Origin of the sequence: Streptosporangium sp. NPDC049376, from assembly GCF_044466505.1 — a bacterium.
Classification (GTDB): Bacteria; Actinomycetota; Actinomycetes; order Streptosporangiales; family Streptosporangiaceae; genus Streptosporangium.
Window position 1 is genome coordinate 284,867 of sequence record NZ_JBITMT010000003.1, and the last position, 108,586, is coordinate 393,452.

Here is a 108,586-nt window from a genome sequence, read left to right on the forward strand (position 1 = left end):
GGTCGGTGTCTTCCCTCGTCACTCCGTCGCTTCGCTCCTGCGTTCCTCAGTCCAGACACCGACGCGCCCAAGCCGACACTCCTCACACTTGGCGCCGGTGAAGCACAAGATCAAACTCTTCGCGCCTGAGGTTGGCGCGCCCGAATCGTGTCTCTTTGATCCGCCTGGCGGCGGTAAGGCAAGGGCCGGAACTCTTCACGCACCGCGCCGGGTGGTCGGGGTGAAGCCCCGTACCTCTGGCATAGGGGCTTTTCGCGCTGGATGCCGAGGGCAGGGTCTCTGCACGCTGAGTAATTGTGGTGTCCGGAGCGGGCTTCCAATCAGCCAGGGGCGGTGCTCCTACCGTGGCCTTTCGCAGGTTGAGGCTCGGGGTGGGGGTTGGGATGCCCTGGGGTGGGGGCTGGGCCTGTCGTGGTTACGCTGGGGACGTGAGCCTTACTGAGAAGTCCGAGGACCTGTTCGCCCGTGCCCGCGAGATCGTCCCTGGAGGGGTGAACTCTCCCGTCCGCGCCTTCGGCGCCGTCGGTGGTACGCCCCGGTTCATGGCCTCGGGGCAGGGGCCGTACATCACCGACGTGGACGGTAACCGCTACGTTGACCTGGTGTGCTCCTGGGGCCCCATGATCCTTGGGCACCGGCACCCGGCCGTGGTCGAGGCCCTGCAGGAGGCGCTCGCGGCCGGGACCTCGTTCGGTACGGCCACGCCCGGCGAGGTCGAACTCGCCGAGGAGATCGTCTCCCTCGTCGAGCCCGTGGAGAAGGTCCGCCTCGTCAGCTCGGGCACCGAGGCCACGATGTCGGCCGTACGGCTGGCGCGGGGGTTCACCGGCAGAGCGAAGATCGTCAAGTTCGCCGGCTGCTACCACGGCCACGTGGACGCGCTGCTCGCCTCCGCCGGGTCGGGACTGGTCACCTTCGGGCTGCCCGACACCCCCGGCGTCACCGGAGCGTCGGCCGCCGACACGGTCGTGCTGCCGTACAACTCGGTCGAGGCCGTCACCGAGGCCTTCCGGGAGTTCGGCGACGAGATCGCGTGCGTGATCACCGAGGCGTGCCCGGCCAACATGGGCGTCGTCCCTCCGCTGGACGGCTTCAACGCCAAGCTGCGTGAGCTGTGCACCGCCCACGGCGCCCTGCTGATCCTCGACGAGGTGCTCACCGGCTTCCGGGTCTCCGAAGCCGGGTGGTACGGCCTCGACCCGGTCGAGGCCGACCTGATGACCTTCGGCAAGGTCATGGGTGGTGGTCTGCCCGCCGCCGCTTTCGGTGGTCGTGCCGACGTGATGGCCAATCTCGCTCCCGAGGGGCCGGTCTACCAGGCGGGCACCCTGTCGGGGAACCCGCTGGCCTGCGCGGCGGGCCTGGCCACCCTGCGTTCCTGCGACGAGGAGGTCTACGACCGGGTCGACGCCGCCGCCCTGATCATCGGCCGTGCCGCCTCCGACGCCCTGGCCGCGGCCGGGGTGCCGCACCGCCTGCAGCGTGCGGGCAGCCTGTTCTCCATCTTCTTCACCGAGGACCAGGTCACCGACTTCGCCGGCGCGCAGACCCAGAACACCGCCGCCTACCGGGCGTTCTTCCACGCCATGCTCGACCAGGGCGTCTATCTGCCTCCCTCGGCGTACGAGGCGTGGTTCCTCTCCTCCGCCCATGACGAGGAGGCCCTCTCCCAGGTGGTCGAAGCCCTCCCCGCAGCCGCCAAAGCCGCAGCCCAGGCCTTCTGAAGCCGTCGCTCGGACCTGCCGACCCGAAACACCTCGGCCTGGGTGCCCCGTCCCCAGGCCAAGAGGTTCCCCGGGTGCCCCGACGCCCAGTCTGAAGAGCTCCGCCCCGGACGCACCGGCGCCAGAAGTGAAGAGTTTGGTCTTGTGCTTTACCGGTGCTGTGTGTGAGGGGTTTCGGTTCGGGCGCGCCGGTGCTTGGACTGAGGAACGCAGGAGCGAAGCGACGGAGTGACGAGGGAAAGCGCCGGCCCGAGGCGCCCGGACCCGCGACGCCGAAGGCGGCGCAAAGAGACACAGTGACGAGGGAAAGCGCCGGCCCGAGGCGCCCGGACCCGCGCCGCCGTCAGGCGGCGCAAAGAGTCACAGCCCGCGCCGCCGAAGGCGGCGCAATTATTTCGCGCTCAGGATCTGCTCCAAGCTCTCAGGAGCGGAGAGGAGTTCGTTGACCTGTTCGGCGGTCAGGTCCTTGCCGTTGAGGCGGAGGGTCGGGGTGCTGTTGACCTTCTGCTTCTGGGCGTATTCGGTGGCCTTGTCGACGTCGGCCCCCATCTCCAGGCCGGTGACGCACTTGTCGAACCCGGCGTCGTAGAAACCGAGGTCCCGGGCCCAGTTGAGCAGGTCCTTGTTCTCGAAGCCGTTCTGCCCCTCGACCGGCTGGTTGGCGTACAGCGTCTTGGCGTAGGAGGCCCACTTGTCGGGCGGGGTGCACAGGGCGGCGTTGGCGCCGCGCCGGGAGACCGACGGTACGGGTTCGGGGTGGGCGGGGGCCTGGAAGAGTTGGAACGGCCGGAAGATCACCCGGGCCTTGCCCTCCGCGGCGGCCTTGTAGATCGCGTCGCCGGCGCTGTCCTCAAGCTTCTTGCAGAAGGGGCACTGGAAGTCCTCGAAGATCTCCAGGGTGGGGGCGGTGACGCCCTCCTTGGCCATGAGGATCGAGCCGTCCTCCTGGCGTGTGGTCGGAGCCAGCGGCCCGGTGTAGGCGACGGCCTTCTGGTTGCTCTGACCGGCGTTGTTCTGCGCCACGACGACCGCGACCACGATGACCGCCGCGGCGGCTATGCCACCGAGGACGCCCAGCAGCAGTTTCCGCTGCCTGTCCTTGGCGGCCTGCAGCCTGCGCTCCTCGGCGACGCGCTCCCTGGCCGACTGCCGCCGGGCGTTCTTGCTCATGAGGACTCCTCATCGATATCGCTGCGGCGGTCAGACCGGCTGGCCCGCCCGCCGGTATTCGTCGGTCACGACGCATCCGAAAAGCGCCACGGTTATCACGTGTACGGCCGTGCACCACAGGCAGATCTTGCCGAGGACGAGCAGTTCGGCGCTCACCAGGTAGACCACGAAGAGCACGCCGACGATCACGCTGCCGAGCCGTACCCAGCGGATGAGGGGGGAGGCCGAGCGCCAGGCCCACGGGGTGGTCAGCACCGTGATCGCGGCGAAGAACAGCAGGCCGAGCACGGGTACCGGGATGCCCAGCAGTTCGGAGTAACTGCTCGACGTCACCGAGGCGCAGTCGATCGTGGAGTTCTCCGCGCACACGAGGGGCACCGCGGTGTCGTAGTGGGCGAGGGTCAGGTAGGCCGAGACCGCCAGGCCCATGACGCTCAGCAGGATCGTCGCGACGAGGAACCAGCGCGGCCGTTCCGGTGCTCGACCGGGGTGCGGGTGAACGTCTGTGGCCATGGGGTTTCCTATGGGGGTTCCGGCTTCGCGTCGCCGTGCGGGACAGAGGCGAGGCTAGAACAAAGGGCGTAAGAGGGCGGTAAGGGGCTTGGTAGTGCGTCTTTGGTGCTCATGGGGATCTGTCGGGTCTGAGCGACGATAGCCGGGACAGGCTTTCCCGAAGTAGGGGACAAAGTCCTTGGAAAGACCCGGAGCGGTTTTCCTTTCGTGATTTCTGCGGTTCGGTGGGGACTTTTCGGTGTGGGGAGTGGTTGTGTTCCTCCCGGAAGTGAGGGTTGTGAGAAGTCGAGGGTGGCGGCGAGGATCGGGCAGGTAGCCTGACGGAGTCGGTCGTGGGGCCGTGCCGGTGACTCCCCAGGGCGGTGCCCGAGGGGAGACGCGCCGGACGGCCGTGCATGTGCCGGTGTGGTGTCATGGGCGGCCTACCATGATCATCGGAGATACGTGGTAGACGGTCGCCCTCCGGATCGATCATCGTCCCCCGATTGGAAAAGCCTGTGACCGAACGAGGAACGTATGTGCTGGGCATTCCCACCGCCGCGGGCGGCAAGGTGGTGTTGCCTTTCCTGACGGGGGAGCAGGCGGAGCGGGTCAGGGCGTCGTTCGCGGACGTCGCCCAGGCCGCGGCCCAGGTGAAGGAGAGGCCGATGGGAGCGACGCGCCCCTGTGCCAACTGTGAGGGAAACGGCCACTACTACGAGACCCGTGAGACCAAGACCGCCGCGGGCGGGACGGTGGTGACCCAGGTCGAGATCACCTGCCGTCCCTGCAAGGGGAGCGGGCAGGTCAGCGCCAAGGACTGAGGTCTCCGTTCTTCGGTCCCCGTACGGCCTCCGGGGGCGGCGGCCGTACGGGACCTGATGCCGCAAAACCACCCAGGTGTCGCGAAGCCGTACGGGTGGCTTGAAAGGGTATGAACGAAGGCGATGGGCCGGGCTGGGCGAAGGTGTGATGGATTCGGCGACTTTCGTCCCTGTTCGTGCTTTTTCTTTAGTAAAGGGAGCTTTTTCCGCTACGGGCGTTTAGAGTTGCTACATGCTGGATCTCAACCGCCTCAAAGCTCTGCACGCCGTGGCCGTGTACGGATCGGTCGGCGCGGCGGCCGACGCCCTCATGGTGACCCCGTCCGCCGTGTCTCAGCAGCTCGCCAAGCTCGAACGGGAGACCGGCGCGACGTTGCTTGAGCGCAACGGGCGCGGGGTCCGGTTGACGGACGCGGCCGGGTTGCTCGCCGACCACGCCGAGCGCATCCTCGCGCTGGTCGAGACCGCGGAGGCCGACTTCGAGGCGCTGCGGGGAGCGGTCGTCGGCAGGTTGAGCATCGGGGCGTTCCCCACGGCGGCGCGGGGGCTGCTGCCCGCGGCGCTGTCCCACCTGCAGCGACGCCACCCCGACCTCAGGCTCCAGCTACACGAGCGGGAGCCGGAGCGCCAGCTCCGTGAGGTGAGCAGGGGCGAGCTCGACCTCGCGGTCGTCCAGGACTGGATGAACCGGCCGCTGGCCGTTCCCGAGGGGCTCTCCAGGGCGATGCTCTTCGACGACGTCGCCGACGCGATCCTGCCCTCGTGCCATCCGCTGGCCGACCGGCAGGAGATCGAGCTCTCCGAGCTGTCCGGCGAGCGATGGATCAGCTCCTCGCCCGGTACGGTCTGCCACGACTGGCTCGTCTACACGCTGCGTTCGGCCGAGCTCGAACCCGACATCGCCTGCATGGCCGACGAGTATCCGACCCACCTCGCCCTCGTCGCGGCCGGGCAGGGCTGCGCGATCATCCCCCGTCTCGGCCGCGACTTCGTGCCCGAGGGGGTGCGGATCGTCCCGCTCAGGCCGCGTCCCACCAGGAAGATCTACGCGCTCTGGCGCACCGACGCGGCCCGCCGCCCGGCGATCAGGGCCGCGGTCGAGGCGCTCAGGCTCGCCTCCGAGCCCCACTGCCCGGCGGGTACGGCCGATCCGGTCGGGGAACCCGTCGAAGGCTGAGCGCGCGGGCCGGGCGCCTCGGTGACCGGCCCGTGAACAGGTGTCCCATATCGGCCACAGATCGGCCGTGGAACGGTGAGATCATGCACGAAGCACCGGAAAACGCCGCTAAACCCGGAAGTCGACTGTCTTCGGCGCTGGCATCGTCCGGGCGGCACAGCCACACTGGTCCATCTATGCGCCCTATTCATCCATACCTGTCGGTAGGCTGGCGGCACCATGGCTGAGACGACCGTCGTTCACCTCCTGCGCCACGGTGAGGTGCACAACCCCGCGAACATCCTGTACGGCAGGCTCCCCGGATACCACCTGTCGGAGACGGGAAAGCAGATGGCCGAGCTGGTCGCCAAGTCCGTCGCGGGACGAGACGTCACGGCCCTGTTCTCCTCCCCTCTGGAGCGGGCCCAGGAGACCGTCGCTCCGATCGCCTCCTCCTTCGGTCTTGAGGTCACCCTCGACGAACGTCTCATCGAGGCGGAGAACATCTTCGAAGGCGTCTCGGTCGCCGGGGGCAACGGCGTCTTCCGCAGCCCGCGCCACTACCGTCACCTGTGGAACCCGCTGCGTCCCTCCTGGGGAGAGCGCTACACCGACGTCGTCCGGCGGATGAAGAGCGTGATCGACACCGCCAGGGACGCGGCGCGCGGTCACGAGGCGGTGCTGGTCAGCCACCAGCTGCCGATCTGGATCATCCGGCTCGCGGCCGAGGGCAGGCGGCTGCCGCACGACCCCAGACGCAGGCAGTGTTCGCTGGCCAGCCTCACGAGCTTCTCCTTCGAGGGCGACAGGCTGGTCAGTGTCGGATACAGCGAACCCGCGGGCGCGCTCGTCGGGCGCCCTGCCGTACCGGGCGCCTGACCACGCCGGTAGAGTGACTGCTCTACCGGTTGTAGTACAGGAAGACTCAGCCCCTGATGCGCGCAAAACCCTTCGCCGCCGTGCTGCTCGTGGCCGTGTCGATCGTCACCGTGGCCGGATGTGCCGGTAACCAGGGATCGCAGCCGCAGAGCGGGGACACCCGCTTCGTGCCGGGTGACGGCAAGATCACCACGTTCGAGGCCGCCGGCCGTAAACCAGCTCCAGCCGTCGAGGGCGAGACCCTCGACGGCAAGACCGTCTCCCTGGCCTCGTACAAGGGCAAGGTCGTGGTGCTGAACTTCTGGGCCGCCTGGTGCGCGCCCTGCCGCTCTGAGGCGCCGGTGCTCAAGGACATCGCCGCCAAGACCAAGGCGTCGGGCGTGGAGTTCCTCGGCATCGACTTCAAGGACCGCAAGGCCGAGGCCCAGGCCTTCGAACGCAGCCAGCAGCCCGGATACCCCAGCATCTTCGACCAGCCGGGCCGGATCGCGCTGTCCTTCCACGGCACCGTGCCCCCGGCCGCGATCCCCTCGACGCTGGTCATCGACCGCCAGGGCCGGATCGCGGCCCGTGCCCTCGGCGCCGTCAAGTACAACGACCTCCTCGACGTGGTCACCAAGGTCGGCGGTGAGCACTGAGGTGGGAACCGACCTGACCGCGACGGTCGCGAGCGGGTCGCTGCTGCTGGCGTTGCCGATCGCGGTGGCCGCCGGCCTTGTCTCCTTCCTGTCGCCCTGCGTGCTGCCACTGGTGCCCGGCTACCTGTCGTACGTGACGGGGATGAGCGGTGACCCGAGGCGCGGCCGGATGGTCGCGGGCATCGGGCTGTTCGTGCTCGGCTTCGCGCTGGTCTTCGTGGCGGGCGGGGCGATCTTCGGGAGCCTCGGCGAGGCGCTGGCCGACAACGCCGCGATCATCACGCGGGTGCTCGGCGTACTGACGATCGTGCTCGGCCTGGCGTTCATGGGGGTGCTGCCCGGTCTCCAGCGTGACCTGCGCATCCACCGGATTCCAGCCGCAGGGCTGGCCGGGGCGCCGCTGCTCGGCGTGGTCTTCGGCCTTGGCTGGACCCCCTGCATCGGCCCGACCCTGGGTGTCGTGCTCACCCTGGGACTCACCGAGGGCAGCGCGGGGCGGGGAGCCCTGCTGGCCTTCGCCTACGCGCTCGGCCTCGGACTGCCCTTCCTGGTGGCGGGGCTGGCATACCGTAGGGCACTGCACACGTTCAAGGCGGTTCGCCGCCATTCGCAGCTGATCACCCGGATCGGCGGGGCCATGCTGGTCGCCGTCGGCCTGCTGCTCGTCACGGGACTCTGGGGAGAGCTCGTCGCGACCATGCAGGGGTGGATCGGCGGATTCGAGCCGGTGATCTGATGGAGGAAGTCAAGCAGGCCGAGCCTGGCCGTACGGCCGGGCGGCGCGAGCCGGACGGGGACGAGCGGGCCGTACGGCCGGGCTCGTTCGGCGTGGTCGCGTGGGCGCGCTGGTTCTGGCGCACGCTCACCTCGATGCGCACGGCCCTGATCCTGCTGTTCCTGTTCGCCCTCGCCTCGGTCCCGGGGTCGATCTGGCCGCAGCGCGGCGTCTCCGACGCCAAGGTCTCGCAGTACTTCAGCGACAGCCCGGCCCTGGCCGAGTGGCTCGACCGGCTGTGGCTGTTCGACGTATTCAGGGCGCCGTGGTTCGCCGCGATCTATCTGCTGCTGTTCCTGTCCCTGATCGGCTGCGTGCTTCCACGTGCCGCGACGCACCTGCGTGAGCTGCGGAAGAAGCCCCCGGCACCGCCGCGCAACCTGCTTCGGCTGCCGCAGAACGCCTCCTTCGAGGGTGACCTGACCGTCGAGGAGGCGGCGAAGCGGCTGCGCCGGATGCGCTTCCGGGTGGTCACCGGGCCCGGCTGGGTCTCCGCCGAGAAGGGCTACCTGCGTGAGACGGGCAACCTGATCTTCCACGTCGCGCTGCTCGGCCTGCTCGTCGCGGTCGGCGCAGGCGCCCTGTACGGCTACCGCGGCAACGTGCTGGTCGTCGAGGGGGAGGGCTTCGCCAACACGGTCGCCGCCTACGACCGCTACATGCCCGGCCAGCAGGTCAGCGCCGAGTCGCTCGAACCGTTCTCCTTCACCCTTGACGACTTCCAGGCCACCTACATCGCCCAGGGTGAGCGGCGTGGCCAGCCGCTTGACTTCGAGGCCAGGCTCAAGGTCACCGACGCCCCCGGCGCCGGACAGCGCGACTACACGCTGAAGGTCAACGACCCGCTGGACGTCAACGGCACGCTGACCTACCTCATCGACCACGGCTACGCCCCCACCTTCAAGATCACCGACGGCAGGGGGCAGGTCGCCTTCGACGGTCCCGTGCCGTGCCTGGTCGTCCAGCCCGCGACGTTCACCTCCGAGTGCGTCATCAAGGTGCCCGACGCCCAGCCGGAGCAGCTCGGCCTCCTGATCGGCTTCCTGCCGACCACGGTGCCGATGAACGGTGAGTGGATCTCGGTCTTCCCCGGCGCGGCCAACCCGACCGCCCAGGTGTACGGCGCGTTCGCCGGGGACCTCGGGCTGCGCAACGGCAGGCCGCAGTCGGTCTACGAGCTGGACCCGACGAGCCTGAAGAAGATGAAGCCGCTGGTCATGAAGGCCGACCCGCTGGCCGTCGGCAAGAAGCTCGACCTGCCGAACGGTATGGGGTCGATCGAGTTCACCGGGCTCAGGCAGTGGATCGCACTGCAGATCACCCACGACCCGGGCCGGATGCCCGCGCTCGTCGCCTCCGCGCTCTCGGTGATCGGCCTGGTGCTCTCGCTGACCGTCCGCCGCCGCCGGGTGTGGGTGCGGATCGGCGACCGGCAGGAAAAGGACAGTGGACACGTCGAGATCGGCGGTCTCACGCGCACCGAAGGCAGCGATTTCAGCGAGGAGTTCGCCGGGATCGTCGCCGCTTTGAATCCAGGAGTGAACAACGATGCCCGTTGAGGTCGATGTCGGCCTCGCCACGCTGAGCGACCAGCTCACCCTGGCGACCGTGCTGCTCTACATCGTCGCGATGATCGGCTACGCCCTCGACCTCGGCTTCGGCCGGGTCAGAAGCACCGCGAAGGCCAGGACCGCCGGTGAACCCGCGCTCGTCACGGTCGGCGGGGACGCGGGGGGTGTCTCCCAGGACACCCCCCGGGACGAGGCGCCCGAGGAGAAGGCACCACCCGCCTGGGCGCTGCGGGCGGCCCCGGTCGCGCTCGCGCTGACCTGGCTCGGCTGGGCCGCGAACCTGGCGGCCATCCTGACCAGGGGCTGGGCCATCGGCCGCTGGCCGTGGGGCAACATGTACGAGTTCGTGGTCGCGATGTGCTTCGCGGCGGTGAGCGCGTTCCTGTTCATGCACCTGCGCTACCGGAACCTGTTCCTGGGGGCCTTCGTCACGGTCGCCGCCGCCCTCGGGCTCGGCTTCGCCGTACGGTATCTGTACGTGCAGGCCGGTCCCGTCGTGCCGGCGCTGAACTCCTACTGGGTCGCCATCCACGTGTCGGCGGCGATCATCGCCAGCGGCCTGTTCATCATGGCGGGCGTCGCCGGTGTCCTCTTCCTGGTGAGGAAGGACAGCGCGGTCCGGCTGCCGTCCCGGCAGGACCTGGAGCGGGTCGCGCACCGCGCCATCGTGGTCGGCTTCCCGATCTGGACGTTCGCCGTCATCGCGGGCGCCCTCTGGGCGGACAAGGCGTGGGGACGTTACTGGGGCTGGGACCCCAAGGAGGTCTGGGCGTTCATCACCTGGATCGCCTACGCGGCCTACCTGCACGCCCGCGCGACCGCGGGGTTCAGGGGCAAGGCCGCGATGATCGTGCAACTCATCGCCTTCGCCTGCCTGATGTTCAACCTGGTCGGGGTGAACATCTTCCTCGGCGGTCTGCACTCCTACGCCGAGGTTCCCGGCTGAGACCGGTCCTTCCCGCCCGTCAGGAGGGCGGCCGTGCCGTACCTCCTGGCGGGCTTTCGCATGCGCTGTTCACTCCTCGTCACGCAGCCGCCGCTCCAGGTCCCTGAGGAACTCGGGGTCGTCGTCGGGGCCCCTGGGGGCCTCGCGACGCACGGGCCTGTGGTCGTCGGGGGGGAGCGTTCCCCTGGCCCCGGAGACGCTCGGCCTGCCGAGCAGGAGCCAGAACACGCCGCCCGCGACGGGCAGCAGCAGCACGATGATCACCCATAGGAGCTTGGGCAGGTTTCTGGCGTCCTCGTCCGGCGTGGTGATCGCGTCGAACAGGCAGTAGAGCCAGAAGGCGAGTATCGCCAGACCGACAAGCAGGGGCATGCCCGAACTGTAAGCCATTCGGCGGCAGGGTGCGGTCGTGGCCCCGATCCGGGTGACTGACGGGGGCCCACGCCGTACGGTGGAGCCTGTTGCCACTTCCTCCTGGGGCGTGTGATGGCGAATTCGGCGGACAAGGGCCGTCATCGGCGGCGCTGGTGGCAGCGGAGCCTGCCACAGCGCACGGAGAGTGTCGCAGGGAGAGCGGTCCGTGACGCGCCGCTCGCGCCGGAGCGGCGGATGGGCGCCGTCACGGCGCCGGTGGTCGACCGCCCGCAGTACACCTGGCGGGACTTCGAACTCGACGACGAGCGGCCGAGGGCCATGCCGAACCCTCCGGACGCCCCCGGGATGGGCGACGGCCTACGGCACTGCGGGCGGCTCGAACGCATCCTGCACCGCCAGTGGGACGCAGACCAGGGGCCGCCGTCCGCGGACGCCGTACGGGCGGTCGAGAGCCTGGCCAGGCTGCCCGACATCCTCAAGAGGAAACTCGCCGAGGGGCTCGACGGCATCTACGTCGGCGCGGGCGGGGTGCCCGACCTGGACGACATGGGCTATCTGCGGGGCGCGCCGCTGCCCTCGGGCCGGGCGACCTGGGACATCTGCGCGGGAGCGTACGGCGACCGCAAGATCGTCGTGGGGGACCGGCCCTCGCCGACTCCGGACGTGATGATGCACGAGGTCGGGCACGCCCTGGACGACGTGGACGCTCCCCACGGAGACTGGGTATCCGACTCTCCCGAGTTCGCGGCCCTTTATGAGAGATGCGTCCCTATGCTGGCCTCCGGGTTCCACCTTCAGTCGGGCGATCTGGGGCGTAAGGAGTTTTTCGCTGACGCCTTCGCCGCGATCGTTTCGCGGCAGCGTCCGGCCCTGGTGGACATGCTCGGCGGTAACACGAGGCTGGCGCTCGATGTCATGTTGTTCTTCAACCGGCGTTACGGAATCTAGGTGATCTGGGATGTACGTCATCCGGCTCGCTGACGGAACGCTGCGCGTGCCGCAGACTCTGTCCAGTGATGACGGGCGTCTGATCGGCAACGCGTACGTGGAACTGCTACCGGGAGATCCGGACTACGACCGGTGGCTGGCGGAGGCGTTCACCGAGGAGGAACTCGCCGAGCGCAGACGGCGCTGGCTTGAGGAGAACGACGATCTGGAACGTGAGTTCCTGGCCTTCAAGGCCGAACAGGACGGCTGAGGTCCCTGGGGACACCCCGGGTGGGGGCGGGGTTGCGGCTCGGGGGGTGCGAGCCGTACGACTCCATCGGTGACCCTGCGGCTTTCCGGGTGGGGGCCCCGTAGGACCACCGATGGTGTGACGTCATAAGTCGTCAGACACGCGGTGCGTCGCCTGCCGGCCTTTCGGCCGTCAAGACGTCTTCCCCGCGCAGAAGGGCGTGCACTTCCGACTCGCGGAACCGCCGATGCCCTCCGGGGGTACGGATGCTGCTGATACGGCCTGCCGCGGCCCAGCGTGTAACCGTCTTTGGGTCGACCCGGAAGAGGGCGGCAACCTCTCCGGGCGTCAGCAGACGCTCGCTGCTACTCTCCACAATCTCTCCCCCTCGCATCCCGCTTCCTGCCAGCGGGCGGACAGGTAACCAGTGTGCCGAGCGAAGTCTGATTTATCCGTGCTTTTCTACAAAGATCACGGGTTGTTATCGACTGACTGCCCGATTGTTATATGATAGAGCCTCTTTGAGAGTCTCGTGGGTGTTTCTTTACGAAACTGATCTGTTGTGCACACTAGCAGCGCTCACGCGCAGTGCGAAGCACCCACTTCGGCACCCCACACCTACCCCTGAGCAGGCCGGGTGTGGGGTGACGTAACCTCAACGCTGTGCATCCCGTCTTCGTTTACACCGTCTCCCGGCTGGGACTCCTGGCCGTGAGCATCGGTGTGCTCTATCTCCTCGGCCTTCGCCAGCCCTTCATCCTGCTGGTCGCCGCATTCCTGGTCAGTGGGGTGGCCAGCTACGTCCTGCTGTCGAAGCAGCGCGACGCGGTGAGTCAGCGATTCACTAAGAATCAGGAGTGATCACGGCAACGGGAACATGCCGACTCGGGCATGGTACTCGTGACCAAGCCGCGTTGTGTCACTACCAACCAGTAACCCTCCGTGATGGGCGAGGAATGCCTTGACGCCGATTCCGCGCTCCCTGGTGGGATTCCACGACAGGGCCTTGCCGGTGCGCGGATCGATCGCCGAGATTCCCGGCCTCGGGACCGCTCCAGGGCCCGCGGAGTCGTGGCCGAGCGGGTTGTTCAGCCACCGCTGGTGCCCGCCGACGTACACGGCCGCGCCCGTCGCGGCGACCGCGTAGAGCGAGTCGCCCCCGGTGAGGTTCATCCAGGTCGGCCGCACGTTCTCCAGTGAGCCCCGGGGGCGCGTCTCGAAACGCGCCGTGCTGTCACACGGCTTGTCCGGCCCCTGGGGGCCGCCGGTGGTGACGATCGCGAAGTAGCTCCCGTCCGGGGCGAAGTCCACCCCCCGGACGTAGGAGGGGAAGACAGCCTTGCACCTGGCCGCGTAGGTCGAGGTCCGCCAGTCGGCGACCTTCGCGGGACGGGCGGCGACGTCGACGAGTCCGAGCTGCGGCCGGGAAAGGCCGTTCATGGTGGTGAAGTCGCCCGCGACCACCAGCCGGTCCCCGCTCAACGCCATCGAGGCGATCTTGACCCGGCGCCCCCTCGGATCGCCAAGCCGTACGGCGAAGCCCGCGTCGACCACCCCGCTCACGGCGTCGAGCCTGGCCAGCGCCGTACGGCCGGTCCCGCTGATCCCGATGAAGTCACCGCCGACGTAGAGCCGGGAACCGGACCTGGCCAGGGCGGTGACCCCGCCCCCGTAGGTCTGGGCGCCGAAGTCCGTCATCGGGGCGCCGTCGGACAGCCGCAGCCTGACCAGGCCGTTGGTGTCCGCCCCCGAGGCGGCGGGCCCGACCGCCGACAGGCCTTCGGTCTGGGTGGCCGTGGTCTCGGTGAACTCGCCCCCGGCGTAGACCGTGCCGCCGGGGCCGTCGACCAGCGCCCTGACCTGCCCGTCCAGGATCGGCGCGAAGCCCGCCAGAACACGCCCGGTGACCAGGTCGTAGGCGAAGATGTTGGAGCGCTCCACCGTGGTCCTGCTCCCGGCGTTCCTCACCTGACTGAAGGAGCCGCCGACCACCACCGTCCTGCCGACGAGCGCGATGGCGTTGACGATCCCGTCGAGCACATGGGGGGTGTTGTTCACCGGGTTGGCGGAGACGACCCGCGTGTGCCGTATCGTGCCCGCCGCTGCGGGCGAGGCCGCCCAGGGCGGCAGAAGAACCATTGCTGCGACCAGCGCCGAAACGCTCCTGGTAAACATTCGGTAATTCCTAGCAGACCCACAGTGATCAAGCCGTCACTTTCCGTGGATGCCGAACGCCCCCGCCCCCGACACCGGGAACGAGGACTCGCCTCCGTGCTTTCGGCGCCGTGCGTGAGGTTTTTGATCTTGTGCTTTACCGGCGCCGAGTGTGAGGGGTTCCGGCTTGGGCGCGTCGGTGTTTGGACTGAGGAGCGAAGGAGCGCAGCGGATGAGCGACGAGGGAAAGCACCGACTCAGGGCGCCCAAGCCCGCACTGCCGAAGGCGGTGCAAGAGGACCGGCTTGGGCGCGTCGGTGTCTGGACTGAGGAGCGAAGGAGCGCAGCGACGCAGTGACGAGGGAAGGCACCGACCCGAAGCGCCCAAGCCCGCGACGCCGCCAGGCGTCGCAAAGAGACACAGCCCGCGACGCCGCAGGCGGAGCAAAGAGACGCAGACGGCGCTAATAGGCTGGGCCCCATGACGCGCGCTTCGCTGGACAAGCAGCCGCATGAGGTCGCCGCGATGTTCGATCGCACGGCCCGGCGGTACGACCTGGTCAATGACGTTATCTCCCTTGGCCAGGTCAGGCTGTGGCGCAAGGCGACCGCGGCGGCGGTCGACGCGGGCCCCGGGGAGCTGGTCCTGGACCTGGGCGCGGGCACCGGCACCTCGACCGACACCTTCACCTCCCTCGGGGCGCGGGCCGTCGCCTCCGACTTCTCGCTGGGCATGCTGAGCACCGGGGTACGGCGGCGCGGCGGTTCCGGCATCTCCGGTGGCGGGGTGCGGGGGGTCAGTTTCATCGCGGGTGACGCGTTGCGACTGCCGTTCGCCGACGACGTGTTCGACGCGGTGACGATCTCGACGGCGTTGCGCAACGTGCAGGACACCGGGCAGGCGCTGCGCGAGATGCTGCGGGTGGCCAAGCCGGGCGGACGCCTGGTGATCCTGGAGTTCTCCCACCCCACGCTGCGTTCTTTCGACCTGATCTACACGCAGTACCTCATGCGGTTCATGCCGAAGGCCGCCAAGGTGTTCGGTTCGAACGACGACTCCTACGAGTATCTGGCCGAGTCGATCAGGGAGTGGCCGGACCAGGCGGGGCTGGCGAAGATCATTCAGGAGGCGGGCTGGAAGCGGGTCGCCTGGCGGAATCTCGCTCTGGGCATCGTGGCCCTTCATCGGGCATATAAGCCCGCGTGAACATTGACAGGCGATAGCAGTACCCGCCTGACACTTCTCGCCGCAAAGGGGTTAGACTTCGGCGCGACAAGTTTGTGAAGGTCTTCACAAAGGAACGAAAGGCCCCACCCCGAGGCCCTCAAAGCGTGTAGGACAGGACAGGTCCCGTGACCGTGCCAGCCGCCGTACAGCGGAATGTCGCTGAGGCTGACGCCGACGTCATCGTCGTCGGCGCCGGGCCCGCCGGTTCGACAACCGCTTTCCATCTCGCACAGGCCGGGCTTGACGTCCTGTTGCTTGAGAAAACCACTTTCCCCCGCGAGAAGGTCTGCGGTGACGGGCTGACGCCCAGAGCGGTCAAGCAGCTCATCGCGATGGGCATTGACATCGACGCCCCCGGTTGGGTCAGGAACAAGGGCCTGCGCGTGGTCGGCGGCGGTAGACGTTTCGAGCTCGACTGGCCCGAACTGGCCAGCTATCCGGACTTCGGGCTTGTCCGCACCCGCCAGGACTTCGACGAGATCCTCGCCTCCAACGCGGTGCGCGGAGGGGTCCGCCTGCTGCAGGGCGTCAACGTCACCGGCCCGATCCTCGACGACCGCAGCGGCCACATCGTGGGCGTGGTCGCCAAGAAGGACGGCGAGGAGGTCACCTACCGGTCCCGCCTCGTGGTCGCCGCCGACGGCAACTCCACCCGCATCTCGCTGGCGATGGGGTTGCACAAGCGCGAGGACCGCCCGATGGGCGTGGCCGTGCGGACCTACTTCACCAGCCCCCGTCACGACGACGACTACCTTGAGATCTGGCTTGAGCTGTGGGACGGCGAGACGCTGCTGCCCGGCTACGGCTGGGTCTTCGGCGTCGGCGACGGCACCTCCAACGTCGGTCTCGGACTGCTGAACACCACCGAGTCCTTCAAGGGCATGGACTACCGCGACCTGCTCAAGCGCTGGGTCAAGGGCATGCCCGAGGAGTGGGGCTTCAGCCAGGAGAACATGACCTCCCCCATCAGGGGGGCGGCGCTGCCGATGGCGTTCAACCGTCAGCCGCACTACACCAGGGGTCTGGTGCTGGTCGGGGACGCGGGCGGGATGATCAACCCGTTCAACGGCGAGGGCATCGCCTACGCGATGGAGAGCGGTCAGGTGGCCGCCGAGACCATCGTCCAGGCGCTCGGCCGTACGACTCCGGCGCAGCGTGAGCGTGTGCTGCGGGCCTACCCGCAGACGCTGAAGGACGCCTACGGTGGCTACTTCACCCTGGGCAGGGGTTTCGTCGAGCTCATCGGGCACCGCGGGGTGATGGACTTCGCCGCCAGGCACGCGCTGCCACATCCCGGACTGATGCGCTTCGCGCTCAAACTCCTTGGTAACCTCACCGACCGACGAGGCGATGCGTCAGACCGCATCATCAACGCTCTGTCGAAGGTCGCGCCGTCGGCATGACCTCAGCAAACGTACGGAACGTGGAAGGCAAGAGCGATGATCGCCCTGCCTAGACTTGCACAACGGCCTGAACAAGGAAACGACCTGATGAGCTGCGCGCCGGCGCGCGTGGAGATGGGAGAGGAGGCGTAGCGATGGAGTTGTACGCACCCATCCTGGTGCTCGCCGTTCTCGCGGCGGGATTCGCGATCTTCTCGGTGACGATCGCGCCCTTCACCGGTCCCAGGCGCTGGAACCGCGCGAAACTTGACGCCTACGAATGCGGGATCGAGCCGACGCCCCAGCCGGTCGGTGGCGGTCGCTTCCCGCTGAAGTACATGATCACCGCGATGCTGTTCATCGTGTTCGACATCGAGATCATCTTCCTCTACCCGTGGGCGGTCGCGTTCGACCAGCTCGGGGTTTTCGGACTGGTCGAGATGGTGCTGTTCATCGTCACCGTGCTCGTGGCCTACACCTACGTGTGGCGCCGCAAGGGTTTGGACTGGGACTAGACATGGGTCTTGAAGAGAAACTTCCGAGCGGGTTCATGCTCAGCACGGTCGAACAGGTCGCGGGCTGGGCGCGGAAGAACTCCGTCTGGCCGGCGACCTTCGGTCTGGCCTGCTGCGCCATCGAGCTGATGTCGACCGGTGGTCCCAAGCACGACCTGGCGCGCTTCGGCATGGAGCGCGCCTCGGCGTCTCCGCGCCAGGCCGACCTGATGATCGTCGCGGGCAGGCTCTCGCAGAAGATGGCGCCGGTGCTGCGCCAGATCTACGACCAGATGGCCGAGCCCAAGTGGGTCATCGCGATGGGCGTGTGCGCCTCCAGCGGCGGCATGTTCAACAACTACGCCATCGTGCAGGGCGTGGACCACGTCGTCCCCGTCGACATCTACCTGCCCGGCTGCCCGCCGCGGCCCGAGATGCTCATCGACGCGATCGTGAAGCTGCACGACAAGATCCAGAACATGAAGTTCGGCGCGCACCGTGCCAAGCAGATCGACGAGCTCGAACTGCAGGCGCTGCGGGCGCTGCCCCTGATCGATCAGGGGACCGCCAAATGAGGTGCCGCGACGACCGGCCCCGCGCGACGGACGAGGAGCGGTGAGGGACCGACATGAGCAGTGACAACCTCCCCGGGGTCCCGGAGGAGCCGATCGCCCGCACGGGCATGTTCGGTGCCAAGGGGACCGGTGACACCTCCGGCTACGGCCGCCTGGTCGTACGGCGCAAGCCCGAGCTGTCGACCCCCCGCCCCTACGGCGGCTACTTCGACACCGTCGCCGACGAGCTTGAGCGCGCCCTGGGCCCCGAGCTGGCCGACGCGGTCGAGCGTGTCGTCGTCGACCGCGGCGAGCTGACCTTCCACGTCAGGCGTGAGCGTCTGGTCGAGGTCGCCAGGACCCTGCGCGACGACCCCGCGCTGCGTTTCGAGCTGTCGCTCGGCGTCTCCGGCGTGCACTACCCCCACCTTGAGGGGGAGGAACTGCACGCGGTGATCCACCTGTGCTCGATCACCCACAACAGGCGCCTGCGCCTTGAGATCGCGTGCCCCGACGCCGACCCGCACATTCCCTCCACGGTCTCTGTCTACCCGACGCACGACTGGCACGAGCGGGAGACCTGGGACTTCTTCGGGATCGTCTTCGACGGCCACCCGGCGCTGACCCGCATCATGATGCCGGACGACTGGGACGGGCACCCCCAGCGCAAGGACTACCCGCTCGGCGGTATCCCGGTCGAGTACCGCGGCGCCGAAATCCCCGCGCCCGACCAGAGGAGGTCGTACTCGTGAGTGCTCCGTTCGAAGAGATCACGGACGCCACCGAGGGCAAGGTCTACACCGTCTCGGGCAACGACTGGACGGAACTGGTCGAGACCCTCACCGGACAGCAGGACGAGCAGCTCGTCGTCAACATGGGTCCGCAGCACCCCTCGACGCACGGCGTGCTGCGTCTGGTGCTGAACCTGGACGGTGAGACGGTCACCGAGGCCCGCACGGTCATCGGCTACCTGCACACGGGCATCGAGAAGAACATGGAGTTCCGGACGTGGACCCAGGGGACCACGTTCGTGACCCGCATGGACTACCTCGCGCCGATCTTCAACGAGACGGCCTACTGCCTGGGCGTCGAGAAGCTGCTCGGCATCACCGACCGCGTCCCTGAGCGGGCGCAGGCCATCCGCGTGATGATGATGGAGCTGACCCGCATCTCCTCGCACATGGTGGCCATCGGCACCTTCGGCATGGAGCTCGGCGCGACCACGCCGTTCCTCTTCGGGTCCCGCGAGCGCGAGATGGTGCTCGACGTGATGGAGTACATCACCGGCCTGCGGATGAACATGGCCTACGTACGGCCCGGCGGCGTCTCGGTCGACCTGCCCGCAGGCGCGGTCGACAAGGTCGGTGAGCTGCTCAAGATCATGCCGCAGCGCATCAAGGACATGCGCAAGATGCTCGACGCCAACCCGGTCTACCTGGCCAGGACCAAGGACATCGCCTACCTCGACCTCACCGGCTGCATGGCGCTGGGTGTCACCGGGCCGATGCTGCGGGCCGCGGGCCTGCCGTGGGACCTGCGCAAGTCGCAGCCCTACTGCGGTTACGAGACCTACGAGTTCAACGTCCCGACCGAGAAGACCGCCGACGTCTACGGCCGCTATCTCGTCAGGATGGCCGAGATGGAGGAGTCGCTCAAGATCATTGAGCAGGCTCTCGACCGGCTCTCCGGCCCGCTCAAGGGCGACCGGGTCATGGTGGACGACAAGAAGATCGGCTGGCCCGCGCAGCTCGCGCTCGGCCCCGACGGCCTGGGCAACTCGCCCGACCACATCGCGCACATCATGAGCGGTTCGATGGAGGCGCTGATCCACCACTTCAAGCTGGTCACCGAGGGCTTCCGGGTCCCGGCCGGGCAGGCCTTCGCCTCGGTCGAGTCGCCCCGCGGCGAACTCGGCGCCCACGTGGTCAGCGACGGCGGCACCAGGCCCTACCGCGTGCACTTCCGCGACCCGTCCTTCACGAACCTGCAGGCGGTGCCCCCGACCTGCGAGGGTGGAATGGTCGCCGACGTCATCTCGGCCGTGGCCTCGATCGACCCGGTCATGGGAGGGGTCGACCGATGAACGAGGAGAGGAACGAGGAGGGGGGCGCGACCGTGGGCACAGGGTACGCACCAGAGGTCCGTGAGCGCCTTGAGCGCGACGCCAAGGAGATCATCGGCCGGTACCCCCGGCCGAGGTCGGCCCTGCTCCCGCTGCTGCACCTGGTGCAGTCGGTGGACGGCTACGTCTCCGACGCCGGACACGAGTTCTGCGCCGAGATGCTGGGCCTGAGCAAGGCCGAGGTGGTCGGTGTCTCCACCTTCTACACGATGTACAAGCGCAAGCCGATGGGCGACTACCACGTCGGGGTGTGCATCAACACGCTGTGCGCCGTCATGGGCGGCGACCAGATCTGGGACGAGCTGTCCGAGCACGCCGGGGTCGGTCACGACGAGGTGACCCCGGACGGGAAGATCTCGCTGGAGCGGCTTGAGTGCAACGCCGCCTGCGACTTCGCCCCGGTGATGATGGTGAACTGGGAGTTCTTCGACAACCAGACGCCCGAGTCGGCCAAGCAGCTCGTCGAGGACCTCAAGGCGGGCAAGGACGTCTCGCCCACCCGGGGTCCGAAGAAGCTGTGCACCTTCAAGGAGGCCTCGCGCGTGCTGGCGGGCCTGCCCGACGGCCAGGCCGGCGACGGCCCCTCCGCGGCGGGCGCCTCCCTGGAGGGCCTGAAGGTCGCCAAGGCCAACGGATGGAAGGCACCTGAGCCATCATGACGACTCTCACTCCGGTCCTGACGGCCAACTGGGACCGGCCGGACTCCTTCACCCTGGACGGCTACGGCGACTACGCGGCGGCCAGGAAGGCGCTGGGCATGGACCCGGACGCCGTCATCCAGGCCGTCAAGGACTCCGGTCTCCGCGGCCGTGGCGGTGCGGGCTTCCCCACCGGCATGAAGTGGGGGTTCATCCCCCAGGGCGACGGCAAGCCGCACTATCTCGTGGTCAACGCCGACGAGTCCGAGCCGGGAACCTGCAAGGACATCCCGCTGATGATGGCCAACCCGCACGCGCTGGTCGAGGGCGTCATCATCGCCTCCTACGCCATCCGTGCCAACCACGCCTTCATCTACGTGCGCGGCGAGGTGCTGCACGTCATCCGGCGCCTGCAGGCGGCGGTCGCCGAGGCCTACGCCAAGGGCCTGCTCGGCAAGGACCTCTTCGGCACCGGGTTCGACCTGGAGCTGGTGGTCCACAGCGGCGCGGGCGCCTACATCTGCGGCGAGGAGACGGCACTGCTCGACTCGCTTGAGGGACATCGCGGCCAACCTCGGCTCAAGCCCCCCTTCCCGGCCGTGGCGGGCCTGTACGCCTCGCCAACCGTCGTGAACAACGTGGAGTCGATCGCGAGTGTTCCCTCGATCATCGCGAACGGGGCCGACTGGTTCGCGGGGATGGGCACGGAGAAGTCCCAGGGCTTCGGCATCTTCTCGCTGAGCGGCCACGTCACCCGGCCCGGCCAGTACGAGGCGCCGCTGGGCATCACACTGCGCGAGCTGCTCGACATGGCGGGCGGAATCCGGGCGGGGCACCGGCTGAAGTTCTGGACCCCCGGCGGATCGAGCACGCCGATCTTCACCGACGAGCACCTGGACGTCCCGCTCGACTTCGAGTCGGTCGGGGCCAAGGGGTCCATGCTCGGCACCCGGGCCCTGCAGATCTTCGACGAGACGACCTGCGTGGTGCGGGCCGTACTGCGTTGGACCGAGTTCTACGCGCACGAGTCCTGCGGTAAGTGCACCCCCTGCCGGGAGGGCACCTACTGGCTCAAGCAGGTGCTCAAGCGGCTGGAGAAGGGACAGGGCACCGAGGAGGACCTGTCCACGATCACCGACATCGCGGACAACATCCTGGGACGCTCCTTCTGCGCCCTGGGCGACGGCGCGACCAGCCCCATCCACTCGTCGGTCAAGCACTTCAGGGACGAGTACCTCAAGCACTTCGAGATCGGTGGCTGCCCGTTCGACCACGCCCCCTCAAGGCTCTGGGGGAACAAGTGAGCGGACGGCACGCAACCGGCAAGCACAGCACCGTTTCGGTCATGAGGCCGACGGAGGAGGCGCCATGACCGTCGAAGCGACCACCCCGGCGCAGACGCCGGTAGAACTGGTAACCCTCACCATCGACGGTTTCCAGGTGAGCGTCCCGAAGGGCACGCTGATCATCCGGGCGGCCGAGCTGCTCGGCATCCAGATCCCCAGGTTCTGCGACCACCCGCTGCTGGACCCGGCGGCCAACTGCCGCCAGTGTCTGGTCGACATCCCCGACGCGGGCAACGGCAGGGGCTTCCCGAAGCCGCAGCCGTCCTGCGCCATCGAGGTCGCCCCCGGCATGGTCGTGCAGACGCAGCTCACCTCGCCCGTCGCCGAGAAGGCGCAGCGCGGCGTGATGGAGCTGCTGCTGCTGAACCACCCGCTGGACTGCCCGGTCTGCGACAAGGGCGGCGAGTGCCCCCTGCAGAACCAGGCCATGTCCAACGGCCAGGGCGAGAGCCGCTTCCAGGAGAGCAAGCGGACCTTCCCCAAGCCCATCGCGCTGTCCACCGAGGTGCTGCTGGACCGCGAGCGCTGCGTGCAGTGCGCGCGCTGCATCCGCTTCTCCGACGAGATCGCCGGTGACCCGCTCATCGAGTTCTTCGAGCGCGGGGCCAAGGAGCAGGTCAGGACCGCCGACGGCGAGCCGTTCGAGTCCTACTTCTCCGGCAACACGGTGCAGATCTGCCCGGTCGGCGCGCTCACCGGCGCCGCCTACCGCTTCCGGGCCCGGCCGTTCGACCTGGTGTCCACGCCCAGCGCGTGCGAGCACTGCGCGAGCGGCTGCTCGCTGCGCACCGACCACCGCCGCGGCAAGGTCACCCGCCGCCTGGCCGGGGACGACCCCGAGGTCAACGAGGAGTGGAACTGCGACAAGGGTCGCTGGGCCTTCACCTACGCGACCCAGCCCAACCGGCTCAAGACCCCCCTCGTCCGTGACGAGAAGGGTCACCTGGTCCCGGCCTCCTGGCCCGAGGCGCTGGCCGTCGCGGCCCGCGGCCTGGCCGCGGCGCGGGGCAGGGCGGGCGTCCTGGTCGGTGGCCGGGTCACCGTCGAGGAGGCGTACGGCTACGCCAAGTTCGCCAGGATCGCGCTCGGCAGCAACGACGTCGACTTCCGCGCCAGGCCGCACTCCGCCGAGGAGGAGCGCTTCCTGGCGCACGCGGTCGCGGGCAAGGGCATCGAGATCCGCTACCGCGACCTGGAGAGCGCCCCGGTCGTACTCCTGGTGGGCTTCGAGCCCGAGGAGGAGTCGCCGATCGTCTTCCTGCGTCTGCGCAAGGCGTGGCGCAAGAAGGGCCTGAAGGTCTTCTCGGTCGCGCCGTTCGCCTCCGAGGGCCTGGCCAAGATGGGCGGCACGCTCGTGCGCACCCTGCCGGGCGCGGAGACCGCGGCCGTCGAGGACCTCGTCTCCGGCGTCTCGCCGATCTCCGAGGAGATCAGGCGGGCAGGCGCGATCATCCTCGCCGGTGAGCGGCTGGCCACCGTGCCGGGCGCGCTCTCGGCCCTGGTACGGCTCGCCGACACCAGCGGCGCCAGGCTCGCCTGGGTCCCGAGGCGGGCGGGGGAGCGCGGCGCCGTCGAGGCGGGCGCGCTGCCGAACCTGCTGCCCATCGGCAGGCCGATCGACGACGAGAACGCCCGCACCGAGGTGGCCAGGGCGTGGAACGTCTCCTCGCTGCCCTCGACCCCCGGCCGTGACACCTCCGCCATCCTGACGGCGGCGCTCGGCGGCGAGCTGGGTGCCCTCGTGGTGGCCGGTGTCGACCCCTACGACCTGGCCGACCCGGAGGCCGCCCTGGCGGCCCTGGAGAACACCCCGTTCATCGTGAGCCTCGAACAGCGCCCCAGCGCGGTCACCGACCGCGCCGACGTCGTGCTGCCGGTCGCCTCGGTGAGCGAGAAGGCCGGCACGTTCGTCAACTGGGAGGGACGCGGCCGTACGTTCGAGGCGGCCGTCCCGGTCCCCGGCGTCATGAGCGACCTGCGGGTCGTCTCCTCGATCGCCGACCAGATGGACGTCCACCTCGGCCTGCCCGACCCCGCCGCCGCCCGCCGTGAGCTGGCCGCGATCGGCGCCTGGCGCGGCCCGAGGGCCGAGGCGCCGAACGTGGGGGCCTCCCGGACCGCCGCCCCGAAGGAGGGCGAGGCGATCCTGGCCACCTGGCACCGGCTGCTCGACGACGGCCGCCTGCAGGACGGCGAGCCGTACCTCGCGGGCACCGAGCGCGCGACCGTCGCACTGGTCTCCGCCGCGACCGCGGCCGAGGCGGGTCTCACGGACGGCGGTGAGATCACCGTCACCGCCGAAGGCGGCGCGGTGAGCCTGCCGGTCCTGGTCGCCGACCTGCCCGACCGGGTCGTGTGGCTGCCCGCGAACTCCGCGGGCCGTTCGGTGACCCGCGACCTGCGCGCCACGGCCGGTGACGTCGTCAGGCTCGGCGCCGCGACCGCCGCCCAGGTCTCGGGCGCCGTCCGCGAAGTGAATGAGGAGCGGTGAGCGACCAATGAATACGCACTTGCTCGCGGTTGCGGGCGATCCGTCCCTTGCGGACTTCGGCCACGACCCGCTCTGGATCAGCATCATCAAGGCCGTCGTCATCTTCGTCGTCCTGATGCTGGGCGTGCTGTTCGGCGTGTGGTTCGAGCGCAAGCTCATCTCCCGTATGCAGAACCGCTACGGCCCCAACAGGGCCGGTAAGTTCGGCCTTCTGCAGTCGGTCGCCGACGGTCTGAAGATGGGTCTCAAGGAAGACCTCATGCCCAGGACCGTGGACAAGGTGATCTACTTCATCGCCCCGGTCGTCCTGGCGGTCCCGGCCTTCCTCGCCTTCTCGGTCATCCCGATGGGGCCGATCGTCTCGATGTTCGGCGTCAAGACCCCGCTGCAGCTCACCGACCTGCCGGTCGCGGTGCTGCTGGTGCTGGCGATGGCCTCCATCGGCGTCTACGGCATCGTCCTGGCCGGTTGGGGCTCGCGCTCGCCGTACACGATCCTGGGTGGCCTGCGGGCCAGTGCCCAGGTGGTCTCCTACGAGATCGCGATGGGCCTGTCGTTCGTCGGCGTCTTCCTGTACGCCGGGACGCTGTCCACCTCCGAGATCGTCGCCTCGCAGGCCGGAGGCAGGGAGGTCACGCTCGGCGGGCTGACCCTGCAGCTGCCCTCGTGGTACATGGTCCTGCTCATCCCCTCCTTCCTCATCTACGTCATCACGATGCTGGGTGAGACCAACCGGGTCCCCTTCGACCTGCCCGAGGGTGAGGGCGAGCTGGTCGGCGGCTTCCAGACCGAGTACTCCAACTCGCTGAAGTTCGCGGTCATCATGCTCGCCGAGTACGTCAACGTCTTCGTGGTCTCCGCGGTGTCGATCACCCTGTTCATGGGCGGGTGGCGGGCGCCGTTCCCGATCTCCATGTGGGAGGGGGCCAACACCGGCTGGTGGCCGCTGCTGTGGTTCTTCCTCAAGATGGTGCTCGTCTTCTCGTTCTTCATCTGGTGCCGCGCCTCGCTGCCGCGAGTCCGCTACGACCAGCTGATGGCCCTCGGATGGAAGGTCCTCATCCCGGTCAACCTCGGCTGGATCCTCCTGGTGGCGACCATGAAGGCCTTCCAGATCCCGGGCGTCAACAGGCAGCTGATCCTGATCCTGGCCGGCCTCGTGCTGGTCGGGTGCTTCGCGCTGTGGTGGCGCTTCGACAACGTGCTGCAGAAGCGCAGAGACGCCAAGGCGGCCCAGGTCGAGGCGGAGTTCGCGCAGCTCGACGCAGAACCGGCCGCGGGTGGCTTCCCAGTGCCGCCGCTCGACCTGCCGCACTACCACGGGGTAGCGCGCAAGGAGGTTCCCAGTGGGAGCAACTGATTGGCTGAACTCCGTCAAGGGGTTCGGCGTGACCTTCCACACGATGTTCAAGAAGGTCGAAACGGTCAACTACCCCGAGGAGAAGCGGCCGACGGCTCCGCGTTTCCACGGCCGTCACCAGCTCAACCGCTGGCCCGACGGCCTGGAGAAGTGCGTCGGGTGCGAGCTGTGCGCCTGGGCCTGTCCGGCCGACGCGATCTTCGTCGAGGGAGCGGACAACACCGACGAGCAGCGCTTCTCGCCGGGCGAGCGCTACGGGCGCACCTACCAGATCAACTATCTGCGGTGCATCCTGTGCGGCCTGTGCATCGAGGCCTGCCCGACCCGGGCGCTGACCATGACCAACGAGTACGAGCTCGCCGATTCGAGCCGCGAGAGCCTCATCTACACCAAGGAGATGCTGCTGGCGCCGCTCGGTCCCGGCATGGAGGCCCCGCCCCACGCCATGCGTCTCGGCGAGACCGAAGAGGACTACTACCGGCTGGGACGAAACAATGGGTGAGACCATCACGTTCTGGGTGCTGGCGGTGGTCTCCGTCGGCGCGGCCCTCGGCCTCGTCTTCAGCCGCAAGGCGGTCTACTCGGCCCTGATGCTGGGCATGGTCATGCTCTCCCTGGCGGTCCTCTACGCCGTCCAGGACGCGCCCTTCCTGGCCGCGGTGCAGATCATCGTCTACACCGGCGCGGTCATGATGCTCTTCCTGTTCGTGCTGATGCTCGTCGGCGTGGACTCGGCGGACTCACTGGTCGAGACGATCAAGGGACAGCGGTTCTGGGCGGCCGTCGCGGGCCTGGGCTTCGCGGCCCTGCTCGCGCTCGCGGTCGGCAACACGCTGATCGGCCCGGCCAAGGGCCTGGAGAACGCGGTCAAGCAGGCGGGCGGCAACGTGCCCAGCCTGGCCCAGCTGATCTTCACCAGGTACGTCTTCGCCTTCGAGGTCACCTCGGCGCTGCTGATCACGGCGGCGCTCGGCGCGATGGTCCTGGCCCACCGCGAGCGCGTACGGCCCAAGGCCACCCAGCGTGACCTGGCCCGCGCCCGCTTCAGCGGTCCGCAGCCCTCGCCGCTGCCCGGCCCCGGCACCTACGCCCTGCACAACGCCATCGACATGCCCGCCCTGCTGCCCGACGGCACGATCGCGACCAAGTCGATCAACCGGGTGCTCGCCAGGCACGAGGAGGAGGACGGCGTCACGCCGACCGACCCCCGGCGGGCGGCGATCGTCAAGCAGATCCTCGTCGAGGAGCGGCTGGCGGAGCAGGACGTGACCCCGGACGACTCCCACGCGGACGCGCGGGCCGTCGTCGAGGACAACGTCGCTCAGGACTCCTCCCAGGCCGGCACCGAGGACGAAACCGTCACGGACGAGACCGCGACGGGCGAGGCCGTACGGGAAGCCCACCAGGAGGACGGCAAGTGACCACCCACTATCTGGTGCTCTCCGCACTGCTGTTCGCGATCGGCGGCATCGGTGTCCTGACACGACGCAACGCGATCGTGGTGTTCATGTGCATCGAGCTCATGCTCAACGCCTGCAACCTCGCGTTCGTCACCTTCGCCAGACAGCACGGCAACCTGGACGGCCAGATCATCGCGTTCTTCGTGATGGTCGTGGCCGCGGCAGAGGTCGTGATCGGTCTGGCCATCATCGTGATGATCTTCCGAACCCGCAGGTCCGCGTCGGTCGACGACGCGAACCTGCTGAAGTACTAAGAGGTGGCAGGTGCAATCTCTCGCTGAGATCGTCCCGCACTCCGGTGGGGTGGTCGGGGTCTCCTGGCTGATGATCGCGCTGCCGCTGATCGGCGCCGCGATCCTGTTGCTCGGCGGCCGCCGTACCGACCGCTGGGGGCACCTGCTCGGCGTCGCCATGTCGCTGGCCGCGTTCGTCGTCGCGGTGCTGTCCTTCGTCGAGCTGCTCGGTCAGCCGGAGGACAAGCGCCGGATGGCGGTCGAGCTCTACCAGTTCATCCCCGGCGTCGCGAACATGGGCCTGCTGATCGACCCGCTGTCGATCAGCTTCGCCCTGCTGATCACCGGTGTGGGTTCGCTGATCCACATCTACTCGATCGGCTACATGTCGCACGACCCCGACCGTCGCAGGTTCTTCTCCTACCTGAACCTGTTCGTCGCGGCCATGCTGCTGCTGGTGCTCTCCGACAACTACGTCGGGCTGTTCATCGGCTGGGAGGGCGTCGGTCTGGCGTCCTATCTGCTGATCGGCTTCTGGCAGTTCAAGCCCTCGGCCGCGGTGGCGGCGAAGAAGGCCTTCATCGTCAACCGGGTCGGTGACTTCGGCCTCCTGATCGCGATCTTCACGATCTGGACCACGTTCGGCTCGGTCACCTTCAAGGAGGCCTTCGGCGCGGCGGGCGGCGCCTCGGAGGGCACGCTCACCGCCATCGGCCTGCTGCTGCTCCTGGGCGCGTGCGGCAAGTCCGCCCAGCTGCCGCTGCAGTCCTGGCTGCTGGACGCGATGGAGGGCCCGACCCCGGTCTCGGCCCTCATCCACGCCGCGACCATGGTCACCGCCGGTGTCTACCTCGTCGTCCGCTCCGGCGCGTTCTTCGAGGCCGCCCCGACCGCGCAGCTCGTCGTGACGATCGTCGGTGTGGCCACGCTGCTCGCCGGTGCGATCATCGGTTGCGCCAAGGACGACATCAAGAAGGGCCTGGCCGGCTCGACGATGTCGCAGATCGGCTACATGATGCTCGGCGCGGGCCTCGGCCCGGTCGGCTACACCTTCGCCATCGCGCACCTGATCACCCACGGCTTCTTCAAGGCCAACATGTTCCTCGGCGCCGGTTCGGTCATGCACGGCATGAACGACGAGGTCAACATGCGCAAGTACGGTGGGCTGTTCTCGGTGATGAAGATCACCGCGATCACCTTCATGATCGGCTACCTGGCGATCATCGGTTTCCCGCTGCTGTCCGGTTACTTCACCAAGGACGGCATCATCGAGACCGCCATGGAGCACAACCAGATCCTCGGCTGGCTCGCCGTCGTCGGCGCGGGCATCACCGGCTTCTACATGTCGCGGATGGTCTTCATGACCTTCTTCGGCAAGCGGCGCTGGGAGGAGGACGCCCACCCGCACGAGTCGCCCGCCGTCATGACGGTTCCGCTGATCATCCTGTCGATCGGGTCGATCTTCCTGGGTGGTTTCCTGGTCCTGGGCAACCGGTTCATGCTCTTCCTCGGCCCGGCCGTCGGCCTGCCGGAGGAGCTGCCCAGCTTCCACCCCTTCAGCGTCCCCGGCCTGGCCACGCTCGCACTGGTCGCCGTCGGCGCCGCCTTCGCCTGGTTCAGGTACGGCGCCGCCGAGGTGCCCCGGGTCGCCCCGCGCGGCTCGTTCCTCACCACCTTCGCCCGCCGTGACCTGTACGGCGACGCCCTCAACGAGGCGCTGCTCATGCGCCCCGGCCAGTGGCTGACCCGGCTCGCGGTGTTCTTCGACAACCGAGGCATCGACGGCCTGGTCAACGGGCTGGCCGCGGCGATCGGCGGCACCTCCGGGCGGCTGCGCCGCGTGCAGACCGGCTACGTACGGTCGTACGCGCTGTCCATCCTCTTCGGTGCCGCCGTGGTCGTTGGCGCGCTGCTCTACGTAGGGAACATGTGATGCCCTGGCTCTCGACCCTGATAGCCGTGCCCGTCGTGGGCGCGGTGGGTGTCTCCCTTGTCAAGAGTGACAAGCTCGCCAAGCAGGTGGCCCTCGTGGTCTCGCTGGTCGTGCTGGTCCTGACCGCCGTGATGGCGTTCAGGTTCGACCCGGCCCTGGGCGCCGCGAAGGAGACCCGCTTCCAGTTCGCCGAGGTCTACAACTGGATCCCGGCCTTCGGCGTGCACTACGGCGTCGGCGTCGACGGCATCGCCCTGGTGCTGATCGCGCTGTCGGTCATCCTGGTGCCGATCGTGATCCTGGCCTCCTGGCACGACGCGGACGGCACCGGGGCCGCGGCCCCGCCCAAGCGGTCCGTGAAGACCTACTTCGCGCTGCTGCTGGTGCTGGAAGCGATGATGATCGGCGTCTTCGCGGCGACCGACGTCTTCCTCTTCTACGTCTTCTTCGAAGCCATGCTGATCCCGATGTACTTCATGATCGGGTCGTACGGCGGCGCCCAGCGGTCCTACGCGGCCGTGAAGTTCCTGCTCTACTCGCTCTTCGGCGGCCTGCTCATGCTGGTCGCGGTGATCGCGCTCTACGTGATCGCCGAGAAGGGCACCTTCATGTTCCCCGAGCTGGTCGGGGTCATCCAGGACCCGACCACGCAGAAGTGGCTCTTCCTCGGCTTCTTCATCGCCTTCGCGGTCAAGGCGCCGCTGTGGCCCTTCCACACCTGGCTGCCGGACGCGGCCGCGCAGGCCCCGGCCGGCGCGGCCGTACTGCTGGTCGGTGTGCTGGACAAGGTCGGCACCTACGGCATGCTCCGCTTCTGCCTTGAGCTGTTCCCCGACGCGGCCAAGTTCTTCACGCCGCTGGTGATCGCGCTCTCGGTGATCGGCATCATCTACGGCGCGATCGTGGCCATCGGCCAGACCGACATGAAGCGCCTGATCGCCTACACCTCGATCTCGCACTTCGGCTTCATCGCCCTCGGCGTTTTCGCGATGACCACGAACGCGGGAGCCGGCGCCACGCTCTACATGGTCAACCACGGCTTCTCGACCGGTGCGCTGTTCCTGATCACCGGGTTCCTGATCTACCGCCGCGGTTCCAGCCAGATCGCCGACTACGGAGGCGTGCAGAAGGTCGCCCCCGTGCTGGCGGGCACCTTCCTGATCGCCGGGCTCTCCGGCCTTTCGCTGCCGGGTCTGTCGACCTTCGTCAGCGAGTTCATGGTCCTGCTCGGCAGCTACGAGCGCTACGTCGTCCCGACGGTCATCGCGACCACCGGTGTGATCCTGGCCTCGATCTACATCCTGTGGATGTACCAGCGCACGATGAACGGCCCGACGGCGGAGAAGGTCAAGGGCCTGCCCGACCTCGACGCCAGGGAACGGTGGGTGGTCGGCCCGCTGATCGTCATGATCATCGCTCTTGGGTTCTTCCCCAAGCCGGCGCTCGACATGATCAACCCGGCGGTGGACCACACGCTGTCCAACGTTCACATCTCCAACGTCCACATCACTCCGGCCGTCGCTGAGAAGAAGGGGGCCGGGCAGTGAACGGCACCACCATCACCAGCCCGACGATCGAGTACGCGCTGCTGTCCCCGATGCTGATCGTGTTCGGCGCGGCGCTCGTCGGTGTGCTGGTCGAGGCGTTCGCGCCTCGCTACCTGCGCAAGTCGATCCAGATGCCACTCACGCTGCTGGCGCTGGTCGGCGCGTTCGTCACGACCATCCTGACGGCCCTCAACGGCCTGCCGGAGCGGGCCGCCGCCATGGGCGCGGTCGCGGTCGACGGTCCCGCGCTGTTCATCTGGGGCATCATCCTCATCCTGGCCTTCGTCAGCGCGCTGCTGATCAACGACGACGACCAGTTCGTCGCGCAGGCGGCGGCCGTACCGGGCAGCGTGGACGAGGAGGAGGCGGTCCGCAGCGGATTCGCCCAGACCGAGGTCTACCCGCTGCTGCTGTTCGCGGTCGGCGGCATGCTGCTCTTCCCCGCGGCCAACGACCTGCTGGCCATGTTCGTCGGCCTTGAGGTCATGTCCCTGCCGCTGTACCTGCTGTGCGGCCTGGCCCGCCGTCGCCGCCTGCTCTCGCAGGAGGCCTCGGTCAAGTACTTCCTGCTCGGCGCCTTCTCCTCGGCCTTCTTCCTCTACGGCACGGCCCTGGTGTACGGCTACGCCGGGTCGGTCGACCTGAGGGCCATCAGCGAGTCGCTCGGCAGCGTCTCGGGCCAGCAGACCCTGCTGCTCGTCGGCATCGCGCTGCTCGGCGTCGGCCTGCTGTTCAAGATCGGCGCTGTGCCGTTCCAGGCGTGGAAGCCCGACGTCTACCAGGGCGCGCCGACCGCGGTCACCGCGCTGATGGCCTCGACCGTGCTGGTCGCCGCCTTCGGCGCGCTGCTGCGCGTCTTCTGGGTGGCGCTGGGCAACCTCGACTGGGACTGGCGCCCGGTCATGTGGGGCGTGGCGATCCTGACGATGATCGTCGGTGCGATCCTGGCGATCACCCAGACCGACATCAAGCGCATGCTCGCCTACTCCTCCATCGCGCACGCGGGCTTCATGCTCACCGGCGTGATCGCCACCGGCGCCGCGGAGCAGAACTCCCAGGCGCTGTCGGCGGTCCTGTTCTACATGGCGGCCTACGGCTTCACCACGGTCGGCGCCTTCGCGGTCGTCACCATGGTCCGCGACGCGGGCGGCGAGGCCGGGCACCTGTCCCGGTGGGCGGGTCTGGGCAAGCGGTCCCCGATGCTGGCGGGCATCTTCGCCTTCTTCCTGCTGGCCTTCGCGGGCATCCCGCTGACGAGCGGTTTCTTCGGGAAGTACGCGGTGTTCACCGCGGCGGTCGGCGGCGGGGTGCTGCCGCTGGTCATCGTGGGTGTGGTGAGCTCGGCGATCGCGGCGTTCTTCTACGTGCGCGTGATCGTGCTGATGTTCTTCAACGAGCCCGCGGCGGACGGCCCGAGCATCGCGACGCCCAGCGTCGGCACCTCGGCTGTGGTCGCTCTGGCGGCAGCGGCTACCGTAGTGCTGGGGGTCTTCCCGCAGCCGGTGCTGACTCTGGCGGACCAGGCTGCGTCCGCGTTGTTCATTCGTTAGAGGAGTAGTGCTTCATGGCTGCGCCACCCGTTGTTGATCTCCCGTTCGTCGACGAGCGGTTGGCGCAGGACCTCGCCGACGGACTGGCGGAGGTCGAGAAGCTGCTGCGGTCCTCGGTCGAGAGCCGGGACTCCTTCGTCACGGAGGCGTCCCGGCATCTCATCGAGGCGGGCGGCAAGCGGTTCCGGGCGATGCTCGTGCTGCTGGCGGCCCAGTTCGGCTCATCCGGGGCTTCGGGGGTGGTTCCCGGAGCCGTGGTCATCGAGCTGACCCATCTGGCCACGCTGTACCACGACGACGTGATGGACGAGGCCCCGGTGCGCAGGGGGTCACCGTCGGCCAACGCCCGCTGGGACAACACCGTGGCCATCCTGACCGGCGACTATCTGTTCGCCCAGGCCTCGGAGATCCTCGCCGATCTCGGCCCCGAGGTCATCCGCATCCAGGCGCAGACGTTCTCCCGGCTGGTGCGCGGGCAGATCCGCGAGACCATCGGCCCCCGTGAGGGCGAAGACCCCATCGCCCACTACATCGAGGTGCTGGCCGACAAGACCGGGTCCCTGATCGCCACCTCCGGCCGGTTCGGCGGCCTGTTGAGCGGCGCCGCTCCGGAGGTCGTCGACCGGCTGACCAGGGCCTGTGAGGCGATCGGAATCGGCTGGCAGCTCGGTGACGACCTGCTGGACGTGGCCTCCGAGTCCGCCGAGTCGGGCAAGACGCCGGGAACCGACCTGCGTGAGGGTGTTCACACCCTGCCGATGCTGTACGTCCTGGCCTCGGAGTCGCCGGAGGACGCCCGCCTGCGTGAGCTGCTGGCCGGGCCGGTGGCCGAGGAGGACGTCGAGGAGGCCCTGCGCCTGCTGCGCGCGCACCCGGCCATGGAGCGGGCCCGCGCGGAACTGGTCTCCTGGATCGATCGGGCACGCAAGGATCTCTCCGGCCTTCCGGACATACCCGCCAGAGCCGCCTATCTCGCCCTGTGCGACTACGTCATCGAGCGCTCGGGCTGATAGCCCATCGGGGCGTACGGCCCCGCTGCGGGCTTTCCAGCGGGCTTTTCGGCCAACCCGATTTTCCTGGATTTTTCGTCTTTCGTGGGTGGGCCGTGTCAGCCGGCCCGGCTCCTCAGTGCTCCTCAGCGGCTCGTCATCCCCGCGGGCTGAGCCGTGACGCTCTCGCGTACGGCGCGGCGGGAGCGCCGGGCCGTACGGAGACCGTCCCAGGTGAAGACCGACAGGGCCAGCCAGACGATCGCGAACCCGACCCAGCGGCTGGCCGGCATGACCTCGTGCACCACGAGGATGCCGACGAGGAACTGCAGAACCGGGGCGATGTACTGCAGCAGCCCGACCGTGGTGAGCGGCACCCGCAGGGCCGACGCAGTGAAGAGCAGCAGCGGGATGGCGGTGATGACGCCCGCCCCGACGAGCAGCAGGGCGTGCCCCAGGCCCTCGGTCCCGAAGGTGTTCTGCCCCTGCCCCTGCAGGAAGGCCAGGTAGCCGAGCGCGGGAAGCAGCAGCACCAGGGTCTCGACGGCCATGCTCTCGGCGGCCCCCACCTGCGCGATCTTCTTGACCAGGCCGTAGGTGCCGAAGCTGGCCGCCAGCGTCAGCGCAATCCACGGCGGCCTGCCGTAGTCGATGGCGAGCAGCAGGACCGCTACGGCGCCGAGCCCGACGGCTCCCCACTGCCACGGCCGCAGACGCTCCTTGAGCAGCACGACGCCGAACAACACGCTCACCAGCGGGTTGATGAAGTAACCGAGCGCGCTCTCGACCACATGTCCGGCGTTGACCGCGTAGATGTAGACACCCCAGTTGACCGTGATGATCGCGGCGGCGAGGGCGAGAAGGGCGAGCTTCTTCGGGGTGCGCAGCAGTTCGCGGAACCACGACCAGTGGCGCCGCACGGCCAGGATCACGACGACGGCCGCGAGGGACCACACCATGCGGTGGGCGAGGATCTCCAGGGCTCCTGAGGGCTTCAGGAGCGGCCAGTACAGGGGAAACAGCCCCCACATGCCGTAGGCGGCGATGCCGTAGAGGACCCCACGTCGTGATTCAGGCATGTCCCCCATTTTTACTGCTTACGCGATTTAACACAAATTAGTGATACTTGTCCGACGATTAAGGCGCGCTTAAGGGAACACGGGGGCGGCCAGGATGGTTCCTAGCTGATGAGAACGTGTCAGAAGGAGGTTCGCAGCATGGGCTGGCTGTTCGGCAAGGACAAGACTTCCATGGTCGTCCCGGAGAACGCGCTGCCGGGCCGTACCACCCCGATCGCGGTGCCCGCGCGCCACGCGGTCCTCGACGCCCCGCTGGCTCCGCCGTACCCCGAGGGAACCGAGATCGCCGACTTCGGCCTGGGCTGTTTCTGGGGCGCCGAGCGCAAGTTCTGGCAGACCCCGGGCGTGGTCTCCACCTCGGTCGGCTACGAGGGCGGTTACACGCCCAACCCGACCTACGAGGAGGTGTGCACCGGCCAGACCGGCCACACCGAGGTCGTCCGCGTGATCTTCGACCCGTCCCGCGTCTCCTACGAGGAACTGCTGCGCGTCTTCTGGGAGAACCACGACCCGACCCAGGGCATGCGCCAGGGCAACGACGTCGGCACCCAGTACCGCTCGGCGATCTACTACCACTCGCCCGAGCAGGAGAAGTCCGCCCTGGCCTCCCGCGACGCCTACCAGAAGGTGCTCGACGAGGCGGGCTACGGCAGGATCACCACGGAGATAGCCCCCGCGGGCGACTACTACCACGCCGAGGACTACCACCAGCAGTACCTGTACAAGGTCCCCAACGGCTACTGCGGCATCGGCGGCACGGGCGTGGCCTGCCCGGTGGGCCTGGTGCCGACCGAGGAGTAGCTCCACGGCGCTCCGCCGTATGGCTCGCGCTCAACTTTCTGGACACGGGTCGTCTGCTGTCTGGTCATGGTTGATCTGAGGTCGTCCGTTGTATCGGCTGTTCGAACCTGGGTCGTCGCCGACAACTCGGTGAGGGCGGACAGCGGTGCGGCTCATGATGTTGGCCTTGCCGACCAGTAGCGGTGTTCACTTCTCGGGAACAGGACTTAAGGGTCCTTGTGTCACCGAGAAGTGGTACCAAAAAATGGTACCGTCGGTCGTATGGCTGAGACACGGCTTCGGCTGCCGGATGAGACGTACGAGCAGATCAAGCAGATCGCCGGGGATGACGCGCAGAGCGTCAACTCGGCGATGGTGGTGGCCATCGAGGAATACATCGCCCGACGGAGGCGGGAGCGCTATCAGACGATGGGCCGGAAGATCGCTGAACGAGACCGGGAGTTGCTGGAGCGGCTCGCTCGATGACGCTCTATCCGACGACCTCGGACCTTCTCGCCTTGGCCGAGGTGGTGCTGCCCGAGGTCCTTCTCCGCGACGGCGGCCAACTGCACACAGCCGTGCTGCGCCCGCAGACCACCGTCTTCGGCGAAGACGCCTATCCGGACCTGTGGGAGAAGGCTGCGGCTCTGATGCAGAGCATTCTGATCGGGCACCCTCTGGTGGACGGTAACAAGCGGCTCGCCTGGGTGGCGTCCGTCGCCTTTCTGGAGGACAACGGGGAGATCCTGGAGTATCAGGACGTGGACGAAGCCGAAAGGCTCGTCATCGCCGTGGCGACGGGCGGGCTGGAGGACATCCCCGATCTGGCGCAGCGACTTCGCAAACTTCGTGAGTGAAGACCGACGCACGATTGGGTTCGCCACCTCACCTCCGACGAGCTGCGCGCCTTCACTCTCGAACTGGTGGAGGCGCTCTCCGACGCCGCGGAACTGGATGTCGACCTCACCACACAGGAGGTCATCGCGGGGCTGGAGGGCGACCGCTCGGATCAAGGCTGATCCCGCCCATTACGCCCAGGCTCGCAAGGCCACAGGCGGTGACTACGGGCCGGTAGAGGTTTCGGCGTGAGCCCGAAACGCGGTGACCGGGTCACGGTCCCGCCTCCGGATGACGAATGGGGCATCCGGTTCGGTGCCAGTGATGCGGTCAAGGGGTGGGAGGAACTGCGCCGCCACGCCCTGGGGAACACACGCCGATGTTTCGAGGCACCGCGCGCCGATCCCCGCTCACGAGCGGATCACGAGCGTCAACATCGCCTACGCGGTGACCTCGCGACTCATCGTCATAATGGCCAGGACCTGGAGCAATGGGAATTCGAGGTCACCAGCGGCGGGCGCGTCCGCTATGCCATCGATGACGCCACTCGCACTGTCTGGATCGTCTATGCCTCACCCCGTCACCCGAAAGACACCGACACCTGAAGCCGGAGGCGGGGAGCCGATCAGGTGATCCTTTGTCCGGACCGCGACAGTTGTCCGGCTCAAGATCGAAAAGAGGGAGAGCCGGTGAGGTGGGAGCAGGGGCGTGCCGCACTTGAGGGCATGCTCGGCCGCGGTGAGATCGAAAGAGTGGCGGCGAGCCGAGCATAGGCGGAGGAACTGCTGGCTCAGGCCCGAAAACACATGGTGACGGCTCGCCTTGCGATGGAATCGGATCCGAGTGGCCGGTGTCGGCCGAGGAGTGGCTCCGCGTCTCTCGCCGTACGGCTCGCCCGGGGACGAGCCGTTCCGCTGCCGCGAACGGTCGTGCGTCCTGCAGCAAGATCCAAGTCGCTTGCAATCGCGGTCCGGAATCCTGCTGCCGTACATCACACCGGGCCGTCACGCAGGAGCGTCATGCGCCGGGGCAGGTTCATGCCGGGGAATCGCAAGGGCCACGAGGCGTCCGGCAAGCTGCCGCGACCCCGTCGCTCCTTCTGCTGACGCGATCACCGGCGGGTGATCGACCGGGTCGGGCTTCGGCGGCGCGGGCCCTCGGACAGGATCGCGAACGGCGGCCCTTGAACGAGATGGGGAGGCAGTGGACACAGGCATCATGCCATTGGTTGGGATCGTGTTCGGAGCGGTGTTCATCGGGACCAGCGTCCGCACCATCACCGTTGGACGGTGGCTGCGGCGGCACGGGGCGCGGGTGCCGGGCGTCGTCGTGAGACTGCGCCGGTCCGGCGGCCATCACAAGGGCGTGTACTACCCCACCCTGCGGTTCCAGACGGTGCAGGGTTCCGTGGTGGAGACCGAGTCGGATCTGGGCTTCAACCCGTCGCCGGTTCGTCCGGGCCAGCAGGTCATGGTGGTCTACGACCCCGAGCGACCCCAGCGTGTCCGTGTGGACGGGGCGGGCGGCGGTGGCGTGCTTCACGGCGCGCTGTTCCTGATCGTCGGGGCGGTCGTCCTGGTGGCCTCCCTGGTCTTCGCGGTCAGGGCCTGGTTGTGAGGACGACCACTGCGGCATCGGGGGCGCCGACGTCGGGCTGGGGCTCGTCCGAAGCCCACGGTGCGGAGGTACGGTCTCGGGCCGTTCGGGGTCTCACATCGCTGTCCCGTGGAGGAAGTCGACGACGCGGGTGTTGAGGTCGGCGGCCTCGTGCCACGGCATCGCGTGGTGGGACAGGCCCGGCAGCACCGCGATCTCCGCGTGGGGGAGAAGGCGTGCGGCGGCGGACGCGACGCGGTGCGGGAAGTGCGCCCTGCCGCCGCCGGCGAGGAGGATCAGGGTCGGAGTCGTGAGCGCGCGCAGCGATCCGGGCTTGGGCCGCCTCCCGGTCACGATCCTCGTGTCCGGGAACTCCGCGGCCAGTCCGTAGAGCCGCAGCCAGGCGGGGTCGGCGTGCGCGTCACCGGTCTCCCATGCCAGGAACGCCCGCGCGCGCGAGGCCGTCGGCCGCGCGAGGGACGGCAGCGCGCGTGCCAGGTATCCCGCCCGGAACCCTCCGAAACACTGTGTCGGATCGAGCAGGACGAGCCGCCGGACCCGCCGGGGCGCGTGAAGACCGTACGTCAGGGCGATCCACGCGCCGTAGGAGTGTCCGCACACCGCGGCGTTCTCGACCCCGAGCCCGTCGAGTACCCCGTCCAGCCAGCCGAGCAGGTCGCGGACGTCGCGAGGGGGACGTTGGCCTCGGATGCTCCGTCCCGGCTCGCCGATGCGGTCCACGGCGTACACCCGGTGGCGGTGCGCGAACGCGGCGACGTTGGCGAACCACATCGCCGCCGTGGTGCCACCGCCGTGCAACAGGACCAGCGGTGGGCCGTCCACGGGGCCGCACGCGTTCACCCGTGTCGTGCCGTACACCGACGGCAGGTCGATCGACTCGACCCGGACCGGCCAGCGCCCGAGGACCGTGTCGTAGGCGGAGAGGAAGGCCGTGTTCCCGTCGTCGGACATGCCCACCCCGATAAGTAGCTCGCTCGGCAATAATCTCGTTGGGCGAGATAATGCCATACTGGGGCGGTGACGAGGAACCGGGAGGGCGGCGGGGACGTGTACGAACAGGACGCCGGGATGCGGGTGGTCCATCTGCTGCGCGCCATCACCGTGGAACTCGACCGCATGGGAGAGAGGTTCGCCGCCGGACACGATCTTCATCCGACCGATGTGCGCGCGCTCATCTGCCTGCTGGACGCCGCCCGTACGGGCACGCCCGCCACCCCGGGAACGCTGGGGGCGAGTCTCGGCCTCAACTCCGCGGGTACCACGGCGGTGGTCGACCGGCTGGAAAGACTCGGTCACGTACGCCGGGAACGCGACACCCGGGACCGTCGGCGGGTGCTGCTGAAAGTGGACGAGAGCGCCGTCGCGCTCGGATGGGGCTTCTTCGGCCCGCTCATCCACGAGATCGTCGCCGTCATGGGCCGGTTCGACGCCGCGGAGCAGGCGACCATCGAGCGCTTCCTCGGCGTTGTGCACGAGGCCGTCGCCCTGGGACGAACCACCCAGGACTAGGTTCCGCGTGTCATCGGCGATGCCTTACCAAGGTCGGCCGCTGCCCGCTGCTGTCGTTCATGGTCTTCGGAGGGAGCGGTTCATTCGCCGGGCGTAGGGGTCTGTGCTCGGGGGCGGAGGCGTCGGCGGAGGCTCGGTCGCGGTGCCGCCCCGTCGGTAAGTCGTTCGGTTCGATTTTTTCGGCCGGAGCGAACAAGGCGGGTTGGTTTTGTTCGGGTTACATCGACTCAGCCGAACAAAATCATGGGAGAGCCGGTGTCAGGACCGGGCAGGCCGTCCAGGGCGACTGTGTGTCAGCGTCTCGACGAGGCCGTTCGAGAGCTTCGTGACCGTTTGGGCGGGCTGCCTTCGCCTGCTGAGGCGGAGGACATCTGGTCTGACATCTGGCACCAGGAGGCTCACAACAGCACTGCGATCGAGGGCAACACGCTCGTGTTGCAGGAGGTGGAGAAGCTCCTTGAGGAGGGCCGGGCGGTGGGCGCGAAGCCTCTCAGGGACTACATGGAGGTGAGGGGGTACGGGGACGCCGCGAAGTGGGTGTACGGGCAGACACTGGAGCCGGGAGACTGGCAGAACGGAGATCTCATCACGCTCCAGGAGATTCGGCGATACATCACACCGCCATGTCGCTCGTGTGGGCTGTGGACCCTCACCCGCACGCCACCCCTGCCGAAGGTCCGAGGAACTTCCGGCGACATGAGATCGCCAAGTTCCCCGGGGGTATGAGGCCGCCGTCATGGTCGGAGGTCGCCTCACGGCTGCGGGACTGGGTGGAGATCGTCGATGGCCTCCGCGGTGAGTCCGAGGAGCCCCTCCCCGAACGCTTGGCACATGTTCACAATCGGTTCGAGCAGATACATCCGTTCCTTGACGGCAACGGGCGGACGGGCCGTTTGGTGCTCAACTTGATACTCGGCAGGATCGGCTATCCACCAGCGATCATCTACAAGCGCGACCGTGACAAGTATCCGCAGGCGATGCGCCGAGCCGACAATGACGAGTTCGGCCCGTTGGGCGAACTCGTCGCACGCAGCGTGACGACGAATCTGTATCGCTTTGTCATGCCGGCGGTGGCCGGTCCGGTCAAGCTCGTCCCCCTGTCCGCCCTCGCGACACGCGACGTCACCGAGAACGCCCTCCGGGTGGCTGCCGCACGGGGGCGCCTCCGTGCGGTCAAGGGCGACGACGGGATGTGGCGCAGCAGCAAGAAGGGGGTGAACGACTATCTCAAGTCAAGGCACCGCAGGTCGTGATGCGTCCGCTGCGGATGAGAAGTCGCCCAGGTGGCAGGACCACTGAAGAGGTTCGGCGTCTCGGCCTGGATGATGATTCGCGAAGCCGGTCGTCTCGCCGCTGCGGGATCGCCGATCCGTGGGTGATCCAGGTGGGCACCGTACGGCGGGTCAGGGCTGGGCGTGGCGGGTGAGGCCGAGGGTGGCGATGAGGTCCTCGTGGAGTTCGAACCAGACACGGTGGCAGGAGTCCACGTCGGTGCGGTCGACCCAGGCGCCGTCCCCCGCCTGCGCGCGTGCCAGGGCCGCGGCGAAACGTGTGTCGTATCCGCGGAACCGCGTGAGGACGTGACCGAGCCGGTCCACGAGCGGGGTGAGCGCCCGGCCGACGCAGGCGAGTTCGTGGAGGACTCCGGCGTCCCAGGTGGGGTCGGAGTGGTCGTTGACGGCGAGCCGATCGTTGGCGGCGGGCCGGAGTTGCCAGTCGGTGCAGGCCTGTAGCAGGAGAGCGTTCAGCGGGAGGAACCTGCGGTGAACGTCTCGGACCTCGTCGGCGGCGCCCGCGAGGCTGAGTTCGGCCGCGAGCCGGCGCTCGTTCTCGGCCCGGCCGGCTTCGGTCAACGACCAGCCTCTGGTGTCGGCGAAGGAGGTGTGCTCGACCCAGCCACGGCTCTCGGCCTCGCGTAGCACCTCTTCCGCCGTGGCCGTGTCGAGCCCGTACCGGCGGGCGATCACCGGGGTGTCCGCGAACCCGGTGACGCGTACGGCGTGCAGGATCAGGAGGTCGGGCGAGGAGTCGTGCGTCATGAGCCGGTGTCCTGTCGTGCGGTCAGGCGGGTGTAGTGCTGCTGGCATGCCTGCGGGGAGTTGAACCCCATCACGTGCGCCATCTGCGCCCAGGTCAGGCCCGCGCTTCTGGCGATGAACAGCAGGGCGGATTCGAGCCCTTCGACCTCGGCTCGTGCGGCGGGCAGGAGGGCGAGCGCGTCCAGGATGCCCTCCGGGTCCAGGTCGGCGTTGCGCCAGACGGCGAACTGCACGAGGTCGACCGCCGACGGCGGGGCGGGCGGGGGACGCCACGGACGGGCGTCGAGCTCGTCCGCGCCCAGGTCAAGAAGCCGCTCACGCGCGTCCCGCTCACGCCCGGCCTGGGCGTGGTCGGCGTGCGCGCCGGAGGCGATGTCGTCCTTGCGTGACATGCGTCCCAGCATGCACAATCAACAAATTGTTGTCAATGTTCTGTTGAAGGGCGAAGCGGATGATCGTTTCCCTGGGGGAGGCCGTCGCCGACACCTGCGGGGGCAAGGCCGGCGCGCTCGGCGCGTTGCTCAGGGCGGGTCTGCCGGTTCCCGACGGCTTCGTCGTCCCGTTCGCCGCCTACCTCGCGGCCGGACCGGACGACGCCGACGCGGCGCGGCAGGCGATCGGGGCCCGCCCGGTCCCCGCCGCCGTGATCGACGCGCTGGGGCGCGCGCTGGACGAACTCGGCGAGCCGTCCGTGGCCGTACGGTCATCGGCGGCGAAGGAGGACACCGGTCAGGCGTCGGCCGCCGGTCAGCACGAGAGCTTCCTCGCCGTGCACGGACCCGACGAGGTCGCCGAAGCCGTAGGAGCCTGCTGGGCCTCGCTGTTCTCCCCGCGTGCCGTCGCCTACCGGGCCGGCTCCGGCTGCGACGACCTTCTGATGGCCGTCATCGTCCAACGCCACCTGGACGCCGAGGTGTCCGGGGTCATGTTCACTCCCGCGGGTCCGGACGACGTGACCCGGATCGAGGCGTCCTGGGGTCTCGGCCCCAGCGTCGTCGAGGGCAGGGTCACCCCTGACGCCTACCGTGTCTCCAGGGACGGGCCGGTCGTCCGTACCGTCGCGGACAAACGGCGGCGTCTTGACCGGAGGGGCACGCGGCTCGTCGTCCACGACGTGCCCGTCGCCGCCCGGGACCGGCCGGTGATCGACGACGCGACCGCCACGCGGCTGGCCGAGCTGGGCGAACGGATCGCCGCCGTGCTCGGCGGCCCGCAGGACGTCGAGTGGGCGATCGCCGACGGCCGCGTCTGGATTCTGCAGGCGCGGCCGGTCACCGCCGCGCTCCCGCCACCCTTCTCCGGTGCCTCGGACGTCACGGCCACCGGCCTCACCGGGACGCCGGGCAGCCACGGGACCGTGACCGGCACCGCGAGGATCGTCCGTGGTTTCGGCGACTTCGCGCGGGTGAGCCCGGGGGACATCCTCGTCTGCCCCTTCACCGACCCTGCCTGGACGCCGCTGCTGCGCGTCGCCGCGGGAGTCGTCACCGAGACGGGAGGCGTGCTCTCCCACGCCGCGATCGTCGCCAGAGAACACGGCATCCCCGCCGTCCTCGGCGTTCCTGACGCGACGAACAGGCTCCGCGACGGCGCTGTCATCACCGTCGACGGCACCGCCGGAACCGTCACGGCCGACCACCTCCGTCCGAGAGGAGACGGGGCCCCCGCCCCTGACCACGCATGACGACCAGACACCTCTACCTCGTGCGTCACGGCGCGGCCGACGCGTTCGGGGAACTCACCGACACCGGGCGTCGGCAGGTGGGTCTGCTGGGCGAACGGCTCGCGGGTGTACCGGTCGACGTCGTGTGGCACTCTCCGCTACCGCGTGCCGTGGCGAGCGCGCGTGAACTCGCCCGTCGTCTACCGGGCGTGCCGGTGATCGAGGCCGCAGAACTCGTCGACCATGTGCCCTACGTTCCCACCGCGGCCGAGACGCCTCCGTCCTGGGCCGGCTTCTTCGACGGCTACGACGATGCCGAGGCGGCCTCCGGCCAGAGCCTCGCCGAGGCCCTGGTCGCCCGGTTCGCGAAGGTCACCGGCTCGGCCGCGAGGGCTCCGAGATCCACCCACGAGGTCCTGGTGACGCACGCCTATCCGATCGCGTGGCTGGTACGGCACGCGCTGGACGCGCCGCCGTCGCGGTGGCTCGGGCTGAACAGCGCCAACACCGCGCTGACGGCCATCGAGTACCGCGACGGCCTGCCACCGACGATCGTGATGTTCAACGACATGAGCCACCTCCCGCCCGGCCTGCGCTGGACCGGATTCCCCGAAGGCGTCAGGCCGTGAGATCACCAGGCCCGGACTGTTCAAGGCCAATCGGCAGGGGTTTCTGTGTGGGCGGAAAGCGCCGAATTCCGGCCCGGGTTCACCTGGTTCGTTCCGCGTTCAATTGAGCCTGGGCTTTTTTCGGCGAGGGTTTCTCCGCGCGGTCACGCCTTCGGCGTTTTCTCTGCCGCCGACGAAAAGTCGTGACGCGTTCGTCCGCGGCGTCGGCCGGGTTTCCCCGGTCCCGGAGAAGAGGAACGGGCCCACGGGCGATTGCGCCGATCCCGTGGGCCCGTTCTCGTCAGGTGGTCGTTACTCGACGGAGCAGAGCCTGCCGTTGAGGGCGAACCTCAGGGGGGCGGGCTGGGCGCCGCTGTAGGAGGCGGTGAACCCGATCTGGGTCGTCGAACCCGGGTTGACGATCTTGTTCCACTGCTTGTTCGTGCCGCTGATCCGCGAGCCGTTCTGGGTCCAGTCCGCGGACCAGCCCGAGGTGAGCTGCGCGGACGACGCCGGGTAGTCGACCGACAGCGTCCAGCCGTCGATCGGGGTCGTGCCGATGTTACGCACGTTGATCTCCGCGTTCAGCGTCGAGCTCCACGTCGCCGCGCGGTAGGAGACCGTGCACGTCGGGGTCGGGGTGGGGAAGCCCTCCCTGGCCAGGACGGACAGCATGGAGGACGGCTCGCTGAGGTTGCCGGCCTCGTCCTGGGCGACCACGAAGTAGTTGTAGCGCCGCCCGACGACCACGTCGGACTCGGCGAAGTTCAGGATGCCGGAGGACGAGATCGTGCCGACCCTGTCGTAGGCCGACGGGTTCTCACGGTAGACGTCGTACTCCTTGACCCCGACGTTGTCGGTCGAGGGCTGCCAGCAGAACGTGGCGCCCCGGTAGTCCTGCAGGCAGGCGTCCTGCAGGCCGGTCGGCCGGCTCGGCGGCACGCGGTCGCCGGGCTTCGGGGACGGCGAGGGCGACGGGGTCATCCCGGTCAGCGCCGGCACCGTGATCAGTTCGGACGGCGGGCTGACGTTCCCCTCCGCGTCCCTGGCCACGACGTACAGCGTGTACCGGCGGTTCAACTCGCCGGAGACGACGCTGCTCGGGTAGGTCGTGGTGGCGGCGAGGACGAAGCCGTCGACGTCCAGGCGGTACACGTCGTAGATGACGCCCCCGCTTTCGTCCGACGAGGCGCTCCAGCAGATGGAGGCGTAGCCGGTCTGGGTGACGGGGGCGAGTGGCACCGGGCAGTGCCACAGGCCGACAGGACGCGTCGGGGAGCCGGGATTGGTCTGCGTGCTCGTGGGGCTGGGGCTGGGAGTGGACGCGTGGGCGATGCCCCCCCACGGGGCGGCGGCCATGCTGATCGCCAGCATGGCCGTCAGTAACGCCACCGTGAGAAACCCGAGGCTGAGGAGGACCGTCCCGGAGGATCGTCTGCCGATTTGCATGATGTCCCTGTCGAATCGTCTTTTGGCGTTTGTCCCCCCGCGGTGATTGTGGAGTGTTTTTGACATTCCGTAAAGTCACGATTTTGCAGGCTGGCGAAAGCCCAGGTCCCGCCGTACGACGTCGGTCGGCGCTTGGCGCGTCCGACACGGGCCGCCGTCACCGGCCGTGCCCGCAGGCGCTCGACCTCCGTGGCGGAGAGAGCGCGGGGCGGCCGCCCAGGCCGTCATCGCCCCAGGTCACGCCCAGCTCGGGCGGTGTGACGCAGTTCACGTCACGTTCCCGGCTCCTGACCGGTTCTCAGCGGGCGAGAAAGGGAGAGACAGATGACCCATCACATCGTGGTTCTCGGAGCGGGGTACGCGGGGCTGGTCGCAGCCAAGCTGGCGGCGCGGCAGAAGGGGACCAGGGTCACCCTGGTCAACCGGCGGGACCACTTCGTGGAGCGGGTACGGCTGCACCAGCTCGTCACCGGTCAGCGTCTTCGTGACCTGCCGCTGGCCGACCTGCTCGCGGGCACCGGGGTCGAGCTGGTCGTCGACACGGTGACCGGGATCGACGCCGACACCCGGACGGTACGACCGGCGCACGCTCCGGAGATCGGCTACGACACACTCGTCTACGCGCTGGGGAGCCAGGCCGACCTGAGCCCGGTGCCCGGAGCGGCCGAGCACGCCCACACCGTCGCCACCCTCGACCAGGCCGAGCGGCTCAGGACTCGGCTGCGGGACGGCGGCACCGCGGTCGTCGTCGGGGGCGGGCTCACCGGCATCGAGACGGCGGCCGAACTGGCGGAGTGCCTGCCGGAGGTGAAGGTACGGCTGGTCACCGAGGGGGCGTTGGGCGGCGCGCTGTCGCGGCGGGCCCAACGGCACCTCAACGCGGCCTTCGGCCGTCTCGCCGTCGAGGTGCGCGAGCACGCCAGGGTGGCCGGGGTGCACGACGACCACGTCACGCTGGAGGGCGGAGAGCGGCTCGGTGCCGACGTCACGATCTGGACGACCGGCTTCCGGGTTCCCGAGCTGGCGCGCCAGGCCGGGTTCTCCGTCGACGACGACGGGCGCATGCTGGTGGACCCGACACTCCGCTCGGTCTCGCACCGGGAGGTGTACGGCATCGGCGACGCGGCGGCCGTGCGCACGGCCGACGGCGTGGAGCTGCGGATGGCCTGCGCGACGGCGCTCCCGGTGGCCCAGCAGGCCGTACGGGCGATCACCGCGCGTCTGGCGGGGCGGACGCCCGATCCGGTGCGCTTCAGGTACGCCAACCAGTGCGTCAGCCTCGGCCGCCGCGACGGTCTGATCCAGTTCGTGCGCGGGGACGACAGCCCGGTCGAGATGGTGCTCACCGGGCGGACGGCCGTCGCCTACAAGGAGACCATCGTGAAGGGCACCGTCATGGCGTTGCGTCACCCGTGGATGCCGACGCGGATGCCCGGACGCTGACGGGCGCGGGGGCGTCGTCAACAGTCAGGGGGATCCTCGGTAGGCCGCGAGCGGGACCGGTGGATCACCTCCCAGGGGGACGATCTTCACCCGGGGTACGACCAAAAATTGATCTTCACCGCGCCGCCTCTCTGAATGTGATCGCACGCAGAAGGGAACCGATGGAGATGAAGATGAGGACGTATGGCAGGGTCGTGCCCCTTGTGGCGGCGACCGCCGCGGTGGCGGCACTGACCGTCGCCTCTCCCGCCTCGGCCGCGTCCACCGCGGCGGTGACGATCAGGGTCGAGCGGGCCTACTCCGAGAACGTGCCGGAGTGGGGCACGCAGTTCACCTGCCCGACGAACCAGGTGCTCACCGGCCGTTCGCACACCGGTGACGAGAACGCCTGGACCACGTACTACTGCAGCTGGATCCTCATCAACGGCGAGCAGGTCCGGGTGTCCCTCGGGGACTGGACCCCCGGCCAGAAGGAGAGCAGGTCCAGCTACAGCGCCCCGGCGGACCAGGCGCTCGTCGGCCGTTCGCACACCGGTGACGAGAACGGCACCACGCGCTACCGCACCGCCACGCTGTCCTGGCAGGGCCGTCCGGTACGGCTCACCGGCGCCGTCTGGAGCGGCGACCTCAAGGAGAGCAGGCACACCTTCCAGGCGGACTACAACCGGGTCCTCGTGGGCCGTTCGCACAGCGGTGACGAGAACGGCAAGACCCGCTACCAGCACGCCCTTGTGACCTTCGAGGGCTGATCCGCCCATCGTCGGCCCGGTCGCCGAGGTGATCGGGCCATCCCGGCGGGAGACGGGTCCTGTGGCCGTCATCGCACAGGCCGTGCGGGTTCGTACGAGGCCGCGCGGTTCCGCGCGGGTTCACGCGGGTCCGTGCCGGGGTCGTGCGACCGTGCCGCACCGTGATCCGTGTCCCGCCTTTCGGCCGCAAACGCACGCAGAAGGGAACCGAGAAGATGAAGACGAGGACGTACGGCAGGGCCGTACCCGTGGTGGCGGCCGCCGCCGCGGCGGCGCTGACCATGGCCTCTCCCGCCTCGGCCGCGACGATCAAGGTCGAGCGCATCTACCAGGAGACCGTGCTGGAACGGGCGGACGCCTTCGACTGCCCGGCGAACCAGGTGCTCACCGGTCGTTCGCACATCGGCGACGAGAACACCAGGACCACGTACTACTGCAGCTGGATCTTCATCAACGGCGAGCAGGTCGAGGTGCACTCGGGAGACTGGACCGCCAGCCAGCGGGAGAGCAAGTCCAGCTACATCGCCCCCACGGACCAGGCGCTCGTCGGCAGGTGGCACACCGGTGACGAGAACGGCATGACGCGCTACCGCACCGGCGCCCTGTACTGGCAGGGCCGTCAGGTGCGGCTGACCAACCTGACCTGGAGCGGTGAGTACAAGGAGAGCAACCACAACGCGCAGGCCGGCTACAACCAGGTCATCGTCGGCCGTTCGCACAGCGGTGACGAGAACGGCAAGACCCGTTACCTGTACGCCACGGTGACCTTCACGGAGTGATCCGAGGCCCCCTGTGACCCTGATCGCCGCCGACACCCCCCACGGCGGCGATCAGCCGTTTTCCGAGGTGCCCGCCGTACGGCGAAGGCTGTCAGGTCAGGGGGCCCGCGAAGACGATGATCTCGTCGATGTCTCCGGCGGTGGTCACATGGACGACGTCCGTGCCGGACAGCACGGTCTCGCCGTCGGCCGTCTCGTAACGCCAGCCGAACCTCGCCCACTCTCCCGGGGCGTCCACCCGGGTCGTCCTGACGAGGCGCCCAGGCCCGGCGGGGTGGCCGTGGACGACCTCGGTGATGAAGTCGTTGACGGCCTCACGGCCGACACCCCGGCCGAGCGGTCCCCAGAAGACGACGTCGGCGCTCACCGCACGGCTCAGGAGGGTGGCGCGACGCTCGGGGTCGGAGGTGGCGGTGGCCTCGACGAAGACGTCGATCGCCTGCACGTGGAGATCGTGGAGATCGTCGCCCATGGCCCCGGGTCCTTTCGACGGTACGTTCCCGACACGCTACAGCGAGCGTACGACGGTCAAGATGTCCTAGGTCGTGGGGGAGGGGCGTTCTACGATCCTGGGAAGGGGGTGGGGGCCATGGCGGAGGAACTGACGGGTCTGGCGGGGCTGCTGTACGAGATGGGGTTGCTCAAGCGGTACCGGCGCACGGGGTGGCTGGTCGCGGGGGTGCGGGATCCGGAGAGCATCGCCGACCACTCCTTCAGGGCGGCGGTCATCGCGAGCGTGATCGCGGCGCTTGAGGGCGGGAATCCCGAGCGGGCCGCGTTCATGAGCCTGTTCCACGACACCCAGGAGACCCGGATCACCGACATCCCCTACCTCGGCAAGCGTTACCTGAAGGCGGCCTCGAACGAGGAGGTCACCGCCGACCAGGTGAGCGGGGTGCCCGAGGTCGTGGCGGGGATGGTGCGCGGCGCGGTCGCCGAGTACGAGGAGAAGACCAGTCTCGAAGCCGTCTGCGCCCGTGACGCCGACAAGCTCGAATGCCTCGTCCAGGCCGTCGAGTACCGCGAGCAGGGGCACCAGAACGTCCAGCCGTGGATCGACAGCTCGCTGGCCGCGCTGCGGACGGCCTCGGCCAAACGGCTGGCGGACGAGGTGCTCGACACGGGGTCGCTGGAGTGGGTGACCCAGGTCCTCAACGGCGACTGAGCGCTTCCCGAGCGGGCGGGCCCGGAGGTCAGGGAACCGTCAAGGGAAGGTATCGTGAGGATGTTCGCCCAGCTCAGCCCCCTTCCGCCTGCTCGGCGGCCCCGTTCGGGGAACCGCCGGAGGAAGGCAGGGGAGAGCCACGGGGAAGCTCGGAAAGCTTAGGAAAGCCCCATGAGCACTCACGTTCACGTCCGTGTCAGCGACGGCCTGGCCGTCACCGAGACCGGCGACCTGGTCGAGGGCTACCGCTGCGGGTGCGGCGCAACCTGGACGAGGATCCACCGGGCCGACGAGGGACAGCCGGAGCGCTGAACCCCCCGCCGTCCCGAGGCGCGCGAGGGCGCGGGTCAGGCGCGTACGGCGCACAGGAGACGGTTGTGGCCGCGCTGCCACAGGCAGCCGACCTCGACGAAGCCCGCGTCCAGCAGCGCGTCGACGTGCGTGGACAGCAGCGGGGACTCGGAGCCGTGGTGGTCGGCGCCCGCGGTGGCCCGCTCGGTGTTGAGCTCGGCGAAGTCGGGGTCGGCGGCGACCGCGTCCCACCACTGACGCCAGTCCTCGGGACGGTTCCCGGCGAACCTGCGCTCGGCCTCCCGGTCGTGCACGACGCGTTCGAGCCGGGCCAGGACCGGGGTGGTGTCGTCGGTCTCCAGGTGGTCGCCGTTGAGCAGCAGCCCGCCGGGGCGCAGTACGGTCGCCACCTCGGCGTACACCTTCGCGATGTCCTGCGGGGAGATCCAGTGCAGCGCCGTGGTGCTCACCACGGCGTCGGCGGGCCCGTCCAGGCCGAGCAGGTCGCTCCAGCCGGGGACGCGCAGGTCGAGGGAGACGAACCTGAGGCGCGGATCGGGGTAGGCGGCCCGGCCGAGACCGAGCAGCAGCGGGTCGGCGTCGACCGCGACCACCCTGGCCTCGGGGAGGCGTTCCAGGATTCGGGCGGCCAGTGAGCCGGGCCCGCAGCCGAGGTCGAGGACGAGAGGGTCGGGACGGCCCGCCGCCTCGACGGCGTCGACCAACGCGGTGAAACGCTCCTCGCGGTCGGGCAGGTAGCCCTCCTGCTGGCGGTCCCAACGCGTGATCCACTCGTGTGCGACATCGTAGGTGAGCACACAGGCCTCCTTGTGACCGTCTTCTATGCTTTAGGCAGTTACAAGCTAGAACGCGAGAAGGTAACCGGTCAAGTGGATTTCAACAGTCACACCGATGGGGTCGTCCGGATCGCGGTCGCACTGGTCAACGCGTTGACGCCGGGAGAGGCCCGAGGCCGTCCCTTCGCGCCGCCCCACGACCTCGCCGCCGCGGCCACCGAGGTGCTGCGGGACGCCGGATACCCCGACCACGAGAGGCTCACCGAGGACGAGGCCGCCGAACTGACCGGGATCGCGGTCAGACTGCGCGAGGTCTTCGAGGCCGTCGCGGCCGAGGACGTCGACACCGCCGCCCTGAGGGTCAACGACCTGCTCACCCAGACGCGGGCCCGGCCCTCACTCCAGCGGCACGACGGCGAACCCTGGCACCTGCACTTCCACGGCCCCGGCGGGACCGTGTCCGCCGACTGGGGGGCCAGTTGCGCCACCGGCCTGGCGATCGTGCTGGGCGGCGAGTTCCGCGACCGCCTCGGCGTCTGTACGGCCCCGCACTGCGACCGCGTCTACGTGGACGTCTCCCGCAACGGCACCCGCCGCTTCTGCGGCACCGCCTGCCAGAACCGCGTCAAGACCGCGGCCTTCCGCGCCAGGGAGGCCAGGGGGAGACTCACTCCGTGACCAGGCCCGCCTCGTGGGCCAGAACGGCGGCCTGGACCCGGTTCCGCAGGTCGAGACGGGTGAGGATGGCGCTGACGTGCCCCTTGACCGTGCCCTCGACGAGCCCGAGCCGCCTGGCGATCTGGGCGTTGGACAGCCCGGCGCCGAGCAGGGCGAGCACGTCGCGCTCCCGCTCCGTGAGCGTCTCGACCCTGGCACGGGCCGCCGTGGCACGGCCCAGCCGGGGCGAGCGGAGCTCCCCGATCACCCGCGCGGCCATCCTCGGCGACAGGTAGGCGCCGCCCCCGGCGACCGCGTGCACCCCGGCGATCAGCTCCCGGGGGTTGCCCGACTTGAGCAGGAAACCACGCACACCGTCGTCGAGCGCCCTGGTCAGGTAGGCGTCCTCACCGAAGGTCGTGAGCACGGCGACGGAGACCGAGGGGGCCGCACGGATGATCTCGACGGCGGCGGAGAGGCCGTCGAGCCGGGGCATGCGGATGTCGAGCAGGGCGACGTCCGGCCGGTGCGCGAGGGCCATTTCGACGGCCTCCCGCCCGTCCCCGGCCTCGGCAACCACCTCGATGGCCGGATCGGTGGCGAGGATGGCGCCGACCCCGGCCCTGACCATCTCGTCGTCGTCGGCCAGCAGCACCCTGATCATGACTCCCCCACGTGTGGCAGCGTGGCCACGACCTCGAACTCCCCGCCGCGCGGTCCCGCGCGGAAGGTCCCGCCGTGCTGCGAGACATACTCCCGCAGCGCCGCCAGGCCCGCCCCTCCTCCCGCGCCCCGCCGTACACGCCGGGGGAGGGGGTTGACGACGGTGACCACGGTCGCGCCGTCCGAGGTGGCCAGCCGTACCCGCACGGCCTCCCCGGCGGCGTGTTTCGCGGCGTTGGTCAGCGCCTCCTGGACGACGCGGTGGGCGACCCGGCCGACCACGGGCGGCAGGTGCCCTACGCCGTGCCGTTCGAGCGAGACCGGCAGGCCCGCGCCCGAGGCCCGATCGACGAGGGCCCGTACGTCCTCGGCGTCGCGGGCCGGGGCCGGGCTCAGCGGCGCGGGACCGCCGTCGCGCAGCAGGGCGAGGACCTCGGCCAGGCGCTCGGTCGCGAGCCCGGCGCCCTCCCGCAGCTCGGCGGCGGCCCTGCGGTGGCGTTCGTCCAGGTCGGAGGCCATCTCAAGGGCCCCGGCCCGCAGCGCGAGCAGGCTCAGCTCGTGTCCGAGCGTGTCGTGCATGTCGTGGGCGATACGGGTACGTTCCTGGAGCATGGCCCGCTCCGCGGTGACCACGACCAGTTCGGCCTGCTGGTGCGCGGAACGGCCGAGCAGCCACGGCAGCGCGACCGTCAGGCCGAGCAGCAGCGCCCCCACCCCCCACACCTCGCCTCTGACCAGGCCGAACACGACGTCGAGCACCACCCCGGCCGCGCACGCGCCCAGAGCGGGAGCCACCTTCGGCGCCCCGCGCCCGGCCAGCAGACTGATCACGAAGACGGCCACGCAGAGCGCGCTGCTCCACACCGGCACGTTGTCGGTCATGCTCAGCGCCACGGTGACACTCGTCACCGCGCACACCCCGAGCGCGACCACCGGGTACGGCCCCAGCAACGCCACCCCCGCGACGGGGGCGAGCAGGGCGGCGACCAATGCCCACCCGGCCAGCTCGTCATGGGACATGGCGACGACGGCCAGCAACCCCACGAGCAGGACCGACGCCCACGGCGGGACGGGCGAACGCGCCGCCGCCCGGCGTATCCAGCTCGTCATGACACCGACACTATCCAGGCCATCGCCATCCAGGTCATCACCGGTCAGGAGGTCACCTGCCGGGACGAAAGGTACGGCGGAGCCGTACGAGGGCGACGACGCGGGTGGTCAGCACGGCGAGGTTCGACAGGGCCGCGACCGCCGTCCAGGTGACCAGCGCGACCGAGTAGTAGAACAGCTGCAGGTGGGTGAGGTCCCGTCCACCCCCGGCGAGCATGCCGAGCAGGCGGGGCAGGAGGACCAGCAGGACGAGGGGGAACAGCCGGGGCAGCAGCCTCGGCAGGAGCCGCCACGACGGCCGGGAGACGAACCGCCCCGCCCAGCGTCCGGTGCGCCGCAGGTTGCGCACCCCCAGGGCCAGGCTCAGCAGGGTGAGGCAGGCCAGCACCAGGTCGATGATCAGCCGCAACGAGGAACCGGCCTCCGGGCTTGCGCCGGTCACGAGGGTGGCCAGCTCCTCCGCCAGCGCGCCGATGCCCTCGTTGCCGAGGCCGATGCCGCCGTTGCCGATGACCGCGATGCCGTACCCGCCGGGAAGCAGCAGCTGGTGGGCGGTGTAGGTGAACCAGATGCCGCTGTGGCTCACCCGGCCCCTCGCGTCGGTGTCCCAGCCGAGGCCGTACGTCCAGCGCCGGTCGGAGGGGGTGTGCGTGGTCCGCACGCCCTCGGCGGACAGCAGCCGGGTACCGTTCGGGGCCACGCCCCCCTTGTTCTGCGTGATCAGCCAGACGGCCATGTCCTCGGCGGTGGTGATCACGCCGTCCGAGCCGCCGACGAACCGCTTCGGCTCCGGGGCGGGGACCGACATCCCGTAGGCGTAGAGGTGTCCCTCGCGCACCCCGGGCGGCAGGTCACGCGGCGTCTGGGAGATCGTGGTCGTCGAACGCATCCCGGCGGGCCCGAACACCTGCCGCCGCATGTACTCGGCGAACGGCTCACCCGTGACGACCTCGACCAGCCGGGCGGCGAGGTGGTAGTTCGTGTTCGTGTAGAGGTGCCGGGTGCCCGGCTCCGCGGCCAGCGTCGCCGTCCTGGCCCGCGTCACGGCGTCGGCGGGGGAGCCGGGCTGCGGCAGGCTCTTCTCCGGGAAGGTGCCGTCGCTGAGCCCGGAGGTCTGCTCCAGCAACTGGCGTACGGTGATCCGCTCGCCACGGGGGTCGGCGATGCGGAAGCCGGGCAGATAGCCGCGCACCGGGGCGTCCAGGACCACCTTGCCCGCCTCGGCCAGCCGCATCACGGCGAGCGCGGTGAAGGACTTGCTGACCGACGCGACCGGCATCGGCGTCGTCGCGGTCACCGCCGCGCCCGAGGAGTCGTGGCCGTACCCGCCGGTGTACAGCACCCGGTCACCCAGGGTGATCGCGGTGGCTATGCCCGGGTAGCCGGTCCTGGCGGCGTACTCGGCGACCACCCGTTCGATCGCCGCGGGAGTCGGCTCCCGTACGGCTCGCGTCTCCCGTGCGGCGACCGCCGCGGCCGGCGGTACGGTGACCGCCGTGGTCGTCAGGGCCATCAGGAGGGCGACCGCCGTGGTCGCCGTTCTCCGCCTCGAACCTCTGTTCCGCCACACAACGCGCTCCGATCGTCTCGTTGACGAACGTCACGCTAAACACCGTGAATCACCAGGTCAGGAGCCCGAAGTAAGGGGTGACCCCTGACTTTCGTCAGGTGCGGGTTTTCTCTTGGTGGCCTGGGAGGTTCGTGGGGCGCCATAGGCTGTGGGGCATGCAGGAACCGGTGGAGAAGCAGACGAGCGCCCTGTCGAAGATCGCCCTGCTGGCCGGTGCCGGGGTGGCGGCGGGCGCGCTGGTCGCGGGACTCGCGCTACCGGCGGTGGGCGGCGCGGGCTTCGGACTGATCTCAGCGAGTAACGAGATGAACCTCGCACCCGAGGAACTCGTGGAGCCGCCTCCGGCCGAGGTCACGGTCGTCGAAGACTCCAAGGGCAAGCCGATCGCCCGCTTCTACGAGCAGTACCGCGAGGTCGTGGGGTTCGACGAGATCGCCCCGATCATGAAGACGGCCATCATCTCGATCGAGGACTACCGCTTCTACGAGCACGGCCCGATCGACATCGAGGGCACGATCCGGGCGCTCGCCAAGAACCTGCAGGCGGGCGGGGTCGCCCAGGGCGGTTCCAGCATCACCCAGCAGTACGTCAAGCAGGTGCTGCTCAACGCCGCCGACACCGAGGCGGCCAAGAACAAGGCGCTTGAGGCCAGTTACGCGCGCAAGCTCAAGGAGCTGCGCTACGCCATGGCGGTCGAGAAGAAGTACACCAAGGACGAGATCCTGGCGAAGTATCTGAACATCGCCTACTTCGGTGCGAGCGCCTACGGGGTCGAGGCGGCGGCCAAGCGGTTCTTCGGCATCAGGGCCGACCAGCTCACCCTGCCGCAGGCCGCGACGCTGGCCGGGGCCGTGCAGGACCCCAACGCCACCGACCCCAACCTGGGCAGGAAGCAGCAGGAGAAGCTGCTGAAGCGGCGCAACGTCGTGCTCGACCGGATGGCCGAGCTCGGCAAGATCTCCAAGGACGACGCCGCGAAGGCGAAGGCCACCAAGCTCGGCTACAGGGGCACGGGCCTCCCCGGCGGATGCGAGTCCAGCAAGTACCCGTACTTCTGCATCTACGTCCGCAACGAGATCCTGAAAAATCCGGACTTCGGGAAGAAGGCCGCCGACCGGCTGAAGTTCCTCAACCGGGGCGGCCTGACGATCAAGACCACGATCGACTCCGACATGCAGGCCGCCGCGGAGAAGGCCATCAAGAAGCGGGTCCACGCCTCGGACAACCCCCTCGCCGCCGAGGCGCTGGTCCAGCCGGGCACCGGGGCCATCAAGGCCATGGCCGCCAGCAAGCCGTACGGCGGGGACACCGACAAGCACGAGCTGGCCTACAACCCCGTCGCCGACGCCGCGCACGGCGGCCTCACCGGCTTCCAGGCCGGATCGACCTTCAAGACCTTCACCCTGATCACCGCGCTGAGCAAGGGCATGAAGATCAGCGACGGCTTCAACGTCGGCGCGGGCTACACCGCGGCCGGTTACTCGACGTTCAAGAACTGCGCGGGCGGCACCGCCGGAGACCCGAGCCACACCGTCACCAACGACGAGGGCTCTCCCGGCTGGCGGACCCTGCAGACGGGCACGTGGGGCTCGGTCAACACCTTCTTCATGACGCTCGAACAGCACGTCGGGCTCTGCGAGGTGGTCAAGACCGCCAAGTCGCTGGGCATCCACCGCTCCGACGGGGCCAAGCTCCAGGAGTACGAGACCTTCACCCTCGGCACCAACGAGATGGACCCGGTGACCGTGGCCAACGCCTACGCCGCGATCGGCGCCCGTGGGAAGTACTGCGCGCCGATGGCGATCTCCCAGATCACCGACCGCGACGGCAAGGTCACCACCTACAAGCCCAAGTGCCGTCAGGCACTCGACCCCGAGGTCGCCGACGCGACGGCCGACATCCTCTCCGGCGTGCTCACCAAGGGCACCATGCGGGGGGTCGGCGGCATCGGCCGGGACGCGGCGGGCAAGACCGGTACCACCGACGGCTACGCCTCCGCCTGGTTCGCCGGGTTCACCCCCGACCTGGCGGGCGCCGTCAGCATCGGCGACCCGCGCGGCTCGCAGACCCACAAGCTGGTGGGCGTCACCATCGGCGGCACCTACTACGGCTCGGTCGTCGGTGCCAGCATCTCCGGGCCGATCTGGAAGGACACCATGCTGGCGGCCCTGAAGGACGTCCCGCCGACCAAGTTCACCCCGATCAACACCTCGCGGTTCGGCGGATGCGGCCAGAGCTGCCAGCCCGCGCCCCCGCCGGACGAGAACGACCGGGGTCCGGGCGACGACAACAACGACGACTGGCGGAGCGACAACGGCGACCGGGGCGGCTGGGGGAACCACGGCCGTGAGAACGACACGGGGGGCAACGGCCGGGGTCCCTTCGGCTGACAGGCGGGCCCGCTCAGGCGGGCCGGGCGATGGTCTCGGTCAGACGGGAGAAGGAGTCACCCCCGTGACCGGCCTCGACGGCCCGCCGCGCGACCGCCCTGGCCGCGTCGATCACCCCGGTGTCCAGCCCCCTCGCCTGGGAGGCGTGGGCGATGTGGTCCATCCCCGCCAGGGCCGACAGCAGAGCCGAGGCGGAGCCGGGATGCTCGCCCTCGTCGACGTGGCGGGCGAACTCGTCGATGGCGACGGGCAGCAGGGCGCCGATCCCCTTGGCGAACGGGGCCAGCTCCCTGGCTGACACGCCCTCGGCCCTGGCCAGCGCGAAGGCGTGGACCAGGCCGCTCACCGACGTCCAGAACAGGTCGAGCAGGGCGACGTCGTAGGACGCGGCCCGCCCGGGGTCGGCGCCCAGATAGACGCCGCCCGCGCCCAGCGCCCCCAGCGTCGCGCGGTGCTCCTGGTAGGTCTCCTGGTCCCCGCTGTACAGGATGACGGCCTCGGGACCTCCGATGGACGTCGTCGGGGTCATGATGGCGCCGTCGAGATAGCGCACGCCGTTCTCCTCGGCCCAGGCGGCGGCCCGGCGGGAGCGTTCCGGCGTGTCGGCGGTGAGGTTGACCAGGGCCCTGCCCTTGAGGGCGGACCCGGCGGGTTCGACGATCGCGTGCACGACGTCGTAGTCGATCACGCAGACGACCGTCAGCGGGCTCGCCTCGACGGCCTCGGCCGGGGTGCCCGCCCTGGCCGCGCCCCTGGCGACCAGGGTCTCGTCCTTGCCCGCCGTACGGTTCCACACGGTCGTCGGGTGGCCGTTGTCGAGGAAGGCGCCCGCCAGCGCCTGGCCCATCGGCCCCAGGCCGAGAACCGTCACCGGGACACGGTGGTCGTGTGTCATCTTCATCCGTTCCGAGTCGACGGGGATTCCCAGAGGTGGGAGGTCCCAGAGAGAGATGGGTTGTCCTGCCGGCGGGGACGGTTCGATGCTGGTTCCCGGCCAGGATTTCCTCAAGTACCCACTCTCCTGTCAGCTACTTACCTCCCGGTAAGCGATGCGGCTCCCACCTGCGGAGGTCGCAGGTCACGGCCGCCTCTCGGACAACGCGTGTACGGCGGAGGCGTCGCGAGGATCCGCCTTGGCGGGTAGGGCCGCTCAGGCCCGGTCGTACCAGGTGACGGTCGCGCCGTTGCTGAAGGAGCGGCTCGCGGCCGGGGTGAAGAGCGTGGGACCGAAGGCCCCGGAGAAGGCTGAGACGCCCGCGCCCGCGACCACGGGGTAGCTCTTGACGATCATTTCGTCGATCTCCGGGAGCAGGGAGCCCGCGAGCTTGCCACCCCCGCACAGCAGGATGTCCAGGCCGTCCTCCTTCTTCAGCGCGCGGACCAGCTCCACGGGATCGCCGGAGACGAGATCGACCGTGGGGTCGGCGATCTCGGGGATGGTGGTCGAGACGACGTACTGCCTCAGGTGCGTGTAGGGGCTGGTGATCCCGGCGTCGAGGGCGGGCTGGTAGGTGCCGCGTCCCATCAGGATCGTGTCGAAGCGGTTGTTCGGCGCGTCGAGGCCGAAGTGCACCCGGACGTGGGCGGGGACGGTCTCCGGGTACCTGGCGTTCATCCACGTCGTCATGTCGTCGGCCAGGGGGTAGAAGTCGTACTCGCCGCTAGGGCCCGCGATGTAGCCGTCGATGCTGACACCGATGTAGTAGACAAGCTTTCGCATAAATTCACTCCATTTGAAGTACTATGTTCGTAGTGGTTTGGACCGTAGTACTACATGTGGAGTGGTGTCAACCGAGATGCGACAGAACCAGGCGAGACGGGCCGCGCTGCTCGACGCCGCCATCGACGTGCTGGCCCGCGAGGGCGCGCGCGGCCTGACCTTCCGTGCCGTGGACGCCCAGGCGGGGGTGCCGGGCGGTACGGCCTCCAACTACTTCGCCAACCGCGACGACCTGCTGACCCAGGCGGGGGTGCGCGTCTACGAGCACCTTGAGCCGGACGCCGAGACCGTGGCCAGGAGCCTTGAGGGCACCCGTGACCGCGAGCGGGTGAAGCAGCTCATGCACGAGCTGGTCGAGCGGGTCAGCACCTACCGGGCCGGCTATCTGGCCCTGCTCGAACTGCGCCTTGAGGCGACCCGCAGGCCCGGGCTGCGCGACGTGCTCACTCCGAGAATCAGGGCGGACGTCGACGCGAACATCGGCTATCACCTGAACTCGGGGCTTCCCGGCGACGCGACGGCGGTGACCCTGCTCTATCTGGCGATGAACTGGCTGATCGTGGAACGGCTCACGCTGCCCGGGGTCTTCGGGGAGGAACAGGCACGTGAGCTGGTCGAACGCGCGGTCGAACGCCTCATCCCGGAGGGGTGACCGTTTCGACAAAAAAGCACTACAAAGCGTGATATAAGTGGCGAGAATTGTCGTTTCGTGAAACCTCGATGAACAGAATATTCGTGGTGATATGAGAATTTTCGCGCTGGTCGCCGGGGCTGTTGTGGCGGTTTTAGTGGCTTTTGGAGCGCTTGGTGAGTTAAGTGGAGAAAGTGGCTTTTCCACCTCATCGGTAAGCTCGGTGAACTCGGCGGCGACCGTGCGCGAGGTGGCCTCTGCCGAGGGAGTGCGGGCGGCGGGCGCTCAGGTGGCCGCCGCCGGCACCAAGACGGTGAAGACCTCGATCCTGAAGGTCGGCGGGAAGTCCTACCTCTCCGCCCGGGTGACCAGCACGTACGGCGTCGCCAGGCGGTTCACCGTGAAGCAGCGCGTCTGCGCGGCCCGCACCTGCCGGACGGTCGACGTCGCCCTGACCGTCGGGGCGGGCATGACCGGCTGGCAGGAGAGGTATCTCGGCACCGGCTCCTACCGCAGAAGCGGCGCCCCCCGCGTCACGGCGACCGCCCCGCCCGCGCAGCCCGCCGTACCCGCCGCTCCGCTGCCCGTCGCCACACCGACGGTGACCGTGACGGTCAGGGAGACGGTGCGGGAGACGGTCACCCTCGCTCCCGTCGTCGCGGCCACCCCCACGGTCACCGTCACCGTCACGGCTCCTCCGCCGGGGACCGTGGACACGTGCGGCGCGCCCGCCAACGCCTACGGCTTCACCTACTGCGCGTCAGGCGCCAGGGTGACCACGCCCGTGACGGAGGCCTGCCAGGTGTTCGACTGCATCGACAACTTCTCCGAGGGCCGGGGCTACCTGGTCATGTGTGTGGACGAGAAGGTGAGCATGTCCGGTGGGCTCGACGGGGTCTGTTCTCAGCACGGCGGCTGGCTCAGGGACATCTACCGCTTCGCGGTCTGAGGGCTTTTCGCGGAGGACCGGGGGAAATACCCTGCACGGCATGATTGAGGTGGAGCTGCGCGGCTGGGGGCCGGACGACGTGGGGGTCGTGATCGGCGCGTTCGAGTCGCCCGACATGGCCGACCAGGCGGCACGGCCGATCGACACGCGGCGGGCCGCGCTCGAATGGATGGGGACGTGGGGCTTCCGTGACGACGCCCACGCCTTCGCGGTCGTCTCCGGCGGCCAGGTGGTCGGCAACGTCGCGGTGAGCAACATCGACGCGCACGACACCGGTTGGGTGTCCTACTGGACGGTTCCGCACGCCAGGGGCCGGGGCGTGGCGGTCGCGGCCGTCACCAAACTGGCCCGCTGGGCCTTCGCCGAACGGGGGCTGTTCCGCCTCGAACTCGGGCACCGGATGAACAACCCGGCCTCGTGTACGGTGGCGACCCGGGCGGGCTTCCCGGCCGAGGGGGTCGAGCGGGCCAAGCTGAACTACGGGGGCGTGCGGCACGACGTGGAGCGGCACGCGCGCCTGGCCACGGACTGATCCAATGGACCGTACGGGCCAAAATACTGATCCCAAAGCAGGATTTTTCGCGCTATAGGGGAGTTTGTCGATAGCTGCAATATCCGTGCTTGACGCCCTGGTCAGGGCGGGGAAACGGGTGCCGGGGTGGGCGCCGTGCCAACAGCTGATGAACAACGCGGGGGGCGGAAGCTAATCGTTTTTCGGGAAATATAGAGTTTTCTCGGAAACGGGAACCTTTGGCTTCTAAGGCGCGTCCACACTGAGAAAGGGGGAGGCGATCCACAGTGGATGACATCGCGAGGCTGATCGGCTTCGAGGCGAAGCTGGCGTCGCAGGAGGCGCTGGCTCACGGCGGTGACCTGGAGAGCGCGGGCGCCGTCCAGCTCGTCAGGTTCTGCCCGACGCTGATCACGGCGGAGGTCGACGACGACGCCGCCTGTGTACGGTTCCAGATCGTCGACGAGGACCTGCGCTGGTTCTGCACCTGTGAGCCAGGCAGAAAAGGTAACTTCTGCGCCCACTGCGTGGCGACGGCCAACTCGGTCGCCGGAGCCGTCCGACGCACCGAGGCCCTCCAGCCCCGCAACACCTCACGCCCGATGGCCGTGTGAGCAGGCCCTGACGCACCCCCTGGCACCCGCACCGGTGCCAGGATCGCGGGGCTTGTCGGGGTGAGATCCCTCCAGGCCTGATGAGCGCCGCAGCTTGAGGCGATCACGGGCCCAATCATGTGGGCGTTGCCTGCGAACCCTTCAGGGCGATGAGTGACAACCTCTCTTCCTCATCTCCTTCTTCGACAGGGAGATCACCGCTTTAGCGGCATGTTCGCGTGAACCAGCGGTCTCCCGGCGAACCCGTCTTCGTACGGACCCGGATGGGGTGGCCTTCCACGTAAGGGGTCAGGGGCAGTGGGCGTGGTCGTGGAGGGCTTCCAGGAAGCGTGTGGTGTCGCTCAGGTCCGGCAGGACACAGGACGCGCCCTCCTGTCGAAGCTCCTCGACCCCGGTGCGGCCTGTCGCCACCGCGATGACCGGCACACCGTTCTGAACGGCGGCCTCCACATCAGCCGGGGTGTCGCCGATGACCACTGCCTCGTGCGGTTCCAACGGCCCGCCGTACAGGGCGGCGGCGCGTTTCACCGCGATCCGCACCAGTTCGGCCCGCACGTCGTCGTCCTCACCGAACGCGCCCGCCTCCCAGGCGATGGCACGGTCAAGCCCGAACGTGTGCAGTTTGAACCGGGCGACCTCGCGGACGTTACCGGTCACCACCGTCTGCACCACCCCGTCTCGGTCGGCCACGGCTTGCAGCGCGGCAGCCGCTCCCGCCAGGGCATGGCCCCGCTGTCGTACCTCAACCCGCCGCAGTAGATGAGCCTCGGCCAGGGCGGCGGCGAACCGCTCGAAATCATCCCTGCCGGTCGTCAGGCCGTGCAGCCGGGCGGTCTCCCGGAAGATCACCGCCTCGGTGAGGCCGTCGATCCTGGCCTGCTGCCGCATGACCACCCCGGTCACCCGCTCGAACGCCTGCGCCGACAGCTCACGCCCGATGCCTCGCATGTCGATCAGTGTGTGATCGATGTCCCACAACACCACCCGGGTCACCGCCACCCCCTCGATGTACGGCTCGCTCTTGTCGGAATCCGGATCGCCCGAAGATCAAATGTCGGTAAGAGGATCACTTTATGCGGGGTTCCCGGTGAGGGGAGGCCTCAACGCCAGGCGTGAGGGAGGGGCGTGTTCAGGCTGGTTCGGCGCCGTGGGCGGTGGCGATGGCGTCGATGTGGTGGGCCAGGTCGAAGTCCTTGGCGGTGAGGCGGTGTCCGGCGTCGTGGGTGGTGACGGCGAAGCGGATGCGTTGCCAGGTGATGTGCATGTCGGGGTGGTGTCCGACCTCGCGGGCCTTGGCCGCGACGTACATGGCCAGGTGGACGCACTCGTGGTAGGTGTGCTGGAAGGTGCGCTCGATCGTGTGCCCGTTCCGTTCCCAGCCGGGCAGCCCGGCCAGACGCTCGGCGATCTCCTCATCGGACAACGGGTGGAGGGTCATCGTCATCTCCATCGTGAGGGGTCAAACCAAGGAAATGATCTCAGCCAGTTCCCGGCCTGAAGCGGTGGCCGCCCATGCCGTCGCGTGTCGCGGAATGGCCTTGAGCTCCTGACATAGCCGCACCGATCCTGTGCCCTGAGCGATCGGTGCGGTGGTCGAAACGATCTGGATGACTCGTTCCGGCTCGGGAATCGCCGCCAGAGCGCTTGCCTGACGCGCCCAGAAAACGCCGTTGTCGCGCCGGGCTGATTCCGGGGCTGCGCCCAGGATTTGGTCCCAGAGCGTGATGGCCTCACGGTAGGCCCCGAGCCGCAGGTACGCGGTCGCCCGTTGGATGTCGATGTATCCGGGGGTTCGGCGGCATGCGTTGCCCCACGGGTGTTCGTCATCCACACGACCTACCAGTTCGGCCGCCCGGTCAAGGAGACGATCGACCTGCTCCTTGTCCTTCGCGGGAAGCATCGAATGGCCATGCGCCTGATGCACCAGAGCGAGAACGCGGACCTTTGGGCACAGTTTGCTCTCCTCGGTCAGCGCGGCCTCTGCGTAGTCGACCACCATCCGGCCGTCCTCCAGATCGACGGCCAGCATCGCCTTGTTGGTGAGGGCATAGCTGATGAGTTGCGGGTTCTGGGAACGATGGGCCATATCCAGAGTGAGGGTTCGCCAATTTCCGGAGCGCTTGATGTCGCCCGCGTCCTGGTAGAGCCAGCCAAGCAGCGCCGCGTAGGCGACTCCGGCGCTCAACAGGCCACGGCGCACGGGCGCGTCAGCTGCTTGGGCGAGTTCTCTGATCAGCTGAGCCTGGGTTGCGACGGTGGGAATGAGGTGGCGAGGTCCTAGCCACATGTCGGCCTTGTAGTGGCCGGGAAGCTGTTCGAGGAAGTACATGACGAGCTCCGGTGCTACGGGGCCTTGATGGGGCGGGTACGGAGTGGGCTCGATGGTACTTGCGTCCACGTCGGTGATGGTGCGCTGTTCTGGCCGGGCGGAATCGAAGAGCCGGGCCTCTTCAAGGCAGAACACCTGGCAGTACAGCAGGCGGTAGGGGTCTTTGGGCTGGTGTTCGCCAGCTTCCCATTTCTTGATGTTGCGGATGATGCTTTCACGTTCGGGAAGGCGGCTCTGCGTTTCCGACCCGGCGGCCCTGACGAGTTCTCGCGCCATTTCCTTTTGGGTCCAGCGGCGCTTACGTCGTTCGGCCCGTAGCCGCACGGCCCATGGGGGTGTTGTGCCGGGCATCGCAACGCACCTCTTCACGGGGCTGGGGAACCACGACTTCCCTCAGTCTCCCTCACTGCCACCTGTTCGCGCGTGTACTTAACGCGCTGTGATGACTACAGATCAGCACTTGAGGCAACCGGCGGACTCGCCCGGCGGCTGAACCACCGAGAGGTTCCTTGATCGAACAGAGGAGGTCTGAGTCGTGCACGATGGCACGTCCACGACGACCGCACCGGCGATCCCCGGCTGGCGGTTGATCATCAGCGACACCGGCCGGTTCTGGGCCATCCGCAACCGGGCTTTCCCGCGTACGGCGTTGCGGGCCGGTGCGGAGCCGACGGTGGACGCCGACACCTTTGAGGAGGTCCAGGCCGCCGTCACCGAGCAGGAGGAGAAGGCCCGGGGCGCCGTTGCGGGGGTGTCCTCGTGACCGGGCGGCATCGGGACGGGCTGCCGTACGCGGCGGTGTATCGGCGGGTCTGGGACGGCCCGGCCCGCGCCGAGGCCGAGCGGATCGATCGGGCGTGGGCGGACTGGACGGTGCTCTACAGCCTGGGGAGACGGTGCTTCTACGCCATGGCCGCCTGGGACGGGCCGCGGCCGGTGGTCGTCGAGGACGTCACGGGTGACGGGTTGGAGGAGCGGATGCGGGAGGCGGAGATGATCAAGGCGATGCGGCTCGCGGTGCGGTCTTCCCCGGCGCCGGTTCGTGGCGGGGCTTCCCGTAGGCGGGGAGGGCCTTCCGTGGTGGCGGTCGCTGAGGTGCCCGGCGGGGAGACGGTGTCCGCCAGAGGGAGTTCGCCGGGTGGGAGGGCGGCATGACGGTCTGGATTCCTCGTCAGGTTTCCGAGTTCTCCGATCGAACCTGTGACTCTGTGCAGGCGGCCCACCCGGGCTGGCTGGTGTTCCACAGCTCGACGACCGGGCTGTGGAGTGCCTACCGGAGTGTCCTGTCCGGCAGACCGTACGCCGGGGAGGTGCTGTTGGTGCGGGCCGAGTCCGCCGAGGAGCTGGATCGGAAGTTGAGCACCCAGGTGCCTCAGGTGGTGCCGCCGAGCATTCAGGCCGTCGCCGTCGCCCGTGCCATCCAGATCCGGGCCGCCCGGGTCTCCCGGACCGTTCAGGCCGTATGTCCTGGTCAGACCGTTGTGTCGGGTCGCGCTACGGCTGTGTCGGGTCGCGCTACGGCGTTGCGCAGGTTGCTGCGCTCCCCATAGCCGGTACGGCGACCCCTTGAGCGTGCGGTCCAGGGATGAGGGACCTGGACCGCACTCAACCCCCTGAAAGCCGGTACGGCGGGCGGTGGAGACTCATCCCACCCGTCGCCCGCCGTACCTCCTCGAACGTGCGGCTCAGGTAGGAGGGACCTGGGCCGCACACCTTCGCGAGGTGGCTTCCACGCACGCTGTTCGTGCTGGGGAAGGGGAGCCGCCTGGCGCACCGGTCTCCATATGCGGAGGCCGGTCCTCCTCCAGGGTGCCCGGCCGTCGTGCTCCCCGGCTCGGGGCCGGGCACCCGCCCCCTGAAAAGGCACCCGCCCCTGAAAAGGCACCCGCTTCCAACCACTCCCGCACCCAGGGACGACCATGACCGACGACGAGCGACGCCTGATCGACCTGCTCATCAGCACCCACCCCGCCTGGCGGTACGAACGCCTCCACCTGCCCGGCCTGCCCACATGGTGGGCCATCCGGTACCGGCCGTTGCGACCCGACCAGCGCAGGGCCGGGGCCAGAGACATGCTCGGCCGTACGACACTGCGCCGCCTCGCCGGAGCACTGGCCCGCCACGACGAGATCATCCACCGCAGCCGCCACTGAAGGAGTCCCTCCAATGTCCCCCCTCAAGGCCGTCGCCCCTGACGGCACCTTCGCCACCGGGCCCGGCACCACCGAACGTCTCCTCACTCCCGGTGAGGTCGCGCGGATCTTCGGTGTGGACCCCAAGACCGTCAACCGGTGGGCCCTCACGGGGAAGATTCCCTCGGTCAGGACGCCCAGCAGGCAGCGGCGTTACCGGGAGAGCGACATCAACGCCCTGCTCGACGCCGGCTGATCCGGCATCCAGAAAAGCCGCGAAAGACGTGGGTCAGTCGGGGAGGAGGACCGAGAGGAACGCCGCTGAGGCGGTGTCGTCGGCTACGGCGTCGGAGAGGACGGAGCGGATCGACTCGAACGCAGGCGGGTCGGCCTCGCGCAGTGTCGAGGAGCGCGTCCAGACCAGCAGGTGTTCACCGGCAGGCAGCCATTCGAGGTCGGTGAGGCAGTCGTAGAGGGCGTCGAGGTTGTGCCCGAAGTACTCGGGGAACGACAGGGCCTCGGCGATCGCCGACATGGCCTCCGCCGAGGTGGTGATCCCGGAGCCGTCGACCCGGTGCGTGACGGCGTCGCCGTGGTCGGTCTCCACCTGCTCGGCGACCCCGGGAACCTCGGGGACCTCCGTGACCCTGGAGACGCGCGGCGCCCCCGAGGACGACTCGGTGATCTCCGTCGCCTTCGCGACCGTGGGGTCCTGCGGGCCGCGGATGGCGCGCAGGGTGCGCAGACTCTCCTGGGCGGCCGGCCCCTCCTCGAACGTTCCCCTGGGCAACGTCGGTCACCTCCGTACGTCGACGATGACGAAAGTCCGGTAGTGGTCGCCGGTGTAGTAGAGCTCCCGGGTCCCGTCGCCGCTGATCAGGCGCCGTGCTCCCCGGTCGCGGCTGCCGGGGGTCGGGACGGTGTACTCGTGGTAGTAGCCCTGCTGCCTGACGGGCAGGCGGCGTTCCCGGTTCTGGAAGACCACGCCGTCGCGGGAGTAGGGGAAGGGGCCACCCTGCCGGATGCGCTTCCAGGTGGCGGCGGCCTCGGGAGGCAGCGCCGACAGCGTCCTGGTGGGCATCGTGCCGTCAGCCCGAGGGCTCGCCGCGGGCGCGCTACTGGCGCGGGCCGGCTGCTCGGGGGTCGTGCATCCGGACAGCGCCATCACCAAGGACAGCACTGCGGACGAGACGAGAGCGGCGGTTCCCCGAGGTGTCACCTGGCCAAGCTACCCGTGACCACGTCAGGAAAAACGGCCGGGGGTGTGTGGCCGACGCAAGGATTGGACAGACATTGTCTAGTTGTCAGACAATGTCCGAATGAAGTTCGCCGTCGTCGCCGCAGCCGTGCTCTGGGGGACCGCGGGCACCGTGGGGATGCTCGCCGCCGGAGTCGATCCGGTCTCCCTGGCCGCCGCCCGACTGGTCCTCGGAGGGCTGGTGCTGGTGGTCGCCGCGCGCAGACTCCTGCCCAGGCTGCCCCGAGGGGGGATGCTCCCGCTCGCCGCCCTGGCCGTGGCCGCCTACCAGCTCTGTTTCTTCGCCGCCGTCGGCAGGACCGGGGTGGCCGTCGGCACCGTGGTCGCCATCGGCAGCGGTCCCGTCTTCACCGGACTGCTGTCCTGGTTGCTCGACGGGCGGGTGCCGTCGGGGCGTTGGGCGGCGGCGACGGCGGCGGCCGTGGCGGGCTGTGCCGTACTGACCGGCGGGGGAGGGCAGGTGCGCCTTGACGGGGTGCTGCTGGCGCTGCTCGGCGGTCTGCTGTACGCGTTCTACGCGGTGACGGCGGCCAGGGTGATCGCCACCGGGGTCCCCTCCGACGCGGTGATGGCCGCGATGTTCGGCGGCGCGGCCGTGGTGATGCTGCCGGTCCTGCTGTGGACGGGCACCGCCTGGCTGGCCGAACCGCGTGGCCTGCTCACCGCCGTCTATCTCGGCTGCGTCTCCACCGCGTTCGCCTACGTCCTGTACGGCAGGGGCCTGCGGGTGACACCCGTGGCCACCGCGGCGACCCTCGCCCTGGCCGAGCCCGCGGTCGCGGCGCTGCTCGGTGTCGTGGTGCTCGGTGAGCGGCTCACGCTCGTCTCGGCCTGCGGCCTGGCCCTGCTCGGCGCGAGCCTGGTGGTGGTCGCCCTTCCCGAACGCGTGGCGGCGTTAGGGTCTTCGGCGTGACCGTTCCCCTGCGCCCTGTCTCCGCTGTGAACGCCCTCGCCGACGCGCTGCGCAGGCGGGTGCTCTCCGGGGAGATCCCCCCGGCGACCCCGTTGCCCGAGCAGGAGCTGTCCACCCTGTACGGCGTGGCCCGCCCGACCGTCAGGGAGGCGCTGGCCGTACTCGTGCACGAGGGGTTGCTCAGGCGGGAACGGCACCGCAGCGCGCAGGTCGTCGAGGTGACCGTGGCCGATCTCGACGACCTGATGTTCGTCAGGCGCCCCCTTGAGGATCTGATGGCCGTCACGCTGGCCGGGCGCAGGGTCGAGGAGGCGGACGCGGCGCTGGGCAGGATGGCCGCGCTGCCCGCGGACGCGCCCTGGTCGGAGATGGTGGCCGAGCACATGGCGCTGCACCAGGCCCTGGTCGTCGCGGTCGGCAGCCCGCGTCTTGAGCGGCTCTACACCTCGCTCGCCGCGGAGACCCGTCTCGGCCTGGTACGACTGCGCACGGTCTATCCCGACCGGGAGGTGCTGGTGGCCGAGCACCGGGAGCTGCTCGACGCGATCGGAGAGGGGTCGCCGGAGAAGGCGAGGCGGGCGGTGGCGGCGCATCTGGATCACGGCTGGGGCGAATGAGGCTTGCACCCGGCGCCCGGTAGTCGTCACAATCGCGGCCATGCACGGCAATTCAGTGCCGGACTCCTACGTGTACGTCACGGAGGAAGGCGTGGCCCGTCACTACGCGGACGGCAGCGTCGACGCTCTCGCCTGGGAAGACGTCGTCGAAGTTCGCGTGGAGGGTGACTCGGAAACCAAGTCGGACATACTGTACATTTTACTTAACCGGGGTGGACAGGGATGTGTGGTGCCACAATCGGCAACCGACACCACCTTCCTCGCACGCCTGCGGTACCTGCCTGACTTCGACGTGGAGCGGCTCGGTGAGGCCGTCGAGAGCCTCGGTGAGGGTCATGTCGTGGTCTGGCGCAGCCCTGATCCTCCCAATCCGCTGCCCGACTTCGAGTACGACTGACGTCGTGCGGTCCGGCGCGCCCTCAAACCAACCGGTGGTAATCGTGCACGCGTGGACCGTTCCGTCAAGGCGTTCCTTCTGTCCCTCTTCGGCCAGTAGTGGACAGTAAGGCTGTATTCCCCTGCCCAGAGGTGATCACTAGGATTTCAGTGGGTTTCCACGCTCCTGGTGCATTCGGGAAAGCTGTCAACCAATGAAATGAGATGCGCGTCCCGTTACCTGGTAACGATGGGGCATCTGGGTGGGGTGGTATGAGAGTGGGGACAGAGGAGCCCGCTGCTACGCTCCTCGGCGATTCAGTGCGGACCGCTCCAAGTATCTGGACGCGATCCTACGCACGGATTCTGTTGGCCGGCGATCTCGCGTGCGCGGTTGTCGCGTGTGAGACCGTCCTTGGAGTTCGACTCTGGTTCGGCGCCTTCATCCCCAGGACGGAGGCGTTGTTCGGGCTCGGTCTCGCCCTGGCATGGCCCCTGTTCCTGGCGGTCGGCGGCGCCTACCGCAAGCGCGCGCACGGCGAGGGGACAGAGGAGTTCCGTGCGGTCTTCGACGGCGGGGTCGGACTGACGGCCGCCGTCGCGATCGGGGCGTACGCCACACAGGCCACGATCGCCCGAAGTTTCGTGATGGCCATGCTGCCGCTGGCGCTGGCGCTCACGGTCGCCTTCCGCTACTGGATGCGCAAGCGGCTGCACCGCAGGCGCGCCCTCGGCGAGTACATGCGTCAGGTGGTCGCCGTCGGGCACCGGGAGTCGGTGCTCGACCTGGTCATGCAACTCAGAAGGCAGCCCCACCACGGCATGACCGTGGCCGCGGCCTGCCTGCCCTCCGGGCCCGACGACATGGACGTGGACGGGATCCCCGTGCTCGGCGGCTTCAGCGACGTCCCCGCCGTCGTCGCCAAGGTGGACGCCGACGCCGTGGCCATCCTGGCCTGCCCCGAACTGGACGGCGTCGCGCTGCGCCGGATCGCCTGGGGTCTTGAGGACGCGCGAACCGACCTGTTCGTCGCGCCCGCCCTCATGGAGGTCGCCGGACCCCGGATCAGCATCCGCCCGGTGGCCGGAATGCCGCTGCTGCACGTGGAACACCCCGAGTTCGACGGCGCCAAACAGCTCGCCAAGAGCCTGTTCGACAAGGCCGCCGCGGGCTTCGCGCTGCTGCTGCTCGCCGTACCGATGCTGGTCATCTGCCTGCTGATCAGGACGACCAGTTCCGGGCCCGCGCTGTTCCGGCAGGTCAGGGTCGGCAGGGGCGGCCGGGAGTTCAACGTCGTGAAGTTCCGCACGATGGTCAACAACGCCGAACGGCTCAAGGTCGAGCTTGAGGAGCGCAACGAGTTCGACGGCGTGCTCTTCAAGATGAGGAACGATCCAAGGATCACCCGGGTGGGGGCGTTCCTGCGCCGCTACTCCCTCGACGAGCTGCCGCAGCTGCTCAACGTGGTCCGTGGGGAGATGTCCCTCGTCGGACCTCGCCCGCCGCTGCCGAGCGAGGTCGCGCAGTACGGCGCCGACGTGCGCCGCCGCCTGGTCGTCAAACCGGGCATGACCGGACTTTGGCAGGTCAGCGGACGCTCCGACCTCAGCTGGGAGGAGTCGGTCCGCCTGGACCTGCGCTACGTCGAGAACTGGTCGCTCTTCCTTGACCTGCAGATCCTGTGGAAGACATGGAGCGCCGTCATGGGCGGAGAAGGGGCTTACTAGCTGTGAAGGCTCTCGTGCTCGCCGGGGGGTCGGGCACCCGGCTCCGGCCCATCACCCACACCTCGGCCAAACAGCTCGTCCCGGTGGCCAACAAGCCCGTGCTCTTCTACGGGCTCGAAGCCATCGCGGCGGCCGGGATCAGGGAGATCGGCATCGTCGTCGGCGACACGCAGGCGGAGATCGAGGCGGCCGTCGGTGACGGCTCCGCTCTCGGCCTGCAGGTCACCTACCTGCGGCAACAGGCACCGCTCGGGCTCGCCCACGCGGTGCTGATCGCCCGGGACTATCTCGGCGAGGACGACTTCGTCATGTACCTCGGCGACAACTTCATCGTCGGCGGCATCGGCGACGTCGTCGACCGGTTCACCCGGGACCGGCCCGACGCGCAGATCATGCTCACCCAGGTCGGCGACCCCAGGCAGTTCGGCGTCGCGGAGCTGGACGGCGACGGCCGGGTCGTCGGTCTTGAGGAGAAGCCCGCCGAGCCGAAGAGCGACCTCGCGCTCGTCGGCGTCTACCTGTTCACCCCGTTGATCCACCGGGCCGTGGCCGAGCTCAAGCCGTCGTGGCGCGGCGAGCTGGAGATCACCGACGCGATCCAGTGGCTGATCGAACGGGGTCACCGGGTCGAGTCGTCCGTCATCTCCGGCTACTGGAAGGACACCGGCAACGTCACCGACATGCTTGAGGTCAACCGGCTGGTGCTCGAATCCCTCGAAACCCGCCTGGAAGGCCGGGTGGACGACGTCAGCGAGCTGATCGGCCGGGTGGTCGTCGAACCGGGGGCCGTGGTCGAACGCTCCCGCATCGTCGGCCCGGCGATCATCGGCGCGGGCGCGCGAATCCTGGACAGCTACGTCGGTCCCTTCACCTCGATCGCCGCGGACTGCGTGGTCGACGGCAGCGAGATCGAGTACTCGATCGTGCTGCCCAGGGCCTCGATCTCCGGGGTCTCCCGGATAGAGGCCTCGCTCATCGGTCACGACGTCGAGGTCACCCCCGCCCCCAACACCCCCAGAGCCCACCGCCTCGTGCTGGGCGATCACAGCAAGGTGCAGATCAGCTCATGAAGGTCCTGGTCGTCGGTGGGGCCGGCTTCATCGGTTCCCACTACGTCCGCACGCTCGCGGCGGACGGTGTCTCGGTGACGGTGCTCGACAAGCTCACCTACGCGGGCAACCTCGCGAACCTGCGAGGCGTCCCGCACAGGTTCGTGCTCGGTGACATCTGCGACGCGGAACTGCTCGCCGAGGTGGTCCCCGGGCACGACGTCGTCGTCAACTTCGCCGCGGAATCGCACGTGGACCGGTCCATAACGGGTGCCGGGGAGTTCGTCAGGACGAACGTGCTGGGCACCCAGACCCTCATGCAGGCCTGCCTCGAAGCCTCGACCCCCAGGGTCGTGCAGGTCTCGACCGACGAGGTCTACGGCTCGATCGACGTCGGCTCCTGGGCCGAGGACGCGCCGCTGCGGCCACGCTCGCCGTACTCGGCGGCGAAGGCGGGCGGCGACATGATCGCCCAGGCCTACGCGGTCACCCACGGCCTGCCGGTCTCCATCACACGCTGCGGCAACAACTACGGGCCCAACCAGTACCCGGAGAAGGTCATCCCGCTGTTCGTCACCAACCTCCTGCAGGGGCGCAAGGTGCCGCTGTACGGCGACGGCGGCAACGTCAGGGACTGGATCCACGTCGCCGACCACTGCGCGGGCATCAGGCTGGTCGCCGAGCGCGGCGAACCCGGCGAGGTCTACCACATCGCCGGTACGGCGGAGCTGACCAACGTCCAGCTGACCACCCTGCTGCTTGAGGCGTGCGACGCGGACTGGGACATGGTCGAGCGGGTCGAGGACCGCAAGGGACACGACCGCCGCTACTCCCTGGACGACTCCCGGCTGCGGGCCCTCGGCTACCGGCCCTCGGTGCCGTTCGAACGGGGCCTGGCCGCGACCGTCCGCTGGTACGCCGACAACCCCGACTGGTGGAAGGCCGCCGCCGAGGCCCAGGACAGGACCCCCGAGGAGAAGATCGCCCTGGAACGGGCCGTCGCCGGGGAGAACGGATGAGCCGGTGGCTGGTCACCGGCGCCTCCGGCATGCTCGCCGCCGAACTGCTCGGCCTGCTGCGCGCGCGGGAGGAGTCGGTCGTCGCCCTGACCAGGGACGATCTCGACCTGCGTGACGAGCGGGCCGTACGGGACGTGGTCGCCGAGCACCGGCCCGGCGTCGTGGTCAACTGCGCGGCCTGGACGGCGGTCGACGACGCCGAGACGCACGAGGACGAGGCGCTGGCCGTCAACGGGCACGGTGCGCGGGCGCTGGCCGAGGCGTGCGAGCGCCTGGGCGCGCTCATGATCCACCCCTCGACCGACTACGTCTTCGACGGCACCGGGGCCGAGCCGTACGCGGAGGACGCGCCGACCTCGCCGGTCAACGCCTACGGGCGGACCAAGCTGGCCGGGGAACGCGCCGTGCTCGACACGCTGCCGCACACCGGTTACGTCCTGCGCACCGCCTGGCTGTACGGCGCGGCGGGCGGGAACTTCGTCAGCACGATCGCGGGTCTGGAGGGGAGCAGGCCGACCCTGGACGTCGTCGACGACCAGCTCGGCCAGCCGACCTGGGCGGGCGACCTGGCGGCCCGGATCGTCGAACTGGCCGAGATCGCCCCGGAGCCCGGGATCTATCACGCCACCTGCTCCGGACAGGCGAGCTGGTACGAACTCGCCCGGGAGATCTTCACGCTGCTCGGCGCCGACCCGGGGCGGATCAGGCCGGTCTCCTCCACGGAGTTCCCGCGGCCCGCGCCCCGCCCGGCCTACAGCGTGCTGGGCCACGACCGCTGGGCCACGGCCGGTCTACCGCCGATGCGCGACTGGCGAGAGGCCCTGCGAGAGTCGAAAGTCCTGGTCAGTGATTAAGCTGTGCTTCTTTGCTCCGCCTTCGGCGTCGCGGGGCTTGGGCGCCCTGAGTCGATGCTTTCCCTCGTCGCTCATCCGCTGCGCTCCTTCGCTCCTCAGTCCAAGCACCGACGCGCCCAAGCCGACGCTCCTCACGCACGACACCGGATCAGCTTTGGGTGGCGAGTTTCCGGTAATACGCCTGGCACGCCTCGTAGGTCGGGAGAAGGCCGGTTTCGAGGGCTTCCTTGAGGGTGGGGGCGGCGGCGTCCTTGTCGGAGAGGACGGGGTCGAGGCCTGCGGGCCACTCGATGCCCAGGTCGGGGTCCAGGGGGTTGAGGCCGTGTTCGCGGCCCGGGGCGTACGGCTCGGAGCACAGGTAGGAGACCGTGGCCTGTTCGCTGAGCGCCATGAACCCGTGTCCCAGTCCCTCGGCGACGTAGAGACCGCGCCGGGACTCCTCGTCCAGACGTACGGCCTCCCAGCGGCCGAAGGTCGGCGAGCCGACGCGGATGTCCACGACGACGTCGAGGATGGCGCCGGAAAGGCATGTGACATACTTCGCCTGCCCAGGAGGCACGTCCGCGAAGTGGATGCCGCGCAGCACGCCGCGCCGGGAGACCGAGCAGTTGACCTGTGCGAGATCGATCGCGTGCCCGACGGCTTCCCGCAGGTCATGGGCACGGTAGGTCTCCAGGAAGGCGCCGCGCGGGTCAGTGTGGACACGCGGGGTGTGGCACCAGGTTCCGTCGATGCTCAGGGGTTCCATGGGCGGAAGCATGACACAGCGCGTGGCTGTAACACCCCAGGACCGCTGGGCGAAATCCTAGGGTTCGCCCTCATTGGAACGATCTTGCAAGTCACCGGTCGAGCCGCGTCGCGCGGCGAGGGAGCGTATTGATGACAACGTGCCGCCTGTGCGGGTCCACGAGTCTTGCCAGTGTGGTCGACCTCGGGGCGACGCCGCCCTGTGAGTTGTTCCTCACCGCCGAGCAGGTCGACGAGCCGGAGACGACCTACCCGCTGCACCTGAGAGTGTGCACCGGGTGCTGGCTGGCACAGATCCCGCCGCTGATCACTCCCGAGGACACCTTCACCGAGTACGCCTACTTCTCCTCCTACTCGACCTCGTGGGTCGAGCACGCCAGGCGGTTCGTCGACGGGGCGGCCGACCGGCTCGGGCTCGACGAGAACTCGTTCGTGGTCGAGGTGGCCAGCAACGACGGCTACCTCCTCAAGCACGTCGTCGACCGGGGCGTCCGCTGCCTGGGCGTCGAGCCCTCGAAGAACGTCGGCCAGGCCGCCAGGGACAGGGGCGTGCCGACGCTGACCGCCTTCCTCGGCCCGGAGACCGGCGCCGAGGTGCGGGCCGAGCACGGTCCCGCCGACCTCGTGGTCGCCAACAACGTCTACGCCCACATCCCCGACGTCATCGGGTTCACCCAGGGGCTGCGCGCGCTCGTGGCCGACGACGGCTGGGTCTCCATCGAGGTGCAGCACCTGCTGACGCTGATGGAGCTCAACCAGTACGACACGATCTACCACGAGCACTTCCAGTACTACACGGTCGCCTCGGCGCAGCGCGCCCTCGCCTCCGGCGGTCTGGCGCTGGTCGACGTCGAACTGCTGCCCACGCACGGTGGCTCGATCCGGCTGTGGGCGCGTCCCCAGGAGGTCGCGGGCGAACCCACCTCCCGGGTGGTCGAGGTGCTCGCGGCGGAGAAGGCGGCCGGGCTGCACGAGCTGTCCGGATACGCGGAGTTCGCCGCCCGGGTCGCCCGGGTACGGCGGGACCTGCTGAGGTTCCTGGTCGAAGCCGCGGAGCAGGGCAAGACCGTGGTCGGCTACGGCGCCCCCGGCAAGGGCAACACGCTGCTCAACCACTGCGGGATCCGGCCCGACCTGCTGCGTTACACCGTGGACCGCAATCCGTACAAGCACGGCAGGTTCACCCCCGGCACGCGGATCCCGATCGTGGCGCCCGAGCGGATCGCCGAGGACCGGCCCGACTACGTGCTGGTGCTGCCCTGGAACCTGCGCGAGGAGCTCTCCGCGCAGCTGGCCTACGTCCACGAGTGGGGCGGGCGGCTGGTCTTCCCCATCCCGAACCTGGAGATAGTCGAGGTGAACCCGTGAAGGTCGTCCTCTTCTGCGGCGGGTACGGCACGCGGATGCGCAGCGGCACCCCCGGTGACGTGCCCAAGCCGATGCAGCTCGTCGGTCCCCGGCCGCTGATCTGGCATGTGATGCGCTACTACGCACACTTCGGGCACACCGAGTTCATCCTGTGCCTCGGGTACGGCGCGCACCACATCAAGGACTTCTTCCTCAACTACCAGGAGACGACCTCCAACGACTTCGTCCTGCGCGGGGGAGAGGTGGAACTGCTGTCCACCGACATCTCCGACTGGTCGATCTCGTTCGTGCAGACCGGGATCGACTCGCCGATCGGCGAACGGCTGCGCCGGGTCCGCGACCACCTCGACGGAGACGAGATCTTCCTGGCAAACTACGCGGACGTGCTCACCGACGCGCCGCTGCCGGAGATCATCGACCGCTTCGCCGCCTCGGACGCCGGAGCCTCGATGATGGTCGTCCCGCCCGCGGAGACCTTCCACTGCATCGAACTCGGCGAGGATGGCATGGTCGGCGGGATCACCCCGGTCAGCGACATGCCCCTGTGGATCAACGGCGGCTACTTCGTGCTCCGCCAGGAGGTCTTCGACCACATCCCGCCGGGCGGTGACCTCGTCGCCGACGGCTGCGGACAGCTCGCCAAGCGCGGCAGGCTGCTGGCCTACCCGCACCGGGGCTACTGGAAGCCGACCGACACGGTCAAGGAGCGCTTCGCGCTCGACGAGGCCTACTCCAGGGGTGACCGGCCGTGGGCGCTGTGGGAACGCGAACCGGAGGTGCGGTCCAGATGATCGGATTCCGGCCCGCGGCGGTCGGCGGCGTCGTCCTGCTCGCCGCCCACTGCGACGACCTCGCCATCGGGGCGGGCGGCAGCCTGCTGACCCTCTGCTCCGCGCGTCCCGGCCTCAGGGTCGACGCCCTGGTGCTCTCCGGCGGCGGCACCGAGCGCGAGGAGGAGGAGCACGCGGCGCTGACCGCCTTCTGCCCCGGGGCGGACCTGCGGCTGACCGTGCTCAAGATGCCCGACGGGCGGCTGCCGGCCAACTGGGAGGAGGCCAAGGCCGCGGTGGAGGACCTGCGTTCCAGGACCGATCCCGACCTGGTCCTCGCCCCCAACCCGGCCGACGCCCACCAGGACCACCGGGGCCTGGCCAAGCTGGTGCCGACCGCCTTCCGCGGTCACCAGGCACTCGGCTACGAGATCGTCAAATGGGACGGCGACCTCGGGCGGCCCTCGGTCTACCAGCCGCTGACGCCCGAGGTGGCCGAGGCCAAGGTGACCCTGCTCCAACAGCACTACCCCTCACAACGGCAACGCCCCTGGTACGACCGTGAGGCCTTCCTGGGGCTGGCCCGCATCCGCGGCATCGAGTGCCAATCGCGCTACGCGGAGGCGTTCTACACAAGCAAGATGACTCTCGACCTGGCTGGAGGATGAACCGGATGCGCGTGCTGCTGACCGGGCACCAGGGCTACCTGGGAACTGTGATGGCCCCGGCACTCACCGAGGCGGGCCACGAGGTGATCGGCCTGGACTCGGGGCTGTTCGCCGACTGCCTGCTGGGGCCCGCTCCGGCCGACCCCGCCGGGCACCGGGTCGACCTGCGTGACGTCACCGCCGAGCACGTGGCCGGGATCGACGCGGTCGTGCACCTGGCCGCGCTGTCCAACGACCCGCTCGGGTCGCTGGCGCCCGAGCTGACCTACGACATCAACCACCACGCCTCGGTGCGTCTGGCCAGGCTGGCCAGGGACGCCGGGGTGCGGCGGTTCCTGTACGCCTCGACCTGCTCCGTCTACGGCGCCTCCGGCGGCGACGAGCTGGTCGGGGAGGAGGCGCCGCTGCGTCCGGTGACGCCGTACGCCGAGTCCAAGGTCCGGGTCGAGGACGACCTGACCGCGCTGGCCGACGACGACTTCACCCCCGTCTTCATGCGCAACGCCACCGCCTTCGGGTTCTCGCCCAGGCTGCGCGCCGACATCGTGCTGAACAACCTGGTCGGCCACGCCCTGCTGACCAACGAGGTGCGGGTGCTGTCCGACGGCACCCCCTGGCGCCCGCTGGTCCACGCCAAGGACATCGCCGAGGCGTTCGTGCTCGCGCTGGCCGCCCCGCGGGAGGCCGTACACGCCAGGGCGTTCAACGTGGGCACCGAGCAGAACAACGTGACCGTCGCGGACATCGCGGCCGAGGTCGTGGAGGCGGTTCCCGGCTCCAAGCTCGTCATCACCGGTGAGGCGGGCGCCGACCCGCGCTCCTACCGGGTCGACTTCTCCCGCATCCGTGCGGCGCTGCCCGGCTACGAGGCGAGCTGGAGCGTCAAGGCGGGCGCGGCCGAACTGGTCGACGCCTACCGGAGGTTCGGGATGACCGAGGACCTGTTCAAGAACAGCTTCACCCGGCTCGCCAAGCTGGCCGCCAGGAGCGCCGACGGCACCGTGGACGAGACGATGAGACCGCGTGAGGCGGGCGTCGGTGACAACTGACGCCCCCCAGACGGCAGCAGGGGAGAGCCGCGAGACCGAGGGCCGTGAGATGCACGCCCTGGTCGAGCGGCTCTACCCGCTCTGCAGGAGCATCACCGGCGACGGGCTGCGCCGTACGCTGGAGATCGTCTCCGGGGAGATCCCGCTGGAGGTCAGCGAGGTGCCGACCGGCACCGAGGTCCTCGACTGGACCGTGCCCAGAGAGTGGAACATCCGCGACGCCTACGTCAAGGACCCCTCGGGCGAGCGGGTGATCGACTTCGCCGCGTCGAACCTGCACGTGGTCGGCTACAGCGTGCCGGTCTCGGCGACCATGACCCTCGACGAGCTGCGCGGGCACCTGCACACCCTGCCCGAGCAGCCGGACCTGGTTCCGTACCGCACCAGCTACTACGCCGAGACCTGGGGTTTCTGCCTCAGGGAGAACACCCTGGCGGCGATGGGGCCGGGGCCGTACGAGGTGGTGATCGACTCGACGCTCGCCGACGGTCACCTCACCTACGGCGAGCACGTCGTGCCGGGGCGCAGCACCGACGAGGTACTCATCTCCTGCCACGTCTGCCACCCCTCCCTGGCCAACGACAACCTCGCGGGCGTCGCGGTCGCCACCCGCCTCGCCCGGCGGCTCGCGAAGAGCGACCCGCACTACACCTACCGGTTCGTGTTCGCGCCGGGCACCATCGGCGCCATCACCTGGCTGGCGCGCAACAGGGAGCGCGCCGGGCGCGTCAAGCACGGCCTGGTGCTGGCCTGCGCGGGCGACAGCGGATCGCTGACCTACAAGCGCAGCAGGCGGGCCGACGCCGAGATCGACAGGGCGGTCCGGCACGTTCTGCGCTCCTCGGGGCGTGAGCACACGGTCCTGGACTTCTCCCCGTACGGCTACGACGAGCGGCAGTACTGCTCGCCCGGATTCAACCTGCCCGTCGGCTCCCTCACCAGGACGCCGTACGCCGGATACCCGGAGTACCACACCTCGGGCGACAACCCGGATTTCGTCTCGCCCGAGGCGATGGCCGACACGCTGGAGACCTGTTGGGAGGTGACGCGGGTACTCGAAGGCAACCGCCGTTACCTCAACCTCAGCCCGTACGGCGAGCCGCAGCTCGGCCGGCGGGGACTGTACGGCTCGCTGGGGGGCCGTAGCGACACCAAGCAGGCCCAGATGGCGATGTTGTGGGTGCTGAACCTCTCCGACGGAGAGCACACCCTGCTCGACATCGCCGAAAAGTCAGACCTGCCCTTCGCCGTCGTGGCGGAAGCGGCACAGGCCCTGCGTGGTGCAGGACTCCTCAAGGAGTAGTGGAGATGACGCGGTTGCAGGCCGTCACGGAGCCCGGGGTGCTCAACCTCCGGGTGGGGGAGACGGTTGAGGTCCTGAGCGAGGCCGAGATCATGGCCACTCTGGACGAGAGGGGAGAGCTCGACGAGCTGCCCTTCATGCCGGAGATGCTGGCTTTCTGCGGGAAGCGGCTCACCGTGCACAAGGTCGCCTACAAACTGTGCGACACCATCAGCCGCAGCGGCATGCGCAGGATGGAGCGTGCCGTACACCTCACCGGGGCGCGCTGCGACGGGTCGGCGCACGGCGGATGCCAGACGGCCTGCCTGATGTACTGGAAGGAGTCCTGGCTCAAGCGGGTCGATCCCGGTTCCCCGGAGCCGGAACCGGCCAAGGAGGCCGAGGGGTCAGGGGGTCTGGCGAAGGGCCGCGCGCTGCTGCCCATCCTGGAGGTGGCGTCCAGGAAGGAGCCGGGGGAGGACGGGCAGGAGCGTTACTCCTGCCAGGCGACCGAGCTGCTGCGCGCCGCGCCGACCTGCCTGCCGCTGAAGGAGTTCGGGCAGTACGTCACGGACGTGAAGACGGGCAACGCGAGTGTGTTCTTCACGCTCCGCGCGCTCCTGGTCGGCCTGTTCAACCGCTACCAGGAGCGCAGCCGGCGGTTCCTGCCGTCGTGGCTGCAGATCAGGGGCGGCCTGAAATGGGGCTTCGTCAAGGGGCGGCTCACCGGGGCGACGCCGAGCATGACGCTCGACCTCCAGCCGGGAGAGCTCGTCCGGATCAAGCCCAAGGAGGAGATCCTCAAGACCCTCAACCAGGACCTGCTCAATCGGGGGATGGGGTTCGAGGAGGAGATGTCGCGGTACTGCGGGAAGACCGCGCGGGTCCTCACCCGGGTCGACCGGTGCATCGACGAGAAGACCGGTCGCATGCTCACGATGAAGAGCCCCTGCATCATCCTTGAGGACATCGTCTGCGCGGGCGCGTACAGCGTGAGCTGCCCCCGGCAGTTCCTCCCGTTCTGGCGGGAGATTTGGCTTGAGCGGGTCCACGAGCCCGCCTGATCGGACCGGGACGCTGCGGCGACGGCGGTTCGGCGGCGAACGGTGAAAGGTAAGAGATGGAACACACGCAGGACTCCGGGCCGGTCGTGACGAAGGCGGAGTCCGGGGCCCCCGATCCGGAGGGCGGGCCGGACACGCCCGCCTCCCAACTCGGGGAGATCGGCCGCCAGGCGGGCCGGGGGCTGCGGTGGAGCGTGCTGGGCAACATGGTGATGAAGGCGGGCTCCTTCGCCATGAGCCTGGTCATGGCCCGGCTGCTCGTGCCGGCGGAGTTCGGCATCTTCGCCATCGCCCTGGCCGCCAGCCAGTTCGTCATCTACATCAACGACGCGGGCATCATCGCGGCCACCGTGCAGTGGCGGGGCAAGCTTGAGGAGATGGCGCCGACGGCGACGGTCGTCGCGATCACGTCGAGCACCCTCCTGTACGCGTTCTTCTGGGTCTTCGCCCCCTACTTCGCTGAGATGTCCGGCAGCGAGAGCGCGACCGGGGTGATCCGGGTCCTCACGGCGGTCAACCTGGTCTACGGCCTGACCGCCGTGCGCAGCGCGGCACTGCTGCGCAGGTTCGAGCAGGACAAGCTCACCAAGGCCAACCTGGTCGGCTTCCTGGTGACCGCGCCGGTCACCATCACCCTCGCCGCCAACGGCGCCGGGGCCTACAGCTTCGCCTGGGGTCAGCTCCTGGGCGCCGTCGCCACCGGGGTGCTGGTCGTCCTGTACGCCAGGGTCAAGGTCGGTTTCGGCCTCGACCGCGCCATGGCCAAGAAGCTGCTGGTCTTCGGGCTGCCGCTGTGCGTCACCCTCGGCATCGAGGGCCTGCTGCTCAACGTCGACTCCGTCATCGTCGGCGACGCCCTCGGCGCCGAGCAACTCGGCTTCTACCTGCTGGCCTTCAACATCTCCAGCTGGGTCCCCGGGCTCGTCGGCACCGCGGTGCGCTACGTCGCGCTGCCCAGCTTCTCCAGGCTCGCCGAGCAGGGCGGTGACTCGGTCTCCGAGGGGGTGCAGCGGGCCATACCGCTGCTGCTGTCCATCGTGCTGCCGTTCGGTGTCCTGCTGGGCGTGCTCGCGCCCGCGGTGATCGGCTTCCTGTACATCCCGCGCTGGGAACCGGCCGCCGAGGTGCTGAGCTTCCTGTCGGTCCTCATGGTCGTGCGGATGATGACGGCGCTGGTGGTGGACATCCTGGCCGCCATGGGCGCGACCAAGGCCACCATGTGGCTCAACCTCGGCTGGGCGGTCGCGCTGATTCCCAGCCTGATCCTGGGCGCCCAGATGGGCGGCATCCGCGGCGCGGCGATCGCCCACGCGGTGGTCGCGCTGGTGGTCGCCGTACCGCTTTCCGTGCTGACGATGCGCCGCGCGGGTGTCGTCCTGGGCCCGGTCGTCTCCGCCCTGGGGCGCCCGGTGCTCGGCGGGGTGCTCTGCGCCGCCGTCACGGTGACGCTCGTCACCGTCATCAGCGACGGCATCCCCTTCGTCCACCTGGCCGTGGCCGGCGGCGCGGGGCTGCTCGTCTACGTCCTGGTCGTCGTACCGCAGGCGGTACTCAAGCAACTGGGCAGCCGGGTGACCGGGCTGATCCCGGCACGTTCACGTTGACCCGAGAAGGAAATCGGATGGTTGATTCCGACACACTGGTGTCCATCGGACTTCCGGTGCGCAACGGCGCCGATCGGCTGGAAGGCGTGATCCGGTCGGTGCTGGCGCAGGACCACCGGAACATCGAACTGCTGATCTGCGACAACGCCTCGACGGACGGCACCGAGGAGCTCTGCAGGGAACTGGCCCGCTCGGACGAGCGGATCGTCTACCGGCGGCACCCGGAGAACATCGGGCTGCTCAACAACTTCATGTACGCGGGCAGGAACGCGCGGGGGACGTTCTTCCGGTGGATCGGCGACGACGACCGGCTGGAGTCCCACTACGTCTCCACCACGCTCGGGGCGTTCGCGGAGGACGAGCGGCTCATCCTCGTCACCACGCAGATGTCCTACACCGACCCGGAGGGCACGACCAGTACCAGCGCCTACGAGGGCAGCGGGCTGCTCTCCGACGACCCGGTCGACCGGTTCGCCGAGATGCTGCGTCTGCTCAACGAGAGCCACCTGCTGATCGACCCGCTGTACGGCCTCATGCGCCGCGAGCCCGTGATGTCCATCCCCCGGCGGAACATGCTCCGCGAGGACGAGGTGTTCGCCACCAAGCTCGCGCTGGCCGGGCCGTGGGGCCACGTGCACGAGGTGCTCGCCCACCGGCACTGGAAGCACGAGAGCATGAACGTGATCAGCGGCCGTCTCGGCGTCCCCGGCTGGCAGGTGCACTTCTCGACGACCCTGCAGTACATGGAGATCCTCCACTGGCTGCGTGAGGCCGACCTCGGGCTGACCGAGGAACAGCGGCGCCGCGCGCGTGCCGCCGCCCGCCAGATGTACACCCGCCGCCAGCGGCGGGTGGTGTCCCGGCGCGGCCGCAAGCTCGTACGGCTGGCCACCGGGGCGCTCAGGCCCGGGAACTGACCACCGTGGGACCCCAACCCCAGCCAACCCCCGTAAGCCCCTAACGTCGCGGACAAGGAGCACAGGATGACCACCGTCTTTTCCAACAGCGTGGTGGACGACGACACCCGGCGCGGCTTGCTCTACGAGGGGAAGGTGTTCGTCTACTCCTCGACGCCCGCCTCCAGGGACCTCATCGCCTTCGCCCAGGAACTGATCGCCGACGCCTTCGGCGACCGTGACCCGGAGACCGCCCAGTACGACATGCAGGTCGAGGAGTTCGCGGCGCTGCTGGCCGACCTCAAGCCCCGGTTCATCCACCACCCGGAGTGCAAGAAGCTCCTGCCGGCCGTGCTGGAGGAACTGGGCTGCTGGCTTGACCAGACCTACTTCGACGTCCCCAGGATGCGTACCTCGACCTCGAACGACTACCTTACCTCCGGCATCTCCTACGCCTTCCACCCGCACCGGGACTGCTGGTACTCGGCGCCGTTCAACCAGGTCAACTGGTGGATCCCGATCTACCCGGTGGTGCCGGAGAACGTGATGGCCTTCCACCCGGCCTACTTCGACGCCCCCGTGCGCAACGGCAGCGCCCGTTACGACTACGCCGAGTGGAACCGCAGCAGCAGGCTCTCCGCGGCCCAGCACGTGCGCAGCGACACCAGGGAACAGCCGAAGCCGGAGGAGCCGATCGAGCTCGACCCGCAGGTACGGGTCGTGCCCGAGCCGGGCGGGGTGATGCTGTTCTCCGGTGCCCAGCTGCACTCCACGGTCCCGAACACCTCCGGCAGGACCCGCTTCAGCATCGACTTCCGTACCGTGAACATCGACGACGTCCGGGCGCGCAGGGGCGCGGTGAACGTGGACGCCGCCTGCACCGGGACCACCCTGCGCGACTTCGTGCGCTGTGCCGACCTCGACCCGATGCCCGAGGAACTGGCGCTGGCGTACGAGGCCGAGGCTCTCGCCCGGGTGAGCTGAGGACCGCGCCGACCGTACGCCCCCGCCGTCAGGGCGCGGGGCGTACCTCCGCGCGCGTCCGCGACATCCTGGCCCGCATCGCCGTACGGAGCGCGGGCCAGCTCCGGTGACGCTGGAACGGCAGCTCGAAGACCGCCGCGAACAGCCAGGCCGTGACCAGCGACAGCGGTACGACCAGCGCCGTGCCCACCAGGAAGGCGGGCAGCCCCGTGGGCACGTTCGGGGCGACGACCAGCAGGAAGACCGTCACGACGATGGGCGCGTGGATCAGGTAGAGCGTGTAGGAGAAGGAGCCGAGGCTCCGGATCGGCCGCAGGTCGAGCAGCCTGATCAGGAGTTTCGCCCGGCCGGTGGCGATCGCGGCCAGTGTCAGGCCGACGGCCGGGCCGAGTGCGATGTCCATCCAGAAGAAGTTCCCGACCGTCCACACCGAGCCGCGCGCGAGGATCACCGCGAGCACCGGCAGCGCGGCCGCCAGGGCCAGCCACTGCCAGGGCAGCCGCCGTACCCGCTCACCCGCGGCCAGGACGCCCGCGGCCACGACGCCGATCGCGAACAGCACCGCGAACTGGGGGGTCAGCCGCAGCAGCATGCTCACCACGTGCACGCTCGGCGCCAGCAGCCCGATCACCGCGACGACGGCGGTGACGGCGGCGAGCATCACGACCGCGCCCGCCCTGCGCAGCAGGATCAGCATCACCGGGAAGAGGAGGTAGAGCTGGGCCTCGACGGCGATGGACCAGAAGGCTCCGTTGGGGCTCGGCGCGCCGAAAATGTCCTGCAGCAGGAGACCGTAAACAAGGACGGACTTGGCGGTCGGCGCTCCTTCACCCGGCTGGGCGGCCAGTGTCCAGGCGATCACCAGACTGAAGACCAGGGCCGCCCAGTAAGGCGGCAGAATGCGCCAGGCACGTCGCCGGGCGAATCTCCGCAGGCTGCCCAGCCGCCATCCGGACCGGGCGGGGGAGACCGCGAGAGAGAAACCGGACAGTACAATGAACACCACTACGGCAAAGTGTCCGTAAAGGAGAAAACCAAGCCAAACCGGCCCGGCGCTTGCCGGGAATCCCGGGAAGGCCATCAGCCAGCAGTGGTGGAGCATGACGAACAGGGCGGCCACGCCTCGGATACCGTCCAGTCCCGCGAGCCTGCCGCGACCCGCGAGCGTCTCGGCGGGAGTCTCTGGCCGGCTTTCCTGGGCGTCCTGGTGGGACGACCCCATCCGATCAACTCCCGTCTCGGGCCCTCACGGGCTCCTGATTTCTACCCTATCTTGGCCTATCAACGGGTCTATCGCTGTATGGTCCCCAGACGTAACATCCCCAGAGGGCGCCGAAGGCTCGGCCTCCTTTCGATCATGTAACAGGAAGAGCGCACTCGGCGATGGGTAACTGTGTTGTCTCGGGGGTTCGCTGTGCCCCGGTGTGAATGAGGGGCGGAGGCATATGGACTTCTGGAAGACCATTTTCGGTCTCGCCAGACGTAAGGCCATCGGCCCGCCCCTGGCGGTCCTGTCCATCATCTCCGCGAGCCTGGTTTTCTTCCTGCTGCCGACCTATTACGTGTCCACGGCGTCGATGGTCCTGACGACCCCGGCCACCGGTGGAACGCTCTCAGCCGACCCGACCAAGCCGTTGGGCCTGACCAACCCGCTCCTGCAGTTCAGTGACGGCCTGCGCGTCACCTCGGGCATTCTCATCCTGTCCATGAACACCCCCGAGGTCGCGGCCGAACTCGGCGTCGTCCCGAACGGCCCCACCCAGATCGTGATCAACGACGGGCGGACCAACCCCGACCTGCTGGGCATCAGCACCAACGGCCCGTTCGTCTACGTCGAGGTGCAGAGCAGGTCGGCCGCCGCGGCCCAGGACGTCGTGCTGCGCGCCAAGCAGCGCATCCGCAAGGAACTCGCCGACCGTCAGCAGGCGCTCAAGGCCCCGCGTTCTACCTTCATCACGGTCGTCGACGTCGTGCCCTCCTCCGTCCCGACGGCGAAGATCTCCGGCAAGCTCACCGCCGCGGGCGCGACGATGTTCCTCGTGCTCCTCGGCGGCCTGAGCATCGTGTACGGCGTGACCCAGATCAGGGGAGGCCGCAGGCGTCCTCCGCAGGACTCCGCGGGTGCCGCGCGCGACGAGCGCGAGGCCCAGGAGGAGCAGGCCTGGGAGGCCGCGGGAGCGGGCCGTGAGAGCAGGACCCCGGTCGCCGAACCGCCCGTGATGGTGCCGCACGCACCCGTCGTCTCCGACTCCGCTGAAGGACCGTTCCAAGACGAGTCCGCAGGCCTGGTGGTCGTGGTCGACGACGAGGACCAGCACGACCAGGCTTCGGACACGGTTGTCTTCACCCGGGTCGGCTGGCGGGACGAGCGGAAATGACATCTCCGGAAGCCCGGGGCCATGGGGCCCCGCCGTACGGCAGGCCGGGACAGTAACGGCCCGCCGGTGCGGGCGATGACATTGACGGATCACGGTCACGGCGGCCGCGATCCGGTTCGGGGAGGCGCGCGTGGACTTCTGGGGAACAGTCCTTGTTCTGTTCCGGCGCTGGTACGTGGTCCTGCCGACCTTCGTCCTCTCGCTGGTCGCGGCGGCGGGGATCTACTCGACCGTTCCCACGACCTACACCTCCTCAGCCGTCCTCATCCTGACCACGCCGACCACCGGCGGCAGCCTGCCGACCAACCCCCGCATGCCCAACGGCCTGACCAACCCGATGCTGAACTTCGACCGGGGACTGAGCATCTCGGCCTCCATCCTCATCGCCGCGATGGGCACCCCCGACATGGCGACCCAGCTTGGCGCGGTCGAGGGCGGCGACACGGCCTTCAAGGTCAACAACGGCAGCAGCAACATCGAGTCGCTGGCCACCGGGCCGTACGTGTTCATCGAAGGGGAGAGCTCGACGCCGCAGGCCGCCAAGGACATCGTGGTCAGGGTCATCGCCAAGACGAAGCTTGAGCTGATCAACCGCCAGGAGGCGGTGAAGGCGCCGAAGGCGACCTACATCAGCGCCTACGAGGCCGTGCCGCCGACCGAGCCGCTGGCCCAGCGCGGACGCAAGATGCGCGCCGTCGCCGCGGCGGCGGGCGTCGGGGTGATCGCGAGCCTGTTCATGGCGTTCACCGTCGAGAGCTTCGTCACCAACCGCAGGCGGCGCCGTGAGGAGGCGGAGGCGAAGGCCGGAGGAGACCCGGGCACCCCGCCGGGGACCTCCAGGAAGGCGACGCCTCCCGCGGAGCCGGTGGCGGGCCGGCTCAACGGCCGTCTGCCCGCGGGCTCCCCGGTCACGAGGCCGTGACCCGTGGCGTCCTCCTCGACCTCCACCAGAGGCTCCACCGCAAGCGCGCGAGCCGTCTCCCGTGACCTCGCCCCGCCGCTGCCCAGGCACGCCGACGGCGCGACCCTCGTCAGCTTCTTCGTCGTCTCCCTGACGATCATCCCGGCCCGCCTGGTGTTCCGCGGCATCCCGCTCTCGCTCACCCCGGCCAACTTCATGGCCCTGCTGGCCGTCTTCTGCTGGATGTTCGCGCACTTCACCACCACGCTGGGGATGGCCAAGGGACGAACCCCCGTGCGCACCGCGCTGTTCGTCTTCCTGACCGCGATGATCGCCACGTTCGGCTACTCCACGTACGGCTACCTGCCCTCCGACGAGCTCAACCTCGCCGACCACGCGCTGATCCTGCTGGTGGCCAACGCCGGGATCGGGCTGATGGTGTGCGACGGGGTCCGGGGCGCCGACCGCCTGGACTTCGTGCTGAAGACCGTCGTGGTGACCGGTGCCGCCGTCGCGCTGGTCGGCGCCCTGCAGTTCCTGATCGAGTTCGACCTCACCCGCTATCTCGCGCTGCCCGGCCTGCGGTACACCTCGGAGGACGCCTCCATCATCGCCAGGTCCGAGTTCCGCCGGGTGGCCGCGACCACCGGCCACCCCATCGAGTTCGGCGTCATCTGCGCGATGGTGCTGCCGCTGGCCGCTCACTACGGCTTCAAGGCCCGTCAGCTCGCCCAGCCCGCCCTGCGCTGGTGGGCGTGCGCGGGCCTGATCGCGCTCGGCCTGATGTTCTCGGTCTCCCGTTCGGCGGTGCTGAGCCTGGCGGGCGTCGCCTTCGTGCTGTTCCTCGGCTGGCCCGCCAGGCGGCGTGTCCAGGCGGTGCTGGTCGCGCTGGTGTTCCTGGTCGGCATGCGGATCGCGGTCCCTGGCCTCATCAACACCTTCTACAACCTGTTCGCCAACGCGGGCAGCGACGACAGCATCCAGTACCGCACGCACGACTACGACGTGGCCGCCTACGAGCTGGCCAAGCACCTGTGGCTGGGCCGGGGGATGGGCACCTGGTACGCCCCCAAGCACCAGGTCTTCGACAACCAGTACCTGTTGTCCGCGGTCGAGACGGGACTGCTCGGCATCGGGGCGGTCGTGGCGATGTTCGTGTGCGGCATCTACTCGGCGCTCAGGGCCCGCCACCTCAGCACCGACCCCGCGGTCAGGGACCTCGCGCTGACCCTGGCCTCCTGCCTGGTGGTCCCGCTGATCGGGGCCGCGACCTTCGACCTGATGTCCTTCGCCACGGTGACCGGCCTGTCCTTCGTGCTGATCGGCGCGACGGGCGCGTTGCTGCGCGCCACGGTGAGCACCGCCGTACCACGGCCCCGCACGCACCGCCTCACCTGGCGGGAGGCCGCGCAGCTGGGGATGCGGCGCCTGTTCGGCCGGTCGGGGCGCTCGGCGGCGCAGGGCTGAGCCCCGGGAGAGGGCGCCCGGAGGTCTGACACGACGACGGGGCGGACGCGTGCGCGCCCGCCCCGTTCTCACGCCGGATGAAGGAGTGTCAGCCCTCGCACTGCAGCGGTCTGACGATGGAGGTGACGTTGTAGTTCCTGTCGATCGTCACGACCGAGTTGTCCTTCCACCTGATCCTGTCGCAGTCGGCCTCGACCGGGCCGTACTGCCAGCTGTCGTCGACGATCTGGTTGCCCTGCACGATCAGCGTGCCGCGCCCGTTCTTCAGCTGGATGCTGTAGGTGCCGCCCATGACGAGGTTGTCGGTGACCACCGCGTCGACGATCTTCGGGTCGGTCAGGAAGATCGGCGCCGTGATGTCCTTGACGCCCCGCTGGTCGATGGTGTTGTGGTCGAAGACCAGGCCCTTGCCTCCGCCGTAGGTCTGGATGCCGTCGGAGTGGTCGTCGGGGTTGGAGCACAGGTCGATGAAGGAGTCGCGGATGCTGACGCTGTCGCCCCCGACCCGGAAGCCGTCGCCGTGGTTCCTGACGAGCACCCGCTCGGCGGCGAACTTGCTCTCCCCGACGCCGGGCAGGCTCTGGCACTTGTTCTCAAGACCGACGGTCGAGTCGAAGATCTTGAAGCTGTAGGTGTTCGGGCCGTACTCGTTGATGACCCTCCCGTCGATCTGGCTGTTCCTGACCGTCACGTTGTTGGCGGTGATCACCAGGTCGCCGGGGATGCGCACGCTGTCGAGCACGGCCCCCGCCGTGGTGACCCGGTAGCTGTGCCCGTCGTTCAGGCTCTTGGTCGTCAGCCTCGTGCCGGGCGGGACACCGGTGCAGTCGGGGGTGGGGTGGCCGTCGCAGCTACGGTCGCCCGGCTCCTGGGGCCTGGTCGGCTCGGGGGAGTGCGTCGGTTCGGGGGAGTGCGTCGGTTCGGGGGAGTCCGTCGGCTTCGGGGAGCGCGTCGGTTCCGGGGTCCCGGTGGGGGACTTGGTCGGGGTCGGCTCAGCCGTCCTGGTCCTGGTCGGGGTGGGGGTGTTGCTCCGGGTGGGCGTCGAGGTGGGCTCTTCGGTGGGCTCGTCGGTGGGTTCCGAGGTCGGCCAGCGGGTCCACGTGGGCGTCGGGGTCGGCCGGTGCGTGGGCGTCCGGGTGAAGGTCACGGTCGGCGTCGGCTTGTGCGTGGGCAGGCCCGTCGGAAGGTCCGTCGGGAGATCCGTGGGCAGGCCCGTCGGCAGGTCCGTGGGACTGCCGGTCGGCCAGTGCGTCCACGTGGGGGAGGCGGACGGCCAGCGGGTGGAGGTGGGCTTGGGGGTGGTCGGCCTGCGGTGCCGCTCGTGCCAGCGGAAGACGACGTCGACCCAGTAGTTGTAGCCCTTGGGGTTGGACCGCTTGGGGAAGGCGCTGGTGCCGTACCCGAACACCCCGGCGTTGCGCGACGTCGTGCTGAGCGGGCCGGAAGTGGCCGGTCCCGTCGCCTGGGAGCCGACGTAGGTGCCGTTGGTGCTGTGGTACGAGACGGTGTAGACCTGGCCGGCCCGCAACTGCACGGGGGAGGCGAACCGAGCCTCCTGCCAGCCTGAGGCGGTCTCCTTGGGGAAGGTGACCTGGGCGAGGCGGCGGCCCCGGGAGTCCCAGAGGCTGCCGGTGTGCCGTCCCTTCTCGCCGGAGGCCTTGTAGAAGCGGACGCCGGTCACCGAGCCGCTCTTGGCGGCGGTGAAGCGGGTGCCGAGCTCGACAGGGGAGCGGTCGGTGTGCGTGGGCGCCTTCACCGTCTCCTCCGACGACCAGAGACTGGTCTCCTGAGGCTGTTCCGGCTCCTCGGAGGCGGCGGGCCCGGCCGCAGCCGCGGGCGTGACGGTGACCTCGTCGTTGTGGGTGACGACCCAGGCGACCGGAACGGTCACCCCCACCAGGGCGACGACCAGGGCCGCCACCAGGCCGGGACGCATCCGTTTGCGAGGGGATAAGCCGTGCTGGGGTTCCCCACCCCGGCGAGGGGGGTGTGTACTGGCCATCTCTCTGACCTCCGCACCGACCTGAGGTCGGCTCGACGACATGTCTGCTTGGTCCTCGTGCAGAGGACATTGTTACGACAGAGGCCAGAGATACGCATCATTTTCAGATGATTATCCGTAAGTGTTATGACATATCGGTCTGATGGCGATGCGAAGATCAAATTTTTCGTGTATACGGCAGGGACCGAAAATGAAGATCGAAAACGGTCACCCCACGCACTTCAGCGGGCCGACGGTCGAGGTGACGCGGTACTCGGAGTCGATCGTGACCAGCGTGTTGTCCGCCCAGTCGATTTTCTCGCACTCGGAGTCGACCGGCCCGTAGACCCATGACCCGTCGACGAGTTTGTTGCCCCGCATCACGAGCCTGCCCCGTCCGTTACGCAGCTGGATGCTGTAGGTGCCGCCCATCACGAGGTTGTCGGTGACCACCGCGTCGACGATCTTCGGGTCGGTCAGGAAGATCGGCGCCGTGATGTCCTTGACGCCCCGCTGGTCGACGGTGTTGTGGCTGAAGACCAGGCCCTTGCCTCCGCCGTAGGTCTGGATGCCGTCGGAGTGGTCGTCGGGGTTGGAGCAGAGCCGTACGAAGGAGTCGCGGATGACGACGTCGTCGCCTCCGACCCGGAAGCCGTCGCCGTGGTTGCGGACGTGCAGCCGCAGGGCGGTGTACTTGTCCTGGCCGACGCCGGGCAGCGACTGGCAGCCGGTCTCCGGGCCGACGGTCGAGTCGACGATGGTGTATCTGAAGGTCTTCGGGCCGATCGCGTTGATGACCAGCCCGTCGATCCGGCTGTTCCTGATCGTCACGTTGTTGGCGGCCACCAGCAGGTCGGCGGTGATGTGCACGCCGTCGAGCACGCTCCCGGGTTCGGTGACGCGGTAGGCGCCGGGCTCGGTCAGCGTCAGCTTCTCCAGCTTGGTGCCCGGCGGCACACCGGTGCAGGCGGGGGTGGGATGGCCGGGGCAGCGGGCCACGGGGCGGGAGAGGTCGCTGGGAGTCGGCGAGGCGGCTCCCGGGGTGTCCCCCGACGTGCTGCACGCCGTCACCAGGGCCAGCGCGGCCGCCGACAGGACACCGAGCGGGATGAGCCGTCGCATCTTCACTCCGTCGCGGTAGGGGCAACGTCAGGGCCGATGAGCCGCCTCTGCAATTGTGCCCACGAACCGGCGGAAAGGTCTCTCCCGCTGATCGACGAGACCGGAAGCGGCCAGCGAATGCCCAGGTCGGGGTCGTCGTAGCGGACGGAGAGGTCCTCGGCGGGGTCGTGCTCCCTGTCGATGCGGTAGCAGACGTCCGTCTGCTCGGTCAGCGCCTGGAAACCGTGCAGCATGCCCGGCGGCACGTACAGGGTGACGAACGTCTCGTCGTCGAGCAGCACCGAGACCTGCTCGCCGAAGGTCGGCGAACCGGGCCGGGCGTCGACCAGCACGTCCTGTACGGCGCCGCGGGCGCAGCGCACCAGCTTCGCCTCTCCCCGCCCGGAACGGCCGTGCATCCCGCGGATCGTCCCCTGCCGTGAGCGGGACTGGCTGTCCTGCACGAAGCGGGCAGGGTCGAGCCCGGCCTTCTCGGCCACGGCGTTGTCGAACGTCCTGGTGAACAGCCCCCGGTCGTCACGGTGTGGCGTCGGAATGAACAACAACACCCCGTCGATGGCGGTTCGTTCTACTCTCATGCTGTGAATCCCTTCGAGAGGCGGAAGGCGGGCCGGTGAACGACGTCACCAGGCCGATCGTGAGCATCGTGGTCCCGGCCCACAACGAGGAGGCCGTCCTCGCGGGCAACCTCGACCGGCTGCTCGCGGGCACCGAACCCGGCGAGTTCGACGTGATCGTGGTGGCCAACGCCTGCTCCGACCGCACCGCCGAGGTGGCCGTACGGCCCGGCGTGCGTGTCGTCGAGACCCCGGTCCCCGGCAAGGCCAACGCGCTGCGCCTCGGAGACGAGCTCTGCGCGACCTTCCCCAGGATCTACCTGGACGCCGACGTGGAACTCGACTCCGGCTCCGTGCGCGCGCTCGTCGCCGCCCTCGACCGTCCCGGCGTGCTGGCCTGCGCCCCCGTCCCGGTGTGGGACATGACGGGGGTGAGCTGGGTGGCCAGGCGCATGCACAAGGTTCACAACGAGCTGGTGGCCCCGTTCAGGGCGCTGGCCGGGGTCGGCGTCTACGTGCTCACCGAGGAGGGACACGCCAAGGTCTTCCCCATCCCGGACGTGCTGTCCGACGACGGCTGGGCACACGGCAGCTTCGCGGTCCACGAGCGGGTCGTCGTGCCGCAGGCCAGGTCGCTCGTGCGCCCGGCCAGGACCGTGTCCGCGCACCTGAAGCGGCGGGTGCGGGTACGCCTGGGCAACCGCCAGCTCGCCGCACTCGGCCGCTCCGCCCCCGAGGGGCGCCTGCGCCTGGGCTCCCTGGGGGCGTTGCTGACCGGGGGGAAGGTGAGCCCGCTCGACGCGGGCTGCTACCTCGCGGTCCTGGTGATGGACCGTGCCATGACCAGGGCGCGCACCTCGCGGGGCGGCCAGGTGCAGTGGGGCACCGACACCGGCAGCCGCTCCGAGGCGGGGTAGCCGGACGGGCCGCCCCGCCGTACGGCGCGGCCTGTCAGGCACCGGCACGCTCGGTGATGGTGTATATCCTGATCGTGCCGAAAGGCCCTTCCTGCTTGTCCCGGCGTCCCCGGTTGACGGTCCTGAGGTGCCGGAAGCGCCCGGTGCTCATCAGGAACTCGTCCTCCGTGGGGTTGAAGTAGATCACCGTGACCTCGCGCGGGTTGTCGTCCACGCTGGCGATCAGCCTGCGCATCACGGTCGCGAAGGTCTCGCCCCTGAAGGGGTTGTTGAGGAAGACGACCGTGACGTCCCGGGGGATCTCGTAGTCGAGCACGTCGGAGTTGACCAGCTCGACGTCCGCGCAGCGCAGGCGCAGCCGGGTGCCCGCGACGTTCTGCCTGGCGATCTCGCTCAGCTCGGCGGACAGCTCGACCCCGATCACCTTCCTGAAGGGGTAGCGCCAGGCCGCCTCAAGCACCATGCGTCCCATGCCGGAGCCGAGGTCGACGAACACGTCGTCCGGGCCGACGGCGTCGCGGGGGAGCGTGCGGCGCAGGGTCTGCCAGTTCGCGGCCGAGTAGTAGACCCGTTCCTCGTGCGCGAGCCCGAACTTCTCCAGGCTCACGACGTCGGAGGTCCGCACGCCGTACCGGCGCTCGAACAGCAGCCGTACGGCGCCGCTGCGCAGCGACCGGTAGTGGCGCCTGAACCCACCGGCGACCCCGCCGAGGAGGGCGCCGGCCCCGGCCGTGGCCTCGACGGTGGCCTCGGTGGCGGCCTCCACGAAGGAGACCAGTTCACCGGTGGTGACGCTCAGCAGAAGCCCGCTCATCGGGGGCGCTCCTCTCTCGTTGTCTTTCCCGGCGTCAGGAGACGGCGGCCTCGTAGGCGGCCAGGAGCGCCTTGGAGGACTGCTCCCAGGACAGCGGGCCCGCGACACGGGCCCTGCCGATCTCGCCCATCCGCCTGCGCTCGGCGGGGTTGTCGAGCAGGTGCGCGACGAGCTTGGCGAACTCCGACTCGTCGTTGGCCGGGGCGTAGAGCGCGGCCTCCCCGGCGGAGACCCTGGCCTCCTTCAGGTCGAAGGAGACGATCGGGCGGGACATCGCCATGTACTCCATGATCTTGTTCATGGTGGACACGTCGTTGAGCGGGTTGAGCGGGTCGGGGGCCAGGCACACGTCCGCCGCCGACAGGTAGCGCAGCAGGTCCTCGTCGGAGATCCGCCCGGTGAACTCCACCTGGTCGGACAGACCGAGCCGGTGGGAGAGCGCGACCATCTCGTCGAAGGTGTCGCCGCCGCCGAGGAAGACCGCGTGCCAGTCCTTACGGCCGACCTCGTCGCGGAGCTTGGCCAGCGCCCGCAGCGCGTAGTCGACGCCGTCCTGCGGCCCCATGACCCCCAGGTAGCACAGCATGTACGGCTTGCCCTTCCTGAGGCCCTCCTCGACGGGGACCTGGCGGAAGCGCTCGACCGCGGGCGCGCTGCGCACCACGAACACCTTCTCCGGCCGCTTGCCGCCCCGGCTGACCGCCACGTCGCGGTAGCTCTCGTTGGTGGCGATCACCACGTCGGCGGTCCGGTAGGTGAGCCGTTCGAGCCTGCACACCGCCCGGTAGAGGAAGTCCTCACCCCGGTCGAAGCGGGACAGGTACAGCTCGGGCACCAGGTCGTGCTGGTCGAAGACGAACCGCGCGCCCTGCCGCTTGAGCCGCTTGGCGACGAGGTAGAGCAGGTCGGGCGGGTTGCAGGCGTGCACCACGTCCACCCGGCCGACCCGCCTGGCCAGCCGGAAGGTGTGCCACAGCGCCGAGCCGTACTCCTGGACGTAGCCGAGGGGGCCGCCGGTCGCCGCCTTCAGCGGGTAGCGATGGATCTTCACCCCGTCGATCTCGGCGTACGGTTCGGTGTCGCGTTTGGTGCCCTGCGGGCAGATGACGTGCACGTCCCACCCGGCGTCGCGCAGCGTGGTGCTCTCCTGCCACACCCGCCTGTCGAACGGGACGGAGAGGTTCTCGACGAGGATGAGTGCTTTACCAGCCAAGGCCAACGTATCCAGGGTGCGCCCGGCGCGTCTCCGCGTCGGGAAGGCGGACGAGGTCGATGATCGTGCGGTCTCCCGCGTTGTCGAGCGCGCTCAGCACCGCGGGGTCCTTGCAGCCGACGACGCAGACGTCGGCGTGCGCGAGCACCTCCTCGACGGAGTTGGTCAGCAGGTCGCCCAGGTGCGGGAGCCTGCCGTCGATGTACTCCCTGTTGGCGCCCATGAGCCGCGACAGGGTGACGTTGGCGTCGTAGATGCGCAGGTCGTAGCCCTTGCCGAGGAGCCGTTCGGCCAGCTCGACCAGCGGGCTCTCCCGCAGGTCGTCCGTACCGGGCTTGAAGGACAGCCCGAACAGCCCGACCTTGCGGCTGCCCGCGGCGGTCACCAGGTCGAAGGCGCGCCTGAGGTGGTCCTCGTTGGAGGGCAGCACGTGCGACAGCAGCGGCACCGAGACGTCGGCCCGCCTGGCCGCGTAGACCAGGCCGCGCAGGTCCTTGGGCAGGCAGGAGCCGCCGAAGGCGAAGCCGGGGCGCAGGTAGGCCGTGCTGACGTTGAGCTTGCGGTCGGCGAGGAAGACGTCCATGACCCGGTGCGAGTCGAGGCCCAGCGCCTGGCAGATCGCCCCGATCTCGTTGGCGAAGCTGATCTTCAGACCGTGGAAGGCGTTGTCGGCGTACTTGGTCATCTCGGCCACCGCGACGGGCACCCGGAAGACCTCGCCGGGAAGCCCCTCGTACAGCGCGGCGACCGCGTCACCGCTGGCGGCGTCGAACTCGCCGATGACGGTCTTCGGCGGCTCGAAGAAGTCGCGCACGCTCGTGCCCTCACGCAGGAACTCCGGGTTGACCGCGACGCCGAAGTCGACGCCCGCCCGGTAGCCCGAGGCCTTCTCCAGGATCGGGATGAGCAGGTCGGTGCAGGTGCCGGGCAGCATGGTGCTGCGGAAGACGATCGTGTGCCGCCCGTTCTTGGCGGTCAGGGCCTGGCCGATCTCCTCGGAGACCCGCTCCAGGTAGACGGTCGACAGGCTGCCGTTCTGGGCCGAGGGGGTGCCGACGCAGATCAGGGAGATGTCGGTTGCGCCGACGGCCTCCGCCACGTCGGTGGTCGCCCGCAGCGCGCCACTGGCCACGACCTCCGCGGTCAGCTCGCCGATCCGCTCCTCGACCACCGGGGCGTTGCCCCGGGAGATGAGGTCGACCTTCACGGGGTTGACGTCGACGCCGACCACCTCGTGCCCGCTGGCCGCGAGGCAGGCCGCGGACACGCAGCCCACATAGCCGAGCCCGAACACGCTGATTCTCATTTGTGCGCTGCCTCCATCGCGTCATGTGCGGCCGGGCGCGAGGCAGGGGGCGTCTTGCCAAGCCTCGCCCGACTCACCCGACGGCCGGATGATTCCTTGTGGTCGTTGCGTTCTGTGTGGTGGTTCATCGTCAGGGTCCCGGCGCGGCTAGCGGTTCAGGTTCCGGAGGCCGTGGACGATCTTTCGCAGGCCGGGGCCGAGAGCGGACGACTTCGCCGTCTCGACCACGGAGTCGCGCGCCCGCCGCAGTGTCTGCCGGGCCGAGCTACGTGTCACCATTCCTTGGCATACCAGCGTTTCGCCGGTTTTGGCACGCCTTTTGTACTCATCGTCGCCTCGCCCGAGGTCGATACGCGTGATTCCCATCGCCGGGGCGGCGATCGCGAGCTCACGCAGCAGCATCCAGCCGGGGGCGAGGTTGCCGAAGTCGGGGTCGTAGACAGGGAACCACCAGTGCAGCACCGAGCCCGAGCGGATGCCGAAGTGCGCCGCGAGCAGGTGCGGGCCCGCGTGCAGCGTGGACAGCACGCCCGCGAAGGAGGTACCCCGGGTGCGCAGCAGCCCGCTCATCAGCTCGTGCCGGTCGGGCGCGGCGAAGTAGTCCTTGGCGCCGGTCGCGGCGTACTGCGCGCGTTTGAGCTCGATCACCCGCTCCAGGACGTCCTGGTCGGTGCTGTCGGCGACGAAGCGCACCGGGCCGTGGGTCCGCTCGGCCTTGGCGGCGCGGCGGCGGGCCTGGCCCATGTTGTCCTTGCCGCTGCGCGAGGCGCGTCCCAGATAGCCGTCGAGGCCGCCGGAGACGTCCAGGAACGGGGAGGGCCTGCGGGACTCGATCCACGGCTCGAAGTCCGCGCAGTCCTCGACGAGGTGGTCGAAGGCGAAGCCGCGTACCCCGTCGGTGAGCAGCCCGAGCGGCGGGAAGCCGGTGCCGGGGGCGAGCACGGGTCCCTGGAAGTCGGCGGCGGGCCAGCCCGCGGGCCTGATCAGCGACCGCTCACGGTGGTGGGGCAGCAGCGCCCTGACCGCGCCCGTCCCGTCCCTGCCGACGGCGACCGTCACCTGCCGCCCGCTGGCGTGTACGGCCTGCGCGAAGCCGGGGTGGAAGTAGGGACTGTCCAGGGCGGGGTTGGTCTCCCGCAGCCGGTGCCAGGTCTCCAGCTCCTGCGCGGTGAGCGCGTCGAGGCGGACCGTCCGTACGGCGTGCACCCGCGCGGGCTCCGTGCTCGCGGGCATGCTCATCGTGGTCTCTCTTCTCGAAGGCGGCGGGGTCAGTCCGCGAGCTTGTGGACGCGGCGTGAGGGGCGCAGGAGCGCAACCACCGAGGCCTTGGAGATGCGGCGTCCCATGAGCGCGCGAAGCGCCTCGCCGAGGACGACCGCCAGGTAGTAGGCGAGGAAGGCGGGGGTGCTCCTGCGTCTGCGGAAGAGCTTCACCTTGTTCACGATGAGCAGGGAGGCGAGCATCGGGTTGATCGCGGAGTCGCCGCCGATGTGCTCGACGACCGAGGCGGGCTCGTACCAGGTGATCCAGCCGTGGTCGCGGGCGCGCAGCGAGAACTCGGTCTCCTCGCTGTAGAGCAGGAACGACTCGTCCCAGGCGCCGATCTCCTTGATGACGTCGGTCGAGATGAGCATGGCGGCACCGGTCGCCCAGGCCACCTCGCCCGCCTTGGCGTACTCGCGCGGGTGGGTGACCATCTCGCCCAGCGTGCCGATCCGGCCCGCGAGGTTGCCTCCGATCACCGCCTCGACCACGGCCCTGCCGACGGCGGGCATCCGGCGCAGCGAGGGCTGCAGGCTGCCGTCCGGGTTGACCAGGAGCGGGGCGGCGATGCCGCGCCCCGGCCGCCGCAGCGACTCCGCGAGCGGCAGCAGGGAGCCGGGGCGCAGCCTGCAGTCGGGGTTGAGCACCAGGACGGCGTCGAGGGTGGCGACGTCCAGGACCTCGACGCCCGCGTTGATCGCCGCGGCGTATCCGGCGTTCCTTCCGACCTGGACGACCTGGACGGGAAGGTCGGTGACCTCGCCGACGACCTTGAGGCAGTCGTCCTTGGAGTTGTTGTCGGCCACGATCACGTGTACGAGGTTGACGCCGCGCGCGCCCTCACCGAGGGACCGCAGACAGCCTTCGATCACCTGGGCGCTGTTGTAGGTGACGATCACTATGGCGATCCGGGGGGGACCAGGCGTCATACACGGGTCATCGTCGACCGGCGTGACGCCGTTACTACGTTCCAAATCACGCTCCCGCCTGTCCGGCACCTGGCCCGGCGCCTACTTTGGCAGCCGGATTCCCCTTTTCGCACTCACGTTCAGATCGTCAGTAGACGACCTTTACAGACGTGTTCAGCCGCGAACGCGTTTGTATGTCCGAGAGGCTATGCGGCGCGCACGAACAGGCAAAGGGGGGGTCCCGTCCAGGACACGAGGAGCCCATGTCGCGTCGATGTCGTGGCGCAGGCTGTTGCGGGCCTGGAGCCAGGAGGCGGGCCTGGCGCGGCCTCCGTCGCTGGTGTAGGCGCGCGTCACGTTCGCCTGCCGCAGCCTGCTGAGCACGCGCCTGTCGTAGGAGCCGAAGGGGATCGCGACCCGCGAGACCGGCCGTCCGGTGAGCGTGCCGAGGAACCGGTTGGCCTCGGTGATCTCCTGGACGGCCTGCTCGGCGTCGAGCTTGCGCCAGTCGCGGTGCCCCCAGCCGTGCGAACCGATCCGCATGCCCGCGGCCTGCAGTTCCAGCACCCCGGCCTCGTCGAGCCTTCCCGGCTCGCCGAGCAGCCCCGCCAGCACGAAGAACTCCGCGGTGAGGCCGCGTTCGAGCAGGCGGGGCAGGCCGATCTCCAGATCCGAGGCGTTGCCGTCGTCGAAGGTGATGCGGACGTCCTCCCGGCCGACCACGGCGTCGAGCACCTGTTCGAACTGCTCGACGCTGACCCAGGTCTGGTCCTCGCCGGGGTCGAGCTCACGGTCGGTCGGACCGATGCCGTGCACCGTGAGATTGACGACCGAATGCACCGACTTCCTCGTTTCTGATTCGGCACCCTGATCGTAGAAGGGTGCTGACTTATGTCCGGTGTCTTGGTGGATATCGTGTTTTTGGTTGGACCGTTACAGATGCTTCGCGTACCACTCCACGGTCAGCTCCAGTCCCTCCTCAAGGCCGACGGTGGGGCGCCAGCCGAGCACCTCGGTCGTCGGGACGATGTCGGCGATCCTGGCGCCGTCCAGCGGGCGGCCGGGGAGCGCGCCGTACCGGGGACGCAGCGGGCTGTCGGTGATCCGCACCAGCGCCTCGACGGTGTCACGGATGGAGGTGGCCGTCCCGGTCCCCACGTCCAGGCTCAGGCCCGCGGAGCCCGGACTCCTGCCCGCCGCCAGGAAGGCGTCGACGACGTCGTCCACGTAGACCCAGTCGATCAGGCGCGTCCCGCTGCCGATGGCCGGCTCCTCGCCCCGCAGCAGCGAGAGGGTGACGTACGGCACAAGCCTGTGGTGGTTCATGTCCCCGGGGCCGTAGACCATCCCGACGCGCAGGGTGGTCGCGTGCACGTCCCACAGTTGGTGGAACATCCGCGCGTAGCCGTTGGCCGCCCACTTGGCGACCGCGTAGGGGGAGGAGGGTGCCTTGCCGCCCTCCTCCGGCCTGAGCTCCTCAAGCGACCCGGCCAGCACCGTCCGGGTCTCCGGGTGGTGCTCGGCGACCGCCGTCAGCAGGTTGACCACGCTGGCCAGGTTGCTGTCCAGCATCGCGCGCACGACGCCGGGATCCCGGGTGCCCGTGACCTCGCTGGCCAGGTGGAAGACGACGGAGGGGCGCAGGGAGGCGATGAGGGCGCCGATCGTCTCGGCGTCCCCGACGTCGGCGACGTGCCAGGTCGCCGGGTCGTCGGAGTCCTGCCTCGGGGTACGGCTCACGGCGTGCACCCGCGCGCCCAGCTCGCCCAGGCGCCGCACCAGATGGGTCCCGATGAAGCCGCTCGCACCCGTGACCAGGACGCGTGATCCGCTGTACCGGCTGAAATCCTCCTGCCCGGAGGTGAGGCGATCTCCGGCTAACGGAACCGTGAGCATTGGCGTTCTCCTCGCATGGGACGAGTTCGTCGGATGCTTTCCGTCAGACCCTGCCACATAGGGTATGTCTCCCGAAACACGGTGACACGTTGTGTGTGGGTCTTTGTCCCCATACCTCGCCTGACAGGCGAATGTGGAAGATATCAACTTCACCTGAAACTAACCTGGATTTCCGGAAAAGCAAACGGGGCCGCTCGGGTGAGCGACCCCGTTGCCATGCTTTCCGGGCTTTCCGGTACGGCCCCGTCCGGGAGATCCCGGGAGTCGGGGTCGGTCGTCGTGGTCAGCCGATGCGCCAGGTGTCTCCCGCGAGCAACAGGTCGTCCAGGTCACCGGGGCCGCCCTTGCCGGTCGCCTCGGCCAGCTGGCCGGCCATCAGCTCGTCGTAGGAGGGACGGTCAACGCTGCGGAAGACGCCGATCGGGACGTGCTCGAAGGCGGGCTCGTCCAGCCGGGACAGGGCGAAGGCCAGCGTCGGGTCAGGCCGGCTGACGTCGTGGACGAGGATCTCCTCCTCGCTCGCCTCGGAGCGCGGGACGACCTCGATGCCGCCGTCCGGCCTGCGCCGTACGGCCTTGGTCGCCGAGACGATCGGCTGGCCGTGCTCAAGGCGCAGCGTGATGGAGTCACGCTGGTCGGGGTCCTTGAGCTGGTCGAAGGCCCCGTCGTTGAAGATGTTGCAGTTCTGGTAGATCTCGACCAGCGAGGTGCCCTTGTGCTCGGCGGCCTGGCGCAGCACCGAGTGCAGGTGCTTCCTGTCGGAGTCGATGGTCCTGGCCACGAAGGAGGCCTCGGCGCCCAGAGCCAGCGAGATCGGGTTGAACGGCTTGTCCAGCGAGCCCATCGGGGTGGACTTGGTGATCTTGCCGACCTCGGAGGTCGGGGAGTACTGGCCCTTGGTCAGACCGTAGATCCTGTTGTTGAACAGCAGGATGTTCAGGTTGACGTTGCGGCGCAGCGCGTGGATCAGGTGGTTGCCGCCGATGGACAGCGCGTCGCCGTCACCGGTGATCACCCAGACCGACAGGTCGGGCCGGGAGGCGGCCAGGCCGGTCGCGATCGCCGGGGCCCGCCCGTGGATCGAGTGGAACCCGTAGGTGTTCATGTAGTACGGGAACCGGGACGAGCAGCCGATGCCCGAGACGAACACCATGTTCTCGCGCTTGAGGCCCAGCTCGGGAACGAAGGACTGGACCGCGGCCAGGATGGCGTAGTCACCGCACCCCGGGCACCAGCGGACCTCCTGGTCGGACTTGAAGTCCTTCATCCCCAGCTTGACGTCGGACTTCGGCACCAGGGACAGGCCCCTGCCGTTCTGGATCTCACTCACTGTCGATCACGTCCTGGATCACGCCGGCCAGCTCCTCGGCCTTGAACGGAAGCCCGCGCACGCGGTTGTAGCTGATGATGTCGACCAGGAAACGGGCGCGCAGCAGCAGCGCGAGCTGGCCGAGGTTGATCTCCGGAAGCAGCACCTTGTCGTAGGCGCGCAGCACCTCGCCGGTGTTGGCGGGCAGCGGGTTGAGGTGGCGCAGGTGGGCCTGGGCGACCTTGCCCCCCGCCCTCCTGATCCGCCGTACGGCCGCCGCGATCGGCCCGTAGGTCGAGCCCCAGCCGAGAACGAGCACCCGGGCGTCGCCGTCGGGGTCGTCGACGTCGAGCGGCGGGATGTCCTGGGCGATCCCGTCGATCTTGGCCTGGCGGAGCCGGACCATCTTGTCGTGGTTGTTGGGGTCGTAGGAGATGTTGCCGGTGCCGTCGGCCTTCTCGATGCCGCCGATGCGGTGTTCGAGACCCGCGGTGCCCGGGATGGCCCAGGGACGGGCCAGGGTCTCCGGGTCGCGCTTGAACGGCAGGAACGTCACGCCGTCCTCGCCGTTGGGGCCGTCGGCGAACTCGGTGGAGATGTCGGGCAGTTCGGCGCTGCCGGGCACCCGCCACGGCTCGGAGCCGTTGGCCAGGTAACCGTCGGACAGCAGCATGACCGGCGTGCGGTACTTCACCGCCAGGCGGGCCGCCTCGATCGCGGCGTCGAAGCAGTCGGACGGGGTCGCGGGCGCCACGATCGGCAGCGGTGACTCGCCGTTGCGGCCGTACATGGCCATCAGCAGGTCGGTCTGCTCGGTCTTGGTGGGCATTCCGGTGCTCGGCCCGGCCCGCTGCACGTCGACCACGATCAGCGGCAGTTCGGTGGTCACCGCCAGGCCGACGGTCTCGGCCTTGAGCGCGACACCCGGCCCGGAGGTCGTGGTGACGCCGAGGGCGCCGCCGAACGAGGCCCCGAGCGCCGCGCCGACACCGGCGATCTCGTCCTCCGCCTGGAAGGTGCGGATGCCGAAGCGCTTGTGCTTGGACAGCTCGTGCAGGATGTCACTGGCCGGGGTGATCGGGTAGGACCCCAGGAACAGCGGCAGCTTCGACTGGACCGAGGCGGCGATCAGGCCGTAGGCGAGCGCCTGGTTGCCGGAGATGTTGCGGTAGACGCCCGGCGGCAGCTGGGCGGGCTTGACCTCGTAGGAGACCGAGAAGGACTCGGTGGTCTCGCCGTAGTTCCAGCCCGCCTGGAAGGCCGCGATGTTGGCCTTGGCGATGTCGGGCCGCTTGGCGAACTTGGTCTCAAGGAACTTGATCGTGGTCTCGGTCGGCCGGTGGTAGAGCCAGCTCAGCAGGCCGAGGGCGAACATGTTCTTGGAGCGCTCGGCGTCCTTCTTGGACAGGTCGAAGCCTTCGAGCGCCTTGACCGTCAGCGAGGTCAGCGGCACCGGATGGAGCCGCCACTCGGCGAGCGAGTCGTCCTCAAGGGGGCTGACGTCGTAGCCGACCTTCTGCAGGTTGCGCTTGGTGAACTCGTCGGTGTTGGCGATGATGTCGGCCCCGCGCGGCAGGTCGCCGAGGTTGGCCTTCAGCGCGGCGGGGTTCATCGCCACCAGGACGTTCGGCGCGTCACCGGGGGTGAGGATGTCGTGGTCGGCGAAGTGGAGCTGGAAGCTCGAAACGCCCGGCAGGGTGCCTGCGGGGGCGCGGATCTCCGCCGGGAAGTTGGGGAGGGTCGACAGGTCGTTGCCGAACTCCGCCGTGCCCGATGTGAAGCGATCACCGGTCAGCTGCATACCGTCGCCGGAGTCACCGGCGAAGCGGATGATGACGCGATCGAGTTGCTGAACCTGCTTGGTCACAGCTCAGTCCTCCTCGACGCGAAAAGGCGCCGTTGATGGTGGCATGTTCTCAGTTCCATGCTAGATCCCTGGGGATAACCCGTAGTGGCTTCGCGTTCCACTCGGCGGAGGAGTGTGACGCATGTCGCAGATCCCTCGGTGGAGGCCGAGTCGAAATCCGGGCGCGGTGAAGACGCGCGTGGCGGCCTGGCGGCGGCCGTGAAGGAGGTCATGATCGCGAGCGGCAGGCCCGACACAGCCCGGCGGCGAGCCGACACAGATCCACGTGCAGGCGGCCGAACAGGACGGTAAGGGTCACGATGCCTAACTATATGTCCCACCAGGGAGGCGGCCTCATCGCCGGTGGCTATGTACTCATAGCCGGCGGCTATGGGGTGACATGGAGACGCCCTCCGCGGGACGCCGGTTCTCGCGTCCCGCGGAGGGCGTCTTCGCCCAGCTCCTCAGCCCTGTGAGCCGTCGGCCGAGATCATCTCGCGCGGTCCCTCACCCGAGTCGTAGACCTCGCCCGGCTTCATGCCGGCCTTGCCGTACAGCTCGGGGACGGTGACGAAGGTGTAGCCCTTGTCGCGCAGTCGTCGCAGGATCTCGGGAGTCGCCTTCGCGGCGGTGCCGCCGACATCGTGCATGAGGACGATCGATCCGGGCCTCGTCTGCGAGACGACCCGGTCGGCGACGGCCTTGGGATCCCGGGTCTGCAGGTCCTTGGCGTCGACGTTCCAGCGAACCAGGGCCAGGCGGTACTGCCTGGCGACGGGCGGCACCCGGTCGTTGACCGCCCCGTACGGCGGGCGCACCAGGCCGGGATGGCGTCCGATGGCCCGTCCCAGCGTGCACTGGGCGCGGCCGAACTGGTCGCCCATCCTGCTGTCGTCCAGGGTGGTCAGGTCACGGTGCGACCAGGTGTGGTCGCCGACGAGGTGACCCTCCCGCATGATCCGCCGCAGCAGCGCGGTGTGGGCGATGGAGTTGGTGCCGACGGCGAAGAACGTCGCCCTGGCGCGCTGGGCGTTCAGCGCGTCCAGCAGCTTCCCGGTGCCCGGGCCGGGACCGTCGTCATAGGTGAGCGCGACGCACTTGACCTTGGCGCAGTCCACGCTGCCGTAGGCGGTGCTCTCGGCGACCGGCAGGGCGGCGTACTCCTTGTACTTGGCCATCCGCTCGGCCCGGTGGTCGACCCCGGCGCCGAACTCGACCGCGGAGCGCTGTGCCCGCTCACCGGCGGGGGACAGCAGCCCCTTCACCTTCGCGGCCGGTACGGCGATCCTGCTGAGGGTGGCGCTTCCCACTTGCTGGTCGTCGAACTCGGCCACGAGGTCGCCGCGGCGGTTGAAGGCCAGCGAGTCGAACAGCCTCGCGTCGGCGGTGATCGCCTCGGGGTCGATCCCGGATCCCGACCGGCCCAGCTGGTCACGGGTGAGCCTGGCGAGCTCGCCCAGCGCGGCCTTGTCCTTCAGCAGGTCCGCGGAGTCGAGGACACGCTTGTCCACCCGGTCGTACCAGACGGTGGTGTGCTCCTCCGACCAGCGGGAGTCGACGGTTCTGCCGATGGTGAGGTTCACGCCCATCATCTGGGTCGAGACCGTCGGCAGCTGCCAGTCCACATTGAACTCGGGCCCGGGCCGGCCGGTTTCCGCGCCGCCCCTGTTGGCCTGGTTGAACGACCGCAGATGCTCGGTGATCGTGCGGTGCAGTCTCTCCGTCAGGCGTGGCGCGTCGCTGACGGACGGGTAGACGGCGTGGGCGCGCAGGCCCCCGGTCTCCCCTTCGGTGACGGTGTGCATGGTGAGTCCGGGGACGTCGGCCGGGTCCACGGAATCGATCAGTGTGGGTTCCGAGGGGATCGGCTCCTGCGCCCTGGGTGTCGCTGTCGCGGTGCCGCACCCTGCGGCCAGCACGGCGATAAGCGCGATCCCTCCGGAAAACCGGATTTTAGGCATAAACGGCACATTACTTGAAAAAGAGTGGTATTTACGGATGCTTGGTATTAAAGGGTGCAGAGTTTGGGATTGACGGCAGGGCCGCATGACGGGGGAGGACGGTGCTGCTATAGCTGGTGGGGAAGGCCTCGCCGTACGCGGAGAGACTTCGGGAAACCCCGTGGAGAGGGGGAGTCATGCACGGTTACTACGGCCCCTACGCGGTGGTCGGCGCGCTGCTCGTACTGGGCGTCGTGATCGTGTCCGGAGCGCTGCTGGTCAACCGCCTCCTGCGCCCGAGCCGTCCCACCCCGGACAAACTGGCGACCTACGAGTGCGGCGTCGACCCGGTCGGTGAGGGCTGGGCGCAGTCCCAGGTGCGCTACTACGTCTTCACCTACCTTTATGTCGTTTTCGCGGTGGACGCCGTCTTCGTCTTTCCGTGGGCGACGGTTTTCGCCGACCCCGGCTTCGGTACGGCCGCGCTGGCCGAGATGTTCGTCTTCCTGGGCTTCGTCGCGCTCGGCGTGCTGTACGCCTGGCGCAAACGCGTGCTCGCCTGGGCCTGAGAACCGCCGGGCAGGTGGGGGACAATGAACAACATGGCGGACCTTCCGATGCCCACCCGGGCACCCACCGTCGGACCGGCCTCACGGCTGGCCCCGAAACCCATGCGCTTCATCCTCAACTGGGGGCGGCGCTACTCGCTGTGGGCGTTCAACTTCGGGCTCGCCTGCTGCGCGATCGAGTTCATCGCGACCTCGATGAGCCGCCACGACTTCATCAGGTTCGGGGTCATCCCGTTCGCGAACGGCCCGCGACAGGCCGACCTGATGATCGTCTCCGGCACGGTGACCGACAAGATGGCCCCGGCCGTCAAACGGCTCTACGAGCAGATGCCCGACCCCAAGTACGTCATCTCCTTCGGCGCCTGCTCCAACTCCGGCGGCCCCTACTGGGACTCCTACTGCGTGACCAAGGGGGTGGACCAGATCATCCCGGTCGACGTCTACGTGCCCGGCTGCCCGCCCCGCCCCGAGGCGCTGCTCAACGGCATCATGCTCCTCCAGGAGAAGATCGCCGCCGAGGGCATGGAGGACCACCGTGCGTGAGGCCCTCGTGGAGCGGTACGGCCCGCGTGTGCGGCTTTCGGAGTCCTTCGGCGAGACCACGGCCGACGTCGAGCCGGGCGACTGGCTCGACCTGCTCGCCTTCGCCCGCGCCGGAGGGTACGAGTTCTTCGACTGGCTCACCGCGGTCGACGACCCGCCGGACGCCTTCCAGGTCGTCGCCCACCTCCTCGACCCCGTCTCGCACCGGCGGCTGCTGACCCGCACCCGGGTGCCGCGCGCCGACCCCCGCCTGCCCAGCGCGGTCGGCGTCTTCAGGGGCGCCGACTGGCACGAACGGGAGACCTTCGAGATGTTCGGCGTCGTCTTCGACGGGCACCCGAACCTCGTCCCGCTGCTGCTGCCCGAGGGCTTCGAGGGCCACCCGCTGCGCAAGGACTTCGTGCTGGCCGCCAGGGTCGCCAAGGCGTGGCCGGGAGCCAAGGAGCCGGGCGAGTCCGACCACGGCTCGCCGAGCCGCCGCAAGACGCTCCCCCCCGGCGTGCCCGCCGACTGGGGGCGCGATGGCTGAGGTGCTGGAGGCGGCCCTCAGGCTCGTCCTGGTCGTCGCCGCCTTCCTGGTGCTGCCGCTGGTCGCCGGTCAGGCCGAACACAAGGTCATGGCGCACATGCAGTCCCGCCTCGGCCCCATGTACGCCGGGGGTTTCCACGGCTGGGCCCAGCTGATCGCCGACGGCGTCAAGTTCGCCCAGAAGGAGGACGTGATCCCCGCCGCGGCCGACCGCCGGGTCTTCGGCCTGGCGCCCGCGGTCGCGCTGATCCCGTACCTGCTGGTCATGGTCGTCATCCCGGTCGGTCCCGGCCTGGTCGGGGCCGACCTGGACGCGGGCCTGTTCTTCGCGCTGGCCGTGATGGGGGTCGGCGTGCTCGGCTCGATCATGGCCGGGTGGTCCTCGGGCAACAAGTACTCCCTCATGGGCGGGATGCGCTCGGCCGCCCAGCTCATGGCCTACGAGCTGCCGCTGGTCCTGGCCGCCTCCAGCGTCGCGATGGCGGCGGGCACGCTCTCCCTGCCGGGCGTCGTGGAGGCCTGGCAGTGGTGGTGGCTGCCCTGGCAGGCGATCGGCGCGGTGGTCTTCTTCGTCGCCGGGCTCGCCGAACTGCGCCGCCCGCCGTTCGACATGCCGATCGCGGACTCCGAGATCATCATGGGCCCGATGACCGAGTACACCGGTATGCGGTTCGCGCTTTTCATGCTGGCCGAGTACGCCGGGATCATCGTGCTCTGCGCGCTGACCACGGTGCTGTTCCTCGGCGGCTGGCAGGGCCCCCTGCTGCCCGGGCCGGTGTGGACGCTGCTGAAGACGGCCCTGCTGGTGTTCGTGGTGATCTGGGTGCGGGTGAGCTACCCCAGACTCCGTGAGGACCAGTTGCAGCGGCTCGCCTGGGTCGCCCTGGTACCGCTGGCGCTGCTCCAGCTCGCGCTGACCGGGATCGTCAGGGTCCTCTGACGCGCCGGCCGGGTCACTCCCGGCGGAAGACCAGCGCGAGCGAGCGCAGCGCGAGCACGAAGCCGACCAGCAGCAACGCGAAGCCGACCAGCGCGAACAGCCGCAGCTCGGGCGTCACCATCGGCCCCGAGTCCGCCGCGATGAGCACGATCGCCCCCAGCGTCGCCGCCGCGGCCAGGACGGCGACGACCACCTGCTGCACGAGGCCGGTCAGGAAACGCCGGTCCCCCTCGTCCGCCAGCGGCCTGATGTTGATCGAGATCCTGCCGTGCTCAAGGTCCTCGGTGAGCTTGTTGAGCCGCCTGGGCAGCCGCTGCAGGATCGGCAGGAAACCGGCGAGACGGCTCTCCAGGTCGGCGCGCACCGACTCTGGCGAGAGGGACTCGCGCATCATCTCCCTGCCCTGCTTCCTGACCGCGCCGACCACGTCGAGGTCGGGGCTTATCAGGGTGAGCGTGCCGTCGAGCGCGGCCAGCGCCCTGAAGGCGGCCGCGATCTGCGGTGGTACGGCGAAGCCGTACGCGTGGATCAGCTTGAACAGCGCGGCGAACAGGCCCGCGCTGCCGTTCCTGCCGAACCCCGAGCGGTAGCGGACCATGAGCTGGCCCAGGTCGCGTTCGAGCTCCCGTTCGGCCAGCCCGTCCGGCCGGTCG

Annotated in this window: 117 protein-coding genes (1 of these 117 only partly in view); 78 read left to right on the forward strand and 39 right to left on the reverse strand. The window is 69.2% G+C overall.

Translation table 11 applies throughout. The features are described 5' to 3' along the window. The first annotated feature begins 428 nt into the window (after positions 1 to 428). Positions 429 to 1,724: a glutamate-1-semialdehyde 2,1-aminomutase gene (hemL, locus tag ACIBVQ_RS11050; protein ID WP_352010937.1), complete on the forward strand. Its 1,296-nt coding sequence runs from the start codon at positions 429 to 431 to the stop codon at positions 1,722 to 1,724. Between the two features lie 390 nt (positions 1,725 to 2,114). On the opposite strand, the gene ACIBVQ_RS11055 is transcribed toward hemL, so the two are convergent. Further along, positions 2,115 to 2,894 carry a DsbA family protein gene (locus ACIBVQ_RS11055; protein WP_399176988.1) on the reverse strand — a complete coding sequence of 260 codons (780 nt, stop codon included), beginning with the start codon at positions 2,892 to 2,894 and terminating at the stop codon, positions 2,115 to 2,117. Positions 2,895 to 2,924: 30 nt separating this feature from the next. After that, positions 2,925 to 3,407 (reverse strand): vitamin K epoxide reductase family protein, encoded by a 483-nt coding sequence (locus ACIBVQ_RS11060; protein ID WP_352010934.1) that lies wholly within the window; start codon positions 3,405 to 3,407, stop codon positions 2,925 to 2,927. A 518-nt stretch (positions 3,408 to 3,925) separates the two neighbouring features. Between ACIBVQ_RS11060 and ACIBVQ_RS11065 the strand changes: the two genes are divergently transcribed. From ACIBVQ_RS11065 to ccsB, 7 genes are all read left to right on the forward strand, one after another. Beyond that, positions 3,926 to 4,210: a hypothetical protein gene (locus ACIBVQ_RS11065; protein ID WP_399176990.1), complete on the forward strand. Its 285-nt coding sequence runs from the start codon at positions 3,926 to 3,928 to the stop codon at positions 4,208 to 4,210. A 232-nt stretch (positions 4,211 to 4,442) separates the two neighbouring features. After that, the gene (locus ACIBVQ_RS11070; protein ID WP_399176992.1) at positions 4,443 to 5,387 is read left to right on the forward strand and encodes a LysR family transcriptional regulator; all 945 of its coding nucleotides are present in this window, start codon (positions 4,443 to 4,445) and stop codon (positions 5,385 to 5,387) included. Positions 5,388 to 5,606: 219 nt separating this feature from the next. Then, positions 5,607 to 6,245 (forward strand): histidine phosphatase family protein, encoded by a 639-nt coding sequence (locus ACIBVQ_RS11075; RefSeq protein ID WP_352010931.1) that lies wholly within the window; start codon positions 5,607 to 5,609, stop codon positions 6,243 to 6,245. A gap of 56 nt (positions 6,246 to 6,301) precedes the next feature. Then, the gene (locus ACIBVQ_RS11080) at positions 6,302 to 6,883 is read left to right on the forward strand and encodes a TlpA disulfide reductase family protein (protein ID WP_352010930.1); all 582 of its coding nucleotides are present in this window, start codon (positions 6,302 to 6,304) and stop codon (positions 6,881 to 6,883) included. After that, positions 6,873 to 7,619, forward strand: coding sequence for a cytochrome c biogenesis protein CcdA (locus tag ACIBVQ_RS11085; RefSeq protein WP_352010929.1), 747 nt, complete (start codon positions 6,873 to 6,875; stop codon positions 7,617 to 7,619). The genes ACIBVQ_RS11080 and ACIBVQ_RS11085 overlap by 11 nt, the downstream gene beginning before the upstream one ends. After that, positions 7,619 to 9,217: a cytochrome c biogenesis protein ResB gene (locus tag ACIBVQ_RS11090; protein WP_352010928.1), complete on the forward strand. Its 1,599-nt coding sequence runs from the start codon at positions 7,619 to 7,621 to the stop codon at positions 9,215 to 9,217. The genes ACIBVQ_RS11085 and ACIBVQ_RS11090 overlap by 1 nt, the downstream gene beginning before the upstream one ends. Then, positions 9,207 to 10,175, forward strand: a complete 969-nt coding sequence (ccsB, locus tag ACIBVQ_RS11095; RefSeq protein WP_399176995.1) for a c-type cytochrome biogenesis protein CcsB — start codon at positions 9,207 to 9,209, stop codon at positions 10,173 to 10,175. The genes ACIBVQ_RS11090 and ccsB overlap by 11 nt, the downstream gene beginning before the upstream one ends. A 69-nt stretch (positions 10,176 to 10,244) precedes the next feature. Here the strand turns inward: ccsB and ACIBVQ_RS11100 are convergent, their stop codons facing one another. Then, positions 10,245 to 10,547 carry a PLDc N-terminal domain-containing protein gene (locus ACIBVQ_RS11100; protein WP_352010926.1) on the reverse strand — a complete coding sequence of 101 codons (303 nt, stop codon included), beginning with the start codon at positions 10,545 to 10,547 and terminating at the stop codon, positions 10,245 to 10,247. 114 nt (positions 10,548 to 10,661) lie between these two features. On the opposite strand from ACIBVQ_RS11100, the gene ACIBVQ_RS11105 reads away from it, so the two are divergent. Together ACIBVQ_RS11105 and ACIBVQ_RS11110 are read left to right on the forward strand one after the other, a co-directional pair. After that, on the forward strand, positions 10,662 to 11,498 hold the full coding sequence (locus ACIBVQ_RS11105) for a hypothetical protein (RefSeq protein ID WP_399176998.1): 837 nt from the start codon (positions 10,662 to 10,664) through the stop codon (positions 11,496 to 11,498). A 10-nt stretch (positions 11,499 to 11,508) separates the two neighbouring features. Beyond that, the gene (locus tag ACIBVQ_RS11110; protein WP_352010924.1) at positions 11,509 to 11,748 is read left to right on the forward strand and encodes a hypothetical protein; all 240 of its coding nucleotides are present in this window, start codon (positions 11,509 to 11,511) and stop codon (positions 11,746 to 11,748) included. 133 nt (positions 11,749 to 11,881) lie between these two features. Here the strand turns inward: ACIBVQ_RS11110 and ACIBVQ_RS11115 are convergent, their stop codons facing one another. Beyond that, positions 11,882 to 12,121 (reverse strand): BldC family transcriptional regulator, encoded by a 240-nt coding sequence (locus tag ACIBVQ_RS11115; RefSeq protein ID WP_184711992.1) that lies wholly within the window; start codon positions 12,119 to 12,121, stop codon positions 11,882 to 11,884. 269 nt (positions 12,122 to 12,390) lie between these two features. On the opposite strand from ACIBVQ_RS11115, the gene ACIBVQ_RS11120 reads away from it, so the two are divergent. Continuing rightward, complete coding sequence (locus ACIBVQ_RS11120) at positions 12,391 to 12,588, forward strand: DUF4229 domain-containing protein (protein WP_352010923.1); 198 nt, start codon at positions 12,391 to 12,393, stop codon at positions 12,586 to 12,588. Here ACIBVQ_RS11120 and ACIBVQ_RS11125 read toward each other — a convergent pair whose 3' ends face one another. Continuing rightward, on the reverse strand, positions 12,589 to 13,866 hold the full coding sequence (locus ACIBVQ_RS11125) for a delta-60 repeat domain-containing protein (RefSeq protein WP_362912499.1): 1,278 nt from the start codon (positions 13,864 to 13,866) through the stop codon (positions 12,589 to 12,591). A 496-nt stretch (positions 13,867 to 14,362) separates the two neighbouring features. Here ACIBVQ_RS11125 and ACIBVQ_RS11130 point away from each other — a divergent pair, with 496 nt between their 5' ends. From ACIBVQ_RS11130 to ACIBVQ_RS11210, 17 genes are all read left to right on the forward strand, one after another. Further along, on the forward strand, positions 14,363 to 15,088 hold the full coding sequence (locus tag ACIBVQ_RS11130) for a demethylmenaquinone methyltransferase (protein ID WP_352010921.1): 726 nt from the start codon (positions 14,363 to 14,365) through the stop codon (positions 15,086 to 15,088). Between the two features lie 146 nt (positions 15,089 to 15,234). Continuing rightward, a complete protein-coding gene (locus ACIBVQ_RS11135) occupies positions 15,235 to 16,512 on the forward strand; it encodes a geranylgeranyl reductase family protein (RefSeq protein ID WP_352010920.1) in 1,278 nt (425 codons plus the stop codon). Positions 16,513 to 16,646: 134 nt separating this feature from the next. Next, the gene (locus ACIBVQ_RS11140; RefSeq protein ID WP_352010919.1) at positions 16,647 to 17,006 is read left to right on the forward strand and encodes an NADH-quinone oxidoreductase subunit A; all 360 of its coding nucleotides are present in this window, start codon (positions 16,647 to 16,649) and stop codon (positions 17,004 to 17,006) included. A 2-nt stretch (positions 17,007 to 17,008) separates the two neighbouring features. After that, positions 17,009 to 17,560 carry an NADH-quinone oxidoreductase subunit B family protein gene (locus tag ACIBVQ_RS11145; protein WP_352010918.1) on the forward strand — a complete coding sequence of 184 codons (552 nt, stop codon included), beginning with the start codon at positions 17,009 to 17,011 and terminating at the stop codon, positions 17,558 to 17,560. A gap of 53 nt (positions 17,561 to 17,613) precedes the next feature. Continuing rightward, the gene (locus tag ACIBVQ_RS11150) at positions 17,614 to 18,291 is read left to right on the forward strand and encodes an NADH-quinone oxidoreductase subunit C (protein ID WP_352010917.1); all 678 of its coding nucleotides are present in this window, start codon (positions 17,614 to 17,616) and stop codon (positions 18,289 to 18,291) included. A 17-nt stretch (positions 18,292 to 18,308) separates the two neighbouring features. Beyond that, positions 18,309 to 19,622, forward strand: coding sequence for an NADH-quinone oxidoreductase subunit D (locus ACIBVQ_RS11155; protein ID WP_386195092.1), 1,314 nt, complete (start codon positions 18,309 to 18,311; stop codon positions 19,620 to 19,622). Beyond that, positions 19,619 to 20,320: an NADH-quinone oxidoreductase subunit NuoE gene (gene nuoE, locus ACIBVQ_RS11160; protein WP_352010916.1), complete on the forward strand. Its 702-nt coding sequence runs from the start codon at positions 19,619 to 19,621 to the stop codon at positions 20,318 to 20,320. Before ACIBVQ_RS11155 ends, nuoE begins: the two co-directional genes overlap by 4 nt. After that, positions 20,317 to 21,603 carry an NADH-quinone oxidoreductase subunit NuoF gene (gene nuoF / locus ACIBVQ_RS11165; protein ID WP_352010915.1) on the forward strand — a complete coding sequence of 429 codons (1,287 nt, stop codon included), beginning with the start codon at positions 20,317 to 20,319 and terminating at the stop codon, positions 21,601 to 21,603. Before nuoE ends, nuoF begins: the two co-directional genes overlap by 4 nt. A 64-nt stretch (positions 21,604 to 21,667) precedes the next feature. Further along, a complete protein-coding gene (locus tag ACIBVQ_RS11170; RefSeq protein WP_362778061.1) occupies positions 21,668 to 24,136 on the forward strand; it encodes an NADH-quinone oxidoreductase subunit G in 2,469 nt (822 codons plus the stop codon). Positions 24,137 to 24,143: 7 nt separating this feature from the next. Next, positions 24,144 to 25,496, forward strand: a complete 1,353-nt coding sequence (nuoH, locus tag ACIBVQ_RS11175) for an NADH-quinone oxidoreductase subunit NuoH (protein WP_352010913.1) — start codon at positions 24,144 to 24,146, stop codon at positions 25,494 to 25,496. Then, on the forward strand, positions 25,483 to 25,998 hold the full coding sequence (gene nuoI / locus ACIBVQ_RS11180) for an NADH-quinone oxidoreductase subunit NuoI (protein ID WP_271216307.1): 516 nt from the start codon (positions 25,483 to 25,485) through the stop codon (positions 25,996 to 25,998). Before nuoH (ACIBVQ_RS11175) ends, nuoI begins: the two co-directional genes overlap by 14 nt. Continuing rightward, positions 25,991 to 26,917 (forward strand): NADH-quinone oxidoreductase subunit J, encoded by a 927-nt coding sequence (locus tag ACIBVQ_RS11185; RefSeq protein ID WP_362778064.1) that lies wholly within the window; start codon positions 25,991 to 25,993, stop codon positions 26,915 to 26,917. Before nuoI ends, ACIBVQ_RS11185 begins: the two co-directional genes overlap by 8 nt. Further along, a complete protein-coding gene (gene nuoK, locus ACIBVQ_RS11190; protein WP_352010911.1) occupies positions 26,914 to 27,210 on the forward strand; it encodes an NADH-quinone oxidoreductase subunit NuoK in 297 nt (98 codons plus the stop codon). The genes ACIBVQ_RS11185 and nuoK overlap by 4 nt, the downstream gene beginning before the upstream one ends. A 70-nt stretch (positions 27,211 to 27,280) precedes the next feature. Continuing rightward, positions 27,281 to 29,122 carry an NADH-quinone oxidoreductase subunit L gene (gene nuoL, locus ACIBVQ_RS11195; RefSeq protein WP_352011278.1) on the forward strand — a complete coding sequence of 614 codons (1,842 nt, stop codon included), beginning with the start codon at positions 27,281 to 27,283 and terminating at the stop codon, positions 29,120 to 29,122. Then, positions 29,122 to 30,669 carry an NADH-quinone oxidoreductase subunit M gene (locus ACIBVQ_RS11200; RefSeq protein WP_352010910.1) on the forward strand — a complete coding sequence of 516 codons (1,548 nt, stop codon included), beginning with the start codon at positions 29,122 to 29,124 and terminating at the stop codon, positions 30,667 to 30,669. The genes nuoL and ACIBVQ_RS11200 overlap by 1 nt, the downstream gene beginning before the upstream one ends. After that, entirely contained in the window at positions 30,666 to 32,219 is a 1,554-nt protein-coding gene (nuoN, locus tag ACIBVQ_RS11205) for an NADH-quinone oxidoreductase subunit NuoN (protein ID WP_352010909.1), read from the forward strand. The genes ACIBVQ_RS11200 and nuoN overlap by 4 nt, the downstream gene beginning before the upstream one ends. Positions 32,220 to 32,233: 14 nt before the next feature. Further along, complete coding sequence (locus ACIBVQ_RS11210; RefSeq protein ID WP_352010908.1) at positions 32,234 to 33,229, forward strand: polyprenyl synthetase family protein; 996 nt, start codon at positions 32,234 to 32,236, stop codon at positions 33,227 to 33,229. Between the two features lie 125 nt (positions 33,230 to 33,354). Here the strand turns inward: ACIBVQ_RS11210 and rarD are convergent, their stop codons facing one another. Then, a complete protein-coding gene (rarD, locus tag ACIBVQ_RS11215) occupies positions 33,355 to 34,287 on the reverse strand; it encodes an EamA family transporter RarD (RefSeq protein ID WP_362912506.1) in 933 nt (310 codons plus the stop codon). A gap of 138 nt (positions 34,288 to 34,425) precedes the next feature. Between rarD and msrA the strand changes: the two genes are divergently transcribed. From msrA to ACIBVQ_RS11240, 5 genes are all read left to right on the forward strand, one after another. After that, on the forward strand, positions 34,426 to 35,088 hold the full coding sequence (gene msrA / locus ACIBVQ_RS11220) for a peptide-methionine (S)-S-oxide reductase MsrA (protein WP_362778074.1): 663 nt from the start codon (positions 34,426 to 34,428) through the stop codon (positions 35,086 to 35,088). A 261-nt stretch (positions 35,089 to 35,349) separates the two neighbouring features. After that, positions 35,350 to 35,553 carry an Arc family DNA-binding protein gene (locus ACIBVQ_RS11225; RefSeq protein ID WP_399177007.1) on the forward strand — a complete coding sequence of 68 codons (204 nt, stop codon included), beginning with the start codon at positions 35,350 to 35,352 and terminating at the stop codon, positions 35,551 to 35,553. Then, positions 35,550 to 35,924, forward strand: a complete 375-nt coding sequence (locus tag ACIBVQ_RS11230; RefSeq protein WP_399177009.1) for a type II toxin-antitoxin system death-on-curing family toxin — start codon at positions 35,550 to 35,552, stop codon at positions 35,922 to 35,924. Before ACIBVQ_RS11225 ends, ACIBVQ_RS11230 begins: the two co-directional genes overlap by 4 nt. Positions 35,925 to 36,152: 228 nt before the next feature. Next, the gene (locus tag ACIBVQ_RS11235) at positions 36,153 to 36,509 is read left to right on the forward strand and encodes a hypothetical protein (RefSeq protein ID WP_386195084.1); all 357 of its coding nucleotides are present in this window, start codon (positions 36,153 to 36,155) and stop codon (positions 36,507 to 36,509) included. A gap of 613 nt (positions 36,510 to 37,122) precedes the next feature. Next, positions 37,123 to 37,521, forward strand: coding sequence for a DUF3592 domain-containing protein (locus tag ACIBVQ_RS11240; protein ID WP_399177011.1), 399 nt, complete (start codon positions 37,123 to 37,125; stop codon positions 37,519 to 37,521). 93 nt (positions 37,522 to 37,614) lie between these two features. Here ACIBVQ_RS11240 and ACIBVQ_RS11245 read toward each other — a convergent pair whose 3' ends face one another. Beyond that, positions 37,615 to 38,472 (reverse strand): alpha/beta fold hydrolase, encoded by an 858-nt coding sequence (locus tag ACIBVQ_RS11245; protein WP_399177013.1) that lies wholly within the window; start codon positions 38,470 to 38,472, stop codon positions 37,615 to 37,617. A gap of 66 nt (positions 38,473 to 38,538) precedes the next feature. Between ACIBVQ_RS11245 and ACIBVQ_RS11250 the strand changes: the two genes are divergently transcribed. From ACIBVQ_RS11250 to ACIBVQ_RS11260, 3 genes are all read left to right on the forward strand, one after another. After that, positions 38,539 to 39,030 carry a MarR family winged helix-turn-helix transcriptional regulator gene (locus tag ACIBVQ_RS11250; protein WP_399177015.1) on the forward strand — a complete coding sequence of 164 codons (492 nt, stop codon included), beginning with the start codon at positions 38,539 to 38,541 and terminating at the stop codon, positions 39,028 to 39,030. Between the two features lie 333 nt (positions 39,031 to 39,363). Then, complete coding sequence (locus ACIBVQ_RS11255; protein WP_399177017.1) at positions 39,364 to 39,756, forward strand: hypothetical protein; 393 nt, start codon at positions 39,364 to 39,366, stop codon at positions 39,754 to 39,756. Then, a complete protein-coding gene (locus ACIBVQ_RS11260) occupies positions 39,753 to 40,283 on the forward strand; it encodes a Fic family protein (RefSeq protein WP_399177019.1) in 531 nt (176 codons plus the stop codon). The genes ACIBVQ_RS11255 and ACIBVQ_RS11260 overlap by 4 nt, the downstream gene beginning before the upstream one ends. Positions 40,284 to 40,433: 150 nt before the next feature. Here the strand turns inward: ACIBVQ_RS11260 and ACIBVQ_RS11265 are convergent, their stop codons facing one another. After that, positions 40,434 to 41,069: a transcriptional regulator gene (locus ACIBVQ_RS11265; RefSeq protein ID WP_399177022.1), complete on the reverse strand. Its 636-nt coding sequence runs from the start codon at positions 41,067 to 41,069 to the stop codon at positions 40,434 to 40,436. Further along, on the reverse strand, positions 41,066 to 41,461 hold the full coding sequence (locus ACIBVQ_RS11270; protein ID WP_399177024.1) for a DNA-binding protein: 396 nt from the start codon (positions 41,459 to 41,461) through the stop codon (positions 41,066 to 41,068). The genes ACIBVQ_RS11265 and ACIBVQ_RS11270 overlap by 4 nt, the downstream gene beginning before the upstream one ends. 59 nt (positions 41,462 to 41,520) lie before the next feature. Between ACIBVQ_RS11270 and ACIBVQ_RS11275 the strand changes: the two genes are divergently transcribed. Further along, positions 41,521 to 42,753, forward strand: a complete 1,233-nt coding sequence (locus ACIBVQ_RS11275; RefSeq protein ID WP_399177026.1) for a PEP/pyruvate-binding domain-containing protein — start codon at positions 41,521 to 41,523, stop codon at positions 42,751 to 42,753. Next, the gene (locus ACIBVQ_RS11280) at positions 42,750 to 43,361 is read left to right on the forward strand and encodes a histidine phosphatase family protein (RefSeq protein ID WP_399177028.1); all 612 of its coding nucleotides are present in this window, start codon (positions 42,750 to 42,752) and stop codon (positions 43,359 to 43,361) included. Before ACIBVQ_RS11275 ends, ACIBVQ_RS11280 begins: the two co-directional genes overlap by 4 nt. A 291-nt stretch (positions 43,362 to 43,652) precedes the next feature. On the opposite strand, the gene ACIBVQ_RS11285 is transcribed toward ACIBVQ_RS11280, so the two are convergent. Next, a complete protein-coding gene (locus tag ACIBVQ_RS11285; RefSeq protein ID WP_399177030.1) occupies positions 43,653 to 44,732 on the reverse strand; it encodes a cellulose binding domain-containing protein in 1,080 nt (359 codons plus the stop codon). Positions 44,733 to 45,113: 381 nt separating this feature from the next. On the opposite strand from ACIBVQ_RS11285, the gene ACIBVQ_RS11290 reads away from it, so the two are divergent. The 3 genes from ACIBVQ_RS11290 (at position 45,114) to ACIBVQ_RS11300 (ending at position 47,760) form a co-directional block, all read left to right on the forward strand. Continuing rightward, a complete protein-coding gene (locus ACIBVQ_RS11290) occupies positions 45,114 to 46,232 on the forward strand; it encodes an NAD(P)/FAD-dependent oxidoreductase (protein WP_399177032.1) in 1,119 nt (372 codons plus the stop codon). A 173-nt stretch (positions 46,233 to 46,405) separates the two neighbouring features. Next, complete coding sequence (locus ACIBVQ_RS11295) at positions 46,406 to 46,981, forward strand: hypothetical protein (RefSeq protein WP_362780815.1); 576 nt, start codon at positions 46,406 to 46,408, stop codon at positions 46,979 to 46,981. A gap of 215 nt (positions 46,982 to 47,196) precedes the next feature. After that, positions 47,197 to 47,760: a hypothetical protein gene (locus tag ACIBVQ_RS11300; RefSeq protein ID WP_352010888.1), complete on the forward strand. Its 564-nt coding sequence runs from the start codon at positions 47,197 to 47,199 to the stop codon at positions 47,758 to 47,760. A 91-nt stretch (positions 47,761 to 47,851) separates the two neighbouring features. Here ACIBVQ_RS11300 and ACIBVQ_RS11305 read toward each other — a convergent pair whose 3' ends face one another. After that, positions 47,852 to 48,232, reverse strand: a complete 381-nt coding sequence (locus ACIBVQ_RS11305) for a nuclear transport factor 2 family protein (RefSeq protein WP_386192013.1) — start codon at positions 48,230 to 48,232, stop codon at positions 47,852 to 47,854. Between the two features lie 117 nt (positions 48,233 to 48,349). On the opposite strand from ACIBVQ_RS11305, the gene ACIBVQ_RS11310 reads away from it, so the two are divergent. Both ACIBVQ_RS11310 and ACIBVQ_RS11315 read left to right on the forward strand, forming a co-directional pair. Then, the gene (locus ACIBVQ_RS11310) at positions 48,350 to 48,925 is read left to right on the forward strand and encodes an HD domain-containing protein (protein WP_352010886.1); all 576 of its coding nucleotides are present in this window, start codon (positions 48,350 to 48,352) and stop codon (positions 48,923 to 48,925) included. 171 nt (positions 48,926 to 49,096) lie between these two features. Continuing rightward, a complete protein-coding gene (locus ACIBVQ_RS11315; protein WP_362912538.1) occupies positions 49,097 to 49,237 on the forward strand; it encodes a hypothetical protein in 141 nt (46 codons plus the stop codon). 35 nt (positions 49,238 to 49,272) lie between these two features. On the opposite strand, the gene ACIBVQ_RS11320 is transcribed toward ACIBVQ_RS11315, so the two are convergent. Next, positions 49,273 to 50,034, reverse strand: coding sequence for a class I SAM-dependent methyltransferase (locus tag ACIBVQ_RS11320; protein WP_362912540.1), 762 nt, complete (start codon positions 50,032 to 50,034; stop codon positions 49,273 to 49,275). Positions 50,035 to 50,106: 72 nt separating this feature from the next. Here ACIBVQ_RS11320 and ACIBVQ_RS11325 point away from each other — a divergent pair, with 72 nt between their 5' ends. Next, positions 50,107 to 50,691 (forward strand): CGNR zinc finger domain-containing protein, encoded by a 585-nt coding sequence (locus tag ACIBVQ_RS11325; protein ID WP_399177036.1) that lies wholly within the window; start codon positions 50,107 to 50,109, stop codon positions 50,689 to 50,691. Here the strand turns inward: ACIBVQ_RS11325 and ACIBVQ_RS11330 are convergent. From ACIBVQ_RS11330 to ACIBVQ_RS11340, 3 genes are read right to left on the reverse strand one after another with little or no spacing between them, the layout of a single operon-like run. Then, complete coding sequence (locus ACIBVQ_RS11330; RefSeq protein ID WP_352010882.1) at positions 50,681 to 51,334, reverse strand: response regulator transcription factor; 654 nt, start codon at positions 51,332 to 51,334, stop codon at positions 50,681 to 50,683. The genes ACIBVQ_RS11325 and ACIBVQ_RS11330 overlap by 11 nt on opposite strands. After that, a complete protein-coding gene (locus ACIBVQ_RS11335; protein ID WP_399177038.1) occupies positions 51,331 to 52,443 on the reverse strand; it encodes a sensor histidine kinase in 1,113 nt (370 codons plus the stop codon). Before ACIBVQ_RS11335 ends, ACIBVQ_RS11330 begins: the two co-directional genes overlap by 4 nt. Before the next feature lie 52 nt (positions 52,444 to 52,495). Next, positions 52,496 to 54,013 (reverse strand): serine hydrolase domain-containing protein, encoded by a 1,518-nt coding sequence (locus tag ACIBVQ_RS11340; RefSeq protein ID WP_399177040.1) that lies wholly within the window; start codon positions 54,011 to 54,013, stop codon positions 52,496 to 52,498. A 155-nt stretch (positions 54,014 to 54,168) separates the two neighbouring features. On the opposite strand from ACIBVQ_RS11340, the gene ACIBVQ_RS11345 reads away from it, so the two are divergent. Continuing rightward, the gene (locus ACIBVQ_RS11345; RefSeq protein ID WP_362912548.1) at positions 54,169 to 56,403 is read left to right on the forward strand and encodes a transglycosylase domain-containing protein; all 2,235 of its coding nucleotides are present in this window, start codon (positions 54,169 to 54,171) and stop codon (positions 56,401 to 56,403) included. Between the two features lie 13 nt (positions 56,404 to 56,416). Here ACIBVQ_RS11345 and ACIBVQ_RS11350 read toward each other — a convergent pair whose 3' ends face one another. Both ACIBVQ_RS11350 and ACIBVQ_RS11355 read right to left on the reverse strand, forming a co-directional pair. After that, positions 56,417 to 57,274: an NAD(P)-dependent oxidoreductase gene (locus ACIBVQ_RS11350; RefSeq protein ID WP_399177042.1), complete on the reverse strand. Its 858-nt coding sequence runs from the start codon at positions 57,272 to 57,274 to the stop codon at positions 56,417 to 56,419. 279 nt (positions 57,275 to 57,553) lie between these two features. Continuing rightward, entirely contained in the window at positions 57,554 to 58,123 is a 570-nt protein-coding gene (locus ACIBVQ_RS11355) for a dihydrofolate reductase family protein (protein WP_399177044.1), read from the reverse strand. Positions 58,124 to 58,199: 76 nt separating this feature from the next. On the opposite strand from ACIBVQ_RS11355, the gene ACIBVQ_RS11360 reads away from it, so the two are divergent. The 4 genes from ACIBVQ_RS11360 to ACIBVQ_RS11375 all read left to right on the forward strand — a co-directional run bounded on the left by ACIBVQ_RS11360 (position 58,200) and on the right by ACIBVQ_RS11375 (position 60,828). Then, positions 58,200 to 58,775 (forward strand): TetR family transcriptional regulator, encoded by a 576-nt coding sequence (locus tag ACIBVQ_RS11360; RefSeq protein ID WP_352010875.1) that lies wholly within the window; start codon positions 58,200 to 58,202, stop codon positions 58,773 to 58,775. Between the two features lie 229 nt (positions 58,776 to 59,004). After that, complete coding sequence (locus ACIBVQ_RS11365) at positions 59,005 to 59,703, forward strand: hypothetical protein (protein ID WP_399177047.1); 699 nt, start codon at positions 59,005 to 59,007, stop codon at positions 59,701 to 59,703. A 40-nt stretch (positions 59,704 to 59,743) separates the two neighbouring features. Continuing rightward, positions 59,744 to 60,235, forward strand: a complete 492-nt coding sequence (locus ACIBVQ_RS11370; RefSeq protein ID WP_352010873.1) for a GNAT family protein — start codon at positions 59,744 to 59,746, stop codon at positions 60,233 to 60,235. A gap of 266 nt (positions 60,236 to 60,501) precedes the next feature. Next, positions 60,502 to 60,828, forward strand: a complete 327-nt coding sequence (locus ACIBVQ_RS11375) for a hypothetical protein (RefSeq protein WP_352010872.1) — start codon at positions 60,502 to 60,504, stop codon at positions 60,826 to 60,828. Between the two features lie 288 nt (positions 60,829 to 61,116). On the opposite strand, the gene ACIBVQ_RS11380 is transcribed toward ACIBVQ_RS11375, so the two are convergent. The 3 genes from ACIBVQ_RS11380 to ACIBVQ_RS11390 all read right to left on the reverse strand — a co-directional run bounded on the left by ACIBVQ_RS11380 (position 61,117) and on the right by ACIBVQ_RS11390 (position 63,433). After that, entirely contained in the window at positions 61,117 to 61,827 is a 711-nt protein-coding gene (locus ACIBVQ_RS11380; RefSeq protein WP_399177050.1) for an HAD family hydrolase, read from the reverse strand. 130 nt (positions 61,828 to 61,957) lie between these two features. Next, positions 61,958 to 62,272, reverse strand: a complete 315-nt coding sequence (locus tag ACIBVQ_RS11385) for a 4a-hydroxytetrahydrobiopterin dehydratase (protein WP_399177052.1) — start codon at positions 62,270 to 62,272, stop codon at positions 61,958 to 61,960. 15 nt (positions 62,273 to 62,287) lie between these two features. Continuing rightward, positions 62,288 to 63,433, reverse strand: a complete 1,146-nt coding sequence (locus ACIBVQ_RS11390; RefSeq protein WP_399177055.1) for a hypothetical protein — start codon at positions 63,431 to 63,433, stop codon at positions 62,288 to 62,290. Positions 63,434 to 63,692: 259 nt separating this feature from the next. Here ACIBVQ_RS11390 and ACIBVQ_RS11395 point away from each other — a divergent pair, with 259 nt between their 5' ends. From ACIBVQ_RS11395 to ACIBVQ_RS11415, 5 genes are all read left to right on the forward strand, one after another. Then, on the forward strand, positions 63,693 to 63,920 hold the full coding sequence (locus ACIBVQ_RS11395; RefSeq protein ID WP_399177057.1) for a hypothetical protein: 228 nt from the start codon (positions 63,693 to 63,695) through the stop codon (positions 63,918 to 63,920). Further along, positions 63,917 to 64,312 carry a hypothetical protein gene (locus tag ACIBVQ_RS11400; protein ID WP_399177058.1) on the forward strand — a complete coding sequence of 132 codons (396 nt, stop codon included), beginning with the start codon at positions 63,917 to 63,919 and terminating at the stop codon, positions 64,310 to 64,312. Before ACIBVQ_RS11395 ends, ACIBVQ_RS11400 begins: the two co-directional genes overlap by 4 nt. Further along, the gene (locus ACIBVQ_RS11405; protein WP_399177060.1) at positions 64,309 to 64,707 is read left to right on the forward strand and encodes a hypothetical protein; all 399 of its coding nucleotides are present in this window, start codon (positions 64,309 to 64,311) and stop codon (positions 64,705 to 64,707) included. Before ACIBVQ_RS11400 ends, ACIBVQ_RS11405 begins: the two co-directional genes overlap by 4 nt. A gap of 369 nt (positions 64,708 to 65,076) precedes the next feature. Next, positions 65,077 to 65,310 carry a hypothetical protein gene (locus ACIBVQ_RS11410; RefSeq protein WP_399177062.1) on the forward strand — a complete coding sequence of 78 codons (234 nt, stop codon included), beginning with the start codon at positions 65,077 to 65,079 and terminating at the stop codon, positions 65,308 to 65,310. Between the two features lie 13 nt (positions 65,311 to 65,323). After that, entirely contained in the window at positions 65,324 to 65,545 is a 222-nt protein-coding gene (locus ACIBVQ_RS11415; protein WP_399177064.1) for a BldC family transcriptional regulator, read from the forward strand. Between the two features lie 33 nt (positions 65,546 to 65,578). Here ACIBVQ_RS11415 and ACIBVQ_RS11420 read toward each other — a convergent pair whose 3' ends face one another. Further along, positions 65,579 to 66,079, reverse strand: coding sequence for a barstar family protein (locus ACIBVQ_RS11420; protein WP_386192053.1), 501 nt, complete (start codon positions 66,077 to 66,079; stop codon positions 65,579 to 65,581). Positions 66,080 to 66,085: 6 nt separating this feature from the next. Continuing rightward, positions 66,086 to 66,508 (reverse strand): ribonuclease domain-containing protein, encoded by a 423-nt coding sequence (locus tag ACIBVQ_RS11425; RefSeq protein ID WP_352010862.1) that lies wholly within the window; start codon positions 66,506 to 66,508, stop codon positions 66,086 to 66,088. Between the two features lie 100 nt (positions 66,509 to 66,608). Here ACIBVQ_RS11425 and ACIBVQ_RS11430 point away from each other — a divergent pair, with 100 nt between their 5' ends. The 7 genes from ACIBVQ_RS11430 (at position 66,609) to rfbD (ending at position 73,102) form a co-directional block, all read left to right on the forward strand. Then, the gene (locus tag ACIBVQ_RS11430; RefSeq protein ID WP_399177067.1) at positions 66,609 to 67,460 is read left to right on the forward strand and encodes a DMT family transporter; all 852 of its coding nucleotides are present in this window, start codon (positions 66,609 to 66,611) and stop codon (positions 67,458 to 67,460) included. Further along, the gene (locus tag ACIBVQ_RS11435; protein ID WP_362912576.1) at positions 67,457 to 68,077 is read left to right on the forward strand and encodes a GntR family transcriptional regulator; all 621 of its coding nucleotides are present in this window, start codon (positions 67,457 to 67,459) and stop codon (positions 68,075 to 68,077) included. The genes ACIBVQ_RS11430 and ACIBVQ_RS11435 overlap by 4 nt, the downstream gene beginning before the upstream one ends. Positions 68,078 to 68,117: 40 nt before the next feature. After that, on the forward strand, positions 68,118 to 68,474 hold the full coding sequence (locus ACIBVQ_RS11440) for a hypothetical protein (protein ID WP_399177069.1): 357 nt from the start codon (positions 68,118 to 68,120) through the stop codon (positions 68,472 to 68,474). Positions 68,475 to 68,725: 251 nt separating this feature from the next. Continuing rightward, entirely contained in the window at positions 68,726 to 70,180 is a 1,455-nt protein-coding gene (locus ACIBVQ_RS11445) for a sugar transferase (protein WP_352010858.1), read from the forward strand. Between the two features lie 2 nt (positions 70,181 to 70,182). Then, positions 70,183 to 71,250, forward strand: a complete 1,068-nt coding sequence (locus ACIBVQ_RS11450) for a glucose-1-phosphate thymidylyltransferase (protein ID WP_362912578.1) — start codon at positions 70,183 to 70,185, stop codon at positions 71,248 to 71,250. Then, positions 71,247 to 72,248: a dTDP-glucose 4,6-dehydratase gene (rfbB, locus tag ACIBVQ_RS11455; protein WP_352010856.1), complete on the forward strand. Its 1,002-nt coding sequence runs from the start codon at positions 71,247 to 71,249 to the stop codon at positions 72,246 to 72,248. The genes ACIBVQ_RS11450 and rfbB overlap by 4 nt, the downstream gene beginning before the upstream one ends. Beyond that, positions 72,245 to 73,102, forward strand: a complete 858-nt coding sequence (gene rfbD / locus ACIBVQ_RS11460; protein WP_362912582.1) for a dTDP-4-dehydrorhamnose reductase — start codon at positions 72,245 to 72,247, stop codon at positions 73,100 to 73,102. The genes rfbB and rfbD overlap by 4 nt, the downstream gene beginning before the upstream one ends. Before the next feature lie 148 nt (positions 73,103 to 73,250). Here the strand turns inward: rfbD and rfbC are convergent, their stop codons facing one another. Beyond that, complete coding sequence (gene rfbC / locus ACIBVQ_RS11465; protein WP_399177072.1) at positions 73,251 to 73,850, reverse strand: dTDP-4-dehydrorhamnose 3,5-epimerase; 600 nt, start codon at positions 73,848 to 73,850, stop codon at positions 73,251 to 73,253. A gap of 131 nt (positions 73,851 to 73,981) precedes the next feature. Here rfbC and ACIBVQ_RS11470 point away from each other — a divergent pair, with 131 nt between their 5' ends. The 9 genes from ACIBVQ_RS11470 to ACIBVQ_RS11510 all read left to right on the forward strand — a co-directional run bounded on the left by ACIBVQ_RS11470 (position 73,982) and on the right by ACIBVQ_RS11510 (position 83,534). Next, positions 73,982 to 75,217 (forward strand): class I SAM-dependent methyltransferase, encoded by a 1,236-nt coding sequence (locus tag ACIBVQ_RS11470; RefSeq protein ID WP_352010853.1) that lies wholly within the window; start codon positions 73,982 to 73,984, stop codon positions 75,215 to 75,217. Continuing rightward, positions 75,214 to 76,008 carry a sugar phosphate nucleotidyltransferase gene (locus tag ACIBVQ_RS11475; protein WP_399177074.1) on the forward strand — a complete coding sequence of 265 codons (795 nt, stop codon included), beginning with the start codon at positions 75,214 to 75,216 and terminating at the stop codon, positions 76,006 to 76,008. The genes ACIBVQ_RS11470 and ACIBVQ_RS11475 overlap by 4 nt, the downstream gene beginning before the upstream one ends. After that, positions 76,005 to 76,655, forward strand: a complete 651-nt coding sequence (locus ACIBVQ_RS11480; protein ID WP_352010851.1) for a PIG-L family deacetylase — start codon at positions 76,005 to 76,007, stop codon at positions 76,653 to 76,655. Before ACIBVQ_RS11475 ends, ACIBVQ_RS11480 begins: the two co-directional genes overlap by 4 nt. 5 nt (positions 76,656 to 76,660) lie before the next feature. Beyond that, positions 76,661 to 77,704, forward strand: coding sequence for an SDR family oxidoreductase (locus tag ACIBVQ_RS11485; protein ID WP_362912588.1), 1,044 nt, complete (start codon positions 76,661 to 76,663; stop codon positions 77,702 to 77,704). After that, entirely contained in the window at positions 77,694 to 79,007 is a 1,314-nt protein-coding gene (locus ACIBVQ_RS11490) for a DUF4910 domain-containing protein (protein ID WP_362780758.1), read from the forward strand. The genes ACIBVQ_RS11485 and ACIBVQ_RS11490 overlap by 11 nt, the downstream gene beginning before the upstream one ends. Before the next feature lie 5 nt (positions 79,008 to 79,012). After that, on the forward strand, positions 79,013 to 80,050 hold the full coding sequence (locus ACIBVQ_RS11495) for a hypothetical protein (protein WP_386192074.1): 1,038 nt from the start codon (positions 79,013 to 79,015) through the stop codon (positions 80,048 to 80,050). A 56-nt stretch (positions 80,051 to 80,106) separates the two neighbouring features. Next, positions 80,107 to 81,654, forward strand: coding sequence for an oligosaccharide flippase family protein (locus ACIBVQ_RS11500; protein ID WP_399177077.1), 1,548 nt, complete (start codon positions 80,107 to 80,109; stop codon positions 81,652 to 81,654). 17 nt (positions 81,655 to 81,671) lie between these two features. After that, positions 81,672 to 82,571: a glycosyltransferase family 2 protein gene (locus tag ACIBVQ_RS11505; RefSeq protein WP_399177079.1), complete on the forward strand. Its 900-nt coding sequence runs from the start codon at positions 81,672 to 81,674 to the stop codon at positions 82,569 to 82,571. A gap of 66 nt (positions 82,572 to 82,637) precedes the next feature. After that, entirely contained in the window at positions 82,638 to 83,534 is an 897-nt protein-coding gene (locus ACIBVQ_RS11510) for a hypothetical protein (RefSeq protein ID WP_399177081.1), read from the forward strand. A gap of 28 nt (positions 83,535 to 83,562) precedes the next feature. Here ACIBVQ_RS11510 and ACIBVQ_RS11515 read toward each other — a convergent pair whose 3' ends face one another. Then, positions 83,563 to 84,756 (reverse strand): acyltransferase family protein, encoded by a 1,194-nt coding sequence (locus tag ACIBVQ_RS11515; protein ID WP_399177083.1) that lies wholly within the window; start codon positions 84,754 to 84,756, stop codon positions 83,563 to 83,565. A 223-nt stretch (positions 84,757 to 84,979) separates the two neighbouring features. On the opposite strand from ACIBVQ_RS11515, the gene ACIBVQ_RS11520 reads away from it, so the two are divergent. The 3 genes from ACIBVQ_RS11520 (at position 84,980) to ACIBVQ_RS11530 (ending at position 88,280) form a co-directional block, all read left to right on the forward strand. After that, entirely contained in the window at positions 84,980 to 85,912 is a 933-nt protein-coding gene (locus ACIBVQ_RS11520; protein ID WP_362912600.1) for a hypothetical protein, read from the forward strand. 130 nt (positions 85,913 to 86,042) lie between these two features. Beyond that, positions 86,043 to 86,834, forward strand: coding sequence for a hypothetical protein (locus ACIBVQ_RS11525; RefSeq protein WP_362780749.1), 792 nt, complete (start codon positions 86,043 to 86,045; stop codon positions 86,832 to 86,834). Between the two features lie 3 nt (positions 86,835 to 86,837). After that, positions 86,838 to 88,280 (forward strand): O-antigen ligase family protein, encoded by a 1,443-nt coding sequence (locus ACIBVQ_RS11530; protein ID WP_362912602.1) that lies wholly within the window; start codon positions 86,838 to 86,840, stop codon positions 88,278 to 88,280. Positions 88,281 to 88,368: 88 nt separating this feature from the next. Here ACIBVQ_RS11530 and ACIBVQ_RS11535 read toward each other — a convergent pair whose 3' ends face one another. From ACIBVQ_RS11535 to ACIBVQ_RS11545, 3 genes are all read right to left on the reverse strand, one after another. Then, positions 88,369 to 90,216 carry a DUF4082 domain-containing protein gene (locus tag ACIBVQ_RS11535; RefSeq protein WP_399177086.1) on the reverse strand — a complete coding sequence of 616 codons (1,848 nt, stop codon included), beginning with the start codon at positions 90,214 to 90,216 and terminating at the stop codon, positions 88,369 to 88,371. Positions 90,217 to 90,489: 273 nt separating this feature from the next. Next, positions 90,490 to 91,383: a hypothetical protein gene (locus tag ACIBVQ_RS11540; RefSeq protein WP_399177088.1), complete on the reverse strand. Its 894-nt coding sequence runs from the start codon at positions 91,381 to 91,383 to the stop codon at positions 90,490 to 90,492. Positions 91,384 to 91,385: 2 nt separating this feature from the next. Beyond that, complete coding sequence (locus ACIBVQ_RS11545; protein WP_352010839.1) at positions 91,386 to 91,961, reverse strand: dTDP-4-dehydrorhamnose 3,5-epimerase family protein; 576 nt, start codon at positions 91,959 to 91,961, stop codon at positions 91,386 to 91,388. Between the two features lie 35 nt (positions 91,962 to 91,996). Between ACIBVQ_RS11545 and ACIBVQ_RS11550 the strand changes: the two genes are divergently transcribed. Next, the gene (locus tag ACIBVQ_RS11550) at positions 91,997 to 92,857 is read left to right on the forward strand and encodes a glycosyltransferase family 2 protein (protein WP_352010838.1); all 861 of its coding nucleotides are present in this window, start codon (positions 91,997 to 91,999) and stop codon (positions 92,855 to 92,857) included. 34 nt (positions 92,858 to 92,891) lie between these two features. Here the strand turns inward: ACIBVQ_RS11550 and ACIBVQ_RS11555 are convergent, their stop codons facing one another. The 11 genes from ACIBVQ_RS11555 to ACIBVQ_RS11605 form a co-directional block, all read right to left on the reverse strand. Then, positions 92,892 to 93,671 carry a class I SAM-dependent methyltransferase gene (locus tag ACIBVQ_RS11555; RefSeq protein ID WP_399177090.1) on the reverse strand — a complete coding sequence of 260 codons (780 nt, stop codon included), beginning with the start codon at positions 93,669 to 93,671 and terminating at the stop codon, positions 92,892 to 92,894. Between the two features lie 34 nt (positions 93,672 to 93,705). After that, complete coding sequence (locus tag ACIBVQ_RS11560) at positions 93,706 to 94,884, reverse strand: glycosyltransferase family 4 protein (RefSeq protein WP_399177092.1); 1,179 nt, start codon at positions 94,882 to 94,884, stop codon at positions 93,706 to 93,708. After that, entirely contained in the window at positions 94,874 to 96,190 is a 1,317-nt protein-coding gene (locus ACIBVQ_RS11565; RefSeq protein ID WP_352010835.1) for a nucleotide sugar dehydrogenase, read from the reverse strand. The genes ACIBVQ_RS11560 and ACIBVQ_RS11565 overlap by 11 nt, the downstream gene beginning before the upstream one ends. A gap of 147 nt (positions 96,191 to 96,337) precedes the next feature. After that, entirely contained in the window at positions 96,338 to 97,423 is a 1,086-nt protein-coding gene (locus tag ACIBVQ_RS11570) for a GNAT family N-acetyltransferase (RefSeq protein WP_399177094.1), read from the reverse strand. Positions 97,424 to 97,458: 35 nt separating this feature from the next. After that, on the reverse strand, positions 97,459 to 98,382 hold the full coding sequence (locus ACIBVQ_RS11575; RefSeq protein ID WP_352010833.1) for a glycosyltransferase family 2 protein: 924 nt from the start codon (positions 98,380 to 98,382) through the stop codon (positions 97,459 to 97,461). Positions 98,383 to 98,535: 153 nt separating this feature from the next. Then, positions 98,536 to 99,201, reverse strand: coding sequence for a polysaccharide deacetylase family protein (locus ACIBVQ_RS11580; RefSeq protein WP_352010832.1), 666 nt, complete (start codon positions 99,199 to 99,201; stop codon positions 98,536 to 98,538). Between the two features lie 93 nt (positions 99,202 to 99,294). Beyond that, a complete protein-coding gene (locus tag ACIBVQ_RS11585; RefSeq protein WP_352010831.1) occupies positions 99,295 to 100,257 on the reverse strand; it encodes an NAD(P)-dependent oxidoreductase in 963 nt (320 codons plus the stop codon). A gap of 283 nt (positions 100,258 to 100,540) precedes the next feature. Beyond that, positions 100,541 to 101,587, reverse strand: a complete 1,047-nt coding sequence (locus ACIBVQ_RS11590; protein WP_362912615.1) for a 2-oxoacid:ferredoxin oxidoreductase subunit beta — start codon at positions 101,585 to 101,587, stop codon at positions 100,541 to 100,543. Then, positions 101,580 to 103,433, reverse strand: coding sequence for a 2-oxoacid:acceptor oxidoreductase subunit alpha (locus ACIBVQ_RS11595; protein ID WP_352010829.1), 1,854 nt, complete (start codon positions 103,431 to 103,433; stop codon positions 101,580 to 101,582). Before ACIBVQ_RS11595 ends, ACIBVQ_RS11590 begins: the two co-directional genes overlap by 8 nt. 208 nt (positions 103,434 to 103,641) lie before the next feature. Next, complete coding sequence (locus ACIBVQ_RS11600; RefSeq protein WP_352001834.1) at positions 103,642 to 103,731, reverse strand: putative leader peptide; 90 nt, start codon at positions 103,729 to 103,731, stop codon at positions 103,642 to 103,644. 145 nt (positions 103,732 to 103,876) lie between these two features. Then, positions 103,877 to 105,247 (reverse strand): polysaccharide deacetylase family protein, encoded by a 1,371-nt coding sequence (locus ACIBVQ_RS11605; protein WP_399177098.1) that lies wholly within the window; start codon positions 105,245 to 105,247, stop codon positions 103,877 to 103,879. A gap of 302 nt (positions 105,248 to 105,549) precedes the next feature. Between ACIBVQ_RS11605 and ACIBVQ_RS11610 the strand changes: the two genes are divergently transcribed. The 4 genes from ACIBVQ_RS11610 to nuoH (ACIBVQ_RS11625) all read left to right on the forward strand — a co-directional run bounded on the left by ACIBVQ_RS11610 (position 105,550) and on the right by nuoH (ACIBVQ_RS11625) (position 107,933). Beyond that, on the forward strand, positions 105,550 to 105,921 hold the full coding sequence (locus ACIBVQ_RS11610; protein WP_386192104.1) for an NADH-quinone oxidoreductase subunit A: 372 nt from the start codon (positions 105,550 to 105,552) through the stop codon (positions 105,919 to 105,921). A gap of 102 nt (positions 105,922 to 106,023) precedes the next feature. Further along, a complete protein-coding gene (locus ACIBVQ_RS11615; RefSeq protein WP_352011275.1) occupies positions 106,024 to 106,464 on the forward strand; it encodes an NADH-quinone oxidoreductase subunit B family protein in 441 nt (146 codons plus the stop codon). Then, positions 106,457 to 106,993 carry an NADH-quinone oxidoreductase subunit C gene (locus ACIBVQ_RS11620; RefSeq protein WP_352010826.1) on the forward strand — a complete coding sequence of 179 codons (537 nt, stop codon included), beginning with the start codon at positions 106,457 to 106,459 and terminating at the stop codon, positions 106,991 to 106,993. Before ACIBVQ_RS11615 ends, ACIBVQ_RS11620 begins: the two co-directional genes overlap by 8 nt. Further along, positions 106,986 to 107,933 (forward strand): NADH-quinone oxidoreductase subunit NuoH, encoded by a 948-nt coding sequence (gene nuoH / locus ACIBVQ_RS11625; protein ID WP_352010825.1) that lies wholly within the window; start codon positions 106,986 to 106,988, stop codon positions 107,931 to 107,933. The genes ACIBVQ_RS11620 and nuoH (ACIBVQ_RS11625) overlap by 8 nt, the downstream gene beginning before the upstream one ends. A 13-nt stretch (positions 107,934 to 107,946) precedes the next feature. Here the strand turns inward: nuoH (ACIBVQ_RS11625) and ACIBVQ_RS11630 are convergent, their stop codons facing one another. Then, a protein-coding gene (locus tag ACIBVQ_RS11630; RefSeq protein WP_399177101.1) for an ABC1 kinase family protein crosses the window boundary here: on the reverse strand, positions 107,947 to 108,586 show its end. The gene runs 1,319 nt beyond the window's last position; the window shows 640 of its 1,959 coding nt (coding positions 1,320-1,959); its start codon lies beyond the right edge, outside the window; its stop codon occupies positions 107,947 to 107,949.

What these genes read in the sequence shown, in the direction of transcription:
- ACIBVQ_RS11200 (WP_352010910.1), top strand. Translation starts at nt 29,122, where the DNA reads ATGCCCTGGCTCTCGACCCTGATAGCCGTGCCCGTCGTGGGCGCGGTG.
- ACIBVQ_RS11555 (WP_399177090.1), bottom strand. Translation starts at nt 93,671, where the DNA reads ATGAGCGGGCTTCTGCTGAGCGTCACCACCGGTGAACTGGTCTCCTTC.
- ACIBVQ_RS11415 (WP_399177064.1), top strand. Translation starts at nt 65,324, where the DNA reads ATGTCCCCCCTCAAGGCCGTCGCCCCTGACGGCACCTTCGCCACCGGG.
- ACIBVQ_RS11225 (WP_399177007.1), top strand. Translation starts at nt 35,350, where the DNA reads ATGGCTGAGACACGGCTTCGGCTGCCGGATGAGACGTACGAGCAGATC.
- ACIBVQ_RS11495 (WP_386192074.1), top strand. Translation starts at nt 79,013, where the DNA reads ATGACGCGGTTGCAGGCCGTCACGGAGCCCGGGGTGCTCAACCTCCGG.
- ACIBVQ_RS11075 (WP_352010931.1), top strand. Translation starts at nt 5,607, where the DNA reads ATGGCTGAGACGACCGTCGTTCACCTCCTGCGCCACGGTGAGGTGCAC.
- ACIBVQ_RS11280 (WP_399177028.1), top strand. Translation starts at nt 42,750, where the DNA reads ATGACGACCAGACACCTCTACCTCGTGCGTCACGGCGCGGCCGACGCG.
- rfbB (WP_352010856.1), top strand. Translation starts at nt 71,247, where the DNA reads ATGAAGGTCCTGGTCGTCGGTGGGGCCGGCTTCATCGGTTCCCACTAC.
- ccsB (WP_399176995.1), top strand. Translation starts at nt 9,207, where the DNA reads ATGCCCGTTGAGGTCGATGTCGGCCTCGCCACGCTGAGCGACCAGCTC.
- ACIBVQ_RS11520 (WP_362912600.1), top strand. Translation starts at nt 84,980, where the DNA reads ATGGACTTCTGGAAGACCATTTTCGGTCTCGCCAGACGTAAGGCCATC.
- ACIBVQ_RS11290 (WP_399177032.1), top strand. Translation starts at nt 45,114, where the DNA reads ATGACCCATCACATCGTGGTTCTCGGAGCGGGGTACGCGGGGCTGGTC.
- ACIBVQ_RS11540 (WP_399177088.1), bottom strand. Translation starts at nt 91,383, where the DNA reads ATGCGACGGCTCATCCCGCTCGGTGTCCTGTCGGCGGCCGCGCTGGCC.
- ACIBVQ_RS11315 (WP_362912538.1), top strand. Translation starts at nt 49,097, where the DNA reads ATGAGCACTCACGTTCACGTCCGTGTCAGCGACGGCCTGGCCGTCACC.
- ACIBVQ_RS11070 (WP_399176992.1), top strand. Translation starts at nt 4,443, where the DNA reads ATGCTGGATCTCAACCGCCTCAAAGCTCTGCACGCCGTGGCCGTGTAC.
- ACIBVQ_RS11500 (WP_399177077.1), top strand. Translation starts at nt 80,107, where the DNA reads ATGGAACACACGCAGGACTCCGGGCCGGTCGTGACGAAGGCGGAGTCC.
- ACIBVQ_RS11240 (WP_399177011.1), top strand. Translation starts at nt 37,123, where the DNA reads ATGCCATTGGTTGGGATCGTGTTCGGAGCGGTGTTCATCGGGACCAGC.
- ACIBVQ_RS11570 (WP_399177094.1), bottom strand. Translation starts at nt 97,423, where the DNA reads ATGCCCGCGAGCACGGAGCCCGCGCGGGTGCACGCCGTACGGACGGTC.
- ACIBVQ_RS11150 (WP_352010917.1), top strand. Translation starts at nt 17,614, where the DNA reads ATGAGCAGTGACAACCTCCCCGGGGTCCCGGAGGAGCCGATCGCCCGC.
- ACIBVQ_RS11295 (WP_362780815.1), top strand. Translation starts at nt 46,406, where the DNA reads ATGAGGACGTATGGCAGGGTCGTGCCCCTTGTGGCGGCGACCGCCGCG.
- ACIBVQ_RS11370 (WP_352010873.1), top strand. Translation starts at nt 59,744, where the DNA reads ATGATTGAGGTGGAGCTGCGCGGCTGGGGGCCGGACGACGTGGGGGTC.
- ACIBVQ_RS11090 (WP_352010928.1), top strand. Translation starts at nt 7,619, where the DNA reads ATGGAGGAAGTCAAGCAGGCCGAGCCTGGCCGTACGGCCGGGCGGCGC.
- ACIBVQ_RS11615 (WP_352011275.1), top strand. Translation starts at nt 106,024, where the DNA reads ATGCGCTTCATCCTCAACTGGGGGCGGCGCTACTCGCTGTGGGCGTTC.
- ACIBVQ_RS11390 (WP_399177055.1), bottom strand. Translation starts at nt 63,433, where the DNA reads ATGGCGCGAGAACTCGTCAGGGCCGCCGGGTCGGAAACGCAGAGCCGC.
- ACIBVQ_RS11355 (WP_399177044.1), bottom strand. Translation starts at nt 58,123, where the DNA reads ATGCGAAAGCTTGTCTACTACATCGGTGTCAGCATCGACGGCTACATC.
- ACIBVQ_RS11575 (WP_352010833.1), bottom strand. Translation starts at nt 98,382, where the DNA reads ATGACGCCTGGTCCCCCCCGGATCGCCATAGTGATCGTCACCTACAAC.
- ACIBVQ_RS11470 (WP_352010853.1), top strand. Translation starts at nt 73,982, where the DNA reads ATGACAACGTGCCGCCTGTGCGGGTCCACGAGTCTTGCCAGTGTGGTC.
- ACIBVQ_RS11185 (WP_362778064.1), top strand. Translation starts at nt 25,991, where the DNA reads ATGGGTGAGACCATCACGTTCTGGGTGCTGGCGGTGGTCTCCGTCGGC.
- ACIBVQ_RS11410 (WP_399177062.1), top strand. Translation starts at nt 65,077, where the DNA reads ATGACCGACGACGAGCGACGCCTGATCGACCTGCTCATCAGCACCCAC.
- ACIBVQ_RS11145 (WP_352010918.1), top strand. Translation starts at nt 17,009, where the DNA reads ATGGGTCTTGAAGAGAAACTTCCGAGCGGGTTCATGCTCAGCACGGTC.
- ACIBVQ_RS11140 (WP_352010919.1), top strand. Translation starts at nt 16,647, where the DNA reads ATGGAGTTGTACGCACCCATCCTGGTGCTCGCCGTTCTCGCGGCGGGA.
- ACIBVQ_RS11100 (WP_352010926.1), bottom strand. Translation starts at nt 10,547, where the DNA reads ATGCCCCTGCTTGTCGGTCTGGCGATACTCGCCTTCTGGCTCTACTGC.
- ACIBVQ_RS11505 (WP_399177079.1), top strand. Translation starts at nt 81,672, where the DNA reads ATGGTTGATTCCGACACACTGGTGTCCATCGGACTTCCGGTGCGCAAC.
- ACIBVQ_RS11440 (WP_399177069.1), top strand. Translation starts at nt 68,118, where the DNA reads ATGCACGGCAATTCAGTGCCGGACTCCTACGTGTACGTCACGGAGGAA.
- ACIBVQ_RS11260 (WP_399177019.1), top strand. Translation starts at nt 39,753, where the DNA reads ATGAGGCCGCCGTCATGGTCGGAGGTCGCCTCACGGCTGCGGGACTGG.
- ACIBVQ_RS11305 (WP_386192013.1), bottom strand. Translation starts at nt 48,232, where the DNA reads ATGGGCGACGATCTCCACGATCTCCACGTGCAGGCGATCGACGTCTTC.
- nuoE (WP_352010916.1), top strand. Translation starts at nt 19,619, where the DNA reads ATGAACGAGGAGAGGAACGAGGAGGGGGGCGCGACCGTGGGCACAGGG.
- ACIBVQ_RS11060 (WP_352010934.1), bottom strand. Translation starts at nt 3,407, where the DNA reads ATGGCCACAGACGTTCACCCGCACCCCGGTCGAGCACCGGAACGGCCG.
- rarD (WP_362912506.1), bottom strand. Translation starts at nt 34,287, where the DNA reads ATGCCTGAATCACGACGTGGGGTCCTCTACGGCATCGCCGCCTACGGC.
- ACIBVQ_RS11565 (WP_352010835.1), bottom strand. Translation starts at nt 96,190, where the DNA reads ATGAGAATCAGCGTGTTCGGGCTCGGCTATGTGGGCTGCGTGTCCGCG.
- ACIBVQ_RS11545 (WP_352010839.1), bottom strand. Translation starts at nt 91,961, where the DNA reads ATGAGAGTAGAACGAACCGCCATCGACGGGGTGTTGTTGTTCATTCCG.
- ACIBVQ_RS11110 (WP_352010924.1), top strand. Translation starts at nt 11,509, where the DNA reads ATGTACGTCATCCGGCTCGCTGACGGAACGCTGCGCGTGCCGCAGACT.
- ACIBVQ_RS11480 (WP_352010851.1), top strand. Translation starts at nt 76,005, where the DNA reads ATGATCGGATTCCGGCCCGCGGCGGTCGGCGGCGTCGTCCTGCTCGCC.
- ACIBVQ_RS11115 (WP_184711992.1), bottom strand. Translation starts at nt 12,121, where the DNA reads ATGCGAGGGGGAGAGATTGTGGAGAGTAGCAGCGAGCGTCTGCTGACG.
- ACIBVQ_RS11430 (WP_399177067.1), top strand. Translation starts at nt 66,609, where the DNA reads ATGAAGTTCGCCGTCGTCGCCGCAGCCGTGCTCTGGGGGACCGCGGGC.
- rfbC (WP_399177072.1), bottom strand. Translation starts at nt 73,850, where the DNA reads ATGGAACCCCTGAGCATCGACGGAACCTGGTGCCACACCCCGCGTGTC.
- ACIBVQ_RS11330 (WP_352010882.1), bottom strand. Translation starts at nt 51,334, where the DNA reads ATGATCAGGGTGCTGCTGGCCGACGACGACGAGATGGTCAGGGCCGGG.
- ACIBVQ_RS11405 (WP_399177060.1), top strand. Translation starts at nt 64,309, where the DNA reads ATGACGGTCTGGATTCCTCGTCAGGTTTCCGAGTTCTCCGATCGAACC.
- nuoF (WP_352010915.1), top strand. Translation starts at nt 20,317, where the DNA reads ATGACGACTCTCACTCCGGTCCTGACGGCCAACTGGGACCGGCCGGAC.
- ACIBVQ_RS11515 (WP_399177083.1), bottom strand. Translation starts at nt 84,756, where the DNA reads ATGGGGTCGTCCCACCAGGACGCCCAGGAAAGCCGGCCAGAGACTCCC.
- msrA (WP_362778074.1), top strand. Translation starts at nt 34,426, where the DNA reads ATGGGCTGGCTGTTCGGCAAGGACAAGACTTCCATGGTCGTCCCGGAG.
- ACIBVQ_RS11585 (WP_352010831.1), bottom strand. Translation starts at nt 100,257, where the DNA reads ATGCTCACGGTTCCGTTAGCCGGAGATCGCCTCACCTCCGGGCAGGAG.
- ACIBVQ_RS11535 (WP_399177086.1), bottom strand. Translation starts at nt 90,216, where the DNA reads ATGCGTCCCGGCCTGGTGGCGGCCCTGGTCGTCGCCCTGGTGGGGGTG.
- ACIBVQ_RS11245 (WP_399177013.1), bottom strand. Translation starts at nt 38,472, where the DNA reads ATGTCCGACGACGGGAACACGGCCTTCCTCTCCGCCTACGACACGGTC.
- ACIBVQ_RS11080 (WP_352010930.1), top strand. Translation starts at nt 6,302, where the DNA reads ATGCGCGCAAAACCCTTCGCCGCCGTGCTGCTCGTGGCCGTGTCGATC.
- ACIBVQ_RS11345 (WP_362912548.1), top strand. Translation starts at nt 54,169, where the DNA reads ATGCAGGAACCGGTGGAGAAGCAGACGAGCGCCCTGTCGAAGATCGCC.
- nuoL (WP_352011278.1), top strand. Translation starts at nt 27,281, where the DNA reads ATGATCGCGCTGCCGCTGATCGGCGCCGCGATCCTGTTGCTCGGCGGC.
- ACIBVQ_RS11300 (WP_352010888.1), top strand. Translation starts at nt 47,197, where the DNA reads ATGAAGACGAGGACGTACGGCAGGGCCGTACCCGTGGTGGCGGCCGCC.
- ACIBVQ_RS11360 (WP_352010875.1), top strand. Translation starts at nt 58,200, where the DNA reads ATGCGACAGAACCAGGCGAGACGGGCCGCGCTGCTCGACGCCGCCATC.
- ACIBVQ_RS11310 (WP_352010886.1), top strand. Translation starts at nt 48,350, where the DNA reads ATGGCGGAGGAACTGACGGGTCTGGCGGGGCTGCTGTACGAGATGGGG.
- ACIBVQ_RS11125 (WP_362912499.1), bottom strand. Translation starts at nt 13,866, where the DNA reads ATGGTTCTTCTGCCGCCCTGGGCGGCCTCGCCCGCAGCGGCGGGCACG.
- ACIBVQ_RS11055 (WP_399176988.1), bottom strand. Translation starts at nt 2,894, where the DNA reads ATGAGCAAGAACGCCCGGCGGCAGTCGGCCAGGGAGCGCGTCGCCGAG.
- ACIBVQ_RS11385 (WP_399177052.1), bottom strand. Translation starts at nt 62,272, where the DNA reads ATGACGATGACCCTCCACCCGTTGTCCGATGAGGAGATCGCCGAGCGT.
- ACIBVQ_RS11170 (WP_362778061.1), top strand. Translation starts at nt 21,668, where the DNA reads ATGACCGTCGAAGCGACCACCCCGGCGCAGACGCCGGTAGAACTGGTA.
- ACIBVQ_RS11105 (WP_399176998.1), top strand. Translation starts at nt 10,662, where the DNA reads ATGGCGAATTCGGCGGACAAGGGCCGTCATCGGCGGCGCTGGTGGCAG.
- nuoH (WP_352010825.1), top strand. Translation starts at nt 106,986, where the DNA reads ATGGCTGAGGTGCTGGAGGCGGCCCTCAGGCTCGTCCTGGTCGTCGCC.
- ACIBVQ_RS11510 (WP_399177081.1), top strand. Translation starts at nt 82,638, where the DNA reads ATGACCACCGTCTTTTCCAACAGCGTGGTGGACGACGACACCCGGCGC.
- nuoH (WP_352010913.1), top strand. Translation starts at nt 24,144, where the DNA reads ATGAATACGCACTTGCTCGCGGTTGCGGGCGATCCGTCCCTTGCGGAC.
- ACIBVQ_RS11270 (WP_399177024.1), bottom strand. Translation starts at nt 41,461, where the DNA reads ATGTCACGCAAGGACGACATCGCCTCCGGCGCGCACGCCGACCACGCC.
- ACIBVQ_RS11130 (WP_352010921.1), top strand. Translation starts at nt 14,363, where the DNA reads ATGACGCGCGCTTCGCTGGACAAGCAGCCGCATGAGGTCGCCGCGATG.
- ACIBVQ_RS11230 (WP_399177009.1), top strand. Translation starts at nt 35,550, where the DNA reads ATGACGCTCTATCCGACGACCTCGGACCTTCTCGCCTTGGCCGAGGTG.
- ACIBVQ_RS11335 (WP_399177038.1), bottom strand. Translation starts at nt 52,443, where the DNA reads ATGACGAGCTGGATACGCCGGGCGGCGGCGCGTTCGCCCGTCCCGCCG.
- ACIBVQ_RS11610 (WP_386192104.1), top strand. Translation starts at nt 105,550, where the DNA reads ATGCACGGTTACTACGGCCCCTACGCGGTGGTCGGCGCGCTGCTCGTA.
- rfbD (WP_362912582.1), top strand. Translation starts at nt 72,245, where the DNA reads ATGAGCCGGTGGCTGGTCACCGGCGCCTCCGGCATGCTCGCCGCCGAA.
- ACIBVQ_RS11445 (WP_352010858.1), top strand. Translation starts at nt 68,726, where the DNA reads ATGAGAGTGGGGACAGAGGAGCCCGCTGCTACGCTCCTCGGCGATTCA.
- ACIBVQ_RS11265 (WP_399177022.1), bottom strand. Translation starts at nt 41,069, where the DNA reads ATGACGCACGACTCCTCGCCCGACCTCCTGATCCTGCACGCCGTACGC.
- ACIBVQ_RS11275 (WP_399177026.1), top strand. Translation starts at nt 41,521, where the DNA reads ATGATCGTTTCCCTGGGGGAGGCCGTCGCCGACACCTGCGGGGGCAAG.
- ACIBVQ_RS11485 (WP_362912588.1), top strand. Translation starts at nt 76,661, where the DNA reads ATGCGCGTGCTGCTGACCGGGCACCAGGGCTACCTGGGAACTGTGATG.
- ACIBVQ_RS11210 (WP_352010908.1), top strand. Translation starts at nt 32,234, where the DNA reads ATGGCTGCGCCACCCGTTGTTGATCTCCCGTTCGTCGACGAGCGGTTG.